Below are 81,997 nucleotides of genomic sequence, written 5' to 3' on the forward strand. Positions count from 1 at the left end.
CGCTTGCAGAAGTACGCTGCAACCGGGTCGCAGCCCGGCCCCAGGACCTGCACGGATCATACTACCCTGACTTTTCGCTGAATGTGCGCGCGCGCATAGTTGGAAAGTGTGGGCTTTGGTAGCTTCAGGCATCCGCGGAAAAACGAACTGCTTTTTTTTGGCTGGAGTGCGAAAGCGAACCGCGGAGAAACGTGATGGACGATACCTTATCAAGCAGGGCCGACTCGGCACGCAACCGGCCCCAGGACATGCTCTGGTTACTGCCTTGATGAACCCACTTGTACGAGACAAAAGGAAACTATGATGAAAAAGATGAAGATTTCACACCTCGCATCCTTGTTTATGGCGGCGTTTCTGTTAACTGCGGCCAATATTATTATCGTGCCGGATGCGGCGTTTGCCGCGCCTCCCCCCTGCAAGGGCCTAAACAAAGATGATCCTGGTTGCGACGGCGGCGGCGGCGGCCCGACGTTTACCGTGGATATCTTAGGTGATGGGCTGGTTGGTGGAAGTAGTGGGGTCAACCCGTGGCTGCAAAGCTTTGGCGGGCAAAATTCAATTGGCCTCAACGATGCGTCGGGCTTAGACGTTGGCAGTTTGACGGGCCTGAGGAGCTTTACCGGGCAAGACGCAGACTGCTTCCCAGAGATTCTCGATGGCTCTCACGCAACAACTTTTCCGCTACACCAAGCAATCGTTAAGCAGGGAAAGAAAGGCAGCGCAGAAGCCAGCTTTTGGTTCCATGGCGCCACGGACGACGGTTCGGTGCCACTTGTTTATGTGCTCAAGTTGTTCGGCGATTTTGACGGCGAAAACGTGGAATTTCCCGGTACTGCGACCCTGTCGATGGTGGACGAATGGGAATTGAAGGTAGAGAACGAAGGAAAGAAAATCAAGGATTTGTCTTGTGAAAGCCAGGGGACGGGTAACGACGTCACCATTACGGTCACTGAACTACCCTAAAGGGTGTCGGGTGCGAATTACTAATGATGGGCGCGACGCGCCGCCATTTTGTAATTCGCGCCCGAGAACCTGTCCCTGGTGAATGGATATTCACCCAGCGGTTGGCGTAGCCAAAAGTCCGCGACCCCGTGTTTGCCATCGATCGTCAGCCACGCAGGCCTTCCCGTCGTTTCAAAACCAGTGCTATCCTCTCGGATTGCGTGGATGAACCATTCTTCTGCTTGCGAAAATACACTCCGCCGCCGGGGCCATGGCGTCACCCGGTTTTTTTGCAGGCGCTTTGATTTTGTTTGCTGTTAACATTTGACGCATAAAGTGACCCATGGGAAACCGGGGCGGCTACGAGCGGAACCGGATGTCGATGGACTTTGACGGATTCGTATGAGCCTGAAACCCTTTAAGACCGGAAACTATGAACGATAAGCCACGGTGTAGCGTACTTTTTGTCTGCATGGGCAATATCTGCCGCTCACCGACGGCGGAGGGGGTGTTTCGCCATCTGCTGGGTCGCGAGGCGCCGGAGCTGGACGTGGAGATAGACTCTGCCGGTACCCACGCCTACCACATCGGCGACCAGCCGGATCAGCGTGCCCAGGCCGCGGCGAACCGGCGCGGTATCGATCTGAGCACGATTCGGGCTCGCAAGGTCAGCGCGAACGATTTTTCCCGTTTCGACCTGATCCTGGCGATGGATGAGGACAACCTGGCGTTGTTGGTCGAATTCTGTCCACCGGATCAGCGCCACAAGCTGCGTTTGTTCCTGGAATACGCGGTCGAAGCGGGCGTGGAAAACGTCCCCGATCCGTATTACGGCGGCGCGAACGGTTTTGAGCAGGTCCTCGACCTGGTCGAAGTCGCTGCGCTGGGACTGATCAGCGAGCTGCGCGCAGGATAGGCTGCCTGATATCAGGGACAAAAAAAGGCCGGCATTATCGCCGGCCTGTTTTGCTGATATCGAACCACCGGGTTACCAATCGTCACGACGGCCCGGGCCGCTTCTCTCCCCCGTCGGACTGGAGGTGTATACGGTGCGCGTCTGTTTTTTCTCCGTTTCGACGGGTTTCGGGTCGACCGCCTGGCTTTCTTTTTGCGTGCCGGTGGCAGGCTGATCAGCCCTGGATGCAGTTTCCTTGTCTGCCTGGTTTTTCTCCGTTACCGGTTCCGGTTTGCGCTTTGCAACCGCTTCGGTTTTCGTTGGCTCGGCCTTTTTGTCCGCGGCCGCGTGACCGTCTGTCGTGGATTCTTTTTTGACCGCCGGCTGTTGCGCAGATGACTCTGCCGCTGCTTCCGTGCCGGTGGATTGTTTCCTGGCAGGTGGCTTGGGGTCGGCTTTGGGCGCGCCTGCCTGATCCGTGCCGGCCAGCGGCATCGGCTTCGGGCTCTCGTGCTTTGCCAACGGCTGGGTGCTCGTGAAATCGGTCGTCTGGCTGGCAGTCTGTGTGGCGTCAGGCGTGGCAGCGGCCGGGGAGGATTCCGGTTTTTCAGATTCGCGGCGTTCAGTCTGACTTCGGCTGCGGTCGCCGCGCGTGGTGCGTCCGGGCCCGCGCTGTGGCCTGCGTGAGCGGCTCTCGCTCCGTTCCTTGCCGTCCTGCTCACTGGGCGTCGATGGCTGCGTCTTGCTGGCTTGGCCCTGGCTGTCCTGCGCACTGCCCCCGCGGCCACGGCGGCCACGGCGGCGTGAGGCTTTTTTGGGCCGGCTTTTGTCGTCTGCTTTTTCTGCGGTGCTCGCCGTTCTTTGACGGTCGCTTTTTGCGGCTGTCCGGCCGCCGCCTGATTGCCGGTCGTCACGGCGCGCAGCGCCGGACTGACCCCGTCCGCGAGTACCGCCGGTGCGTCCGCCCGTCGGTTTCTTCCGGCTGCTGGATCGTCTGCCGCTGCCGGCGTGCCTGGGTTTGCTCTTTTCGCCCAGACCCAGCAGCCCGAGCAGACTGGCAAACAGCCCGGGTCCCTTCTTCCTGGCCCGTACGGATTTTTTGCGCGCCGCCGGAGCCGGGAGTTTGGTGTCCGGCACGATACTGGCAACCGCCGGCTGTGCGGCCAGTTCCTTTTCGCCGGTTATCAGGTCCAGCGCGGCGCTGTCATCCTTTGTCGTTGCCATCTCGTAGGATAGCCCGTTGTTTTCGGGTTGCCCGGATTCATCGTCGCGGACGCGGCGGATCTCGAAATCCGGTGTTTCCATATCCGCATTCGGGACGATGATGATCTTTATCCCGGCACGTTCTTCCAGCTTGGAAACCCACTCGCGTTTTTCGTTGAGCAGATAGGTGCCGATGCTGACCGGTACCTGGGCGATGACTTTGGCGGTGTGCTCCTTGCGGGTTTCTTCGCCAAGCAAGCGCAGGATCGCCAGCGACAAGGAGTCGACGTCGCGGATCGTGCCGGATCCGCTGCAGCGGGGGCAGACTATTTGAGTCGACTCGCCGAGAGAGGGCCGCAGTCTCTGGCGTGACATTTCCAGCAGGCCGAAGCGGGAAATCCGGCCGATCTGCACCCGTGCGCGGTCCTGTTTGACAGCTTCTCGCAGCCGCTGCTCGACCTCGCGCTGGTGGCGATTTTGCGTCATATCGATGAAATCGATCACGATCAGGCCGCCGATGTCCCTGAGCCTGAATTGCCTGGCGATCTCGTCGGCAGCTTCGAGGTTGGTGTTGAAGGCAGTGGCTTCGATGTCGCCGCCCTTGGTCGCCCGGGCCGAGTTGATATCGATGGAGATCAGTGCCTCGGTGTGGTCGATGACCACGCTGCCACCGGATGGCAGGATCACCTTGTGTGAGAAGGCGGACTGGATCTGGCTCTCGATCTGGAAGCGGGTAAACAGCGGCACGGCTTTGTCATCGTAGTGTTTGAGCTTGCCCAGATTGTTCGGCATGACCCGCTCGACGAATTCTCGCGCCTCGTTAAAGGTTTCTTCATCGTCGATGAGGATCTCGCCAATGTCGTCGGACAAATGGTCGCGCAGCGCACGGATCACCGCGTTGCTTTCCTGGTAGATCAGGAACGGCGACGGGCGCTCGACCGCGGCCCGCTTGATCGCCTCCCAGATCCGCATCAGGTAATCGAGATCCCATCCCAGTTCTTCGTCGCCGCGGCCGACGCCGGCGGTGCGGACGATAACGCCCATTCCCGGGTCGACGTTCAGCTCCCGCAGGGAATCGCGAACCAGGTCGCGGTCTTCGCCGGTAATTCGGCGGGACACGCCACCGGCGCGCGGGTTATTGGGCATCAGGACGATAAAGCGACCGGCCAGGCTGATAAAGGAGGTCAACGCCGCGCCCTTGGTGCCGCGTTCGATTTTCTCGATCTGGACGACGATCTCCTGGCCTTCGCGGAGCACATCCTTGATATTGATGCGCGACCCAGGCTCGGGGTCTTGCACGAAGTATTCGCGCGAAATCTCCTTGAGCGGGAGGAAGCCATGGCGCTGGGCCCCGTATTCTACAAATGCCGCTTCGAGACTGGGCTCGATGCGGGTTATTTTTCCTTTGTAGATATTGGCTTTTTTCTGTTCCCGACTGGGGACCTCTATATCAAGATCGTATAATTTCTGGCCATCTACCATGGCCATCCGCAACTCTTCCTGCTGAGTCGCATTGATTAGCATTCTTTTCATGTACGCTTGCTCGCATAGTATTTATTGCCATGCGCCGGCACACCTCGTGTTCGGGAATCCGCTCAACTTTCTGTTGGCTTGCCTGCATAATGTTCAATTCCGCCGATCCTGAGGGATCGGTGCCAATTCATGCTGATTCGAGCCTGGTTTTTTATCGGGACTTCGTCGCCAGATTTGTCTGACCAGGGAGTCCAGGGGACCAGGGAGGGTGTTCAGCGACGGCTATCGTAATCCGGAAAACCGGTTGTTGTGACGTCCGGCACGGAATAATCCACGCCATCATTAAAACCATTGTCACGGCGTCTGCAGAGTTTATCCGCCAGCCCGCCATGGCTACGGTACTATAGCAACCTGGCTAGGGTTCAGCAATCCATTTTGTTTCAAATGCGCCGGGTTCCCCATTGAAAAATAAGCAATTTTCCACACATGGCGTACGTTACGTCGAAGTTGACCGGGAAAGTGACGGTCAGCGCATCGACAACTTCCTGCTGCGCGAGCTCAAGGGCGTACCGAGGACCCGCATCTATCGCCTGCTGCGCAAAGGAGAAGTCAGGATCAATGGCGGCCGTGCCAAGCCCAGTCAGCGGATCGCTGTTGGCGACAAAGTCAGGATTCCGCCGGTCCGCATCGAGGACCGGCCGGGCGTTGGCGCCGCTCCCGGGCTTCTGGAGCAGCTTCGTCAGCAAGTTATTTTCGAAAATGGCGATTTCCTGGTTATCGACAAACCATCCGGAATGGCGGTACACGGCGGTAGCGGTATCAGCCTCGGGGTAATCGAGATTTTGCGGCAGGATCCAAAATGGGCTGGTCTTGAACTGGCGCATCGCCTCGACCGGTCGACCAGCGGGTGCCTGGTCCTGGCAAAAAAGAAGAGCAGCCTGCGCTGGATACATCAGTTGCTGCGGGAAGGTCGGGTTGAAAAGCATTACCTCGCACTGGTTCGCGGCCAGTGGCAACTCGGCAGCAAATGGATCGATGCGCCGCTGAAAACAAATACCCGGCGATCGGGCGAAAGACACGTCACCGTCGATGCCGCGGGCAAGAAGGCGCGCACCTATTTCGTTCCACAGACTTTTTACCGGGAAGCGACGTTGATGTCGGTAGTGCTGGCGACCGGGCGCACCCACCAGATCCGCGTGCATGCGGCCCATGCCGGCCATCCGGTGGCCGGAGATGCGCGCTATGGCGATAGCGAATTCAACCGGCGATTGGAGCGGAAAAGGATGAAGCGCTTGTTCCTGCATGCGCAGGCACTGAATTTTACGACGCCGAGCGGGGACGAATTGCTGCTCAGTGCGCCGTTGCCTGCCGATCTGACCCGGGTCCTGGATCGTATGAAACCCAAAGCGCGCTAAGCGCTCAGCACCTTCAGGGAATTGCGAAGCCCAGCGAGCGTAAGGCCTCTGCCAGCCAGATCAGCGGCAGGCCGACCAGGGCCGTCGGGTCCCGGGTCTTGATTTGTTCGACCAGCGCAATGCCGAGGCCTTCGGACTTGAAGCTGCCGGCACAATCCAGGGCTGGCTCACGGTCGAGATAATCCTCGATCATGGCATCGTCCAGGCGGCGGAAAAATACCTCGGTGGTATCGAGATGCGCCAGGCAGTTACGGCCAGGCTGGGGGATGATATACACAGCGGTATGGAAATCCATGGCTTGCCCGGATGCCGAGCGCAGCTGAGAGCTGGCCGCCGGCCGGTCGAGCGGCTTGCCGACGATCCGGCCGTCGACGGTGGCGACCTGGTCTGAGCCGATAATAATGGCATCCGGGTGGCGTTCGGCCACGGCTTCGGCTTTCAATTGCGCAAGCCTTACGGCCATTTGCGCAGGGGATTCGCCGGGCCGATGGTTTTCAGCGATATCGGCGGCGACGCAGCGAAACTCGAGCGCCAGCCTTGCCAGCAATTGCCGGCGATAGCGCGAGCCGGAGGCCAGTATCAGGTCAGTTGAGGTGGTTTCGCTTTGCATGTAGAAATCTTTGCTGTGCATCCAGGCTATCGGGAAACATATCAGATGTGGCGGAATCAGTTTTGACTCTTATTTTCTCGCATTTTATACTTGATCGGATATGCCGACCGTATTGCCAGATATGTTGAACGCTGCGCTCGCGGCCGATAAGAAACAGACCGTGAGCCGGTTGTATGCGTTAGCTAGTTTTACCCGGCTCGGGGGGTTGGTGCAATCCACCGATGGTGAATTGGCGTTAAATCTGCGTTTCCGGCGAGACAGAAATAACCGGATTTTACTCAGTGGCAATATTTCCGGCCAAATTACGGCGCAGTGCCAGCGTTGTCTTGAACCGGTTTCATTGCAGCTAGAACTGCCGCTGGAACTGGTTCTGGCCAGGCAAAACGGCAGCGTGGGTGAGACGGCCGCGGGCAGGGAAACTTATAGGTGCGACCCGACGAACCTGGAATTGGACTCCCTGGTCGAAGAAGAGATTTTGCTGAGCATGCCCTTGGTGACGATGCACGAGGACGGCGATGCGGATTGCAGAAAGATAGGTGAACAACCGGTGGCTGGCGATGTCCAGCGGCCGTTTGCAGATTTAAGAAACCTGGGCAGTCGCGGCTGACGCCGCGATCCGGGTGGGATCAGAAACGACAAGATCAGGAGATATCCATGGCTGTACAAAAAAGCCGCAGAACACCGTCTACACGTGGCATGCGTCGTGGGCACGACAAGCTGAAAAAGCCGACGCTTGCCATCGACAAGACCACTGGCGAGACTCATCGTCGGCACCACATCAGCGCTGACGGATTTTACCGTGGGGAGCGTGTGGTTGAAATGAAAGTCGAAGCGGAAGAGCAGGAATAGCTTTTCCACCTGGCGGTTCTGCGAGCGGCCAATCGTGATTTCAGATTTCCCCTGCCCCGGCGTACGCGGCGCATGACGCGTTCAATCTGCATTGCTATCGACGCAATGAGCGGCGATCAGGGCGCGCAGGTTTGTGTGCCCGCAGCGCTCGATCAACTGCAGTACAACCCGGAACTCAAACTGATTCTGGTTGGGCAGGAAAACGTACTCCGACCCTACCTGGAAAATATCCCGGCGGCACTTGCAGGCCGCGTCAGCTTCCAGGGAGCGAGCCAGCTGGTCACCATGGACGAAGATCCAAGGATCGCACTGCGCAAAAAGAAAGACTCGTCGATGCGGGTGGCGATTAACCTGGTCCGTGACGGGCTTGCCGATGCCTGTGTCAGCGCTGGCAATACGGGTGCATTGGTGGCGACGGCGAGGTTTGTTTTGCGCACTCTGCCAGGTATCGATCGGCCGGCTATCATAGCGACGATGCCGGCGATCGGCGGTAACACCCATATGCTCGATCTGGGGGCCAACTCGCATTGTACCGCCACGCAACTGTTTCAATTCGGTGTCATGGGCTCAGTCGTCTCCGCGGATTTCCACGAACTGGAGGCGCCCCGGGTCGGCCTGTTGAATATCGGCGTCGAGGCGATCAAGGGTACCCAGATCGTCCGCGAAGCCGGACGAATGCTGAGCAGCAGCAATCTCAATTATGTCGGTTTTGTCGAGGCAAACGATATTTTCACCGGCCAGGTGGATGTCGTGGTCAGTGATGGATTTGCCGGCAATGTTGCGCTGAAAACGCTGGAAGGCGCTGCGCGAATGATTTCCTCGTACATGCGGGCAGAATTTACCCGATCCATATTCAGTCGTATCCAGGGACTGGTGGCATTGCCGGTGTTGCGAGCTTTTCGCAAAAAAATGGACCCGCGCCGTTATAATGGCGCCAGCCTGGTTGGTCTGAACGGAATTGTCGTCAAGAGTCACGGCAGTGCCGACAGAATAGCTTTTGGCACCGCGATCCAGACCGCCCTGGTGGAGTGCCAGCAGGGCGTACCGACGCAAATCAGCAATCTTTTGGAGCAGCAGGCAATCTGAATGTACTCAACAATTACAGGTACCGGCCGTTATCTGCCGGAAAAAATTCTTACAAATTTTGATCTGGAGAAAATGGTCGATACCACCGATGAGTGGATCAGGACACGCAGCGGTATTGAGCGCAGGCACCTGTCTGCAGAGGGCCAGACGACATCGGACCTTTGTGTAGAGGCGGCGAAAAACGCCATGGACGCAGCGGGCGTGGGTCCCGACGACATCGATTTTATTGCTATCGGGACAACTACGCCGGACAGGGTCTTTCCGAACACCGGTGTGCTGGTGCAGGAAAAGCTCGGCATCCGGGGTTGTGCGGCCTTCAGCGTCGAAGCCGCCTGCACCGGGTTCATCTATGCCCTGAGCATCACCGACAAATATGTTCGTGCCGGTGACGCCAAGTGTGCACTGGTCATCGGCGCCGAACGCCTTAGCGGTATGGTCGACTGGACCGACCGGGATACCTGCGTTTTGTTCGGCGATGGCGCTGGCGCAGTTATCCTCAAACCATCCGAAGAACCGGGAATCGTATCGACCCATCTGCATGCCGATGGCAAGTACAAAGACCTGCTGTACTTTCCATCCGGGATATCCGACAAGTTCGAACAGTTGAAAAAAGGCAATGATTTCATTCGCATGAAAGGCAACGAGGTTTTCAAAGTCGCGGTCAGAACCCTGGGAAGAATCGTCGAGGAAACGCTGGAAAAGAATCAGCTGGAAAAGTCGGATATCGACTGGCTGATCCCACATCAGGCGAATATGAGAATAATCCAGGCTACCGCCAGGAAGCTCGGAATGCCGATGGAGCGGGTGATTCAGACGATCAAGGATCACGGCAATACGTCGGCTGCATCGGTTCCCATGGCCCTGGATGTTGCAGTCCGGGATGGCCGTATCCAGCGTGGCGATACTTTGCTCCTGGAAGCGTTTGGCGGGGGGTTTACCTGGGGTTCGGCGCTGATTAAATACTAAACTCACGCAACGTCAGCTTCCGCGCCACCGGAAGTATTCCAGCGCAGACGCTGGTTAACAGCCCTGTCTTACTCGTTCGCGCCAGACCTCGTACGGGTCCCAGCCCGGGTTAGAAGCCCGCTCTTCCTTGACCGGCAGACCGCCGTGACGTACCTGTTGTTGCCAGAGTGTGTAAGTGTCCCAATGAAACTGTCCTGTTACCGAGACAGGGTCTTGCTGCTTTATGGTTTTCGTCTGCATTTATTGAAAGTCCTCAGGGACTCTTTGTTTTTGTGACGGGGTTCACAGTATCCGCTTCAGAGCTTTTTGAGTGTGAACTGGTTCACACTTTTGATGGTTGCTGTAGCCGTGTACAAATGCGGCTATCCAAAGAATAGCACCGAAAACCACTAAACGGCCGTATTTGACAATATTCTTGCATACGACGCGGTTGCAACGACGGCGGATTAAACATAATCCGGCCGGCGACTACCAAAGGGGAACGTGTTGATCCTTGGCTGGCGCCGAATCATGGTCTCGTTGCTTTCGCCTGAGCATGCGCGCGTGCAGGCTGTCGCGTTTCTTTTCCAGACGCCGCGATCTCGCCGCAGCATCCTGGTAAGAAAACCGCTGTGAGAAAGACTCCCGGAAAGTGCAGAAGTCACTATAGGCCTCGATATCGTGTTTGAGTTCGCGAAAGACGAGTTCAACCATAATCGCATCATCGAGGAATCCCAGGCCCGGAATATGATCGGGAATCAAATCGTCCGGATCGCCGAAATAGGCGAGGGCCGAGAGAACTTTGGCGCACTCTTTTCGCGGTAAGGCCCACTCCTGGTCACTGATCATATCGACCATGGCCGCCAGTTTTTCCACCCGTTCCTTTACGAAATGGGGCACGTCGATACGGGCGATTTCATTCATGGTCGCTTGCGCACCGGCGATGATGTCCTCATCGTCGCCAATGCGAACCGCATTATGCGCACGCTTCATTTCCTTGCGAAAATGCTTGAGGTCTTGCTCGCTGATTTCAAAAGTGACTTTCAATGGCATCCACACACGCGACCCGGTCCATGTAGCGGACTACAGACTACGCAGCGCACCGCGGTGGGTCAATGGCGCCACGACGAGCCGATGGGTATAGTCAGTCTGGCCGAGACGCGAGACACGAGGTCTTTGCTATCAGGAGCTGATCCGCCGACCATTTAACGCGGGCCGCGCAACAAGGACTATTGGCGCCATGCGGTTTATAATTGTCCATTGAGAAAATCGAGGGATTCGGGTTATCCATGGCCAAATGCGATAAAGCACGGGTTGTAGCTGTCGTTTGTATCTGCCTGCTGGCGCCCGCGGCGGGGGCGGATTCCTTTGTCTTGCCACCGGACGACGTAGACCTGATCGGGACCACCAGCACAATACGCAGTGTTTACGAGGACACGCTGGTACAGATCGCCAGAGACCATGGCCTCGGCTATGCGGAGATTCTTCGTGCCAATCCCGGCGTTGATCCCTGGTTGCCTGGTGAAGGAACCGAAATCCTGTTGCCAACACGGTTTATCCTGCCGCCGGTCGAGCGCCGCGGGATCATCATCAACTTGCCGGAGATGCGGATTTATTACTATCCAAAGCCAGTGGCCGGTGAAACGCCGATGGTAATCACCCACCCGATCAGTATCGGTCGCATGGACTGGACGACGCCGCTTGGGAAATCGCGCGTGATCAGCAAGATAAAAAACCCAAGCTGGTATCCACCGGAATCGGTCCGTAAGGAACACGCGGCAGATGGCGATCCGTTGCCAAGAATAGTGCCTCCTGGACCCGACAACCCGCTTGGGGCGTTCGCAATGCGGTTGTCGATTCCCGGATATCTGATTCATGGCACGAATAAACCATCGGGTGTCGGTATGCGTGTCACTCACGGCTGTATCCGGATGTTGCCCGAGGATATTGAAACTTTTTTTGCGCGCGTGCCGGTCAATACGCCGGTCCGCATCGTCAACATGCCGAGCAAGGTTGGCTGGTCGATGGATACGCTGTACCTGGAGGTCCACCCGGTTCTGGATGACGACACCGAAAACCTGGAAAAGAACATGACCACCGTGACCGAAATGCTGGTCGCTGCAACCCGTGAAAAGCAGATAACGGTGGATTGGGCCGCGGCCCGGGATATTTATGAAAACGCAGTTGGCGTTCCCCTGCAGATGTCGGTACCCGGCAAGAACACGCTGCCCGGGTTCGATCCGGGGGCGCCCTGATATGGCCCGTTTTTGGACCTAAAAAAAACGCCGCGATAAAAGCGGCGTTTCTTTTTCCAGCCTTCAGCGCTTACTTTCTGCTGGCTTTCTCGAACATACGGCTGATTCTTTCGCCGTTCGCGTCACAGCATGCCTGCGCGCCGCTTGCAGCCTGCATGGCCTGGTTCGCGGTGTTCTGCGCGCCCTGTGCCGCCGATGAAGCATCACTGGCGGCAGAAGCAGCAGCGTTGGCCGCCGACTGGGCAGCGGATACCGCACGTTCCAGCGCGGCGACTCGGTCCTCAAGACCGTCCGTCGTTGCACATCCGGCCAGTCCGATGCTCATTACCAAAGCCGCCAGCATGGCTCCCTTCTTCATTGCTTTACTCATTCCGGGTTCCCCTAAGTTTATTGATCAATAATGGTCTAAAATGCCGGCGCAATCAGCAATTCCGTTGTCGATTCGCGCACGGTGTATGACCGTACTCTAAAGCCCTGCCGGGAATCAAGCATCCGCAGGTGCTGATTCGCCAGGTTGGCGATAAAAAACACCGGGGCAAGATGTCGGCAAGTCGCGACATCAGTTTCTTTTCCAGGGCCTGAACTTGCGGTCTCGCAGAATCTCGCGGGCGGCATTGTGCCCCGGGACACCACTGACACCGCCGCCAGGATGCGCCCCGGCGCCGCATAAATACAAACCCTTGAGGGGAGTCCGGTAATCCGCATAACCGACCATCGGCCTGGCGCTGAATATCTGGTCCAGCCCCAGCGCTCCGTGAAATATGTCTCCCCCGGGCAATGCAAAACGTTGTTCCAGCGTCAGCGGTGACAAAGCCTCGTAAGCGATCACGCTGTTCTTGAAATTGGGCGCGTAAGAATCGACAAAGTCGATGATATGGCGGGCAAAGACATCCTCTTCATCGGCCCATGAACGCCCGTCGGGCAACTCCGGATTGGCATGCTGACAGAACAAACTGGCGACATGCGCCCCTGGCGGGGCCAGCGTATCGTCGACGGTGCTCGGAATCAGCATTTCCACGATCGGTTGGCGTGAAAAGCCGAGTTCCATTGCATCGGCATAGGCCTTGTCCATATAGGGCAGGCTCGGCGCCATGATGATGCCCGCCTGATGATGAAGCGCGGGCTTGGTCCCTGGCAGACAGCTGAAATCAGGCAACGCCGACAGCGCGACGTTCATCCGGAACGATCCGGAGGCACACCGATATCGTTTCATGCGCCGGCTGAACTCGATCGGCACGGCGTCGGCAGCCACCAGTTTTTCGTATAGCAGTTTGGGGTTCAGGTTGGCGGCGACGATAGCGGCGAAATGTTGCTCGCCGGATTCGAGTTCCACGCCGATGGCGCGTCCATTGTCGGTCAGCACACTGCGCACCGGTGCATCGGTCCGGATGTCCACGCCACGCGATTCCGCTTCCCGCGCCATCGCCTGGGTAATCGTGCCCATGCCGCCGATGGCGTGTCCCCAGGTGCCTTTCTTGCCGTTGACCTCGCCGATCACATGATGCAACAGGACATAACCGGATCCCGGGGAGTAGGGGCTGCCAAAATTGCCGACCACGGCGTCAAAACCCAGCACGGCCTTGATCGGGTCTGACTCAAACCAGCCATCGAGCATGTAACCGGCGCTGCGGGTCATCAGTTCGTGGAAGTCTCTTTGTTGTTCCCGGCTGAGTTTGCGCCAGCGGTTCCCCATCCTGATGACGCTCATCAGGCTGTCGATACCGCCACCCTGGTTTGGCGGAGTTTCCAGCAGCGAGTCTCGAACCAGGCCGGCGACGGCTTCGAGCATGCGGTAAAACGCAGGCAGGGTTTTTGCATCCCGTTTGCTGAATTTTGCCACCTCGGCAGCCGTACCTCCGGGGCCGCCCACGCTCAGGCTGTTGCCATCGGGCAAGGGCAGGAAATTGTCCATTGGGCGGCTGACGATTTGCAAACCGTTTTCGTGCAGGCGCAGATCGCGGATGATCACCGGGTGCAGCAGGCTGACCGTGTAGGCGGCGGTCGAATTCCTGAATCCTGGAGCAAACTCCTCGGTAACCGCTGCGCCGCCGACGATAGGCCGGCGTTCGAAAATTCTGACCTTGAGTCCGCCGGCGGCCAGATAGCTCGCGCAGACCAGGCCGTTGTGGCCACCGCCGATAATCAAAGCATCGAACTTCCGGTCAGGCATGGGTCTTCCCTGGTCTGTGGAGTGGTGGGCGGGTCGGCGCATTGTGAGCAAAGGGGCCGGCCGGGGCAAGGCGGCCGCCTCGCCGGCAAAGGGCTTGCGTAATGACCCTGTCTGTATATAATCACAGTAACTGTTTATTTGCACAGGTGCGCCATGAAAGAACTGACCCCAAGACAGCAACAGGTTCTCGAATTGTTAAGAAGCTTTATCGAAGAACGCGGCATGCCGCCGACCCGCGCGGAAATCGCCAAGGCACTGGGCTTTCGCTCGGCCAATGCGGCGGAAGACCATTTGCGGGCTCTGGAGCGCAAAGGGGTGATCGATCTTTGCCGGGGTACTTCGCGGGGCATCCGCCTGCGCGATTCCCTGCGTGTACAGATGGGTATACCCCTGGTTGGCCGGGTGGCGGCGGGCAGGCCCATCCTGGCTGAGGAGCATATCGAGACCCGCTACCAGATCGATCCCGCTTTATTCAGTCCGCGGCCACACTATCTGCTGCAGGTCAAAGGCATGAGTATGAAAGACGCCGGCATCCTGGATGGCGACCTGGTCGCGGTACATCGCACACCGGATATTCGCAATCGGCAGATCGTCGTGGTGAGGCTGGATGATGAAGTCACGGTGAAACGTTACCGCCAGGTGGGCAAACAGGTCTGGTTGTTGCCGGAGAATGAAGACTTTGAACCCATTGAAATCGACCTGAGCGAACAAGCCATGGTGATTGAAGGTGTTGTGGTCGGCGTGCTGCGCCGGGATGTGAACGGGAAACTGCACGGATGAGCATGGGTCTGGAGGCATTGGCGGCTCTGCCGGGGGTCTGGCGCGGGGCTGAAGCCAAAACCGCGCTTGCCGTGCTCGCTACCGGTTTTACCGAGCTGGATGATTGTTTATTGGGCAGGGGTGGGGGCGGGGGCTGGCCGGTCGGCGCACTGACCGAGATCTGCACGCAGGTGCCAGGTAGCGGCGAGGTCAGCCTGGTTATCCCGGCACTGGCCGCCCTGAGCGATGGCAGCATTGACGACATGGGCTGGATCGCCTGGATTTCGCCGCCCCATTCGCTGTATCCGCCTGCCCTGGCTGCCGGTGGCGTACGTCTGTCTCGCCTGTTGATGGCGCAGGCCGCCGATCCCACCGATGTACTGTGGGGGATGGAGCAGGCGCTGCGTTCCGGCAGTTGCCAGGCGGTGCTGGGCTGGGTGGATAAAACCAACGAGCGGAGTCTCAGGCGCTTGCAGCTGGCCGCTGAATCTACCCGTGCCTGGGCAGTGTTGTACCGGCCGGCTCATTGCCTGGAACAGGCATCGCCGGCTGCGCTGAGACTGCGGCTGACGGCGGTTGCCGAAGGTCTGGAGATTGAGATGCTCAAAAACCGGGGTGGCCGGCCGGGTCGCTGCCGTATTCCTTGGGCGGCGCTGAGACCGGGCACAAGCGGCCACGGTGGACATTGCCAGACCGCTTTATAAAAATAAATATAAATAAAACAAATAGTTATATATTAAAGTTAATAAATAATTTAAATAAACTCCATGGCCGTTCGCCAGCAATCGCTAATCCTGCCGGAGCGGGAGCTTTACCAGCCCCCGGATGCCACCGTGCTGCTGTCACAGCATGCGCGACGCCCCCGGTTGTGGCTGGCTCTGCGGCTGCCGCAACTGCCCGTTGAGGTATTTTCAGCCACCGCTGGCCAGGCGCTGGCGGTGGTGGCAAGCAGTGCCGGCGGCCGGTGCGTGCAGTTTTGCAATCCCGCTGCCAGGCGACTGGGTCTGCGTCCGGGCCTGACCCCCGGCGCTGCCTTCGTGCTGGCGCCGGATCTGCATTTGCCGGAGCGCAGTCCATGGCGGGAGCAACAGCTTTTGCAGCGTCTGGCAGACTGGGCCGGCCAGTACACCTCGCTGGTCAGCCTGGAACCGCCGGATGGGCTGTTGCTTGAGATTCATGGCAGTTTGCGGCTGTTTGGCGGCTTGGGCAGGCTCTGGCAATTGCTGGAACAAGGCCTGGCCAGTCGTGGCCATCGGGTTGAAATGGCGGTTGCGCCGACGGCGCAGGCTGCCTTGTGGCTGGCCAGGGGTGCGCCGGGGAGCCAGGTTGAAAAGACCCATATGCTGACCGGTGTATTGAGTCGTTTGTCATTGCAGCGACTGAACTGGCCGCAGCGGGTGGTAAAGGCCCTGGATGAAATGGGGCTGCGCCAGCTCGGTGACTGTTTGCGCCTGCCGCGTGAAGGTTTTGCACGGCGCCTGGGCGCTGAACGCCTGGCTGAACTGGACCGGGCAGTGGGCCGGATACCGGAAGCCCGTACCGCGTGGGTATCGGCAAGCCGCTTCAGCTTGTCCGTCGATCTGCATACGGAGTGCCTGGACCGCGAGCGGTTGATGCGTGCCATACGGCCGCTGTTTGAGCAATTGCAGCGGTACCTGGTCGTCCGCCAGTCCGGTGTGCAACTGGTGGAGCTCAAACTTTGTCACCTGCGGGCGCGGGCAAGCCCGATCGTCCTGCGCCTGCTATCGCCCGCTTGCCAGGCGGCGCATTTTCAGGCTTTGCTCGGCGGCCATCTGGAGCGTATCGAATTGCCCGAACCGGTCGTGGCCCTGACTCTGCGGGCGGGTCGGTTGCAGCCGCTGGCGGCTGTCAGCGGCGATTTACTGGCCAGCCGCCAGCGCATGGGCGGCAACGGGCTGTCGGCAGGACGCCTGGTGGAATGTCTGCGGGCACGGCTGGGCCGGCGCGCCGTTTACGGGGTTGGCCTGCAAGCAGACTACCGCCCCGACCGGGCCTGGCGGCGGGTGGAACCGGTCACCAGCCACGTGAGCGGCCACCCTGTGCAACTCAGCCGGCCACTGTGGTTGCTGGAATCGCCGACACCCCTTCGCCAGCAACAAGGATGGCCGTGGCAGGAGGGCCGGTTGCGCATCGAGGCCGGGCCGGAGCGCATCGAAAGCGGCTGGTGGGATGGCGCCGATATCAGCCGCGATTATTACCTGGCGCGTAATGCGTATCAGCAATGGTTGTGGATATACCGTGAGCGCCGGGGCGCCCGCCGCTGGTATCTGCATGGCTTGTTTGCATGAAACTCCCGGACTATGCGGAATTACACTGCCTGAGTAATTACACTTTTCTGCGCGGAGCATCCCATCCCGGGGAACTGGTCCGGCGGGCAAAAGAGCTGGGTTACAGCGCGCTGGCGATCACTGACGAATGCTCGGTGGCCGGCGTCGTCCGCGCCCATGCGGCAGCCAGGGAGCATCGGCTGAAGCTGATCATCGGCAGTGAATTTCACCTCGACGACGGATTGCACCTGGTCGTCCTGGCCTGCACCCGCACCGGCTATGGCAGTTTGTGCCGGCTGATCAGCCAGGGTCGCCGGGCGGCGAAAAAAGGCAGCTATGAGCTGCAACGGCCAGCGCTGACCGGATTGCGCGATTGCCTGTTGATCTGGTTTCCCAAAACCCGGTCCGCTGAGAACCATGGCGCCTGGCTGTCGCGCCGGTTCCCCGGGAGGGTCTGGCTGGGGGTCGAATTGCTGGCGCATGGCCGGGACCGCCGGCAACTGGCCGCAGCGAGCGCACTTGGCGAAAAACTCGGGCTGCCGCTGGTGGCCTGTGGCGATGTGCACATGCACCGGCGCGGCAGACGCGCGCTGCAGGACACACTGACGGCAATCCGGCTGGGGACCACGGTTGCCGCGGCCGGGGATGCGTTGTACAGCAATGGCGAACGTCATCTGCGCTCCCGGGAAAGCCTGCTGCGTCTCTATCCGCGAGACCTGCTGGAGCAAAGCCGGCTGATCGCCGGGCTTTGTCATTTTTCGCTGGATGAGTTGCGCTACGAGTACCCGCGGGAACTGGTGCCGGTGGGTGAAACACCCGCCAGCTATCTGCGCCAGCTGACCGAAGCCGGGATGGCCTGGCGCTGGCCTGACGGTGTGCCGAAAGCGGTCGGGGAGCAGGTCGAGTGCGAGTTGAAATTGATCAGCGAGCTGGCCTACGAACCGTATTTTCTGACCGTTCACGACATCGTCAGTTTTGCCCGGCGCCGCGGCATTCTCTGCCAGGGACGAGGTTCGGCCGCCAATTCCGCCGTGTGTTTTTGCCTGGGCATCACCGAAGTCGATCCGGCGCGCATGTCGATGCTGTTCGAGCGTTTTATTTCGCGCGAGCGCGACGAACCACCGGATATTGATGTGGATTTTGAGCACCAGCGGCGCGAGGAAGTCATCCAGTACATTTACCGGCAATACACCCGCGAGCGGGCGGCGCTGACGGCCACCGTCATCAGTTACCGGCCACGCAGCGCAATGCGCGATGTCGGCAAGGCCCTGGGACTGAATCAGTTGCAGGTTGACCGTCTGGCACGGACCATGCAGTGGCGGGATCGCCGGGAGGTCCAGGATGAACGGGTCGTGGAGGCCGGGTTCGACCCGGCTAACCCTGCCGTGCATCGTTTGCTGACGCTGGTGCGCGAGTTGATTGGTTTTCCACGGCACCTTTCGCAGCATGTGGGTGGTTTCGTGATCTCGCAGGGTCCGCTGGCGGAACTGGTGCCGGTCGAAAATGCAGCCATGCCCGAGCGCACGGTGATCCAGTGGGACAAGGATGATCTCGATGAGCTGGGACTGCTCAAGGTGGATGTACTCGGCCTGGGCATGCTTTCCGCCATCAGGCGCTGTTTTGACCTGATCGAGAAATTTGGCGGTCGCCGCCTGATGCTGGCGACGGTACCGGCCGAAGACCCGCGGGTTTACGACATGATTTGCCGTGCCGATACCGTCGGTGTGTTTCAGATCGAATCGCGGGCGCAAATGGCAATGCTGCCGCGCCTCAAGCCAAGGAATTATTACGACCTGGTGATCGAGATTGCGCTGATTCGCCCCGGGCCGATACAAGGCGGCATGGTGCATCCCTATCTGCGCCGGCGGCGGGGCGAAGAAGCGGTGAATTATCCCAGCCCGGCGGTTCGCAAGGTGCTGGAGCGCACGCTGGGCGTACCCATTTTCCAGGAGCAGGTCATGCAACTGGCGGTTGTCGCGGCCGGCTTTACCCCGGGCGAGGCCGATCGTCTGCGCCGCGCCATGGCGGCCTGGAAGCGCAAGGGCGGTCTGGGGCCATTCGAGGAGCGCCTGGTCCGGGGGATGCAGGACCGGGGCTATACCACTGAATTCGCCCGGCAGATTTTTCAGCAGATACTGGGGTTTGGCGAATACGGGTTCCCCGAATCGCATGCCGCCAGTTTTGCGCTGTTGGTCTATGTCTCCGCCTGGCTGAAATACCATGAGCCTGCCGCGTTTACCTGCGCGCTGCTCAACAGTCAGCCGATGGGTTTTTATGCACCGGCACAACTGGTGCAGATGGCGCGCCGGCATGGTGTCGAAGTGAGGGCGGTCGATATTCGTTCCAGCGATTGGGATTGCGTACTGGAGCGCGGCCGGGGCGGTAGGCCCGCCCTGCGCCTGGGTCTGCGCCTGGTCAGGGGATTGTCAGCCGACGCGGGTGAACGCTTGATGGCGGAACGGCGGGAGCGGGCTTTTGTCTGTGTGCAGGACCTGGCGGAACGTAGCCAGCTGAGCCGGCGCGACCTGGCGGCGCTGGCTGCGGCCGATGCCCTGTATTCTGTCAGCGGCCACCGCCATCGCGCTCGCTGGGATGTGGCGGGCCTGGAGCCGCCTTCTCCATTGTTTCCCAAACCGCGTATTGCGGAAGGTTTGCCATTGCTGCCATCGCCGACGGCCGAGGAGGCGGTGGTTGCCGATTATCGTACCCTGGGCCTGAGTCTCAGGGCGCACCCGATCGCCTTGCTGCGACGCCAATTGCAGGAAGCCGGGTGGTTAAGCTGTGCCGAATTTAAAAAACTGCCCGATGGCGCACCGGCCGCGGTCGCCGGCCTGGTGATCACCCGCCAGCGACCGGGCAGCGCCAGCGGTGTTGTGTTCGTGACGCTGGAGGACGAAAGCGATTGCAGCAATGTCATCATCTGGCCGAAGCTGGTCGAGCGGCAACGCCGGGAAGTGCTGGAGGCGCGGTTGCTGGGTGTGCGGGGCAGGGTGCAGCGTGAGGGCGAGGTCTTGCACCTGATCGCCACCCGCCTGGAGGATCACAGTGAACTGCTGGGCAGTCTGCTCACCCGTTCACGCGATTTTCACTGAATAATCTGTTGCAGTTCGAAAATCGGTAACAGGATGGCGATCACAATGATAAAAACGAATATGGCCATCACGATAATCAGCGCAGGCTCCAGGATGCTCAGCATCGCCCCGATCAATGCGTCGAGTTCCCGCTCCTGGTTTTCGGCCGCGCGTTCGAGCATTTCGTCCAGTTTCCCGCTGGCTTCGCCGCTGGCGATCAGGTGTACGGTCATCGGCGGGAACAACCCGCGTGCCGCCAGCGATTGACTGATACTCGCGCCTTCGCGAACCCTCATCGTTGCTTCCTCGACCGCTTCCCACATCGGTAAATTGGCGATCACTGAGCCGGCGATGCGCATCGATTCCAATACCGGTACGCCGCTGCCCGAGAGGATACTCAGCGTGCGCGTAAAGCGCGCGTTATTGAAACCGCGAACCAATCGCGCCACCAGCGGCAGGCGCAACAGAAAACCATGGACCCGGCGCCGGGCGCTTTTCTGGCGTAGCCAGCGTTTGAACGCGAACACGCCGCCGGCGATAGCGGCCAGGCCCAGCAGCCCGTAGTCCCGAATCAGGTGACTGACAGTGATCAGGGCGGTCGTCAGGAATGGCAGTTTCTGGTTGCTGTCTTCGAAAATACCGACGATTTTCGGCACCACGAAAACCAGCATGCCGGTCACGATCATAATCGCCATGACCGATAGCACGATTGGATAAATCGCTGCAGAACTCAATTTCTGACGGAGTATCTGCCGGCTTTCGGTATAATCCGCCAGCCTTTCCAGCACCATATCCAGATGTCCGGACTGTTCACCGGCAGCGACCGTCGCCCGGTACATCTCGGGAAACGCCTGTGGGAAATCAGCCATGCCAACCGCCAGCGGGTGTCCTTCCATCAAGCGTGAGCGCACGCCCATCAGGATGCTGCTGACCCTGGATTTTTCGGTCTGCTGAGAGACGGCGCGCAGGGCTTCTTCCAGTGGCAGTCCCGCCCGCACCAGGGTCGCCAGTTGCCGGGTAAACAGGGCGAGGTCGCCGGCGCTGATGCCCTTGCGAAAACTCAGTTTGCGGCGCTTCTTTTCCTTCTCGACAACCTCGGTAACTTCCAGCGGGAGCAAGTGTCTTTCGCGCAACAGTTGCCGGACCTGCCGCGCATTGTCCCCTTCCAGCACTCCTTGCGCCTGCTTGCCGGTGGCATCGACCGCTTTGTAGTCAAAGGCGCCCATCGCGTATCAGGAATTCCTAGTCTTCACGGGTAACGCGCAACACTTCTTCGAGTGTGGTAATACCGGCGAGGACTTTGCTGCGCCCGTCGGCGCGGATACTGGCACTTTGCGATCTGGCGTGTTCTTCCAGCAGGTGTTCGCTGGCCCTTTCATGAATCATCGATTTCATCGTGTCGTCGATAACCACCAGCTCATAGATGCCGGTGCGGCCGCTGTAACCGGTCTGGTTGCATTGCGCGCAGGCGGCAGCCCGGTAGAGGGTCAGTTTTTCCCGCGGGGGAGCCTGGAGCAGCTTTTTTTCACTGGCATCGGCTGCATAGGGCTCGCGGCACGCGGTGCAGAGCAGGCGTACCAGGCGCTGGGCGACTGCGCCGATCAGGCTCGAGGCGAGCAGGAACGGCTCGATGCCCATGTCCCGCAAACGGGTAACGGCGCCGACTGCGGTATTGGTATGCAATGTCGACAAGACGAGATGACCGGTCAGGCTGGCTTGTACCGCTATCTCGGCGGTTTCCAGATCGCGTATCTCGCCGACCATGACCACATCCGGATCCTGGCGTAAAATCGCGCGCAAACCCCTGGCAAAGGTCATTTTTACTTTGTTGTTGACCTGGCTTTGACCGATGCCATCGATGTAATACTCGATCGGATCCTCAATCGTCATAATGTTCCGCGTGTTGTCGTTGATGCGCGCCAACGCGGCGTACAAGGTCGTGGTCTTGCCCGAGCCGGTGGGTCCGGTGACCAGCAAAATACCGTGTGGCCGATGAATGAGCTGGTCCACGGTTTTCCGGGTTGCGCTGTCCATGCCCAGGCTGCCGAGATCGAGTCGTCCCGCCTGCTTGTCCAGCAAGCGCAGCACCACCCGTTCGCCGTGCCCCGATGGCATGGTCGAGACCCGAACGTCAACGGCGCGGCCGGCAATACGCAGCGAGATGCGGCCGTCTTGTGGCAAACGCTTTTCAGCGATATCCAGTCGCGACATCACCTTGATCCGGGAAACCACCAACGGTGCGACCGCGCGGCGCGATCGCAGGACTTCGCGCAATACCCCGTCGACGCGCAAGCGAACCACCAGCCGGTTTTCATAGGGCTCAATGTGTATGTCAGAGGCATTGGCCTTGATCGCTTCGGTCAGCAGGGCGTTGATCAGCCGGATGATCGGCGCGTCGTCCTCGCTCTCCAGCAGATCGGACGGCTCAGGCAGCTGCTCCGCAACCGTGCTCAGATCCATGTCTTCATCGAACTCGCCAACCATTTGCATGGCCGAGTTACTCCCCGCTTCGTAAGTCTGTTGCAGCAGGCTATCGAAATTATCGCTGTCGACGCGCGTCAGATTCAGGGGAACCTGGAAATGCCTGCCCAGTTCAGCCAGCGTCAGCGGCGTTACATCCTGCCGGCAGACGGTGTCCAGCCGGCCGTCCTGGATTCCCCGAATCAGCACGCCATGGCGTTTGGCGAACGAAAAAGACAGCCTGGGTTGGCCGCTGTCGGCGATTGGGTTTTCTACCGGCCTGCTCTCAGGATCCGCCATCGCCTTCCTCATCTGCGGCGGCCGGCCGGGGGGCGTCACTGGCCGTTCCGCCAATGATGCGGCCGCTGCCGTCGATCGCGGGCAGGGTAGGTCTTTGCTCGCCAGGCATCATTTGTACCTGGCCCTGACGGAGCCCGCTGTCGAGCTGCAAATCGCGAATATAGTTGTACCTGGCGTTGGACTGCAGAACCGCCTGGGTGCCATCGCGCAGGATTGTCGGCCGGATGAAAACCATCAGATTGGTTTTTACCAGCTCGGTTTTCCTCGACCGGAACAAGGCGCCCAGTATTGGAATTCTACCGAGTATGGGAACGCGTTGTTCGGTTTCGATCAATAATTCTTCGATCAGGCCGCCAAGCACGATTATTCCGCCGTCTTCGACAATGACATTGGTACTGATGGTGCGTTTATTGGTCACCAGGTCAACGGCGCCTTCGGCCCCGCTAGAAATACTGGATTGTTCCTGCTCGACTTTCAGCAGTATTGCGCTGCCCTCGTTTATCTGTGGTGTGATGCGCAGTATGATGCCGACTTCCTGGCGCTGGATTGTCTGGAAGGGGTTGACGGAACCCGCGGCTGCACCGGTACCGACGAACTGGCCCGTGATAAAAGGCACTTCCTGGGCAACCTTGATCTCGGCCTCCATGTTGTCCACCGTCGTGATCGTCGGTTGCGACAATATGTTGGTCGATGCATCACCGGCGAGCGCTGTTAGCACGGCGGCCCAACTGGTCTTGTTCTCTCTGAATCGTCCGACTATGCCGGTTAGTCCATCGCCGACGAAATCACCAACGGTACCTTCACCACCATCCAGCGCGTCGACCGCGCCCGAGAGATTAAAACTATCGGAAAACTTTGACAACGCCGCTAAGTCACCGGTGTCACCAGGCGAGACTAGCCAGGACACCCCTAATTCATTGACCTTGCTCATTGACACTTCAACGATGATCGCATCGATCCGGACCTGCGCCCTGCGGATGTCCAGTTTATCGATGATCGCCATCAGGTTGCGCATTTCCTTTGCCGGCGCGGTAATGACCAGCGCGTTGGTCATCAGGTCTGCCCAGATGATTACCGGGGTGTTGCCGGAACCGCTCTGCGGCGCACCAGCTGCACCTTGCGCCTGGGTCGCCTGGATCTGCGCCTGCAATTTTCCCGCGAGTTCCTCGGCATCGGCGTTGAACAGGTAACGAACCCGCGTGTTGCCGCCTTCCGCCAGCGGCGTATCCAGGGAGACAATCAGGGTGCGCATCTTCAGCCGGTTCTTGCTGTCGCCGCCGATCAGCACGCTGTTGGTACGCTGGTCGGCGGCAATATTCGACCGCGCCCGGCCGGCATCGCGCCCTGCCGGCTGGCGGATGGAATTGATGATGGTCACGATCTCGATTGCCGATGCATGTTGCAGGGGAATAATCTCGATTTCGTCCTGGCCTTCCTGGTCGATGCGGGCGATGATCCGGGCAATACGCCGGACATTCGCAGCGCGGTCGGAAATGATCAGCATATTGGATTGCGGATAGGCCGCGAGGTGGCCGTACTGCGGAATCAGGGGCCGTAAAATCGGCACCAGTTGAGCCGCAACGACATTCTCAATCCGGATAACCCGGGTCACGATTTCATCGGGCCCATCGGTGCCCGAGGGTGCGCCGGGAACCTGTCGCGCATTGGCATCGGGCAGGATCTTGATGAAATTGCCGGATTGCACCGCAATGTATCCGTAAACCTGCAGCAATGACTGGAACGCATTGTAAAAGGCGTCCGAACTCATCGGGGTCTGCGAAATCATGGTGACGTTTTGCTGGTTGACGCGCGGATCGACAATGAAATTCTTGCCGGTGACCTCGGCGACTGCCTCGATGATCTGGCGGATATCGACGTCCCGGAAATTGGGTGTTATCGATGCTTGCTGCCCGATCGCTAATGGGCTGGCAAGCAGGCCGAGCACCAATGTAGTCAATACCTGTCTGCGCAGGTTACCGGCTTTGGTACAGTTTTTTTTCATCACTATTATCCATTTTTATCCGCCCGCAGCTCATCGACGCTGCGAGCCAGGCGGTAATTTTCTTATGGCAGAGCTTATCTGGTCGAGATCGATCGTAATGACTTCGGGGATGCCGTTGCGCTCAACCGTTACTGTCACCTGGCTGCCCTGGTCTATTCCGGCCAGCAGATTCGTACTTTGATCCGGGTCCGTCAACGGTACGCCGTTGATACTGGTGGCCAGATCCCCCGGGCGGAAACCCAGTTCCGCAAAGGCGCGTCGCTGCCTGCCCGGGTAAATTCGATATCCTTTGAGCCGGCCATCGGCGAAGTGCGGTTGCGGGCGGATTATCTCGCTCAGGGCGCCGCTATCGACGGCGCTTCGGAGCACCGTATTTCTACTCATATTTCTCAGGTTGCGCCGGCTGGTCGGCCGGTTGCGGGATCGTTCGTTCGCCGATATCTGGCTCGGTTCGGATAGCCTGAGCTCCTCCAGGCGGCCGCCGGTGCGTTGTAAAATGACCCGATGAGGCTCGACCAGGTAAAGCGTAGTGCCTGCGACGACCGGGTCGCCGATCGAATATACCTTTTCTTCGTTTCGGTACTCGATGATTGCCACGGCACGGTCGCGATCGCTGTCCCAAATTGTTCCTTTGAGAGTCAGGTCGAGCGTGGTCTCAGGAACATCGGAAACCAGGCCTGGGTCAGGGGTTTCAGGTACGTCATCCGTCACTGTGCCCTGAAAAGTACCAAACAGGCCCGCGTCCGTGATTATGGAAATATCTGTTTCGTGGGCAGCCTCGGCGGTGCCGGCCTCAGGTGAGGCAATCGGTTGCAACGGTTGCGAGGGATCGGTGATCAGCTGCAGTACCAAGATGGCGAGTTGCCAGGCCACCACGATAACCAACAAAAAAGAAGTCCATTGCGGCAGTTTGCCGCTAAGCCGGGATAGTACGCGGGCGGCTTCACTGCTGCCCATTACACCGGTTTTGCTTGCCAGTTGATTCATATAATTCGCAAGTCTAATTATTGGTATCGTGACCCAGGCCACAGAGTAACCGCGCCATAAGCGTTCATCATAAGTATGGGCTGTTCTATTGGAAAGTCCAAAAAGGCCTGTTTTGCAAGAATCGTGGTCATGCGGCTGCATGTCCACAAGCAGGATAATTATGCTATCTCGAGAGAAATGACGCGACCGGGGACTGATGTATAAACGGCTGCTAATACGCGTTTTGATCAGCTCAATGCTGTTTCTCCCCTTTTTGCTCCACAACCGGGGCGATATCCACATGGGATGGCTGGAGCGCCTGGAGCAACTGACTTACGACGCCAGGCTGGTTTTTACCGTGCCAAACACCATCGATGACCGAATCGTCATTGTGGATCTGGATGAAAAAAGCCTCCTGGAAGAAGGGCAATGGCCGTGGCCGAGAGACCGGGTTGCCCGGTTGGTGAACCGGTTGTTCGACGACTATCAGATCAATGTTCTTGGTTTCGATATTGTATTCGCCGAGCCAGACAATCGTAGCGGCCTACCGGTATTGGAACGATTGGCACAGAACGAACTGCGAAATGTCCCCCAGTTTCGCCAGGCGCTTGATAATTTGCGGCCGGTACTGGATACGGATAGCCTTTTTGCCAAAGCGCTTGCCAATCGGGCGACGGTACTGGGTTACGTATTTCGCCACCCAGGTGACGCGGGCGCAGGTGTTTCCTCGGGCATGTTGCCGCAGCCGTTGATACCGTCGGATCAGAACGACACCAATATCCCCTTCGCCGAGGCGATCGCATATACCGGCAATCTCGCGCTGCTGCAAACCAGCGCGGCCGGTGGGTTTTTCGAAAACGCGCTGGTTGACAAAGATGGGAAATATCGACGGGTTCCCCTGCTGCAAAAATACAATGGCAATCTCTATCCATCCCTTGCTTTCGCAGTGGCTCACCAGGCACTGGGCCGGCCAAAACTGGGTTTTGTATTTCAGCATGGCGCGGACGGGCCACGCGACGGCCTGGACCTCGAATGGCTGACGCTCGGCGACAAGAAAATCCCGGTTGGCGGAGACGTATCGGTTCTGGTTCCGTACCGGGGGCAGTTGGGCAGCTTCCCCTATGTCTCCGCGGCAGACGTATTGCATGGCCGGGCAGCGAAATATCCGTTGAAAGGGGCGATAGTCCTCGTGGGGACGAGCGCTGCCGGTCTCCATGACTTGCGAAATACGCCGCTGGGCAATCGATTTACCGGTGTCGAAATTCACGCCAACATTGTTTCCGGAATCCTGGACGAGACGATCAAGCATCATCCGCGCTACGTCCAGGGCATCGAGATTACGATTCTGTTTTTGCTCGCTATTCTGATGACCGCCGTGTTGCCCAGGGTCCCCGTCACGACAGCGACGCTGATGACGATATTGATAATGCTGCTGATTACCGTATTGAACCTGGTGGTCTGGGGCAAGGGCAATTTCGTGCTGCCGCTGGCATCCTTGCTGAGTTTCACGTTCCTGTTGTACTTCCTGCACATGATTTACGGCTATTTCGTGGAGGCAAGGGGCAGGCGAGAACTGTCGGGTTTGTTCGGCCAATATGTGCCGCCGGAGCTGGTTGCCGAAATGGGTAACAACCCTGGTGATTTTTCAATGGCAAGCGAGAGCAGGGAGATGACCGTGATGTTCGCCGATATCCGGAATTTTACCGGGATCGCCGAACAGCTTAGCCCGCCGGAAGTCAGCGAGCTTCTTAACGCTTTTCTGACACCGATGACGCGGGTGATCCAACGACATCGTGGCACGATCGACAAGTACATGGGTGACGCGATCATGGCCTTCTGGGGGGCTCCGGTCCGGGACCGGCAACATGCAAGAAACGCTTTGTTATCAGCGATCGAAATGCAAGGAGCGCTCAGCCAGCTGCAAATGGGGTTTGACCGCAGAGGCTGGCCGGAAATCAAGGTTGGTATCGGTCTGAATACCGGCGAAATGCGGGTCGGCAACATGGGTTCAAGTTTCCGGATGGCATACACCGTGATGGGTGATTCCGTGAACCTCGGCGCAAGGCTGGAAAACCTGACCAAGACCTATGGGGTAACCATCGCGGTGGGCGAGGCCACCTGCAAGGCGGTGCCGGATTTCGCCTTTCTCGAGCTGGACAGGGTTCAGGTCAAGGGCAGGGGCAATGCTCTCGCGATCTTCAGTCCGGTCGGGCCACGCAACGAAATGGGGCAGGAAATCAGGCAAATGCTGAAAAAGCATGCCATGGCCCTGCAGTATTACCGCGAGCGTGATTGGGATTCCGCCGAAAAGGAATTTTTCGGCCTGGCCCAGTCATTTCCCGAACGCAAGCTTTTTAGCCTTTATCTTGACCGGGTAACCTACTTCAGGGGCCATCCGCCCGCAGACGACTGGGACGGTATTTCGGTTATTCTGCACAAATAACGGCTCTGCGAGGCGGTGCCGGCGGGAGTCAAAAATTGTTGTCCAAAAGCGGACGCGGAAGAGGTAAAATCGAGAGATTCGGAGCGCAAAACGACAACATGACTGATTTTGAGGAAAACCACGAGCAAGGCCTGGCGGTCAAAGAAGCGCGACCAAAACTCAAGCGGCCGCCGATGTACAGGGTATTGTTGCTCAATGACGACTACACGCCGATGGATTTTGTCGTCGGCGTGCTGGAACGGTTTTTCTCGATGGACCGGGTCAAGGCCACGCGCGTCATGCTTGAAGTCCATACCGACGGGCAGGGCGCCTGTGGAGCTTTTACCTTTGAAATCGCGGAAACCAAGGTTGCCCAGGTCAATGCCTATTCGAGACAACAGCAGCATCCTTTGTTGTGCACCATGGAAGAAAGCTGACCATGCTTAGCAGGGAACTCGAACTTTGTCTGAACGACGCGTTTCGCGGCGCGCGCAACATGCGTCACGAATTCATGACCGTTGAGCATCTGCTGCTGGTCTTGCTAGATGAGTTAAGGGTCCGGGAGCTGCTGATATCCTGTGGCGCCGATATCAGCGGGCTGAAGAAAGACTTGCAATCCTTCGTCGGTGAGACGACGCCGTTGATCGAGGACGGCTCAGAAAGGGAAGTGCAACCGACCCTGGGTTTCCAGAGGGTGTTGCAAAGAGCGCTGTTCCACGTGCAGTCCTCCGGCAAGAAAGAAGTCACCACGCAAAACGTCCTGGTTGCGATTTTCTCCGAAAAGCAATCGCAAGCGCTTTATCTGCTCAATCAGCAGAGTATCGAACGCCTGGATGTCGTTAATTACCTGTCTCACGGCCTGGCGCCGATTGGAGATGACTCAACCGACAGTGTTGGCAGCGGCCAGGAAGATGCCGATATGGCTGCCAGTCCGCTTGGATTGTATGCCAGCAACCTGAACGAGATGGCAGAGGCCGGTCGCATCGATCCATTGATCGGACGCACGGATGAAATTCAGCGCACGATACAAATTCTTTGCCGTCGGCGGAAAAACAATCCGCTGTTTGTAGGCGATGCCGGTGTGGGCAAAACGGCGATGGCCGAAGGTCTGGCGAAACTCATCGTCGAGAAAAAGGTTCCCGATCTGCTGAGAAACACGACCATATATTCGCTGGACATGGGCGCCTTGGTGGCGGGCACCAAATACCGCGGAGATTTTGAGAAACGGCTCAAGGGCGTGTTTGCCGATCTGGAAAAGGATCCTTCGTCGGTGCTTTTTATTGATGAGATTCACACGATAATCGGCGCCGGCTCGACATCGGGAAGCGTCATGGATGCGTCGAATCTGATCAAACCGGTGCTGGCCAACGGTCGTCTGCGGTGTATCGGTTCGACAACCTATGAAGAGTTTCGGGGAATTTTTGAAAAGGACCATGCATTGGCAAGGCGCTTTCAAAAAGTCGACATTCCTGAACCTTCAGTGGCTGAAACAGTTGCGATCCTGAAAGGACTCAAGTCGCGGTTTGAGGAACATCATGGCGTAAAATACCCGGATTCAGCCTTGCAAGCGGCCGCCGAGCTATCGGCACGCCATATCAACGATCGCCGCCTGCCCGACAAGGCAATCGATGTCATCGATGAAGCGGGCGCCAATATTCGGTTACTCGAAGAAGAGCAAAGGCCGGATAAGGTTTCTGTCGAATTGATCGAGGATATTGTCGCGCGCATGGCGCGGATACCGCCGCGCAGCGTATCCGCTTCGGATCGTAACTTGCTCAAAAACCTGGAAAGGGATATGAAGCTGGTGATTTTCGGGCAGGATGCGGCGATCGGTTTGCTGGCCTCCGCGATAAAGATGGCCAGATCAGGCCTCGCTGATGAAACCCGGCCGGTAGGCAGTTTTCTTTTTTCAGGTCCCACAGGCGTTGGCAAAACGGAGGTTTCGCGGCAGCTGGCCCTGGCGCTCGGGATCGAATTGCTGCGTTTCGATATGTCTGAGTACATGGAACGACACACGGTTTCCCGCCTCATTGGCGCGCCGCCGGGGTACGTTGGCTACGACGAGGGCGGCCTGCTGACCGAGCAAGTAACCAAAACCCCGCATTGTGTTTTGCTGCTCGATGAAATTGAAAAGGCACACCCTGATGTGTTCAATATTTTGTTGCAGGTGATGGATCATGGCACGCTGACCGACAATAACGGCAGGCGCACGGATTTCAAGAATGCGATCCTGATCATGACAACGAACGCCGGCAGCGGAGAAATGAGCCGTGCCTCCATAGGTTTTACCGAACAGGATCATTCCAGCGATGGCATGAAGGCTATCCAGAAAATCTTTTCGCCCGAGTTCCGCAACCGGCTGGACGGCATTATCCAGTTCAAGGCACTGGATTCGGCAACCATCCAACTGGTGGCGGACAAACTGCTGCTCGAGCTGGAAGCACAACTTGAGCAGAAAAACGTCAGCCTGGATGTCGATCCGGGAGCCAGGGCCTGGGTTGCCCGGCATGGTTATGACGAAAAAATGGGCGCGCGACCCATGGCGCGCCTGATCCAGGAGAAAATAAAGCGCCCACTCGCCGAAGAACTGTTGTTTGGTGATTTGTCTGCCGGTGGCCATGTACAGGTAACCACCGATGCGAATGACCAGCTGGCCCTCAAGATCACGAAGGTCCTGGAACTCGACAAGGTTGAATAAGCGGGACGGGTCTCGATGTTAACCGACCCGGGTGTCATCGGGGCTAGCGGCTGCGGTAGATTATTCTTCCCTTGGAAAGATCGTAAGGCGTTAGTTCCACGGTAACGTTATCACCGGTCAGGATGCGAATATAATGCTTGCGCATTTTCCCGCTGATATGGGCTGTAACTACGTGGCCATTTTCCAGTTCGACCCGGAACATGGTGTTGGGTAAGGTCTCGGTGACCTTGCCTTCCATTTGTATGGCTTCTTCTTTTGGCATGTAGGTTCAATGTTTAGTTCAGGCCCGCGCATTTTGCGGAAACTACCAGTGCATTGCAAACAGAATCCTGTCAAACAGACGAATTATCCGGTCTCCGCCATTCATCGAATTGTGCACTGCTGCGGGCAATCGCAGGCCACGGTGGATGGGTCGGCGACTTCCCGGACCAGTTCCTGAGTTTTTCGAGGTACTGGCGCCGCGACATCGTCTGTGCGCCAAGACTTGCCAGGTGCGGCGTGTACATCTGGCAATCCATCAGTTCAAAGCCGGTTTCGCAAAGCAATCGGTCCAGGCAGGCCATCGCGACCTTCGATGCATTGTTGCGCCGGCTGAACATGGATTCTCCGCAAAACACGCGGCCCACTGCGACGCCGTATAGCCCCCCGATCAGGGTATGGTCTTCCCAGACTTCGATCGAATGGACATGGCCCAGGTTGTGGAGATCGAGATAGGCCAGGCACATGTCCAGGGTAATCCAGGTCTCGGCCCGGTCGTTGCGTGGCCCCATGCATCCATTGATTACCCCGGCACAATCCTGGTCCAGACTAAGCTGATAACGGCCGCTGCGAAGCAGGTGGCGAAGGCCGCGGCTGATGTGCATCCGGCCGACGGGTATTACTGCCCGCGGATCAGGCGACCACCAAAGTATCGGCTGGCCGTCCTGGTACCACGGGAAGATACCCTGCCGGTACGCGGCGAGCACGCGGTCAGGGGAGAGGTCACCGCCGGCGGCGAGCAGGCCGTTTGGTTCCGGTAGCGCTTGCTCCGGATCCGGGAACAGATCAACCGGATCATCAGAATCCAGCCAGACCAGCCCCTGTGCAACTCTTCCGGTCATCGTCGGCAACCATGAATCCGCAAGTTCGGCACAGGCATCAGGATTCCAGCGATTCCAGGTATTTTTCCGCGTCCAGCGCAGCCATGCAACCGAACCCGGACGATGTAACCGCCTGGCGATATACCTGATCGGCAACATCGCCAGCGGCAAAGACGCCCGCAATGCTGGCGGCGGTGGCATCCCCTTTCAAGCCTGAGCGAATCTGGATATAACCGTTTTCCATCTCGAGCTGGCCGGCAAAAAGACCGGTGTTCGGGTCGTAGCCAATGGCGATGAAAACACCATGCACCGGCAACTCCCGGGTATCTGAAGTATTTGCGGTGTTGCGCAGACGAACGCCGGTTACGCCCTTGTCATCGCCAAGTACCTCGTCAAGCGTTTGGTCCCAGGCAATGCTGACATTTCCATTTTCTCCGCATTTGGCAAACAGTTTGTCCTGCAACATTTTCTCTGCACGCAGTTTATCCCTGCGATGTACCAGGGTGACTTTCGACGCGATGTTGGACAGGTATATTGCTTCCTCAACTGCCGTGTTGCCGCCACCGATTACCACCACTTCCTGGCCGCGATAAAAGAACCCGTCACAAGTCGCACAGGCGGATACGCCACGACCTTTATATTTTTCCTCGGACTCCAGTCCCAGGTAGCGGGCACTGGCGCCGGTCGCAATGATCAGCGCATCGCAGCTATACAGCCCGCTGTCGCCGGTCAGCAGGAATGGCCGCCCGCCCAGCTCGGCCTTGTTGATATGATCGTTGATAATTTCGGTATCGAACCTTTGCGCGTGCCGAGCCATGCGGTCCATCAACTCGGGGCCTTGCAGCCCTTCGACGTCGCCTGGCCAGTTGTCTACATCGGTCGTCGTCATCAATTGGCCGCCTTGCTCCATGCCGGCAATCAGGACCGGGGCCAAATTAGCCCGCGCTGCGTAGACCGCGGCTGCATATCCAGCGGGGCCTGAACCCAGAATCAACAGACGGCTATGTCTGGTGTCGCTCATGTATAATTTCCTTTTATTCAAGTCATGCGGCACACGAGTCATCGGGCTTGAAGCCTGATAACATCCGGTTCCCGTCAGCAAAAGTCTGTGCTTGTCGCCGCCTGCGGGCGGTGACATCTGACCAGATCAAACGGGCGAGGGGACAATGGTAATTAACTGTGCGCTCGACAGCAAAAAGAAGGAGAAATCATGCGAATTGGTGTGCCCCGTGAATTGAAGCCGCTTGAAGGCCGGGTGGGCCTGATACCCGCGGCTTGCGCGGAACTCGTCCGGGCTGGCCACGAAGTGTATGTCGAGAAGAATGGCGGCATCAAAAGCGGTTACAGCGATGACCAGTTTAAGGCGGTTGGCGTCAAGATTATGGACACGGCTGAAGAGGTTTACGGAACCGCCGAGATAGTGGTCAAGGTCAAGGAACCCATCGCCGAAGACCTGAAGCACCTGCGGAAAGACCATTTGCTGTTTTGTTATCTGCACCTGGCCGCGCTCCCCGAGCTGACCCAGTCGTTGTGCGATATTGGCCTGACGGCAGTCGCGTTCGAGACCGTGGAGAATCAGCAGGGCGGGTTACCGCTGCTGGCGCCGATGAGCGATATCGCCGGCCGCTTGTCTATCCAGGTTGCAACCCATCTGTTGCACCAGCCGCAAGGCGGCAAGGGTATATTGCTCGGTGGCGTGCCGGCGGCCAAGCGAGGCAAGGTTGTGATCCTCGGTGGCGGAGTCGCTGGCGGCAATGCGGCCATCGTGGCGGCCGGTCTGGGCGCCGAGGTCGTGGTATTCGACATGGATCGGGACAAGCTGGTAAAGGCCCGCGCCATCGGGGCCAACGTGACCGGCCTTTATCCACATACTGAGGATGTTGCAAAGGCCGTAAAAAGCGCGGACATTGTTATCGGCGCCGTGCTGGTAACCGGTGCACGCGCGCCGCACGTCGTCAGCTCGGAGATGGTCAAATCCATGCAGCCGGGCAGTGTAGTCGTCGATATTTCGGTTGACCAGGGAGGCTGTATTGAAACAACCCGGCCGAGGACCTATGACGATCCGACGTACGTCTGGGAAGGCGTAACCCACTTTGCGGTGACCAATATGCCGGGCGCGGTGCCCAGGACTTCGTCGCAGGCACTGTCGGCGGCGATTGCGCCGTATGCCATGCGCCTGACATCGAGCGACTGGCGGCAGTCGGCAGATCTGCTGAAGGGCATCAATGTAGAGGACGGCAAAATCGTCCACCCGGCGCTGTTTAAGTAGATTAATAGCTATTATAATCATATACTTATTATGTTTTATTAACAAATAGGTTTAATCTTGATCGTAGGCAAGGGAAGCAAGCAGGATTCGCTCTTGAACAATTCGGTCCGCCGGGCGCTCAGGGAGGGCGCACTGTGGGTTTTCGGAATGCTGGCGATTATTTTCCTGGTTTCGTTGATCAGTTACAGCACGGCGGATCCGGGTTTTCGGGCGGCAAGCGGCGAATCGGTCGATAATGCGATAGGACCGGCCGGCGCCTGGCTGGCCGATTTTTTTCTGCTGTTGTTTGGCCGGCCCGCCTTCTTGTTTCCGGTCATGCTCGCCTACGCAGGTTTTCTGTTGTACCAGGCCCGAGACGACGCCGCCTTGCTCGACCAGTCCACATTGTGGTTCCGCGGACTGGGGTTTCTGGTCACGCTGGCGACCTCTTGCGGGCTCGCTTCCCTGCATTTCAGCAGCGCCGGCTTGCCGCATACCGGTGGCGGGATTCTTGGCGATGCGATTGGGCAAAGCCTGTCCGGTTTGCTGAGTTTCCTGGGTGCGACCTTGCTGTTATTGGCGGTATGGCTGGCCGGCGTGTCCCTTTTCCTTGGTATTTCATGGATTGCGGTCATGGACAGGGTGGGCCGTTTGACGCTGTGGGGTATCGAGTGGCTGTCCTTGAGATTGAAATTGCTTGGCGAGTACATTGCCGGCATGCGCGCGAAACAAAGCCGCAAAGAGCATGTCCGGGAGCAACAGCGAAAAGCCAAGAACAAAACGCCTCCCAGGATTGAACCGTTGTCTGCCAGGCCGGTGATCAGCGAAAGGGTTTATAGAGAGCGTCAGGTCCCGCTGTTCGATCCACCACCCACCACGGATCTGCCGCCGCTCGCATTGCTGGAAGATCCGCCGGAACACACCGGGAGCTATTCCAATGAAGCGCTGGAGGCAATGTCGCGCCTGGTCGAACTGAAACTCAAGGATTTTGGCGTTGAAGTCGATGTGGTGTCGGTACACCCGGGCCCGGTGGTTACCTTGTTCGAACTCAAGCCGGCCGTCGGCGTCAAGGTCAGTCAAATCAGCAGTCTCGCAAAAGACATTGCCAGGTCTCTGTCGGCGATCGCCGTGCGGGTGGTCGAAGTGATTCCGGGCAAGTCGGTAATCGGTTTGGAAATCCCCAATGAAACCAGGGAGTTGGTAACGCTGGGTGAGATTCTCAAGTCCGAGGCCTATGACCAGATGAAGTCGCCGGTTACCCTCGCGCTGGGCAAGGATATCGCCGGCAATCCGGTGGTTGCCGATCTCGCTCGCATGCCGCACCTGCTGATTGCGGGTACCACGGGTTCGGGAAAATCGGTTGCCATTAATGCCATGGTGCTGAGCATTCTTTACAAATCGAAGGCCGAACATGTGCGTCTGATCATGATCGATCCCAAGATGCTGGAGTTGTCGGTGTACGAGGGTATTCCACATTTGCTGTCACCGGTCGTTACCGATATGAATGAGGCGGCGAATGCGCTGCGCTGGTGTGTTGCCGAGATGGAAAGACGTTATCGTCTGATGGCGGCGGTGGGGGTGAGGAATCTCGGCGGTTTTAATCGCAAGGTTATCGATGCGATCAAAAAGAGAAACCCCATTCCCGACCCGCTGTTCGAGGCCGATCCGTTCTCGGAAGAGGAGCAGACGCCGCCAGTTCTCGAACCGTTGCCCTATATCGTGGTCGTGATCGATGAACTGGCCGACCTGATGATGGTTGTCGGCAAGAAAGTGGAAGAATTGATCGCCCGGCTGGCGCAAAAAGCGCGAGCTTCAGGCATCCACATGATCGTCGCCACGCAAAGGCCATCGGTCGATGTCATTACCGGCCTGATCAAGGCAAATATCCCGGCCCGGATCGCATTCCAGGTTTCGGCCAAGGTTGATTCCAGGACGATACTCGATCAGGGGGGCGCCGAAGCACTGCTTGGCCATGGCGATATGCTGTTCCTGCCGCCAGGGACATCAATCCCGACGCGGGTTCATGGCGCTTTTGTTGCCGACCAGGAAGTGCACCGGGTGGTAAAACACATGCGCAGCAGCGAGAAGCCGAATTATATTGATGAGATTCTTGTGGGTCCGAAGGGTCAAATACCGGGACTGAAGCTGGCCAATATCGGCGTCGATAGCGATGCGGAAATGGATCCGTTGTACGACGAGGCCGTGCGCATCGTAAGCGAAACCCGGAAAGCTTCGATTTCGGGTATCCAACGACGACTGAAGATCGGCTATAACCGTGCCGCGCGCATGGTCGAGGCGATGGAAGAGGCGGGCCTGGTGGGTGCGCTGCAATCGAACGGCATGCGCGAAGTACTGGTGCCGGAACCGCCAAAGGACTGAGCAATCAAGTGACATTAAAAACCCTTAGCGCGTTTTTCGCCATTGTGGTTATTGCCTGGATGGGCCCCGTCCAGACCCATGCACTCGAACCTGTCACCGAGGACACTGTCGAAAATTCCGAGCAGGCATGGCGTTTGCTCGATGCTTATCTGACCGGGGTTACGACGATGCGCGCCCAGTTTCGGCAGATTCTTCTCGATGAAAACCAGCAGATAGTGCAAAACGCCAGCGGAACACTGGTATTAAAAAGACCCGGGCAGTTTCGCTGGGATTACCAGGACCCGTATGAGCAACTGATTTTGTCGGATGGCACGCACCTGTGGCTGTATGACGCGGATCTGGAACAGGTCACCGTGAAAAGTCTCGATGTTTCACTGGCAAGCACGCCGGCAATGTTGCTGAGCGGTGATGCCAGTATGACCGATGGATTCAAACTGACGGAAGCCGGCCAATATGGCGAGGTGTTCTGGATGACGCTGGTGCCGCGCAATCAGGAGACAGATTTCCGGAATATTTCACTGGGGTTTGTCGATGGACAGTTGCAGTTAATGGAGCTTGAAGACTCTCTTGATCAGGTGACCCGCATCATCTTGCGGGAGGTGGAGAGAAACCCGGTATTGGCCGATGACACCTTTAGCTTCGTGCCGCCTGCAGGCTCAGATATTATTGGCGAAATGCCGGTCGCCGCTGAGAATGATCAGTGACCTCGGCGGGCGCGCAGCAACTCAAGTACATGCGATTTTGGCTGGGCGGCGGCTGGCTCCTGGTTTTTGTGGCGATGGTCATGAGCGTGCTGCCAGGGTTGCCGACATTTACCGTGCTATACAGCGACAAGATTTTTCACGCAAGCACCTACTTTATACTCATGATCTGGTTTTCAGGAATATACCTGCCGTCTCGATTCTGGTTGATCGCGCTCGCGCTCGCGCTGCTCGGGGTGGTGCTGGAATTCTTGCAAACCCTGTTTCCCTATCGCTTTTTTGACTCGTGGGATATTGCTGCCAATATGTCTGGCGTGGCGATTGCCTGGCTGGTCGCAGTGAATGGCATGGCTAACTGGTGTCAGCTGATAGAACGGCGAATTGACGGGTCCGGGAACAACACCGGCTCCTGATGCAGGTACAGGCTGAAAAGCGTATTCCATTCCGGCCATTGGCCGATCGCATGCGGCCGCGCTCGATCGATGAGTTCCATGGTCAGCTTCACTTGCTCGGCGACAACAAGCCGTTAGCCAGCCTGTTCGCAGGAAAATCACTCCACAGCATGATTTTGTGGGGACCGCCGGGAACCGGGAAAACCACGCTTGCACGCATGCTGGCCGAGCAATGTGATGTCAATTTTGTTGCCCTGTCCGCGGTCATGGCTGGCGTCAAGGACATACGCCAGGCGGTCGAGCAGGCACGATTCCAGCGGGACCATGCGAACCGGGACACGCTTCTTTTCCTTGACGAAGTCCATCGCTTTAACAAATCTCAGCAGGACGCATTCTTGCCGTTCGTCGAGGACGGCACTTTGATCTTTATCGGTGCAACCACAGAGAACCCGTCCTTTGAGCTCAATAACGCGTTGCTGTCGCGCGCGCGTACCTATGTTTTGAAACCACTCGACGTTGAAGCCTTGCTGGCGATTGCCCGTGACGCACTGCAAGATTCAGAGCGAGGACTGGGTAAGCAGAAGCTTTCACTCAGCGAGGAAATAGCCGGCTTGTTGGTGCGAGCGGCAGATGGCGACGCGAGGCGATTACTGACGATGCTTGAGATTGCCGCTGACCTGGTGGGCCGCAACGGCGTGATCTCGGAGGAAATTATTCGGGAGCTGGCGACCGACAGCATACGGCGCTTCGACAAACGCGGTGATGAATTCTACGACCAGATTTCAGCGTTGCACAAATCGGTACGCGGAAGCGATCCTGATGCGGCGCTGTACTGGCTGGTGAGGATGCTGGATGGCGGCTGCGATCCTTTGTATGTCGCACGGCGCGTTTTACGCATGGCCAGCGAAGACATAGGAAACGCAGATCCCAGGGCGCTGACGCTGGCGTTGCAGGCCTGGGATGTCTATCAGAGGTTGGGCAGCCCGGAGGGGGAACTGGCCATTGCCCAGGCAGTGGTCTACATGGCATGCGCGGCCAAAAGCAACGCCGTCTACCGGGCCTTCAAGAGCGCGCAAAAAGAAATTGCCAGGGGGGGTAGTCTGCCGGTGCCGATGCATTTGCGTAATTCGCCAACCCGGCTAATGAAAGAACTGGGGCACGGTGAAGGGTACCGATATTCCCACGACGAGGCAGATGCATTTGCCGCAGGCGAGAATTATTTTCCGGAGGAAATGCAGCCACAAAGGTATTATCATCCCGTGCCGCGCGGGCTGGAAATTCGTATTGGGGAAAAACTTGCGGATCTTAGACGAAAAAATCGCGACAAAAAGGATCGCTGAGTTCGCAAATATTTCCTGCGGGGAGCGTGGATTCGCTCGATGATGAATATGGTGCTCAGCCTGGTTCTTTATGTCGGTGCCGCGGGACTGGGTGTGTGGCTGGGTCGATCCGCGGCCTGACGCCGGGGCAGGGGAGTCTTCGATGCTGGATGCAAAACTGTTACGACGCGATCCGAAACTGGTGGCGGACAATTTGGCGCGACGTGGCTATAACCTGGATACCGCGGCACTGGAAGCGCTGGAAAGTCGAAGGAAATCCGCACAGCAACAGGTGGAGGAATTGCGCAACAAGCGTAACACGGCATCGAAAGCTATCGGTCAGGCGAAAGCGAAAGGCGAGAATGCGGATGCATTGCTCGCCGGCGTAAAAAGCCTTGGCGATGAACTCGACCAGGCGGAAGCCCAAATGAAGGCCGTCAAATACGACCTGGACGAACTGATGCTGGGGATGCCGAACCTGCTTGACGAAAGCGTTCCCGATGGCGATAACGAATCGGCAAACGATGAAATTCGTCGCTGGGGCGAGCCCGCTAAATTTTCTTTTGGGGTCAAGGATCATGTCGATCTTGGCGCCGGACTGGGCATGCTCGATTTCGAAAAAGCGGCGAAAATTTCCGGGTCGCGTTTCACGGTTATCAGCGGGATGCTGGCGCGCATGCACCGGGCGCTGATTCAGTTCATGATGGATCTGCATACCACCGAGAACGGCTACTGCGAATACTATGTCCCTTACCTGGTCAACCGTGAGTCGCTGACCGGGACCTCCCAGTTGCCAAAATTTGCCGATGACCTGTTTGCTGCCGGCGACAGCGGGCTGTACATGATACCGACAGCGGAAGTGCCGCTGGTCAACCTGGTCAGTAACGAGATCACCGACGGTGATGCTCTGCCGCTGAAGTTTGTGGCGCACACTCCGTGTTTTCGTTCGGAGGCGGGTTCTTATGGCAAGGATACCCGCGGCATGATCCGGCAACACCAGTTCGAGAAAGTCGAAATGGTCCAAATCGTGTCAGCCAGCAAATCATATGCGGCGCTGGAAGAATTGACCGGGCACGCCGAGCTCGTTTTGCAAAAATTAAAACTACCCTATCGGGTGGTCAGCCTGTGCTCCGGTGATATCGGTTTTGCTGCCGCCAAGACCTACGATATCGAGGTCTGGCTGCCGGGACAGGACCGGTACCGGGAAATTTCATCGTGCAGCAATTGCCTGGATTTCCAGGCCAGGCGAATGGGTGCGCGCTGGCGCAATCCGGGAACCGGCAAACCGGAGTTAGTTCACACACTGAATGCTTCTGGCGTTGCAGTGGGCCGGGCGCTGGTTGCCGTCATGGAAAATTATCAAAGAGAAGACGGTGGGATCATTGTGCCCGATGTATTGCAATCATACATGGGTGGATTGGAGCGCATCGAGCCACCGGCCTAAGCGAACAAATTGTCAATCGTTCTTCGGCCAGTTCGGGGGCAAGGTCTTGATATGCAGATCGCGTTGCGGGAACGGAATTGTAATGGCATGTTCCCTGAAAGCCTGGTCGATCGCAAAATTGATATCGCTGGTCACATCGTAGCGTCGTTCGATGCGTTTTATTCTGACTCTCAGTTCAAAGTTTAGCGAGCTATCGCCAAACTCCATAAACAGCGCTTTCGGTGGCGTCGCCCGGGTCGGGTCGGTGATTACTTCCGGGTGATCCCTGCCCGCGGTTTCCAGGATTTCCTTTACCAGTTTGGTGTCTGAGCCATAGGCGACACCCACCTTGATCCGCAGCCGGCCGTGCGGGTCGTGCAGCACCCAGTTGGTGACCTGACCAGAAACCAGTTCCGAATTGGGTACGAAGATATTCTGGTTATCCAGCGTTTCGATTTCCGTGGAGCGAATGCTTATGCGTTTGACGAAACCTTCGACTGTGCCCACGGTGACAAAATCGCCAACTTTCACAGGTCTTTCAAACAACAAAATCATGCCCGAAATAAAATTGTTGACTATGGACTGAAGGCCAAAACCGATACCGACCGACAACGCGGCGGCCATCCAGGCCAGGCCGGCGAGACTGACGCCGATCATTGCAAGACCGGTAATGCTCGCAATGGCGAATCCCGCATACCCGGCCAGGGTTACCATCGAATCCCGGGCGCCGCGATCCATCGTCATATGACGCACCCAGCGTCTTTGTATCAGGCCCTTGATCCAGCTGGTTACCAGTAGCAGTCCGGTAAATACAATAACGCCGGACAGGATATTGAGCGGCATTATACTGATTGCGCCAATCGTAAATCCCTGGGTAATGTAGGCGCCGGCTTTCGGCAAGATCGTACCCGAGTTGTCCCATATCCAGATGAGCAGTGCGGCAAAACCGAGCCAGACCGTAATATCTATCAGCAATTGATATGGGCCGAGGCGACTGGGTTTCTCAGCGGAACTGATCCCCAGGTAGGATCGCGTCCTGAAGGCAAGCGGACTGCTGCCGGTGGTAATTGCGTTTCTGGTCTGCTCGATCAGCCACAACAGCATCCAGATCGCGAAACCAGACATGGCGGTGAGAACGATTCCACGGGTCAGATAACCGGAAAAATTATGGTAGCCGAGAATTTCGACAAGAATAGCTACCAGGATAATCAGTAGAATGAGAAAACGCGTGAATCTGAATCGATTCATCAATCCCGGTATTTTTCTGGCGATCCACAATATCGCCAGCAGCGAAAACGCGAGCAACAAGGTGATCAAGGATCGTGACAGTGCGTCCTGGTCTTCCGGCAGGTCGACCAGCCAGCCTTGCCCCAATATCACAAAACTGATGACCAGCGCCAAAAGAAACCGGTGCAGGCGCCTGCGCACAGACTTGACCATGCCGGGGATAAGCCCTTCGACTTCCGCCGCCGGCGACAAAGGTCCGGTGCTCCATTCGATTATGACCCGGCCAAATCCGTAGGCAAGCACACCAATTGCCAGCCGGAAAGAAACGAGGTTCCACACCGGTTCGACTGCATCGATATTGATGACAATGGCGGCAATCAAGCCTGCCAATAGAATCGGCGCGTATTCAGCGAGCGGTCCGGGAACCAGGAATTTGAATTCCGGTGCGCGCTCATCGGCCCGGCCATTCTTGTACCAACGCCTGAATTTGAACCGCAGAGCGAGGCCAATTCCGCTGGCCAGACCGGCCAAAGCAATCAATATCCAGGTCGCAGCAAAGCTGCCATCAACGGATGCGGCTGGCTTTAGTGCCTTAATTATCTTCGCCGGCCACAGTTTGACCGTTTCAAGTTTTCCTTGGCCGTTATGCCACAGCGCGTCGCCCCGGCTCGTCACGCGTCGCCGCGACAAGCGTAAACGCTTTTGCTCGGCTATTGCGGTCAGGCCGTCAGATCGCGAAATAACCAGTTCGCAGTTCGATAATCGGGCCTCCACCAGGCTTTTTTCCGCCTGCAGCGCATTGCGTCTTTCCCAGATTTCAATATTCTCGTTTTCATTGAATACCGGGAGTATCCCCAGCTCGCTGTCCAGTCTGTCCACTTCCGGCCGAGTGTCGGCAACGCAGCGCTCGGCGCCTGCTCTTATGTGACTGACCAGTTCGAGAGCATTGCTAACGGTCAGTTCATCTGCATCGGGAGCATTGAACTGGAGCTGCATCGCCTCGATGTCTTCGATGGCGGCGCCGGGATTAAAGGCTTCTTCGTCCGTGGCCTGCTGGGCGAGCAGGGTGGTGCTGCCAAACAGCGCCAGCCAGGCGGTGGCGGTTAGCAGAGCACGATGGTGAATCCCTTTAGACATTGTCGCTTATTATAACCACAGCTTGGTCTGTAGCCTAAGGACGTGGTTCTCGAATTATTGTCTTGAATATTGAAGCGCAAAAAGGCGAGAATTCGCATCGGTATGTGCAGCAGTGAATCTCATCCCTCCCTCTCCGCATCGGATGGTGTGGCGGTTGAAGGGGAAACAGTTTGGAGAGGTGGCAGAGTGGTTGAATGCGGTGGTCTTGAAAACCATTAACGGTTTGTAGCCGTTCGGGGGTTCGCAGCCAAGCCTTGCGCAGCAAGGCGAGACGACGCCGGCTTCGCCGGCGCCCGCAGGGTGAACTCGCGCAGCGAGTGAATCTCATCCCTCCCTCTCCGCATCGGATGGTGCGGCGGTTGAGGGGAAACAGTTTGGAGAGGTGGCAGAGTGGTTGAATGCGGTGGTCTTGAAAACCATTAACGGTTTGTAGCCGTTCGGGGGTTCGAATCCCTCCCTCTCCGCCAATCTGCCTTTAATCCTTCCATTTACCCGCAATCACCAGGCAACGCTGCCAACAATCGTTTCAATCCGTCGTCGTTTTCCGCACAAACGGTAATGTGTCCCAGCTTGCGTCCAGGCTGCGGCTGCTTGCTGTAAAGATGCAAATGGGCGCCTGGAATGGCCAGCACGGCAGCGATGTCCGGCAACTCCCCAATCAGATTTACCAACGCCGAGCGTGCCGTTGGTGCGGTGCTGCCCAGGGGCAGATCAAGAATCGCCCGCAGATGATTCTCGAATTGGCTGGTCACGGTTCCTTCGATCGTCCAGTGGCCCGAGTTGTGGACGCGCGGCGCCATCTCGTTGACCAGGAGCCGCCCGTCGAGCTCAAAAAACTCGATTGCCAGGACACCTACATAGTCCAGGTGTTCGAGCAGGCGTGTTGCGTAATCTTCGGCCAACTCTTGCATGGGGTCGTCTTGCAGGCTGGTGGAAAGCCGCAAAATACCGGCCTCGTGTCGATTCTCCGTCAGTGGATAGAAGGCCATTTCTCCCGACACGCTCCTGACCGCAATAATGGAGATTTCCCGGGAAAAGAGGACGAATTCTTCCAGGATGGCCGCTACGCCGTTGAGGCCTTCCCAGACAGCGCGCAGTTCAGCAGGATCGCGCAACAGCTGCTGACCCTTGCCATCATAACCGAGTGTCCGGGTCTTGAGGATTGCGGGCAGGCCCGTTTTCGCCACGGCCTGTTGCAGATCATCCAGGCTATCCACGGGAATGAAGATCGCTGTATCGATACCCAACTCGTTGAACAGGGTTTTCTCATTCAGACGATCTCTGGCGGTAGCCAGCGCCAGTGGCGGAGGATAGACAGGCAATTTCCCGTTCAGATATTCCACGCTGCCGGCAGGCACGTTTTCAAACTCGTAGGTGATCGTGTCTGCCTTTTCGGCCAGGCGTTTCAATGCGGCTTTATCGTCGAAGGCGGCACACAAATGTTCGCCCATTGGCGTCGCGCAGGCATCAGCCGAGGGGCAAAGAAAAACAAACTCCAGCCCCAGCGGGTAACCCGCCAGCGCCAGCATGCGGGCAAGCTGCCCGCCGCCAAGTATTCCGATCTTCATTCACTGTCCCGCGGGTCAGGATGGTTCAGAACCCGTTCCGTCTGGCGCGCGCGATACGCTTTCAAAGCTGTGCGGATCTCTGCATGTTTGTTCCCCAGGATTGCCGCTGCCAGGAGCGCCGCATTGATAGCACCGGCGCGGCCTATGGATAAAGCGCCCACGGGTACACCGGCGGGCATCTGGGCGATAGACAGCAACGAGTCCATCCCGTTGAGAGCCTTTGACCGCACCGGCACGCCGAGCACCGGCAAAACGGTCTTCGCAGCGGTCATGCCCGGCAGGTGAGCCGCGCCACCGGCGCCGGCGATAATAATTTCGATGCCGCGTTCCTCTGCCGTTTCGGCATAGCGGAACAGTTTGTCGGGAGTGCGGTGGGCTGAAACCACCTCGGTCTCGAAGGGCACCATCAGCTCTTCCAGCGTTTCCGTGGTGTGGCGCATCGTCTCCCAGTCGGAAGCAGAACCCATGATGATGCCGACCAGTGGTTGCATTGGCATGTTGATTTCTCCCATCGTTGTCAGAATTTTTCCGGACGCACAACCGACACGTCGTTCAGAAACAAAATCATGGCGTAGTCGCTGTAAAAGTTTTCTCCAAGGCGTAGCCATGGGCGCCCATGCGGGCGAAATCTTCGACCAGGTTATGCTCCGTCGCGGTTTCCGTGCTGATCGTGTGCAGTTTACGGGTGTCAGTATGCATAATGTCGTCCCCCGAGGCGATGGATCAGGTTGGCAAGAAAGACGCCGCCACATGCTCCATCTCTATACAACGGCAGCCTCGCTCCCGGCCGGGGTGGAGGGCGGATTCTCCACCAGAACATACTGGCAGCGCAAGGCGTCCTGAACTTAAATCGACTATATTTATCTCACCTAGCAAGCAACCTTTCCGATCATTTTACCCGGTGAATTCCAATGGCCGCTAAATTTTCAAAACCGCTACTCCTGGGCGCACTCCTTGCGTTTACTCTTGCCGCCAATGCCCAGGACCTGGCCGACCTGGCCAATCAAAGCTATCAGGCCAAGGAGTGGCAGGCAGCGGTCGATGCCTATGAGACTTTAATCCTGGACGCCCAATCCAATGGCCAATATCTGTACAGGCTGGGAGTTTCGCGCAGACACCTCGGGCAGTTTCAAGCCGCGGTGAATGCCTTGGAAAAAGCGAGACAGGCGGGTATTCCCGGTAGGTTTGTGGACCTCGAAATGGCCAGGTTGTTTACCGAGCGGAAGGATCTGGTAATGGCGGTGGAGAAACTGCAGCTGGCCGGCGAACAGGGCTTTGGCAATGTTCTGCAGATCGAGCAGGACCCGGAGTTGGCAGCGCTGGTTGGCAGTGACGGTTTCGATGAGGCCATGCAGGTGATCAAGAAAAATTCCGCGCCCTGCGAGTACGTGGCAAGGGCCAGGGATTTCGATTTCTGGATTGGCGAGTGGGAAGTCTATGACCGGGACCGAACCGTCAAGTACGGCGAAAACACGATCACCCGCAAGGACCGCGGTTGTTACTTGTATGAGCAATGGGTTAGCGCGGCAGGCAACCCGGGCAGCAGCATGAATTACTATGACCCGGGACAGCAGCGCTGGCGGCAACACTGGGTAGGCGCAGGCGGCAGTATCATCGATATTTATGGCGGCCTGGTGGATGGCAGCATGGTACTGAAGGGGCGTATTTACAGCGTCAACCCACCATCGGATTCAGCTTTCAGGGGAACCTGGACGCCACTGGCGGATGGCCGGGTCCGCCAGTTCCTCGAACAATCCAAAGACAACGGCAAAACCTGGGTTCCATGGTTCGATGGCTATTACCAGCGCAAGCCCGAAAGCCGGTGACATCGGTGCTGTGAGGCTGCCATAATCGATATGGACTCCACTTAGGGATGTAAACGCAGACCATGACCCCCCGGTACAGAATCTCATATCGCAAACCCGGCCCGGTTGCCCAGCTCGTCAGTTTTATCACCGGTATTTTGGCGCTGGGTCTTGCGGCTTTTCTGGGGATTTTCATCTTGGTGGTGCTGGTCGGTCTGATCGTTATCGGATCGGCGGTATTTGCCATGCGCCTGTGGTGGATCAAGCGGAAAATAGAACAGGCGGTGAGGGACGGACGATCGCCTGGCGATGTCGTGCATGCCGAGTATATGGTGATCGAGGAACGGAAAACCGATTGGCCGGAGGTGTGAATTCGGCAGACGGCCAGGCCCACAGAGGGAAAAAGATTGAAAAAAATACACAGGACATTGCGCCGCCGGCCGTTGTTTACGCCACTGATCATGCCGGTTATGGGATTCGTCCTGATGGCGCTGGCGATCGCCTGGTTTTTCGATTCGCGGGCGACGACGGCCGTATTCATAGTGCGCCACGCCGAAAAAGCATCGATGCCCGTCGATGACCCTGGGCTGAGTGATCTCGGCAGGGAGAGGGCGGAGGAGCTGGCCCGTGTCATGGCAATGTCGAACGTCAACAACGGCCCGGATCATATCTTCGTTTCCCAGTTTCGGCGCTCGTTGGGAACCGTTGAACCGCTGATTCGAGATACCGGTCTGCCGGTCAGCGAATACCGGGCGGAAGACTCGGCCGCGCTGGTCGATGAACTGCTGGACAATTACCGCGGCCAGACGGTTCTCATCGTCGCGCACAGCAATACCGTGGCCGAGATCATCGAGCTTTTGGGTGGCAAGGTGCCGGCGCAGGAAATGACCGAGCAAGACTATGATGATTTGTACGTGGTTGGTATTCCGCGTTTTGGGCGGCGGCAAACCCTGCGCTTCAAATACGGTCCAGTAAATAACTCGAATAACCCGATAGAACAATAGCTTACATAACTATATTAAAGTTAAGTATTAACTAAAGGGATTTTCCAGCAGCTGTCCATCGGCGGACAACGCCGGATACATCAGCTTCTTTTCCCGGCAGCGGCGCGCGATATCCGGATAGGCCCATTCAAAAAGAGTTTGCTGCCAGGTTTTTGGATCGAGGCGGCTGTTGTCATACATGCCGGCAGCTTTGCGCTGCTTCATGGCCTCGTACAAGATCAATGCGGTGGCCACCGAAACGTTCAACGACTTTGTATGTCCTTGCATCGGAATCTTCAGGTGGGCATCGGCGAGGCGAGCGGCTTCGGCACTGACGCCAATCAGCTCCGAGCCTAACAACAGAGCGGTTGGCACAGTGTAGTCGATTTCCCGAAAGTCCCTGGCCTGAGCGGACAGGTGCGCCGCGAGCACCTGGAAACCGTCATTTTTCAGGCAGCCGATGGCGCTGCCTATATCGGGATGCATCACGATCGATACCCATTTGCGTGATCCTGCGGAAGTCAGGTGATGCCGAGGCAAATTGGGTGAATTTGACACGACATGGGCCTGGAAAACGCCTACCGCATCGCAACTGCGAATAATTGCCGCCAGGTTATGCGACTTGTGCACGTTCTCCGACAATATCGTCAGATCCGGTTGCCGGCGCGCCAGCACACTTTTTAGCGTTTGGAATCGATCAGGAGTCATGCTTCAAGAAGGCGGCTGCCCACTCATCATGCCTGCAAAGCGATGGCCTGCCGTATGAAATCTTCGTGTTGCCCGATGCGCAGGTCTGCCAGAACCGCATCGCGAATAATGCCGTCCTGGTCTATCAAGAAAGTGGCGCGGCGAACGCCGAAACCCAGCGGGCCGTTGACGCCATAATCCACAATCACTTCCTTTTCAACATCGGACAACAGCAGGAATGGCAGGTGATACTTATCGGCGAAGCGTTGGTGACTTTCCTTTCCCTGAGGGCTGATGCCCGCAACCTGAAGCCCTGCGGCAACAAGTTCGTCATGCAGATCGCGAATGGTGCATGCCTCCTTGGTGCAACCAGGCGTAAAATCCGCTGGATAGAAATACAGAACCACCGGGCCGTTTTCCAGCAACCCCTGTAAGGACACGGGCTTGCCAGTCTGGTCGGGAAGCGTGAATGGTGGCGCTCGTTCGCTAATTTCCAGCATATTGCCTATTCTAGTCCGCTCGTACCGACATGCAATACTTGGCCTTTCCGGCCATCACCGCCGGTGATAGAATGCGCCGCCTGATGGGGCCGTAGCTCAGCTGGGAGAGCGCTGCGTTCGCAATGCAGAGGTCGGCGGTTCGATCCCGCTCGGCTCCACCAGTTTTGATAAAATCCGGGATAGCCCGGATTTTTTTTGCTTGCATGCAGCCTGCATTGGATATGATTGGCAGACGAGGGGAGCGTCCACAGCGCGCAGCGCTGCTGCCGCAGAACCTGATAAAATTTACCGGAAGCAAGACTGTTCGCCCCGGTAGCTCAGTTGGATAGAGCGTCCGCCTCCTAAGCGGAAGGTCCCAGGTTCGAATCCTGGTCGGGGCACCATAACCGTCTGTTTTTATTTTATTTTTTGCTCAGCATTCAGCCGCGTCACCGGCGGAACAATATCAGTTCCCGAATCGAAGCCGGATGCTCAGCTGAAACTGCTTTTCGGTCCGTGTTGTATCGAGGCCATAGTATTGCCAGCTGAAACGGTCTGTTTTGATGCTCAATGACTCGGCGCCAATGGACACCTTATCGGAGTATTCGTAGAAATAAGCTAGCGTCCAGGCATCGCCGTCCTCGGAATTATCGTCCTGCAGCGTCTGATCGTTGTCCGTGACTGCAAACTTGTCGTACCGTAATGAAAATCGATGGCGATTATAGGCCCGGGTTAACATCAGGTACATACTGTCGAAATCAGCGTCGAGATCGCCGATACCATTCTCAACGGAACCCATTACTGTTGAGCCCGTCATCCACTGAAACAACAATTCCCAGTCACCCGGCAAAACAGCATGGGCAGCAATATGTTGAAACTTCGTCGCCCATGCGTACTGTCCACCTTCATCCGCCGTCGGATCGGCACGATTGTCATAATGCATTGCGCGAATCAGTAATTGCTGATTGAAACTCCATTCAACGTTGACGTAATAGCCGGCTCGGTTGTCGATTTCGAGGAACGGCGCTACGTAAGGGTCCTGGTCGTCAAATAAGCTGTCGGGCTGAATCACTGGCAATGGCGGCAACGGCAGCTTATCGCCAAAACGGCTTTGGCGATCATGCACCGACCAGCCTTTCCAGGCCAGCAACGAGCCCGTCGGATCGTTACCGTAAAAAATCGCTCCTTGCAGCCTGATGGTGTGGGCGCCGCCAAACATCGCGGGCCTACGAGATACGGACAATTCTGCACCGACCGTGCGAAGTTCCTCTGCAACCCAGGTGTTAATTGCCGAATAACTCATCGAATATGGGCTGGTCCATCCGGCCGTTATATTCTCGAGCGATATGCGAGGGTAAAACAAACCGAGTTTCAAGCGATAACGGTTTTCGGACTGAGGTACCGGTCGCCACTCGACATAGGCCTCGGTAAAATCGACTGTTGACCCTATATCATCATCATAGCCTTCGAGTACGGTGTGTGCCTTGAACGTATCCGCGAGCTGAATTTCGAAGTCCGCAAACGCCCGGCTAATCATCAGACCATCATTACTATCGTCGTAGCGCAACTTGCCGACGAATCCCTCCGTCCAGGAGGTATAACCGGATGAATTGATAAAACTGATGTCAATGCCCGCACGCAATTTGTACGGGTCCGGCGCCTCCGCCGCGTTGATCGCTTGCACGGCGAAAACCAAAAAGATCGCCGCAATCAGTATCAGTACTCTGACCATGGCGTGCTTCTCGATTGTCTGTCATGCGGCGGATTGAGTTTCTTCACCAAGTGAAATGTGACTTCGGGTTCCGGGCTACCTGGCGTGACCACTGTTTTGGACAGGGCCTCATCTCTATCGCGAATGCGGGGGCTCCAGATATTGATTTCGTAATCTTGCGGGTTGTCCAACGACAAAGATGCCTTGCCGTTCTCGTCTGTCTTGGCTACCGCTACGCTATCAACGACCAATATGTACCCGAGCATATGGTCGTGAATATTGCATCCGAGCGTAACTATTCCGCTGTGTTCGAACGTGACCGGGGGGTGTTGCTCGCCGTGGTACATCGGTAACAAGAATTTGTTGGGGTGTGAAAAAGAATAGACGTGATGAGCGACCGTGTCGCTGTTCGGGAATTCTACGGCTGTCCCTGTTTGTACAACAAGCACGTGCGGCACGAACTGCTTGTCTATCTGGTCCATGACGGTGTTGGCGGTGGGGGCTGGCAAATCGTTTTGTCCGTCCAGCCTCATCGCATACACCGCAACATCAGCGACAGGCCGCCCCTCCCTGTCAATAACGAAAATGTTGACGTCGCTACCGAATGAAGAGGTTGCGATAAACATCAAAACGAATAACCCGATCATTCGAACTGGATTTCGTCTGATCTGATCGTCTGACCGAAGTTCTGTAAGTCGCGAAAACGCCATGTCCGTTCCAAGCGATTCCTACCCATCGCCGAGTATACGGTCGAACCGGGCAAGCTAACCGTGACCCACCGCACATTCTATTTAACAAAATCCACTTAATATCTCTAAGCGGTTGATATTTGACGACTATGCACGGTAATGGGACCGCGCAGAGGGCTCGTCACGACGGTGCTGGCGATGGATGCTCTTGCACTCGTCTGAGAAAACGGAATACGCGCCGAATGAAGATTCGTACCAGCTTCCGCGGAAAATTATTGCTGCTGACAATCCTGCCGTTGGCGGTTGCGCAGATCGTGACCCTTTTCAACGTAATACAGGTCGTGGAAGAGGACGTCGAGCGCCGCGCCCGTGAGTCGCTCATCATTGGTGGTGCGGTTGTTAATGAATTCCTGAGAGGCCGGGGCGAGCAGATAGAGGCGAGTGTCAAGGTCTTGGCCGCTGACTTCGGTCTCAAAGAAGCTGCCGCGACCGGGCACGCGGCAACTATTCAATCGGCCCTTAGCAATCATAGTCGGCGTATCGGGGCGGACATCGCCTTGTTGCTGGATCTCGATGGTACCAGTATCGCGAGCTCCAGTGGCATGACGCATGTTACTCGGAGTGACTTGTTGCGCCTCATTGAAAACGCACGCGAAAAATCCTCCGCGCAATCAACCGCAATATTCGATGGCGATACCTACCACACGTTCACAATGCCGGTCCGGGCACCTGTTGCTATGGCCTGGGTGGTGTTAGGTTTTCGAATCGACACGCAACTCACGCAACGCATACGAGCATTGACCGGCCTTGAGGTCTCAATCGTATCAACGTCGAGTGGCGACGCCCGTACAATTGCGACGACCAGACACGCAGGCAGCACCACAAAATCCGAACCGGACTTTGTTGATCAGGGCACACCGCTGGACTCTATTTATATGGTCGACGAAGCGGGCCATGCCCGGTTGACGCTCAGTACGGCATTCGTCCGGACCAACAATGATGTGATCGTCGTACTCCAGCGCTCGCTGCAGGAGGCGATGACGCCGTACATCGAGGCCCGCAGCGGCCTGTTGGTTTTTGCCTTCGTCCTGTTGTTTGTCGTCTCAGTCGCGGTCGGCTGGGTTTCCGGAACTATTGCAAGACCGTTGCGGGCACTCACCGACGCAGCGCAGAAAATAATCTCGGGTGATTACGACATAAAACTCAATGTTTACACGGATGATGAGTTCGGCGAACTGGCAACGAGCTTTAACGAAATGCGGACGGCAATCGCGGAGCGTGAAAAACGCATATCCCACCAGGCGCTCCATGACCCGTTGACTGGTCTGCCCAACCGGACAAAGGTGCTGCAAAGCCTGACCGGGGCAATCGAGCAAGCACGAAGCGCCAACACCAATATCACAGTGCTTGCGATCAGGCTGTCACGCATGAATGAAATCTCATCGACCCTGGGCCACCGCGCGAGCGACGAGATTATTGCACTCGCCGCAAAACACCTGCACGTAAACCTTGACCCTGGAGACACCCTCGGTCACGTGGGAACCAACGAGTTCATTCTGATCCTGCCTGATAACGGTATAGACGATGCAATGATTTACGCGGACCGGATCGAAAACATTCTTGGCGCCGGCGTTAAGCTTGGTCGCTTAAATATTGCGCTGCAGACAGAGATCGGCATCTCCGGATTCCCGGATCACGGCAACAGCGCTGCAAACCTTCTACGTTATGCCTCGATAGCGAGAAACGAGGCCCAGCTTGGCCACGAGCGTGTGATGATTTATAAGGCGGGCCGCGAGGACCATTTCGTACGACAACTTCGAATCGTCAACGACCTTCGCGCCGCCCTGGAACACGATGAAATTCGCGTTCATTTCCAGCCGAAGATTTCGCTCCCGGATGGCGCAGTTTGCGGCGCGGAGGCGCTCGTGCGCTGGGAACATGCAGAACTCGGCTCGCTGAGCCCGGACGATTTCATCCCTGCGGCAGAGGAATCCGGCACTATTGTGCATCTCACGAGGTTCGTTCTGGCCACCGCAGTCAAACGGTGTCGTGAATGGCAGAATGCGGGACATTCGCTTCAGGTTTCGGTAAACATATCCTCCCGGGACCTCCGGGACGAGTACCTGCCTTACTACATCCTGCAATTGCTAAAAGAACAAGACATTGCGGCGAACCGATTGACGCTCGAGATCACAGAGAACAGTATTATGCAGAACCTTTCTCATGCAATTTCGGTTCTCGAGTGTCTTCGCGACGTCGGTGTCCGGATTTCAATGGATGATTTCGGCACAGGTTATTCATCGCTCGCACAAATCAAAAATATGCCGCTGCATGAGCTGAAGATCGACAAATCATTCGTTATGACTTTGATGAGCGATGAACAAAGCAGGGCAATCGTTCGAACGACGATCGAGCTTGCACACAACATGAACCTCAAAGTTGTCGCAGAGGGCGTCGAAGACGAACAGACGCTGCGACAAATAAGCGACATGGGTTGCGAGGAGGCACAGGGTTATTTTGTGAGTAAGCCCGTGTCAGCCGATGGATTGCTGGACTGGCTGAAAAACCGGAAAGAAATATCCTACGGCACGCGCCGCAGGGCAAAGCGGGCGTTTGCGAAAAAAGCTTAAGTATCCAAGCCTGTCACGAGTCGGATTTGCAGGCTTCTGTCATTATGTCGCTGCGGAAGAAGCACACTACTCCGTCGGGGTCTCAAGGTACCCTTTGTCAACTCTTGACCCGCCGGACAAACCAGCTTACCAGTAAGATAAAACCGATCAAGCCACCGATCTGGACCATCCAGTCGGGACCCAGCCAGCCGGTGCCGAAGCCATCGGGTTTTTTGCTTTGTACGAACGCTACACCGGCAATCGCGACGCCGAGCAGTCCTTCGCCACCGACAAAACCCGAACCCAGCAATACGCCACGGTCGCGGCGTTCGATTTCCTGTTCCTTGTTCTTCGCGCGACGGGCGAAAAACCAGCGGATGGCGCCGCCGAGAAACACCGGTGTCATCGTCGCAACCGGCAAATAAACGCCGACGGCAAACGGTAAGGAGGGGATTTTGAAAAGTTCGCAGCTAATGGCGATCAGACCACCGATCGCGACCAGACCCCACGGCAGCGATTGATCGAGAACGCCGTCGATGACCAGTTTCATCAGGGTCGCCTGTGGCGCCGGCAGCTCCTGGCCGCCAAAACCAAAGGTCTCGGCCAGCAGCAACACGGAAAGGCACACGAAGGTAGCGGAGGTTAGAACGCCGACCAGTTCGCCGATCTGCTGGCGCCTTGGCGTCGCTCCCAGCAAAAAACCGGTCTTCAGATCCTGGGAGGTGTCGCCGGCAATAGACGCCGCAATCGCAACCACGCAACCGACCGTCAATGCGGCGGCCTTGCCGGTCATATCGGTCCAGCCCATGACCAGGAATACGCCCGCCGTCCCCAGCAAAGAGGCGATCGTCATCCCGCTGGTCGGGTTTGAGGTCACGCCGACCAGGCCGACGATGCGCGAGGCGACGGTGACGAAAAAGAACGAGAAAATGACCACCAGGATTGCGGCCATAACCCGTTGCAGCGTGCTTTCCAGGGCGCCAAACGGTGCCGGTACCAGCGCGAGGACCGTGACGACCAGCAATATGCCGATACCCACAACTTTTAGCGGCAGGTCATGCGAGGTTCTTGGCGTAGTTGCCTGCATGGAAGAGCCGGGGACCGCGCGCTCGGATAGTTGGCTGGCGGCGATGCGGAAGCTTTGCAGCATGACCGGCACACTCCTTGCCAGCGTGATAATGCCCGCGGTGGCAACCGCACCCGCGCCTATGTAGCGGACATAGCGCGTCCAGATCAGGGACGGAGACATGTCGCGAATCAGCAACTCGGTCTCGGGGAAAAATGGAATCGTCCGTGCATCTCCCCAGATCGCAATCGCCGGGATAATGAGCAGTGCTGACAACAGCCCGCCACCGACCATGATGGTTGCGATGCGTGGGCCAAGAATATAGCCGACCCCAAACAGGGCGGCTGACAGATCCATACCGATGGCGCCTTTTTTCAGAAAGGGGATATTGGTGTGGAACTCTGCCGGCAGAACCTTGGCCCATGAGGTCAACGCCTTGAAAGCGGCGCCAATACCCAGGCCCCAGAAAACCTGGCGCGCATGGCTGCCGCCGACTTCGCTGGCGACCAGGACATGGGCGCAGGCGGTGCCTTCGGGGTAGGGCAGGTGACCGTGCTCGCGTTCGATCAGGAAACGCCTGAGCGGAATCATGAACAGAACGCCGATCAGGCCACCCGCCATCGCCAGCAAAGTCATCTGCAACAGGCCTGGCGCGACGTCCCAGAGGAACAGCGCTGGCAAGGTAAAAATGACGCCGCTGGCCACCGAACTCGAAGCCGAGCCGATGGTTTGCGACATATTGGCTTCCAGGATATGAGACTGAACACCAAAACCTTTGAGTGCCTGGAACGCGGCGACCGTCATCACGGCAACCGGTATCGATGTGGAAATGGTCAGACCGGCACGCAGGCCGAGGTAGGCGTTGGCGGCGCCAAAAATCACCCCAAACAGAATACCGAACAGCACCGCTTTCGTCGTGAATTCCGCCGGCGATTCCGCGGCTGAAACATAGGGTTGATAGATTTCACCGTCTTGCAACGGTCGGTGTGCTGCGTCCGGCAAACCTGGATGCTTGCTCAATCGCGTCTCCGGGGTACGGGAAGAAGCGCCGAGACTAACCTAATTGGCTGCGGACTCCCAGACCAGATAGCGCCTCTTTGCTGATAGGTATAAAAAAAGCCCCTCGCCAGAGGGGCTTTACTGTTTTGCTTTTTTTCGGCAGTGGAATTACTCCACATAAAACCTGCCGCCAATCCCGAACGTCGTAACGTCATTGCTGAAACTGATACCACCGGTAACCGCAAAGCTGTCGTTGAAGGAATACACGCCGCCGACATTAAAAGCGGTATCGTCAGCACCCCCGCCCAGATCGACATAAGTAATCCCACCATTGAGCTCGAACTCGTTGCTCACCATGCTGCGCAATGAGACATCCAGGGCATAACCGTCTTCACGATTACTGCCAAAAAACCCCAAGTCTATTTCCGCACTGACATATGCGATACTCACATTGACATCGGTGGTGTCTGAAATGGCGCTCTTATAGCCGATACCGACGTCGAAACTGTTGAGGTCCACGCCAGCATCGCCGATGCTTGAATAACCGGCAAACATGAAAATATTTTCGCCAACTTCGGCCGAACCGCTAATACCAAAGCCATCAGCATCTCCGCCACCATCAAAGTCTGCATTGATATAGCCTCCTTCGATATAGGTGTAATCTGGCGAATCCGCCAAAACCGCGGTCGGAGCTAGCGCCAGCACCACGATCGCGCCATATCCAATCATTGCCTTGATAATTTTCATAACTCGTCATCCTTTTCGCTTTTTGCGAATGTAATAATCGTCCTTGTGAAACCTGAGCCCAAATATATGTTACAATTACCAAATAGGTATATTCTATATCAAAGTCTCTGGTTCGCGATACTTTCGATTCCGGAGCTTGTCTAAAGTTCGGAAACCGGCGCAGCCTAATTGGCTGCGCCTGAACCTAAGCTGAATCGATTTTGTGAGATATCCCGTCGACCAGATTTACACATTGGTCCAGCGCATGTGTGACGAACGGACCTAAATGCTTGATATTGCTCGCTCACACCAATTGCGGCGCGGATTTTGCATTAAACACAATGAGTGGCACAAGAGAATAACGAAAGTAGAAATTATGTCTAATTCACCTGGCAATCCGGATACTCGCGCGGCGGTTCTTGATTCGGGCGACCGCCCACCGGCCTGTGCGGCAAGCGACCGTCGTTTTATGCAGGATCGCCGGAAAAAAACCTGGTGGTCATTGTGTTATGGCGGCGTCCGCCCAAGGCGGAGATTTCATCGGCGCGATGCAGACAGTTTCAGTGGTCAAACGGACTGGCTGGACTCCGAATTGCTCTACCTGACCCTGGGAATACTGGCGCTGTGCACGGCCGATGCAATCATGACCTTGAATCTCCTGAGGATTGGGGCTCACGAAGCCAATATTTTTATGGCGCACCTGATCGAAAAAGACGTGTTTCTTTTTGGAGCAACCAAAATGGCGCTGACGGGTCTGGGTCTCATCCTGATGGTTATGCATGCCTCATTCCGGCTTTTTCGCGTGATCAGCGTGCAAAATATCCTGCGCATTTTCTTCTTTGCGTATTTGGCCCTGATCGGCTACCAGGTCGTTCTCTACAGGTTCATTTGATCGCTCGCTGACGCAGTCTTTGCCGAGAGTTTCCGGGCTGGCATTCGTTTCTTATTTTTCACGCTTGCGATAGAATGCGCGGCTCGCTCAAGCGAGCCCGTTTACCCGTACAAGCAACGACTTAGACGAAGAAAAATGACCAGCGAGCTGGAAAAAAAATACCAGACTACGCCCCTGTCCGGGGGTAATGCGCCACTGGTCGAAGGCCTGTTCGAGCAGTTCCTCGCGGATCGTTCCTCGGTGCCCGGCCATTGGGCCGAATGGTTCGATCAGTTTGACGAAAACGGGCAGATACCGCGGCGGCCGATCGAAAAAGAACTGGCACGACAGGCATCCGCAACGCGGATATCCCAACTCACCCAGCCGCTTGCCATGTCGGAGACACGTCAGGGCCTGGTATCCCGGCTAATTCAGGTTTACGCAGCCCGCGGGCACCTGGTCGCCGATCTCGATCCGCTGGGTTTGCTGCAGCGGCCGACCCCAAAGGTTCTCAAGCTCGAATATTTTGGCCTTGGAGAAGTCGATCTGGACCGGGTTTTCCAGCCCGAAGGCCTGGCCTCGGTTTCCGGCCCAATGGCGTTGAGAGACATTATCGATCTGTTGCAGAAAGTCTATTGCGGCAAGATAGGCGTCGAGTTTGCCCATGTGTCGCGGTCGGCTGAACGGCTCTGGCTGCAGAAGGAATACGAATTGGCGGTGGTTGGCCAAGAACTGAGCCGCGATGAAAAACGTGACGCCTTGTATCAGCTGACTGCGGCCGAAGGCATGGAGCGCTACCTGCATACACGGTTCGTCGGCCAGAAGCGGTTTTCGCTGGAAGGCGGTGAAAGCATGATCTTGCTGCTCGAGGACTTGATACAGCAAGGCGGTACGACCGGCGTCAAGGAGTTTGTCATCGGCATGGCCCACCGCGGCCGGATCAACGTACTGGTCAACATCCTCGGCAAGGCGCCGGCCGAACTGTTTTCGGAATTCGCAGGCGAGTATGACCTGGTGCAGCTAAAAGGCTCCGGCGACGTTAAATATCACAAGGGATTCTCAGCCGATATGCACACGCCGGGCGGCGATGTACATATCGCGCTGGCATTCAACCCCTCGCACCTGGAGATCGTTAACCCGGTCGTCGTCGGCTCGGTCAGAGCCAGACAGCAACGTCGTGGGGATGGAGACCATCAACGAGTCGTACCGGTACTGATACATGGTGATGCGGCCTTCGCCGGCCAGGGCGTCGTGATGGAGACCTTGCAAATGTCCCAGGCGCGGGGATTCGCGGTGGGTGGAACCGTGCATATCGTGTGCAACAACCAGATTGGTTTCACGATCAGCAATCCGGCGGACGCCCGCTCGACGCTTTATTGCAGCGATGTCGCGAAAATGATCGAGGCGCCGGTTTTCCACGTCAACGCCGACGACCCCGAAGCGGTGATTCTGGTGACCCGGCTGGCGCTGTGTTACCGGCAGGAATTCGGCAAGGACGTCGTTATCGACCTGGTCTGCTATCGCCGCCTGGGGCATAACGAAGCGGATGAGCCGGCCGCAACCCAGCCGCAAATGTATGCGGCGATCAGAAAACACCGGACCACAAGAGAATTGTACGCGGACCGCCTGGTTCGCGAGTCGGTGCTGACCAAAGCTGAAGCCGATCGAATGATCGAGCGGTACCGGCAAGACCTCGAAGAAGGCCACCCGCTGCCGCGAAGACTGTTGGCCCTGGTTGACAACGAGTTCATCGTTGACTGGAGCCGGTATCGAAATGGCGCCACCTCGCCAACAGCAAAAACGGCTGTCAGCAAACGGCGGTTGCAAAAATATTCGGCCCGGCTACTCGATCTTCCCGCGCATTTTACCGTCCACCCCAGGGTACAGCGGATCCTGGACAGCCGCGGGAAAATGGCGGCCGGCGAACTGCCGATCGACTGGGGCTTCGCGGAAACCATTGCTTATGCGAGCCTGCTCGATGAAGGCTATGAAGTCAGGCTGACTGGCCAGGACAGCGCGCGCGGGACTTTCTTCCACCGCCACGCGGTGCTGCACAATCAAACGGACCAGGAAAGCTTTGTGCCGCTGGAAAACCTGTCGGCCAGGCAGGGCAGGTTCACGATCACCGATTCCTTGCTGTCGGAAGAAGCGGTCATGGGCTTCGAGTATGGCTTTGCGACGACCGAGCCCAATGCGCTGGTCATCTGGGAAGGGCAGTTTGGTGACTTTGCCAATGGCGCACAGGTGGTTATCGATCAGTTCATCTGCTCCGGCGAGGCGAAATGGGGCCGCCTGTGCGGGCTGACTCTGTTCCTTCCACATGGTTATGAAGGCCAGGGACCGGAGCATTCATCCGCGCGGCTCGAGCGGTTCCTGCAACTTTGTGCGGAGCGCAATATGCAGGTGTGCGTGCCATCCAATCCGGCACAAATGTTTCATATGCTGAGAAGGCAAATGATCAATCCGCAGCGCGTTCCGCTGATCGTCATGACTCCGAAAAGCCTGTTGCGGCACAAGTTGTCGGTTTCGACGATCGAAGATTTGTCCAGCGGAAGTTTTCAGACGGTAATCGATGATGCATATTCGCTCAGGCCAGATGCGGTCGAGCGGGTCGTTTTCTGCAGCGGCAAGGTTTATTACGATCTCATCGATGCGCGCAACGACCGGCACGTGGAAAACGTGGCAATCGTACGCATCGAGCAGCTTTATCCGTTCCCGGTGGCACAGTACGCGGCGGCTATCGCTGCCTGGCCGAAGGCCAGGGACATAGTCTGGTGCCAGGAAGAGCCAAAAAACCAGGGCGCCTGGTATCAAATCAGGCATCGTATGCTCGAACCACTCGATGGCGGCACACAAGTACTGTCGTATGCCGGGCCAAACGCGTCGGCGGCCCCGGCATCGGGTATATTTGCCCTGCACGTAAAACAGCAGCGGGCGCTGATTGCCGACGCCCTGATGCTGGTTGACAATCATGCCACCGCCAAATCAGCAAAACGAACCCGTAAAAAACCGAGGACGGCCAGAAAAAAACATGATTAAAGAAGTCAAAGTTCCCCAGCTACCCGAATCGATCGCCGATGCGACCCTGGTGAACTGGCACAAGAAACCAGGCGATGCGGTGCAGCGTGACGAAAACCTGGTCGATCTGGAAACTGACAAAGTGGTTCTCGAGGTGCCCGCGCCAGTCGCGGGTGTATTGAAAGAGATCTTCAAAGAAGACGGCGCGACGGTTAACAGCGGTGAGTTGCTTGCGATCATCGAAGAGGGTGCGGTTGCCGGTGAAAAAGTGGCGTCCGAGATCGAAAGCCCCGCCCCTGAAAAAGCCAGCGGACCGGTCAAGTCAGAACAACAACAAAAATCAGCGCACAAACTCAGTCCATCCGTCAGGCGCCTGCTCGAAGAGTACGGAATAGATCCGGGTGATATTGCGGGTAGCGGTCGCGGCGGGCGGATCAGCAAGTCCGATGTGATGAAATTTGCTGATAGCAGACCCGTGCCTGCGGATAAACAGCCCGCCGCCACGGCCGCAACGGCTGGACTAACGAGACCCCGACAGGATCGTCGCGTGCCGATGACACGGCTGCGCTCGCGTATCGCCGACCGAATGGTCGAGGCGCAAAATACGGCTGCGATGCTGACTTCGTTCAACGAAGTCGATCTGAGCGCCGTGATCGAGTTGCGAAAAAAATACCAGGGTAAATTTGAGAAAAAATATGGCGTGCGACTGGGGTTCATGTCTTTTTTCGCCAAAGCGTCTGTCGAAGCGTTGCAGAAGTTTCCGTCTGTCAATGCCTCGGTTGAAGGCAGCGACATCATTTACCACGACTACTATGACATCGGCGTTGCGGTCTCGACCGATCGTGGCTTGATGGTGCCGATCCTGCGCGATGTGGACTCGCTCAGTTACGCGGGCATCGAAAAGGCGATAGCGGGTTTTGCCGATCGCGCGAAAGGTGGCAGCATAACTCTCGAGGAGCTGACCGGCGGCACGTTTACGATCACCAATGGCGGTGTGTTTGGTTCGCTGATGTCGACGCCGATTCTCAATATGCCGCAAAGCGCCATTCTTGGCATGCATGCGATCGAGGAGCGGCCGGTCGTGGTTGACGGTGAAATCGTCGTGCGAGCGATGATGTATATAGCCCTGACCTATGACCACCGGATTATTGATGGCCGGGAAGCGGTCCAATTTTTGGTCAGCATCAAGGAAACGCTGGAAGACCCGGCCAGATTAATGCTGCAGATTTAGGGAAGACTCATGAGTAAACAGTTTGATGTCGTCGTTATAGGCGCCGGTCCGGCCGGCTATGTAGCTGCCATACGCGCAGCTCAGCTTGGCATGTCCGTTGCCTGTATAGACGACTGGAAGAACCACGATGGCAGCTTGTCCTATGGCGGCACCTGCCTGAACGCCGGCTGCATCCCGTCCAAGGCCTTGCTGGAGTCATCCGAGTTGGTGCACCGGGCAAAACATGAGTTTGCGGCGCACGGCATCGATACCGGTCCGGTCACGGTTGATTTGGCAAAGATGCAGAAGCGCAAGGCCGGTATCGTAAAACAACTGACCGGCGGCATCGCCGCGTTATTCGAGGCGAACAAGGTCACGGCATTGCAAGGTCGTGGACGCTTGCTCAAGGATCGCAAAGTAGAGTTCACGCCGCATACTGATAAGGCGGAAATCCTGCGCGGCAAAAACGTGATTCTGGCCTCGGGCTCGCTGCCGATGGAACTCGAGCAAGTGCCTTTCGATGGTAAGACCACCGTCGATTCCTGGGGCGCGCTCGAGTTTGACGCGGTGCCAAAACGGCTGGCAGTCATCGGCGGAGGCGTGATCGGGCTGGAACTTGGCAGCGTCTGGCAACGCCTGGGAGCGAAGGTCGTCGTCCTGGAGGCGATGGACGATTTCCTGTTTATGATAGACCGGCAGATCGCCAGGGACACGCAGCGCCAGTTCAAACGTCAGGGGCTGGATATTCGCCTGGGAGCAAAGGTCAGCGGCGCCACCAGGAGCAAGTCGGGAATCAAGCTCAAGTATGCCGATAGCAAGGGCGAACAAGGCGTCGAAGTGGACAAGGTAATCGTTTGCGTCGGTCGTCGGCCCAACAGCGGGGACTTGTTTGAGAAAGATTGTGGCGTAACAACCGACTCACGCGGCTTCGTCGAAGTCGATGAGGAATGTCGCACGGGGGTTGCCAATGTCTGGGCGATCGGCGACCTGGTTCGTGGCCCGATGCTCGCCCACAAAGGGTCGGAAGAGGGCATCATGGTCGTCGACCTGATCGCCGGCGAAATCAGCGTAGTCAATTACAATACGATCCCGTCGATCATATATACCGCACCGGAAATCGCCTGGGTTGGCCAGAATGAGGAAGAAATCAAGAAAAGCGGGCGAGCCTACAAGGTGGGTGTTTTTTCATTCGCTGCCAACGGCCGGGCAAAAGCGATGGAGATGGCCGCCGGTTTGGTGAAAATTATTGCCGCCGAGGATGACGACGAAATACTCGGTGTTCATATCGCCGGGCCGATGGCCGGGGAGCTGATCGCAGAGGCAGTGCTGGCGATGGAATTTTCAGCCAGCGCCGAAGATCTGCAACGGACCATCCATGCTCATCCGACCCTGTCCGAGGCGCTGCACGAAGCGGCCCTGGCAGTGGACAATCGGGCGATCCATGCAATCAACAATTAAGGCGCGTCTCTTTTTGCACTAAGGACGTTGGCCAGGGATGTCAGGCGATGTAAAACACGGCTGAGTTTATCCAGGCCGCTGACTTCTATTCCCAATCGAATCTCGGCGGTGTTGTGTATGGCATCGGTCGAAGTGTCCAGCCTGAAAATGCGGATTTTTTCGTCGGCCAGCAAGGTTGTCACATCCTTGACCAGTCCCGACCGGTCATAAGCTTTAACGCTGATGCTGGCCGGATATAGATCTTCCTGGGTGCTGGCCCAGGAAACGTCGAGGACTCGCTCGGGCCGCCTCGCCATTAACCGCAGGAGATTGCCGCAGTTGTCCCGATGCACGGTGACGCCTCGTCCCTGGGTCAGGTAGCCACGAATTTGCTCCGGGGGTACCGGCTGACAACAGCGGGCGAATCCTGTCATCAGGTCGCCAACTCCCTCAACGCGCACTTTTCCTTTGCCCAAACGAGAGCCAGGCTGGGCTTTGCGCGCTTGCAGCGCGAATTTTTGTGCCGGTTTCTCGGATCTCTGGATCGCACTGGCAACGGCCATAACGGTTATTTCACCGTTGCCCAGTGCAATGTACATCTCGTCCGGCGTGCCAAAATGCAACAACCGGGCCAGTTTTTCATGCTCGAATTTCTTGTAGCCCAACCTCGAGAGTTCCCGCTCCAGCATGACACGGCCCTGTCGCTGGTTCTGTTCCTGGTCCTGTCGCCTGAACCAGCTGCGAACCTTGATCCGGGCGCGCGACGAAGCCAGAAACCCGAGTTGGGGAATCAGCCAGTCCCGGCTGGGCCTGGGTTCCTTGCCGGTCAATATCTCGACCTGTTGGCCATTGGCCAGTTTGTAGGTTAACGGAACCATCCGCCCGTTGACCTTCGCGCCCCGGCAGCAGTGTCCGATATCGGTGTGTATGTGGTAGGCGAAATCCAGCGGCGTACCGCCCATGGGCAGATCGACGACATCGCCGCGTGGACTGATGGCGTAGATTCGGTCTTCGAATATTTCGCTCTGGACACGGCTCAGAAAATCCTCGTCGCTGACGTCGTTTTCAACCGGCTCCAGCAAACGGCGCAGCCAGACGACTTTCTGAGCGAAAGCGCTGTCGCGTTTGCCACGTTCCTTGTATTGCCAATGCGCCGCCACCCCGAGTTCGGCATGCTGATGCATTTCCGCGGTTCGAATCTGGATTTCCAGCGCTTTGCCGTGTGGACCGATGACCGCTGTATGCAGTGACCGATACAGGTTTTCTTTTGGCGTTGCGATGTAATCGTCAAATTCGCCCTGAATATACGGCCAGGTGCCGTGCACGACGCCCAATGCGGCGTAACAGTCGGCAACGCTGCCAACCATGATGCGGATGGCCCGGATATCCAGCACCTGCTCGAAGGCAAGGTTGTTGCGCTGCATTTTCCGCCAGATGCTGTAGATGTGCTTTGGCCGGCCACTGATTTTTGCGCTGACTCCTGCTTTTGCCAGTTCTTTGTGCAGCGAAGTCTGTACACGTCCGATATAAGTCTCGCGGTCTTCGCGCTTTTCCCTAAGGTCACGAGCGATCCGGCGATAGTGCTCGGGTTCCAGGTAGCGAAACGCCAGATCCTCAAGTTCCCACTTCAGCTGCCAGATACCCAGCCGGTTGGCCAAAGGGGCGAAAACGATCCGCGTTTCGGTTGCCGCACGGCGTTGCTCGGCGACCGGCGATGTCTTCAGGGAGCGCATGCGATAGAGCTGGTCTGCCAGGCGAACCAGCACCAGCCGGACGTCGCTAACGACGGTCAGTAACATTTTTCTGAGCGCCTCGGCCTGGTCGCCGCCCAGCCCGCCATGTTCCGGGATATCGCCCGGGATACGGGTGCGATCCAGTTTAACGAGCTGGTCTGTCAGTCTGGCAACGGATAAGCCAAATTGCGCTTCAACCTGGTCATGCGACAGGCAGCCGGACGTTAGGGCCGGGAAAAGGGCGGCGGCGCTGATTATCGCCTGGTCGGCGCCGAGCTTTGTCACGGTATCCGCAACCGCGGCAGCCCGGACCAGGCAGCATCGGCCTGTCTCGCCTTTGGCGGCCAGTTTGCCGGTCAGCCAGACCATCGTGCCGGCAAAAGATTCCGGGTTTTTTTCGGGCATTTTTCGAGTCGTTCCAGCGCGTACTTTTTTGGTGTTCGACCAGGGGAATACCGGTATCATATGCGACTTCATCATAGCTTACCGTCAGGGGGTTCTGCATGCGGGTTTTTCTGTTGTTTATGGGTTTATTGCTGCTGCCTTTGGTCAGTCATCCAGAGAGCCTCGAAATCAGTGCGAATGACGACGCCGCCAAATTCGGGTTTGGCTGGTACCTGGGTCAGCAACGCCTGGCGATGGATGTTTCCTGGCTGCATCACCAGGACCAGGGGGATGTGATCAGCCTGGGGGTGAACGTGACGGGATTTGCCAGCAGTGGTCAGAGCCCGGTCGAAGCAGGTCTGGGCGGAAAACTTGTGTATACCGATTCAGACAATCTTAATCTCGACGGCGGCGCATTGGCGCCGGGAGGTTTCATTTCCTATACCTTGCCAAACTCGAACCGGTTCACCTTATACGGGCATTTGTATTTCGCACCCGATATCCTGACTTTCGGGGACAACGAGACCTACCGGGAAATAGAGTTCCGCCTGTACTACTCGGTGATCGATGATGCCGAGCTTTTCCTGGGTATTCGAAATGTCCATGTCGGCTATGATTTGGGCCCGAGCGTGAATTTCGATACCGGCCTCAATCTTGGCCTGAAGATGAGGTTCTAGGCCCGCCATGGCAGGTCACAGCAAGTGGGCAAATATTCAGCATCGCAAGGGCGCCCAGGACAAAAAACGCGGCAAGCTGTTTACCAAGCTGATCCGTGAAATCACCATAGCGGCACGGATGGGCGGGCCTGACCCGGATGCCAATCCCAGGCTGCGCACGGCGATTGACAAAGCCAGGGGCCAAAGCATGCCAAAAGACAATATCGAAAGGGCGGTCAAGAGAGGGTCGGGTGACACAGAGGGCGTCGATTACGAGGAAATTCGTTATGAAGGGTATGGCCCGGGCGGGGTCGCGGTGATGGTGGATTGCCTGACCGACAATCGAAACCGAACGGTAGCCGAGGTTCGGCATGCCTTTGCCAAGTACGGAGGCAACCTCGGAGCGGATGGATCGGTCGCCTACCTGTTTAATCATGTGGGCCAGATCAGCCTGGCCGGAGGCGCGGATGAAGATCGTGTCATGGAAGTCGCGCTCGAGGCGGGCGCCGAGGATGTCATCGGCAATGATGATTCTTCGTTCGATGTGATCACCGACCCGCAGGAATTCGAGGCGATCAGGAACGCATTGGCGGCGGCCGGTCTTGAAGCGGAATCGTCCGAAATTACGCACTGGGCCAGCACCTCCGCCGAACTGGGCGAAAAAGATGCCGCGCAGATGATCAAGTTGCTGGAAGCGCTCGAGGACCTGGACGACGTCCAGAACGTTTACTCCAACGCAGACATTTCGGAAGAAATCCTGGCGAGCTTATGACCATGGAATTGCAACGGTCGAAATATTCGCAATGAGCGGCGGTGTTCGCATACTGGGCATTGACCCCGGTTCACGGGTGACCGGGTTTGGCCTGATCGTTGCCGATGGCCCCCGGTACAGCTACGTTGCATCCGGGTGCATCCGGACGCCGTCCGGCGATTTTGCCGGTCGCCTGCGGGAAATCTATCAGCAGGTTGGCGAGGTCAGCCGGGAACATCAACCGGATGAGGTGGCAATCGAAAGCGTTTTCCTCAGCAAGAATGCAGCCACGGCGTTAAAACTGGGGCAGGCGAGAGCAGCGGCAATGTGCGCGACATTTGCGCTTGACCTGCCGATTTTCGAATATGCGCCCAGGCAGATCAAGCGATCGGTCGTCGGCACAGGCAAGGCGGAAAAGGTCCAGGTCGAGCACATGGTCAAGGTGTTGTTAAAACTCAAGGGCCCGATCCAGAGCGATGCCGCCGATGCACTGGCCGTGGCGCTTTGCCACGCCAACGTCAGGGACAGCGCGATTCACCGCGCTGCGGCGCAGGTGCAGGCATGATCGGGTTTATTCGTGGCCGCCTGGTCGAGAAAAAACCGCCGCTGCTGTTGGTGGATGTCGCCGGTATCGGCTACGAAATAGAGGTGCCGTTGTCGACTTTGTACGAATTACCCGAAGTCGGTTTGGAAGTCGCCTTGAAAACGCATCTCCTGGTGCGGGAAGATGCTCATGTTCTGTTCGGTTTTGCCAGCGATGCCGAACGCAGCCTGTTTCGGAGCTTACTGAAGATCTCCGGCGTTGGGGCGCGACTGGCTTTGGCGATACTGTCGGGTAGCAGCGTCGATGGCTTCGTCCGTTGTGTCGAGGAACAGGACATAACCTCGCTGGTCAAGATTCCGGGGGTCGGCAAAAAGACCGCGGAACGACTGGTGATGGAAATGCGCGACCGCTTGCGTGATCTTGGCCATATTCCCGGTGCGGGCAAATCCGGCTCGGGAACTACGGAACCTGCCGACGAGGCATTTGGTGCGCTGGTCGCGCTGGGATACAAACCCGCCGAGGTCACTCGTATGATAGCCAGTGTCGATGCTGCGGACATGAATACCGAGGAACTGATTCGGCAGGTTCTGAAACAGGCTGCGCGATAAACTTATGCTGGAACAAGACAGACTCATCAGTACCGGTGGCAATCCCGAAGACGAGGCTTTTGACCGAGCCATTCGTCCCCGCCTGCTCAAAGACTTCGTCGGTCAGGCTATCGTCAAAAAGCAGATGGATATATTTATCCGGGCTGCCCGCAATCGCGAGCAAGCCATGGATCACGTACTGATATTCGGCCCCCCTGGCCTGGGCAAGACAACCTTGGCGCATGTCATCGCCAATGAACTCAACGTCAATCTACGCCATACCTCGGGCCCGGTTCTGGAGCGCCCTGGAGATCTGGCCGCTTTGCTCACCAATCTGGAGCCCCATGACGTTTTGTTCATCGACGAGATTCACCGGCTGAGCCCGATCGTCGAGGAGATACTGTACCCGGCTTTGGAGGATTTCCAGCTCGATATCATGATCGGCGAAGGCCCGTCGGCCCGTTCGATCAAGCTCGATCTGCCGCCATTCACACTGGTCGGTGCGACGACCAGGGCGGGGCTGCTGACCTCGCCGTTAAGGGATCGATTCGGCATCGTCCAGCGGCTGGAATTTTACAGCACCGATGAATTGGCTTTTATCGTGCGCCGCTCAGCTGGCATTTTGAATCTGAAAATCGAGGAACGGGGTGCAATGCAGATTGCATCGCGGTCCCGGGGTACGCCCAGAATCGCCAATCGCCTGCTGCGACGGGTTCGGGACTATGCCGAGGTCGAAGCCGATGGCGTGGTCACGGCGGATGTTTCAATTGCGGCGATGGATTTACTGGCGGTGGATCAGGAAGGATTCGATCTGCAGGACCGCAAGCTGCTGCTGACGATTATCGAAAAATTTGATGGCGGCCCGGTAGGAATTGACAGCCTGTCGGCTGCCCTGAGCGAGGAAAGGGGTACCATTGAGGAGGTACTTGAGCCTTTTCTTATTCAGCAAGGCTTCCTGATCCGTACATCGCGCGGGCGAATGGCGAGCGCTAATGCCTACCGCCATTTCGGTCTGGAGCCACCGGCCAAAGAGCGCACGGATCGGCTGCCCTTGTTCGACGACAAATAAAGGAACCCGGAATGAAGGCGGACTCTGCTGAGCAATCAGAAACGGCAAGACCTTTCTCCATTCGAGTTCGCGTTTATTACGAAGATACAGACGCCGCGGGGGTTGTTTATTACGCGAATTACCTGAAATTCATGGAGCGTGCGAGGACCGACCATTTGCGTGCCATGGGTATACGCCACGGCGACCAGAAGTCCGGGGAGAATCTTGCGTTCGTCGTGGTCAATGCAGACATCAGCTATCACCAACCGGCGCGACTGGATGACGAGTTATGGGTCAGTTCAGCGCTGCCCGAACTTGGCCGCAGCACCCTGGTTTTCGAGCAACAGGTCCGCCGGAACGGTGCAGACGGCGAATTGTTATGCAGCGGCCGTATTCGGGCGGCCTGCGTTTATGCGGATAGTTTCAAGCCACGATCGCTACCGGCCATCATGCGGGTCAGCAAGGAGAGCAACTGAATGAGCGGCGATTTATCATTTCTGGTTTTGATACTCGAGGCCAGCGTTATCGTACAGCTGGTACTGCTGTTGCTGGTGCTCGCGTCGGTGGCGTCATGGGCGATCATCCTGAAAAAACGCCGGGTGCTCAACCAGGCGATCAGCGGGGCCGATGCCTTTGAGCAACAATTCTGGTCCGGCGGCGATCTGACCGCCATGTATCAGGAGATCAACAAGAGGACCCAGGCGGCGACGGGCATGGAAAGCATTTTCGAGGGCGGTTTCCGCGAATTTGTTCGCCTGCGCTCTGAACCGGGAATCGACCAGGCCAAGATGATGGATGGCAGCCAAAGGGCGATGCGGGTCTCGCAGATGCGCGAGGTCGACCGCCTCGAACGCAATCTGGCCACGCTTGCCACGATCGGCTCGACAAGCCCGTATGTCGGCTTGTTCGGAACCGTGTGGGGGATCATGAACACATTCACCCAACTGGGTAAAGTGCAGCATGCGACGCTGGCCATGGTTGCACCCGGCATTGCGGAGGCACTGGTTGCGACGGCCATGGGTCTGTTTGCCGCGATCCCCGCGGTGATTGCCTATAACCGGTATGCAGACCAGGTAACGCGTCTCGAAAACCGCTACGACACTTTTGCCGAGGAGTTCGTATCGATCCTGCAACGCCATGCGCCGCGCAGCAAACCCGGGAGCTGATCATGGCAAGGAACAAGCAATTAAAATTGATGGGCGAGATAAATGTGGTCCCCTATATCGATGTCATGCTGGTGTTGCTGATCATATTCATGGTGACTGCGCCATTGCTGACGCAGGGAATAGAAGTGGAATTGCCCGATGCCGCGGCCGAGCCGCTGGACGACGACCTGTTGCGCGATCATCAACCATTGATTCTGAGCATCAATGCCGGTGGCGATCTCTTTTTGAATATAGGCAAGAACGAAGAACAGGCCATTGACGAGGTGACGGTGGTCGCACGAACGCTGGCAGTTCTGCGCCGTGAGCCGGAAACGCCTGTTCTGGTACGTGCCGATGAGACGGTGGCTTTTGGGCGGGTGGTGACCGCCATGGTGCTGTTGCAGCAGGCCGGCGCGAAAAAAGTCGGCTTTGTCACCGATCCACTGGAACAGCTCCCGGTCAGGAGAGAGTGACCGGCTATGTTCGGATTTTATCGCGAATACCGGGGTGCCTTGATCAAGTCCGTCGTCTTGCACCTGGTGATGTTCGGCTTGCTTGGCGTCAGCCTTGCGCGCAGCGCTGCATTTACCCCGCCGCCGCCACAGATCACGATCAAGGCGACCGTGGTAGACGAGCGACGAATACAGCAGGAAATAGCCGCCCTGGAGGAAGCTGAACAGGAGGTGCAACGGGCGGCGGATGCGAAACTCGCGGAAGCGCGCAGGCAAAGACAGCAAGAAGAGCGCCGGGCGAAGGCAGCTGTAGATAAGCGCCGCCAGGACCGGCTAAACGAGCAAAAACGCGCGGCGGCTGACCAGCGGCGGCGTGATGAGACGGAAGCCAGGGCGGCGCGCGAGTTGAAGGCTCTGCAAGAGCAGCGGAGCGTCGAACAAATCCGGCTGGCGCGACTGCGCCAGGAGCAGGAGCAGGCCGAGGAAGCGCGCCGCAGGGCGCAGGCCGACACAGAGGCCAGGTTGCAGGCGCAAATCGAGGCGGACCTCAAGGCAGAGCTGGCGCTGGAGCAGTCCAGACTGAATGCTGAAGAGGCGGGCCTGCTGGACCTGTACAAGGCGATGATTGAACAAAAGGTCAGGCGTAACTGGATTCGGCCGCCGAGCGCCCGCGCCGGGGTCGAGTGCACGGTGAATATCAGCCAGATTCCAGGTGGCGAAGTCATCAGCGTTCGCATCGCGGAGTGCAATGCCGATGAGGCGACCCGTCGTTCGATCGAGGCAGCCGTTTTCAAGGCGTCGCCATTGCCGGAGCCGCCCGATCCGAATTTGTTCGAACGAAATATCATTTTTATTTTCAAGCCTGAGAACTGACGGAGTCGTGCCTTGAAGAGACTTTTTGCCAATCTGCTGGGTGCGAGTTTGCTTGCCGGTTTTGCCGCCTCGGCCCAAGCCCAGTTAACCATCGAAATTACCGCAGGAGTCGACCAGGCGATGCCGATCGCGGTCGTGCCATTCGAGTGGCGGGGCGGGCTGGCCAGGCCACCGCTGGATGTGTCGGCCGTTATCGCTGCGGACCTGGCCAACAGCGGGCGTTTCGACACAATGGCTCCGCGCGACATGCTGGAAAAACCGGTCGACGAGCAGGGTATCGATTTCGAGGACTGGCGTTTGCTGGGTCTTGAGATCATCGTGGTTGGCCGGTTGTTGCCGCAAAGCGACGGCAACTATGTGATCCAGTTCGAAATGTTCGATCTGTTCAAACAAAAACGGCTGCTCGGATTCCGCCTGCCAAGTACCCGCACCGGGTTGCGCGCGGCGGCGCACCGAATCAGCGACCTGATCTATGAAAGGTTGACCGGGATCAAGGGAGCGTTCGCTACCCGGATCGCCTTTATCACGGTCCAGGGGCAGGGACCGGCGAAGCGCTATCGGCTGGTTGTTGCCGACGCCGACGGTTCGAACCACACCATCATCGTGGAATCGCCCGAGCCGCTGATGTCGCCGGCCTGGGCGCCCGATGGCGATCGAATTGCATACGTTTCCTTCGAGAGCGGCAAATCCGCGATCTATATCCAGGAACTCAGCACCGGCGAGCGTATCCGGGCATCGGGACGCGAGGGTGTCAACGGTGCACCGGCCTTTTCACCGGATGGGCGCAAGTTGGCGTTGACTTTGTCCCGCGATACCGGAAACCTGGATATCTATGTGCTCAACCTGGCGAACCAGGTCTTGACCCGAATTACGCGCAACCCGGCTATCGATACCGAGGCGACCTGGAACGCCGACGGATCAACAATATTTTTCACCTCCGATCGCAGCGGTGGCCCCCAGATCTACAAGGTCGAAATTGATGGCGGCGCCAAACGCCGCGTTACCTACGAAGGCAACTATAACGGGCGTTCGCGGCTGGCCCCGGATGACAAGGAAATGGCTGTCGTTCACAATGACCAGGGCGCGTTTCGTATTGCGCGGGTCAACCCCGACAACGGCAACCTCCTGGTGCTGACTGACGGTCAGCTCGATGAATCGCCGAGTTTTGCCCCCAACGGGGAAACCATTATTTATGCGACCCGGGTCGACGGGCGTGGTGTTTTAGCAACTGTTTCCATCGATGGCCGCATACACCGCAGAATTGCGGCCCAAGAGGGCGATGTTCGCGAACCCGCCTGGTCGCCGTATCCCGATTTTTAAATAGGCTAAACTATGCCGTGCGTGGGAACGCCCCGGACATGGTTTTGTCTGAATTACAGGAATTCATCAACAGGAAGGGTAAACATGCAGGCATTCAAAACGATCAGAATCAGTATTCTTTTGTCCCTGGGCATGCTCCTGGCGGCCTGTGGTGGCCAGTCAGCGACCCGGCCGGGCGATTTACCGGACATCGGCGCTCAGGACGCGCCCGGCAGCAGCCAGTCCGGAATGGCAGATCAGGCTAGCGGGGAGTTCGGTGAATTTGGCAGCGTTGGCGGTAAACCCAAAGAGCTCATCATTTATTTTGAGTACGATAAATCCGAGATCCTTGGCCAGTACGACAATGTACTGACTCGACACGCCTTATACCTTGCGGACAATTCACAGACCCGGGTCAGGCTGGAAGGACATGCCGATGAACGGGGGACGCGCGAGTACAACATTGGCCTGGGCGAACGGCGTGCGCAGGCGATCCGGCAGATCCTAATGATCCAGGGAGTGGCCACGGGTAAGATTACAACCGTCAGTTTTGGCGAGGAACGGCCTGCGCGGGAAGGCAGCAATGAAACCGCATATGCCGAGAACAGAAGGGTGGAGATCGTTTACTGATGGACAAGCGAATTCGCGGCTATGGCCCGGTCCTGGTGGCGCTGATGATCGGGGGATGTGCGACCACGCCCGGCGCGGACGACCCGGTGATGATCAAGCTGGGCCAGCTGGAAGCACGTCTCAACCGAATCGAGCAGGCCGTTCAGAACCAGGCAAGAATGGTTACTCAGGTTCAGGGTCTCGAGGGTGACATGAGAGAGCTGCGCGGTTCGGTGGAAAAAGTCCAGCATGATCTCGACGGCACCAGCCAGCGCCAGCGCAATCTTTATCTTGATGTCGATGGGCGGTTGCAAAAACTGGAAAGTTCCGCAAGCGCAACAGATGGCCGAAGCCGACGACCGGTTTTATCGTCGACAGCAAAGGTTACCACGCCACCCGTGATGAGCAGTCCAGGTCCGGATGATCAGGAAATCAGCGATCGTGACGCCTACCAGGCTGCTATAGCGTTACTTCGTGAAGGCCACTATCAAAAGGCGGCGGAAAAGTTCGAACAGTTTCTTGGCCAGTATCCGGATAGCCAGTTTTCCGACAATGCTCAATATTGGTATGCCGAGAGTTTCTACGTTACCCGAAAATTCTCCGAAGCGCTGGCGGCTTTCCAGAAAGTCATTGCGCAATACCCGGGATCGCAGAAGGTCCCGGACGCCCTGCTCAAGATCGGCTATTGCGATTACGAGCTCGGCTACTGGGATGCGGCCAGAGCGGCGTTGACCCGGGTAACCAGCGAATACGCGGATACCACCGCTGCACATCTGGCTCAACGGCGCCTGGAGCAAATGACCAGCGAAGGCAATTGACTCGAAAAACAAAGCAACATGCACGCCGATCTGTGATGGCTAGCCCAACAAGGGATGACCTGGCGCCGGATGCGCGCCTCCGGATAACGGAAATATTTTACTCACTGCAAGGCGAGGCGGACACGACCGGTGTGCCAACCGTGTTTATTCGCCTGACCGGTTGTCCGCTGCGTTGTCAATATTGTGACACTGCTTACGCATTTCACGGTGGCCGCTGGCTGGCCTTTGCTGTCATCCTGAAGAAAGTCAGGGAGTACGGTTGTCGATATGTCTGCGTCACTGGTGGGGAACCGCTGGCGCAAAAAAATTGCGCCGGTCTGTTGCGCGATTTGTGCGATAACAATTACCGGGTTTCGCTAGAAACCAGTGGAGCGGCGGACCTGTCAGTGGTCGACCCACGGGTGATCAAGGTGATGGATCTGAAAACGCCCGGTTCCGGCGAAGTGGATCGTAATCTTTGGAAAAATCTGGACTTGTTGTCGAAAGACGATCAAATCAAATTTGTGATCTGCAGCCGGAAGGATTTTGAGTGGGCCGGACTACAGGTCCGGCAACGGCATCTTGATAGTATTTGTACGGTCTGGTTTTCGCCCAGCTATGAGCAGATCAAGCCAGTGGATATCGCTGACTGGATTTTGCAGGAAAGATTGCCGGTACGTTTGCAATTGCAGTTGCACAAATATCTTTGGGGAACGGACCCGGGGCATTGAACAGCCAGGAAACAAGAAAAGCCGTTGTGCTGGTCTCCGGCGGGCTGGATTCTGCAACTACGCTCGCGATCGCGAAAGATCAGGGCTTTGACTGCTTTGCGCTGAGTTTCGACTACCGGCAGCGCCATCGCAGCGAACTGACTGCCGCTGCGAATATAGCGGAGTTTTTCGCAGTATCGGAACACCGGCTCATGGAGATCGACAGCGGCGGCCCCAGCGGTTCAGCGCTGACCGAAAAGGATATTCCAGTGCCTGAAACACCTCAGCAGGGCATACCGGTCACCTATGTTCCGGCGCGCAATACAGTTTTCCTGGCGCTGGCCTTGGGTTATGCCGAAGTGATCGGCTCCAGCGATATTTTTATCGGCGTCAATGCGGTGGATTATTCCGGGTATCCCGATTGCCGGCCCGAATTTATCGATGCGTTCGAAGTACTGTCCAATGTTGCGACCAAAGCGGCGGTACAAGGTCGGCGCATGCGGATACACACGCCGCTGATGGCGATGGATAAGTCCCGGATCATCAGGAAGGGGATCGAGCTGGGCATCGATTATTCGATGACCGTATCGTGTTACCAGGCGGACAGCCAGGGTCGGGCGTGCGGCGTTTGCGATTCCTGCCGCTTCCGCAGCGCGGGTTTTGCGGCGGCGGGAATTGCCGATCCGACAGTGTATGTCTGAAGGTTTCCCGGTCGCCGGAGACGCCTGGGTGAGCTTGCGATTTAGCGGCAAATCGGTATCATGCCGCCTCCTCGCAGCTTCTTTGCGCTGGGGCGTTAGCTCAGTTGGTAGAGCATCGGGCTTTTAACCCGCTGGTCATAGGTTCGAATCCTATACGCCCCACCATTTTCTTTAGGGCTTTGCATCAACTCAGCGGCGCCTGTACCCGACTCGGGTGTTTGCATAAACTGCAGCCAGCGAGCTTTGCTATATGAAAATTCATTGCCTGCAACATGTGGAGTATGAAGGGCCGGCCTGCATCCCCGACTGGGCCGCAGCACGCGGGTATCGCTGTTCGACGACCCGGCTGGACCTGCGGGAAGATCTTCCGGTGCTGGACGATTTCGATCTGCTGGTCGTCCTGGGCGGTCCGATGAGCGTTTATCGTGCAGACCGCTGGCCATGGATGGGTCAGGAAAGACGCCTGATTCGACTAGCGATTGATGGCGGCAAAGTCGTGCTGGGTATTTGCCTTGGCGCTCAGCTGATTGCCGCCGAACTGGGTGGCTTTGTCGAGGCCGGTGGAGAAAAAGAGATCGGCTGGTTCGATATCGAACTAACCAGCGAAGCAGGGCAGAGCCTGCTCGGCGGATTGCTGCCGGGCAGGCTGACCGCCTTTCACTGGCATGGTGACCGTTACCAGCGACCCCCGGGTGCGGTCAGGCTGGCTTACAGCGAGGCGTGTAATGAGCAGGCTTTCCAATACGGCGACCGCGTTCTGGGTTTACAATTTCACCTCGAGGCTACACCCGCCTGGGTGGACACGCTCGCCCGGCGTGACCAGGACCAGCTGGTAGCTGCAACCTACATCCAGACCAGGCAGCAAATGCTGTCGCCGGTCGAAAATTTTGCCCGCGCCAATGAGTTCATGAACCAAATCCTGGATCGGCTGGTCGATGTTGCGATCGGCACGACCCACGATCGAAGGGAGGAATACCAGTCGTGGTTTTGAAACGCAGCGTAGCCGTTGCCTACGCTCCAGCAGCGGTTGGCAATGTTGCGGTGGGCTTCGATTTACTGGGCCACGCGATCGAGGCGCCGGGTGACATTGTATCGGTTCGGCATGCGGATCACGACCGTGTTGTGATCGATGAGATCACCGGCGTTGCTGGCGAGTTGCCACTGCTGGCAGAGGAAAATTCAGCGGGCGCAGCACTGATTGCGATGCGGGAACGAATCGGTCTGGTCAGGGGTTTCTCGGTGAGAATCAAAAAAGGCATACCGTTGGGGTCCGGCATGGGGGGCTCGGGCGCGTCCGCCGTAGCCGCCGTTTTTGCTGCCAATGCCCTGCTTGATGAACCGCTGCCGACCGAGGATCTATTGCCATTTGCCCTGGCGGGGGAGGCTGCCGCCACGGGTGCGGCACCGATCGATAATGTCGCGCCACAGTTGCTGGGTGGCTTGCGTCTCGCGCACCCGGATGGTGGAACGCCGATCGCATTACCCGTTCCGCAGGATCTTCGATGTATTCTGGTTCATCCGGATTACAGCATCGAGACCCGCCAATCCAGGGCCAAATTGCGTGAAAATATTCCGCTGAGCCTGGTTACCCAACAAGCGGGTTTGCTGGCGGCGTTCGTTTCTGCGTGTCACCTGGGCGATATCGACTTGTTGTCGCGGTGTTTGCGTGATGTACTCATCGAACCACAGCGCTCACTGTGCATCCCCGGTTTTGCCGATGCACAGGAGGCGGCGATGAAAAATTCGGCGTTGGGGTGTTCGTTGTCGGGGAGCGGGCCGTCCATTTTTGCCTGGTGCAGGCACTCCGATGCGAAGACCATAACGGCGGCGATACGCTCGGCGTTTGAACGATCCGGGCTGGCATCGAGCGCTTACATATCGGCTATCGATGCCCCGGGCGTCAGGCTATTGGAAAACGATAATTATCTTTAGTATCAATAAGTAAAAGAATAATATTAATGGAATTAATAATACCTGGCTATAGTCTGGCGGGGGCATTGGCCGCCATTGCCATACTCGCAATAATCGGCATTGCCTTGCGGAAACGGCGCAAAGACCCCTGGTATCGATTCGACAGGATTCTGCGACGCATCGCCAGGGAAGTGGATCGCAACCTGATGATTCCGGATGGCATGGGCGGTCAGATTCAGCTCGATTACCTGTTGTTGACCAGCAAGGGAATCCTGGTGCTGGATATGCGAAATGCGCCGGGTATCGTGTTCGGTGGCGATCGCATGGATGAGTGGGCGGTGCTGGGACCGGCTGGGCGTTATGGCATGAAAAACCCGCAAGAAGCTCTTTTCGACCGGTTGGCGGCCGTGCGCGCGCTCGCCGAAGGCGTGCCAATTTCGGGTTTTGTCGTGTTCGCCGACAGCAGCGAATTTATCAAGGGAACCCCCAGCAATGTGTTGACGGTCAGCCAGCTGGAAGAAAAATTTGCACTGTGTTCAACAAATGCGGATGACAAGTTGCACGATGCGTTCCTGCCCTATTGGCGAAAGATTCATTCGGCCCTGCGAGCAGCCAAGTCCCCGCCGGCTGCCTAATCGCCCGACCCGTGCCGGTATTGATCGGCCAGGATCATGCTGACACAGGAAGTGAGGCGCTTGCCGGTCTCGATGTGCAGAAATTCGTTGGGTCCGTGCGCGTTTGAATGCGGCCCCAGCAGGCCGGTAACCAGAAACTGAACGCCACTGAATTCCTTTCCGAGCATGCTCATGAACGGAATGGTTCCGCCGGTACCCATGTACATTGAGTCGGCATTGAAAAATTCTTTCGATGCCGTTTGCATCGAATTTTCCAGCCATTTGGCAACTTCCGGCGCGTTCCAGCCGCTTTCCGCCGAGTCGATCGAGAAACTGACCGCTGCACCGTAGGGTGGATCGGTTTCGAGAATTCGGGTCAGCGCATCGCCCGCGACTTTCGCATCCACCGTCGGCGGCAAACGAAACGAAACCTTGATGGTGGTTCCCTGGCGCAGGACGTTGCCGGCATCCGCAACCGAGGGGATGCGATCCATGCCGGTCACGCTGAGCGTTGGCCGCCAGGTGTTATTGAGCATCAGCTCCACGAGGTCCTTGGCAATCGGCCGCGTGTTGCCGAAAAAAGGAAGTTTCCGGTGAACCATATCTCCGAGTACGCCGGTTGCCTGTTTGGCCTGGCTGATTCGTTGTTCCGGGATATCGGCATGCAATTCATCGACCAGGATCTGGCCGGTTTTGCTGTCTTCGACCCGGTCAAGCAAGCTGCGAAGCACCCGGAAACTCGATGCGCAAATTCCGCTCGAGGCGCCTGAGTGGACGCTTTCGGTCAGTACGTCGACCGTCAGCGTGGCAATCAGGTTGCCGCGCAACGAAGTCGTACACCATAGCTGATCGTAATTGCCACACTCTGCATCAAGGCAGACAACCAGGCTGGGGCGACCCAGTTTGGGCCGCAACACATCGATATAATAGGGTAGATCGAAACTTCCGCTCTCTTCGCAGCCTTCGATGATGACCTTGCATTGGGCGTGTGGAATTCCCTGTTCCTGCAGGGCGCGAATCGCGGTTAGCGATCCAAACACGGCGTAGCCATCGTCAGCTCCGCCGCGGCCGTACAACTTGCCATCCCGGATTACCGGTTTCCACGGCCCCAGGCCGTCTTTCCAGCCGGTCGTCTCCGGCTGCTTGTCGAGGTGGCCGTATAACAGGACCACGTCATCGGAATCTCCCGGAATATCGCAAAAAATCAGCGGGGTACGGCCTGGCAGCCTGAGCACTTCAACTTCCATCCCCTTGATCGGCTGCGCGCGCACCCATTTTTCCATTAGCGCTACGGCATCTTCCATGTAGCCATGTTTCTCCCAGTCGGCATCGAACGCTGGCGACTTGTTGGGGATTTTTATGTATTCGCAAAGTTCGGGGATGATGGAGTCGTCCCACATGGCGTTGACAAACTGGCTGATTTTTTTTGTATCCATGGAATATTTGTCCTTAGTCAGTAATGGCGATACTTTAACCCAGCGAGGCCGCAATGCGTACCCAATCGGTGTTCAGGGCAGTGCGAAAAACCCCTTGCTGGTCCGGGCCGTTGCTGCAGCCAGTTCCGGCGCCTCAATCTCGCGCGCCTTGGCGATACTTTGCACGATGTGCGGCAGATGCATGGGCTCGTTTCTGCGGTTGCCTGGTTTGGGGTCGAGGTCCCTGGGCAGAAGATAGGGCGAGTCGGTTTCCACCATCAACCGGTTCAGCGGGATATTGGCGACCAGGTCCTTCAGGTGACCCCCGCGTCGCTCGTCGCAGATCCAGCCGGTGATGCCGATATACAAGTCCAGCTCCAGGCAGGCACCGAGCTCATCGCCGTTGCCGGTAAAACAGTGCGCCACCGCCCTGGGAATGCGGGGCAGGAATTCCTGCAGAATTGCAACAAAATCGTCGTGCGCATCGCGCTGGTGCAAAAAGACCGGCATCCGGTTCTCGGCCGCCAACTCCAGTTGCATGGCGAAGACCCGGCGCTGATCCTCCTTTGGCGAGAAGTTACGATAATAATCGAGGCCGCATTCACCGGCCGCGACCACGTTTTTCTTCCGCAACAAACCGGCCAGCGCTTCACGATCACTGGCTTGCGTTTCAGCGGCGTGATGAGGATGAATGCCGGCGGTTGAGAACAGGACACCAGGATAACCCGCCGCCAATTCCTCGGCCTGACGGCTGCAGGCCACCGAGCTTCCGGTTACGATCATCCGGCCCACGCCGGCCTCGCGAGCCCTGCCGATGACCTGGTCGCGATCCGGGTCAAAACTCTTGTGAGTTAAATTGGCGCCAATGTCTATTAGTTGCATACGCGTGGGCAAAAGTCTTGTACCATTTGTCTCAGGGACGGGCATTGTATCCCAGCGAAGCCATGGGAACCGACCCGCAACAGAAAATCCGAGGGCAGGACTATGAGCGATCACGAAAAGAGCGAACTGGAACAGCATCTCACAGCGCGCAATACCTGGGTGCGGCTGGTTTACATGTTGTTGTTTGGCTTTATCTTCTGGCTTGGCAGCATCGTCCTGACGGTGGTCGTCGTCTTGCAATTCCTGCACATGCTGATTGCCGGCAAAGCTAACGATAATCTGCTGCAGTTCGGCCGGCAACTGGGTATTTATTATCGGCAGGTAATCGATTTCCTGTGCTATGCCGACGAATACCAACCGTTTCCGTTTGGCGCCTGGCCCGCGGCTGAAAGCGGTCGTAACAAAGCCACTGTGAAACCGTCCGCGAAGAAAAAAACGGCAAAGAAAAAAGCTGGGAAGTAACCCCGCCAACGGACCAGGAGCCGCCTGCCAGTCCTCTTGCCGGTGTCTGATCGCTTTTCAATGCAGGCAGCGCTACTTTTGACTTGAATTTCTTTGAATAATTTCGGCGCGGTCGTCGAATGCTATTTCTCCTTTCTCTCTGGCCATATCATGGCCTCTGAGATCGGAGCATTCCACTTATAGCCTTGTCTCAACAACCGGGACCACTTCTGCCTTCACCGGACGCGCTAGCTTGTATTTAGACATTGCCTTTTGATCAATTGCTCACGAAAGACGTGCGCGCATATCAGGATACTTATTGGAACTGTGATGATGAGTCCCAGACCCAATAGTGCTGCGCCGAGCATGTTGAAAAGCAGCAGGGAGAGGCACATGAGCATCAGATGCCCGCGCCTCCCTTGAGTCACTTGATTACTGAGTCCCAACGCTGCCTTGGGTCCGGACTGTCCTTGGGTGACGAAGAATAATGCTGGACCGAGGCGAGCCATACAGTAAAGCCCAGGAGCCACCAGGAGCGCCGTGCCAATCAATATTGCCGGGAGCAGTAACATCTTGACGGCTAAGAACCTTAGTGCCACGCGGTGATCGAGTAATTTGCTGCGCCAAGATTGAGGTGCTGTCTCGAAAGTGTCGAATGCACTTCGAAGGATTGCCACCTCCCAGTAAGCTGTTCCCCAAAAGTAACCCAGATGGAGCACTAGCCAGATCGGACGACCGGGTGCACTGCCGCTGCTCACGACCAAGAATTCAACGATCAACCAAACGCTCGCCCATCCTAGCAAGAGCGCCAGAATCTGCGGAGCCTGAGACTTATAGCGGGAGACCGCCCAATGGAAGGCGGCCGCAAGGCTTAACTCCGCCGGTTCCTTGCCGAAAGCAGACATAGCCCAAGTATAGGTCAAGAAAAAGCCCCGCAAGAAAACGGGGCTGGAAGGTTATGTGGTGAAGGCCGTCCCTGGCCCTGAGAGTCCGTTTATTTACTTGCTACGGCAGCATCCCGCTTTTCGGTGCAAATTCCAGTTGCAGCTTCCATTGGTTGGCCTAACAGCCTGACGAGATTTTCACCGATGCAATTAATTATCCCGGATAAATCTACTTCTTCAGCTCCCTCGAGTCTGCTCAGAATCACGCCCACTGCGTGGGCTTCATAGATACAATGCAGCATTTCCTCTGCATCTTCATGGGAAACGGGAGTCGATACCATTTTGTAAGTCATGATGCACCTCCATTCAATTGGGCGCTGTCCGGTTTCGCTTGCTGCCTTCTACGGGCTTCTAGGGCTCCCAGGCGATCCGCAAGCAAACTCCTTGCTTCTTCGGCTTCCCCAACCCAGAGCAAAATGGTGTCTCCAGCGATCCAGACTGTTTCCTCGTCGGGGGGTGATTCCGCGGTGTTTGTAATATCCAGTAAATCGCCGAGCATGTGGAGTCGCATCAAAATTTTGCGTAGGTTATCTGAGGCGTCATCCGCATCGGCTCTTTTCCAGTACTCGCCGCTGATTATTTCTTTGAGCGCGTGCCGTTTTTCTTCGCCGCTTGTTGCACGGTAAAGAGCGCATTCGGCCGCGATCGGTTCAATCTTATGCGCTTTCTTGAATAACCTTGCGACCTCCTGACTGATTCCCTCTGTATGGTTATTGTCAGTCATGATGCACCCCCATCTTTGTCCAGGTCGTTAAGAAGTTCTGCTGCGTCGAGTAAGTTGTCTCTGATCAACTGCGATTTGTACATCAATACATCGATGGTTTCGACAGCGGTTGGATCTTTGGTCGACAGGCACCCAATCTCGTCGAAAATATCTTGTGCCAATATCGCAGACGATGCGACATGAGGAAGCACATAGCACATGATAG

The 81,997-nt window shown here is 57.2% G+C and carries 75 protein-coding genes, 4 tRNA genes and 1 pseudogene; 51 read left to right on the forward strand and 29 right to left on the reverse strand.

The genetic code is table 11. From position 1 onward, the window contains the following. The first annotated feature begins 303 nt into the window (after positions 1-303). Together IIA05_05230 and IIA05_05235 are read left to right on the forward strand one after the other, a co-directional pair. Positions 304-963, forward strand: a complete 660-nt coding sequence (locus IIA05_05230; protein ID MCH9026506.1) for a hypothetical protein — start codon at positions 304-306, stop codon at positions 961-963. Positions 964-1,375: 412 nt separating this feature from the next. Further along, a complete protein-coding gene (locus IIA05_05235) occupies positions 1,376-1,858 on the forward strand; it encodes a low molecular weight phosphotyrosine protein phosphatase (GenBank protein MCH9026507.1) in 483 nt (160 codons plus the stop codon). A 72-nt stretch (positions 1,859-1,930) separates the two neighbouring features. Here IIA05_05235 and IIA05_05240 read toward each other — a convergent pair whose 3' ends face one another. Continuing rightward, positions 1,931-4,573, reverse strand: a complete 2,643-nt coding sequence (locus IIA05_05240; protein ID MCH9026508.1) for an Rne/Rng family ribonuclease — start codon at positions 4,571-4,573, stop codon at positions 1,931-1,933. 401 nt (positions 4,574-4,974) lie between these two features. Between IIA05_05240 and IIA05_05245 the strand changes: the two genes are divergently transcribed. Continuing rightward, positions 4,975-5,928 carry an RluA family pseudouridine synthase gene (locus tag IIA05_05245; protein ID MCH9026509.1) on the forward strand — a complete coding sequence of 318 codons (954 nt, stop codon included), beginning with the start codon at positions 4,975-4,977 and terminating at the stop codon, positions 5,926-5,928. A gap of 13 nt (positions 5,929-5,941) precedes the next feature. On the opposite strand, the gene maf is transcribed toward IIA05_05245, so the two are convergent. After that, positions 5,942-6,538 carry a septum formation protein Maf gene (gene maf, locus IIA05_05250; protein MCH9026510.1) on the reverse strand — a complete coding sequence of 199 codons (597 nt, stop codon included), beginning with the start codon at positions 6,536-6,538 and terminating at the stop codon, positions 5,942-5,944. Between the two features lie 121 nt (positions 6,539-6,659). On the opposite strand from maf, the gene IIA05_05255 reads away from it, so the two are divergent. From IIA05_05255 to IIA05_05270, 4 genes are all read left to right on the forward strand, one after another. After that, positions 6,660-7,145, forward strand: coding sequence for a DUF177 domain-containing protein (locus IIA05_05255; protein ID MCH9026511.1), 486 nt, complete (start codon positions 6,660-6,662; stop codon positions 7,143-7,145). A gap of 47 nt (positions 7,146-7,192) precedes the next feature. Continuing rightward, positions 7,193-7,387: a 50S ribosomal protein L32 gene (gene rpmF / locus IIA05_05260; GenBank protein MCH9026512.1), complete on the forward strand. Its 195-nt coding sequence runs from the start codon at positions 7,193-7,195 to the stop codon at positions 7,385-7,387. A gap of 72 nt (positions 7,388-7,459) precedes the next feature. Further along, positions 7,460-8,473 carry a phosphate acyltransferase PlsX gene (plsX, locus tag IIA05_05265; GenBank protein ID MCH9026513.1) on the forward strand — a complete coding sequence of 338 codons (1,014 nt, stop codon included), beginning with the start codon at positions 7,460-7,462 and terminating at the stop codon, positions 8,471-8,473. Next, on the forward strand, positions 8,474-9,439 hold the full coding sequence (locus IIA05_05270) for a ketoacyl-ACP synthase III (GenBank protein ID MCH9026514.1): 966 nt from the start codon (positions 8,474-8,476) through the stop codon (positions 9,437-9,439). A 54-nt stretch (positions 9,440-9,493) separates the two neighbouring features. Here the strand turns inward: IIA05_05270 and IIA05_05275 are convergent, their stop codons facing one another. Both IIA05_05275 and IIA05_05280 read right to left on the reverse strand, forming a co-directional pair. After that, a complete protein-coding gene (locus IIA05_05275) occupies positions 9,494-9,679 on the reverse strand; it encodes a hypothetical protein (protein MCH9026515.1) in 186 nt (61 codons plus the stop codon). A 228-nt stretch (positions 9,680-9,907) separates the two neighbouring features. Continuing rightward, entirely contained in the window at positions 9,908-10,471 is a 564-nt protein-coding gene (locus tag IIA05_05280) for a DUF1232 domain-containing protein (GenBank protein MCH9026516.1), read from the reverse strand. Between the two features lie 236 nt (positions 10,472-10,707). On the opposite strand from IIA05_05280, the gene IIA05_05285 reads away from it, so the two are divergent. Next, on the forward strand, positions 10,708-11,673 hold the full coding sequence (locus IIA05_05285; protein ID MCH9026517.1) for a L,D-transpeptidase family protein: 966 nt from the start codon (positions 10,708-10,710) through the stop codon (positions 11,671-11,673). A 70-nt stretch (positions 11,674-11,743) separates the two neighbouring features. On the opposite strand, the gene IIA05_05290 is transcribed toward IIA05_05285, so the two are convergent. Then, positions 11,744-12,043 carry a hypothetical protein gene (locus IIA05_05290; protein ID MCH9026518.1) on the reverse strand — a complete coding sequence of 100 codons (300 nt, stop codon included), beginning with the start codon at positions 12,041-12,043 and terminating at the stop codon, positions 11,744-11,746. Between the two features lie 189 nt (positions 12,044-12,232). Further along, positions 12,233-13,843, reverse strand: coding sequence for an NAD(P)/FAD-dependent oxidoreductase (locus tag IIA05_05295; protein ID MCH9026519.1), 1,611 nt, complete (start codon positions 13,841-13,843; stop codon positions 12,233-12,235). Between the two features lie 153 nt (positions 13,844-13,996). On the opposite strand from IIA05_05295, the gene lexA reads away from it, so the two are divergent. From lexA to IIA05_05315, 4 genes are all read left to right on the forward strand, one after another. Beyond that, positions 13,997-14,623 carry a repressor LexA gene (gene lexA, locus IIA05_05300; GenBank protein MCH9026520.1) on the forward strand — a complete coding sequence of 209 codons (627 nt, stop codon included), beginning with the start codon at positions 13,997-13,999 and terminating at the stop codon, positions 14,621-14,623. Then, the gene (imuA, locus tag IIA05_05305; GenBank protein MCH9026521.1) at positions 14,620-15,306 is read left to right on the forward strand and encodes a translesion DNA synthesis-associated protein ImuA; all 687 of its coding nucleotides are present in this window, start codon (positions 14,620-14,622) and stop codon (positions 15,304-15,306) included. The genes lexA and imuA overlap by 4 nt, the downstream gene beginning before the upstream one ends. A gap of 63 nt (positions 15,307-15,369) precedes the next feature. Then, positions 15,370-16,911 (forward strand): DNA polymerase Y family protein, encoded by a 1,542-nt coding sequence (locus IIA05_05310; protein MCH9026522.1) that lies wholly within the window; start codon positions 15,370-15,372, stop codon positions 16,909-16,911. Continuing rightward, positions 16,908-19,982, forward strand: coding sequence for an error-prone DNA polymerase (locus IIA05_05315; protein MCH9026523.1), 3,075 nt, complete (start codon positions 16,908-16,910; stop codon positions 19,980-19,982). Before IIA05_05310 ends, IIA05_05315 begins: the two co-directional genes overlap by 4 nt. Here the strand turns inward: IIA05_05315 and gspF are convergent. From gspF to gspC, 4 genes are read right to left on the reverse strand one after another with little or no spacing between them, the layout of a single operon-like run. Then, the gene (gspF, locus tag IIA05_05320) at positions 19,976-21,187 is read right to left on the reverse strand and encodes a type II secretion system inner membrane protein GspF (GenBank protein ID MCH9026524.1); all 1,212 of its coding nucleotides are present in this window, start codon (positions 21,185-21,187) and stop codon (positions 19,976-19,978) included. The two genes, IIA05_05315 and gspF, sit on opposite strands and share 7 nt — an antisense overlap. Positions 21,188-21,203: 16 nt before the next feature. Next, positions 21,204-22,721, reverse strand: a complete 1,518-nt coding sequence (gene gspE / locus IIA05_05325) for a type II secretion system ATPase GspE (protein MCH9026525.1) — start codon at positions 22,719-22,721, stop codon at positions 21,204-21,206. After that, positions 22,708-24,723 carry a type II secretion system secretin GspD gene (gspD, locus tag IIA05_05330; protein MCH9026526.1) on the reverse strand — a complete coding sequence of 672 codons (2,016 nt, stop codon included), beginning with the start codon at positions 24,721-24,723 and terminating at the stop codon, positions 22,708-22,710. Before gspD ends, gspE begins: the two co-directional genes overlap by 14 nt. Before the next feature lie 30 nt (positions 24,724-24,753). Then, positions 24,754-25,710, reverse strand: a complete 957-nt coding sequence (gene gspC / locus IIA05_05335) for a type II secretion system protein GspC (GenBank protein ID MCH9026527.1) — start codon at positions 25,708-25,710, stop codon at positions 24,754-24,756. Between the two features lie 196 nt (positions 25,711-25,906). Here gspC and IIA05_05340 point away from each other — a divergent pair, with 196 nt between their 5' ends. The 3 genes from IIA05_05340 to clpA all read left to right on the forward strand — a co-directional run bounded on the left by IIA05_05340 (position 25,907) and on the right by clpA (position 30,809). After that, entirely contained in the window at positions 25,907-28,132 is a 2,226-nt protein-coding gene (locus IIA05_05340; protein ID MCH9026528.1) for an adenylate/guanylate cyclase domain-containing protein, read from the forward strand. 98 nt (positions 28,133-28,230) lie between these two features. Next, entirely contained in the window at positions 28,231-28,548 is a 318-nt protein-coding gene (gene clpS / locus IIA05_05345; GenBank protein MCH9026529.1) for an ATP-dependent Clp protease adapter ClpS, read from the forward strand. Positions 28,549-28,550: 2 nt separating this feature from the next. Beyond that, entirely contained in the window at positions 28,551-30,809 is a 2,259-nt protein-coding gene (gene clpA, locus IIA05_05350; GenBank protein ID MCH9026530.1) for an ATP-dependent Clp protease ATP-binding subunit ClpA, read from the forward strand. 43 nt (positions 30,810-30,852) lie between these two features. On the opposite strand, the gene infA is transcribed toward clpA, so the two are convergent. From infA to trxB, 3 genes are all read right to left on the reverse strand, one after another. Then, positions 30,853-31,071, reverse strand: coding sequence for a translation initiation factor IF-1 (gene infA / locus IIA05_05355; GenBank protein MCH9026531.1), 219 nt, complete (start codon positions 31,069-31,071; stop codon positions 30,853-30,855). Positions 31,072-31,141: 70 nt separating this feature from the next. Then, entirely contained in the window at positions 31,142-31,909 is a 768-nt protein-coding gene (locus IIA05_05360) for a leucyl/phenylalanyl-tRNA--protein transferase (GenBank protein ID MCH9026532.1), read from the reverse strand. A 37-nt stretch (positions 31,910-31,946) separates the two neighbouring features. After that, entirely contained in the window at positions 31,947-32,909 is a 963-nt protein-coding gene (gene trxB, locus IIA05_05365) for a thioredoxin-disulfide reductase (protein ID MCH9026533.1), read from the reverse strand. A 189-nt stretch (positions 32,910-33,098) separates the two neighbouring features. Here trxB and ald point away from each other — a divergent pair, with 189 nt between their 5' ends. From ald to serS, 6 genes are all read left to right on the forward strand, one after another. Further along, positions 33,099-34,157 carry an alanine dehydrogenase gene (gene ald / locus IIA05_05370; GenBank protein MCH9026534.1) on the forward strand — a complete coding sequence of 353 codons (1,059 nt, stop codon included), beginning with the start codon at positions 33,099-33,101 and terminating at the stop codon, positions 34,155-34,157. A gap of 147 nt (positions 34,158-34,304) precedes the next feature. Beyond that, positions 34,305-36,515: a DNA translocase FtsK 4TM domain-containing protein gene (locus IIA05_05375; GenBank protein ID MCH9026535.1), complete on the forward strand. Its 2,211-nt coding sequence runs from the start codon at positions 34,305-34,307 to the stop codon at positions 36,513-36,515. Between the two features lie 8 nt (positions 36,516-36,523). Then, positions 36,524-37,219, forward strand: coding sequence for an outer membrane lipoprotein chaperone LolA (lolA, locus tag IIA05_05380; GenBank protein MCH9026536.1), 696 nt, complete (start codon positions 36,524-36,526; stop codon positions 37,217-37,219). Positions 37,220-37,248: 29 nt separating this feature from the next. Further along, entirely contained in the window at positions 37,249-37,629 is a 381-nt protein-coding gene (vanZ, locus tag IIA05_05385) for a VanZ family protein (GenBank protein ID MCH9026537.1), read from the forward strand. Further along, complete coding sequence (locus tag IIA05_05390; protein MCH9026538.1) at positions 37,629-38,948, forward strand: replication-associated recombination protein A; 1,320 nt, start codon at positions 37,629-37,631, stop codon at positions 38,946-38,948. Before vanZ ends, IIA05_05390 begins: the two co-directional genes overlap by 1 nt. A 142-nt stretch (positions 38,949-39,090) precedes the next feature. After that, complete coding sequence (gene serS / locus IIA05_05395; GenBank protein MCH9026539.1) at positions 39,091-40,371, forward strand: serine--tRNA ligase; 1,281 nt, start codon at positions 39,091-39,093, stop codon at positions 40,369-40,371. A gap of 12 nt (positions 40,372-40,383) precedes the next feature. Here serS and IIA05_05400 read toward each other — a convergent pair whose 3' ends face one another. Further along, positions 40,384-42,714: a mechanosensitive ion channel family protein gene (locus IIA05_05400; GenBank protein ID MCH9026540.1), complete on the reverse strand. Its 2,331-nt coding sequence runs from the start codon at positions 42,712-42,714 to the stop codon at positions 40,384-40,386. A 376-nt stretch (positions 42,715-43,090) separates the two neighbouring features. On the opposite strand from IIA05_05400, the gene IIA05_05405 reads away from it, so the two are divergent. Further along, a tRNA-Ser gene (locus tag IIA05_05405) sits at positions 43,091-43,181 on the forward strand. Between the two features lie 21 nt (positions 43,182-43,202). Here the strand turns inward: IIA05_05405 and IIA05_05410 are convergent. The 3 genes and pseudogenes from IIA05_05410 to IIA05_05420 form a co-directional block, all read right to left on the reverse strand. After that, positions 43,203-44,282 (reverse strand): 5-(carboxyamino)imidazole ribonucleotide synthase, encoded by a 1,080-nt coding sequence (locus IIA05_05410; protein ID MCH9026541.1) that lies wholly within the window; start codon positions 44,280-44,282, stop codon positions 43,203-43,205. Continuing rightward, positions 44,279-44,773, reverse strand: a complete 495-nt coding sequence (gene purE, locus IIA05_05415; protein ID MCH9026542.1) for a 5-(carboxyamino)imidazole ribonucleotide mutase — start codon at positions 44,771-44,773, stop codon at positions 44,279-44,281. The genes IIA05_05410 and purE overlap by 4 nt, the downstream gene beginning before the upstream one ends. Before the next feature lie 26 nt (positions 44,774-44,799). Then, positions 44,800-44,981, reverse strand: a pseudogene (locus tag IIA05_05420) (hypothetical protein). Positions 44,982-45,193: 212 nt separating this feature from the next. On the opposite strand from IIA05_05420, the gene IIA05_05425 reads away from it, so the two are divergent. From IIA05_05425 to IIA05_05435, 3 genes are all read left to right on the forward strand, one after another. Beyond that, entirely contained in the window at positions 45,194-46,108 is a 915-nt protein-coding gene (locus IIA05_05425) for a hypothetical protein (GenBank protein ID MCH9026543.1), read from the forward strand. 62 nt (positions 46,109-46,170) lie between these two features. Beyond that, positions 46,171-46,458 carry a hypothetical protein gene (locus IIA05_05430; GenBank protein ID MCH9026544.1) on the forward strand — a complete coding sequence of 96 codons (288 nt, stop codon included), beginning with the start codon at positions 46,171-46,173 and terminating at the stop codon, positions 46,456-46,458. A 36-nt stretch (positions 46,459-46,494) separates the two neighbouring features. Next, positions 46,495-47,091, forward strand: coding sequence for a histidine phosphatase family protein (locus IIA05_05435; protein MCH9026545.1), 597 nt, complete (start codon positions 46,495-46,497; stop codon positions 47,089-47,091). A gap of 27 nt (positions 47,092-47,118) precedes the next feature. Here the strand turns inward: IIA05_05435 and trmH are convergent, their stop codons facing one another. Both trmH and IIA05_05445 read right to left on the reverse strand, forming a co-directional pair. Then, complete coding sequence (gene trmH, locus IIA05_05440) at positions 47,119-47,778, reverse strand: tRNA (guanosine(18)-2'-O)-methyltransferase TrmH (protein MCH9026546.1); 660 nt, start codon at positions 47,776-47,778, stop codon at positions 47,119-47,121. Positions 47,779-47,804: 26 nt separating this feature from the next. Continuing rightward, positions 47,805-48,257 (reverse strand): peroxiredoxin, encoded by a 453-nt coding sequence (locus IIA05_05445; GenBank protein MCH9026547.1) that lies wholly within the window; start codon positions 48,255-48,257, stop codon positions 47,805-47,807. 85 nt (positions 48,258-48,342) lie between these two features. On the opposite strand from IIA05_05445, the gene IIA05_05450 reads away from it, so the two are divergent. Beyond that, a tRNA-Ala gene (locus IIA05_05450) sits at positions 48,343-48,418 on the forward strand. 145 nt (positions 48,419-48,563) lie between these two features. After that, a tRNA-Arg gene (locus IIA05_05455) sits at positions 48,564-48,640 on the forward strand. Between the two features lie 62 nt (positions 48,641-48,702). Here IIA05_05455 and IIA05_05460 read toward each other — a convergent pair. Both IIA05_05460 and IIA05_05465 read right to left on the reverse strand, forming a co-directional pair. Further along, positions 48,703-49,968: a hypothetical protein gene (locus IIA05_05460; GenBank protein MCH9026548.1), complete on the reverse strand. Its 1,266-nt coding sequence runs from the start codon at positions 49,966-49,968 to the stop codon at positions 48,703-48,705. Beyond that, entirely contained in the window at positions 49,953-50,594 is a 642-nt protein-coding gene (locus IIA05_05465) for a methylamine utilization protein (protein ID MCH9026549.1), read from the reverse strand. The genes IIA05_05460 and IIA05_05465 overlap by 16 nt, the downstream gene beginning before the upstream one ends. Before the next feature lie 284 nt (positions 50,595-50,878). Between IIA05_05465 and IIA05_05470 the strand changes: the two genes are divergently transcribed. After that, the gene (locus IIA05_05470) at positions 50,879-53,266 is read left to right on the forward strand and encodes an EAL domain-containing protein (protein MCH9026550.1); all 2,388 of its coding nucleotides are present in this window, start codon (positions 50,879-50,881) and stop codon (positions 53,264-53,266) included. A 97-nt stretch (positions 53,267-53,363) separates the two neighbouring features. Here the strand turns inward: IIA05_05470 and IIA05_05475 are convergent, their stop codons facing one another. Both IIA05_05475 and IIA05_05480 read right to left on the reverse strand, forming a co-directional pair. Continuing rightward, the gene (locus IIA05_05475) at positions 53,364-55,331 is read right to left on the reverse strand and encodes an oligopeptide transporter, OPT family (protein ID MCH9026551.1); all 1,968 of its coding nucleotides are present in this window, start codon (positions 55,329-55,331) and stop codon (positions 53,364-53,366) included. A 147-nt stretch (positions 55,332-55,478) separates the two neighbouring features. Continuing rightward, a complete protein-coding gene (locus IIA05_05480; protein ID MCH9026552.1) occupies positions 55,479-56,057 on the reverse strand; it encodes an outer membrane beta-barrel protein in 579 nt (192 codons plus the stop codon). A gap of 355 nt (positions 56,058-56,412) precedes the next feature. Between IIA05_05480 and IIA05_05485 the strand changes: the two genes are divergently transcribed. From IIA05_05485 to lpdA, 4 genes are all read left to right on the forward strand, one after another. After that, positions 56,413-56,928 (forward strand): hypothetical protein, encoded by a 516-nt coding sequence (locus tag IIA05_05485; GenBank protein ID MCH9026553.1) that lies wholly within the window; start codon positions 56,413-56,415, stop codon positions 56,926-56,928. A gap of 135 nt (positions 56,929-57,063) precedes the next feature. Then, positions 57,064-59,946: a 2-oxoglutarate dehydrogenase E1 component gene (locus tag IIA05_05490; GenBank protein MCH9026554.1), complete on the forward strand. Its 2,883-nt coding sequence runs from the start codon at positions 57,064-57,066 to the stop codon at positions 59,944-59,946. Further along, positions 59,939-61,156 carry a 2-oxoglutarate dehydrogenase complex dihydrolipoyllysine-residue succinyltransferase gene (odhB, locus tag IIA05_05495; GenBank protein MCH9026555.1) on the forward strand — a complete coding sequence of 406 codons (1,218 nt, stop codon included), beginning with the start codon at positions 59,939-59,941 and terminating at the stop codon, positions 61,154-61,156. Before IIA05_05490 ends, odhB begins: the two co-directional genes overlap by 8 nt. Before the next feature lie 9 nt (positions 61,157-61,165). Then, complete coding sequence (lpdA, locus tag IIA05_05500; protein ID MCH9026556.1) at positions 61,166-62,593, forward strand: dihydrolipoyl dehydrogenase; 1,428 nt, start codon at positions 61,166-61,168, stop codon at positions 62,591-62,593. On the opposite strand, the gene IIA05_05505 is transcribed toward lpdA, so the two are convergent. After that, positions 62,590-64,710, reverse strand: coding sequence for a bifunctional (p)ppGpp synthetase/guanosine-3',5'-bis(diphosphate) 3'-pyrophosphohydrolase (locus tag IIA05_05505; protein MCH9026557.1), 2,121 nt, complete (start codon positions 64,708-64,710; stop codon positions 62,590-62,592). The genes lpdA and IIA05_05505 overlap by 4 nt on opposite strands. A gap of 98 nt (positions 64,711-64,808) precedes the next feature. Here IIA05_05505 and IIA05_05510 point away from each other — a divergent pair, with 98 nt between their 5' ends. The 18 genes from IIA05_05510 (at position 64,809) to IIA05_05595 (ending at position 77,407) form a co-directional block, all read left to right on the forward strand. Beyond that, positions 64,809-65,366 (forward strand): hypothetical protein, encoded by a 558-nt coding sequence (locus tag IIA05_05510; GenBank protein ID MCH9026558.1) that lies wholly within the window; start codon positions 64,809-64,811, stop codon positions 65,364-65,366. A gap of 7 nt (positions 65,367-65,373) precedes the next feature. After that, positions 65,374-66,117 carry a YebC/PmpR family DNA-binding transcriptional regulator gene (locus tag IIA05_05515; protein MCH9026559.1) on the forward strand — a complete coding sequence of 248 codons (744 nt, stop codon included), beginning with the start codon at positions 65,374-65,376 and terminating at the stop codon, positions 66,115-66,117. A 31-nt stretch (positions 66,118-66,148) separates the two neighbouring features. Continuing rightward, complete coding sequence (gene ruvC / locus IIA05_05520) at positions 66,149-66,661, forward strand: crossover junction endodeoxyribonuclease RuvC (protein ID MCH9026560.1); 513 nt, start codon at positions 66,149-66,151, stop codon at positions 66,659-66,661. Beyond that, positions 66,658-67,248, forward strand: coding sequence for a Holliday junction branch migration protein RuvA (gene ruvA / locus IIA05_05525; GenBank protein MCH9026561.1), 591 nt, complete (start codon positions 66,658-66,660; stop codon positions 67,246-67,248). Before ruvC ends, ruvA begins: the two co-directional genes overlap by 4 nt. A 4-nt stretch (positions 67,249-67,252) precedes the next feature. Continuing rightward, positions 67,253-68,296: a Holliday junction branch migration DNA helicase RuvB gene (ruvB, locus tag IIA05_05530; protein ID MCH9026562.1), complete on the forward strand. Its 1,044-nt coding sequence runs from the start codon at positions 67,253-67,255 to the stop codon at positions 68,294-68,296. 59 nt (positions 68,297-68,355) lie between these two features. Then, the gene (ybgC, locus tag IIA05_05535) at positions 68,356-68,751 is read left to right on the forward strand and encodes a tol-pal system-associated acyl-CoA thioesterase (GenBank protein ID MCH9026563.1); all 396 of its coding nucleotides are present in this window, start codon (positions 68,356-68,358) and stop codon (positions 68,749-68,751) included. Beyond that, the gene (gene tolQ, locus IIA05_05540; protein ID MCH9026564.1) at positions 68,752-69,441 is read left to right on the forward strand and encodes a protein TolQ; all 690 of its coding nucleotides are present in this window, start codon (positions 68,752-68,754) and stop codon (positions 69,439-69,441) included. 2 nt (positions 69,442-69,443) lie between these two features. Beyond that, positions 69,444-69,893 carry a protein TolR gene (tolR, locus tag IIA05_05545; GenBank protein ID MCH9026565.1) on the forward strand — a complete coding sequence of 150 codons (450 nt, stop codon included), beginning with the start codon at positions 69,444-69,446 and terminating at the stop codon, positions 69,891-69,893. Between the two features lie 6 nt (positions 69,894-69,899). Next, positions 69,900-70,745: a cell envelope integrity protein TolA gene (locus IIA05_05550; protein ID MCH9026566.1), complete on the forward strand. Its 846-nt coding sequence runs from the start codon at positions 69,900-69,902 to the stop codon at positions 70,743-70,745. 33 nt (positions 70,746-70,778) lie between these two features. Then, positions 70,779-72,065 carry a Tol-Pal system beta propeller repeat protein TolB gene (gene tolB / locus IIA05_05555; GenBank protein ID MCH9026567.1) on the forward strand — a complete coding sequence of 429 codons (1,287 nt, stop codon included), beginning with the start codon at positions 70,779-70,781 and terminating at the stop codon, positions 72,063-72,065. An 84-nt stretch (positions 72,066-72,149) separates the two neighbouring features. After that, positions 72,150-72,674: a peptidoglycan-associated lipoprotein Pal gene (gene pal, locus IIA05_05560; GenBank protein MCH9026568.1), complete on the forward strand. Its 525-nt coding sequence runs from the start codon at positions 72,150-72,152 to the stop codon at positions 72,672-72,674. Continuing rightward, on the forward strand, positions 72,674-73,471 hold the full coding sequence (gene ybgF / locus IIA05_05565; GenBank protein MCH9026569.1) for a tol-pal system protein YbgF: 798 nt from the start codon (positions 72,674-72,676) through the stop codon (positions 73,469-73,471). Before pal ends, ybgF begins: the two co-directional genes overlap by 1 nt. A gap of 35 nt (positions 73,472-73,506) precedes the next feature. Next, entirely contained in the window at positions 73,507-74,181 is a 675-nt protein-coding gene (gene queE, locus IIA05_05570; GenBank protein MCH9026570.1) for a 7-carboxy-7-deazaguanine synthase QueE, read from the forward strand. Then, positions 74,178-74,861, forward strand: coding sequence for a 7-cyano-7-deazaguanine synthase QueC (queC, locus tag IIA05_05575; GenBank protein ID MCH9026571.1), 684 nt, complete (start codon positions 74,178-74,180; stop codon positions 74,859-74,861). Before queE ends, queC begins: the two co-directional genes overlap by 4 nt. Positions 74,862-74,950: 89 nt before the next feature. After that, positions 74,951-75,026 (forward strand) — tRNA-Lys (locus tag IIA05_05580). 85 nt (positions 75,027-75,111) lie between these two features. Then, on the forward strand, positions 75,112-75,852 hold the full coding sequence (locus tag IIA05_05585; protein MCH9026572.1) for a type 1 glutamine amidotransferase: 741 nt from the start codon (positions 75,112-75,114) through the stop codon (positions 75,850-75,852). Further along, positions 75,849-76,793 carry a homoserine kinase gene (locus IIA05_05590; GenBank protein ID MCH9026573.1) on the forward strand — a complete coding sequence of 315 codons (945 nt, stop codon included), beginning with the start codon at positions 75,849-75,851 and terminating at the stop codon, positions 76,791-76,793. The genes IIA05_05585 and IIA05_05590 overlap by 4 nt, the downstream gene beginning before the upstream one ends. Before the next feature lie 26 nt (positions 76,794-76,819). Beyond that, positions 76,820-77,407 carry an NERD domain-containing protein gene (locus tag IIA05_05595; protein MCH9026574.1) on the forward strand — a complete coding sequence of 196 codons (588 nt, stop codon included), beginning with the start codon at positions 76,820-76,822 and terminating at the stop codon, positions 77,405-77,407. Here IIA05_05595 and IIA05_05600 read toward each other — a convergent pair. Both IIA05_05600 and IIA05_05605 read right to left on the reverse strand, forming a co-directional pair. Further along, positions 77,404-78,822 (reverse strand): M20 family metallopeptidase, encoded by a 1,419-nt coding sequence (locus tag IIA05_05600; protein MCH9026575.1) that lies wholly within the window; start codon positions 78,820-78,822, stop codon positions 77,404-77,406. The genes IIA05_05595 and IIA05_05600 overlap by 4 nt on opposite strands. A gap of 72 nt (positions 78,823-78,894) precedes the next feature. Further along, complete coding sequence (locus IIA05_05605; protein MCH9026576.1) at positions 78,895-79,683, reverse strand: TatD family hydrolase; 789 nt, start codon at positions 79,681-79,683, stop codon at positions 78,895-78,897. A 102-nt stretch (positions 79,684-79,785) separates the two neighbouring features. Between IIA05_05605 and IIA05_05610 the strand changes: the two genes are divergently transcribed. Next, the gene (locus IIA05_05610) at positions 79,786-80,145 is read left to right on the forward strand and encodes a DUF4389 domain-containing protein (GenBank protein ID MCH9026577.1); all 360 of its coding nucleotides are present in this window, start codon (positions 79,786-79,788) and stop codon (positions 80,143-80,145) included. A gap of 227 nt (positions 80,146-80,372) precedes the next feature. On the opposite strand, the gene IIA05_05615 is transcribed toward IIA05_05610, so the two are convergent. From IIA05_05615 to IIA05_05625, 3 genes are all read right to left on the reverse strand, one after another. Further along, positions 80,373-81,029 (reverse strand): hypothetical protein, encoded by a 657-nt coding sequence (locus IIA05_05615; GenBank protein MCH9026578.1) that lies wholly within the window; start codon positions 81,027-81,029, stop codon positions 80,373-80,375. Positions 81,030-81,118: 89 nt separating this feature from the next. Further along, positions 81,119-81,361 (reverse strand): hypothetical protein, encoded by a 243-nt coding sequence (locus IIA05_05620; protein MCH9026579.1) that lies wholly within the window; start codon positions 81,359-81,361, stop codon positions 81,119-81,121. Next, the gene (locus tag IIA05_05625) at positions 81,358-81,792 is read right to left on the reverse strand and encodes a hypothetical protein (GenBank protein ID MCH9026580.1); all 435 of its coding nucleotides are present in this window, start codon (positions 81,790-81,792) and stop codon (positions 81,358-81,360) included. The genes IIA05_05620 and IIA05_05625 overlap by 4 nt, the downstream gene beginning before the upstream one ends. Positions 81,793-81,997 lie beyond the last annotated feature (205 nt).

It is taken from the genome of Pseudomonadota bacterium, assembly GCA_022572885.1.
Classification (GTDB): domain Bacteria; phylum Pseudomonadota; class Gammaproteobacteria; order Steroidobacterales; family MnTg04; genus MnTg04.

Bases quoted from the DNA above. Each gene is read 5' to 3' on its own strand.
- IIA05_05230 (MCH9026506.1), top strand. From the start codon at position 304: ATGAAAAAGATGAAGATTTCACACCTCGCATCCTTGTTTATGGCGGCG.
- IIA05_05235 (MCH9026507.1), top strand. From the start codon at position 1,376: ATGAACGATAAGCCACGGTGTAGCGTACTTTTTGTCTGCATGGGCAAT.
- IIA05_05240 (MCH9026508.1), bottom strand. From the start codon at position 4,573: ATGAAAAGAATGCTAATCAATGCGACTCAGCAGGAAGAGTTGCGGATG.
- maf (MCH9026510.1), bottom strand. From the start codon at position 6,538: ATGCAAAGCGAAACCACCTCAACTGACCTGATACTGGCCTCCGGCTCG.
- IIA05_05255 (MCH9026511.1), top strand. From the start codon at position 6,660: ATGTTGAACGCTGCGCTCGCGGCCGATAAGAAACAGACCGTGAGCCGG.
- rpmF (MCH9026512.1), top strand. From the start codon at position 7,193: ATGGCTGTACAAAAAAGCCGCAGAACACCGTCTACACGTGGCATGCGT.
- plsX (MCH9026513.1), top strand. From the start codon at position 7,460: ATGACGCGTTCAATCTGCATTGCTATCGACGCAATGAGCGGCGATCAG.
- IIA05_05270 (MCH9026514.1), top strand. From the start codon at position 8,474: ATGTACTCAACAATTACAGGTACCGGCCGTTATCTGCCGGAAAAAATT.
- IIA05_05275 (MCH9026515.1), bottom strand. From the start codon at position 9,679: ATGCAGACGAAAACCATAAAGCAGCAAGACCCTGTCTCGGTAACAGGA.
- IIA05_05280 (MCH9026516.1), bottom strand. From the start codon at position 10,471: ATGCCATTGAAAGTCACTTTTGAAATCAGCGAGCAAGACCTCAAGCAT.
- IIA05_05285 (MCH9026517.1), top strand. From the start codon at position 10,708: ATGGCCAAATGCGATAAAGCACGGGTTGTAGCTGTCGTTTGTATCTGC.
- IIA05_05290 (MCH9026518.1), bottom strand. From the start codon at position 12,043: ATGAGTAAAGCAATGAAGAAGGGAGCCATGCTGGCGGCTTTGGTAATG.
- IIA05_05295 (MCH9026519.1), bottom strand. From the start codon at position 13,843: ATGCCTGACCGGAAGTTCGATGCTTTGATTATCGGCGGTGGCCACAAC.
- lexA (MCH9026520.1), top strand. From the start codon at position 13,997: ATGAAAGAACTGACCCCAAGACAGCAACAGGTTCTCGAATTGTTAAGA.
- imuA (MCH9026521.1), top strand. From the start codon at position 14,620: ATGAGCATGGGTCTGGAGGCATTGGCGGCTCTGCCGGGGGTCTGGCGC.
- IIA05_05310 (MCH9026522.1), top strand. From the start codon at position 15,370: ATGGCCGTTCGCCAGCAATCGCTAATCCTGCCGGAGCGGGAGCTTTAC.
- IIA05_05315 (MCH9026523.1), top strand. From the start codon at position 16,908: ATGAAACTCCCGGACTATGCGGAATTACACTGCCTGAGTAATTACACT.
- gspF (MCH9026524.1), bottom strand. From the start codon at position 21,187: ATGGGCGCCTTTGACTACAAAGCGGTCGATGCCACCGGCAAGCAGGCG.
- gspE (MCH9026525.1), bottom strand. From the start codon at position 22,721: ATGGCGGATCCTGAGAGCAGGCCGGTAGAAAACCCAATCGCCGACAGC.
- gspD (MCH9026526.1), bottom strand. From the start codon at position 24,723: ATGAAAAAAAACTGTACCAAAGCCGGTAACCTGCGCAGACAGGTATTG.
- gspC (MCH9026527.1), bottom strand. From the start codon at position 25,710: ATGAATCAACTGGCAAGCAAAACCGGTGTAATGGGCAGCAGTGAAGCC.
- IIA05_05340 (MCH9026528.1), top strand. From the start codon at position 25,907: ATGTATAAACGGCTGCTAATACGCGTTTTGATCAGCTCAATGCTGTTT.
- clpS (MCH9026529.1), top strand. From the start codon at position 28,231: ATGACTGATTTTGAGGAAAACCACGAGCAAGGCCTGGCGGTCAAAGAA.
- clpA (MCH9026530.1), top strand. From the start codon at position 28,551: ATGCTTAGCAGGGAACTCGAACTTTGTCTGAACGACGCGTTTCGCGGC.
- infA (MCH9026531.1), bottom strand. From the start codon at position 31,071: ATGCCAAAAGAAGAAGCCATACAAATGGAAGGCAAGGTCACCGAGACC.
- IIA05_05360 (MCH9026532.1), bottom strand. From the start codon at position 31,909: ATGACCGGAAGAGTTGCACAGGGGCTGGTCTGGCTGGATTCTGATGAT.
- trxB (MCH9026533.1), bottom strand. From the start codon at position 32,909: ATGAGCGACACCAGACATAGCCGTCTGTTGATTCTGGGTTCAGGCCCC.
- ald (MCH9026534.1), top strand. From the start codon at position 33,099: ATGCGAATTGGTGTGCCCCGTGAATTGAAGCCGCTTGAAGGCCGGGTG.
- IIA05_05375 (MCH9026535.1), top strand. From the start codon at position 34,305: ATGCTGGCGATTATTTTCCTGGTTTCGTTGATCAGTTACAGCACGGCG.
- vanZ (MCH9026537.1), top strand. From the start codon at position 37,249: ATGCGATTTTGGCTGGGCGGCGGCTGGCTCCTGGTTTTTGTGGCGATG.
- IIA05_05390 (MCH9026538.1), top strand. From the start codon at position 37,629: ATGCAGGTACAGGCTGAAAAGCGTATTCCATTCCGGCCATTGGCCGAT.
- serS (MCH9026539.1), top strand. From the start codon at position 39,091: ATGCTGGATGCAAAACTGTTACGACGCGATCCGAAACTGGTGGCGGAC.
- IIA05_05400 (MCH9026540.1), bottom strand. From the start codon at position 42,714: ATGTCTAAAGGGATTCACCATCGTGCTCTGCTAACCGCCACCGCCTGG.
- IIA05_05410 (MCH9026541.1), bottom strand. From the start codon at position 44,282: ATGAAGATCGGAATACTTGGCGGCGGGCAGCTTGCCCGCATGCTGGCG.
- purE (MCH9026542.1), bottom strand. From the start codon at position 44,773: ATGCAACCACTGGTCGGCATCATCATGGGTTCTGCTTCCGACTGGGAG.
- IIA05_05425 (MCH9026543.1), top strand. From the start codon at position 45,194: ATGGCCGCTAAATTTTCAAAACCGCTACTCCTGGGCGCACTCCTTGCG.
- IIA05_05430 (MCH9026544.1), top strand. From the start codon at position 46,171: ATGACCCCCCGGTACAGAATCTCATATCGCAAACCCGGCCCGGTTGCC.
- trmH (MCH9026546.1), bottom strand. From the start codon at position 47,778: ATGACTCCTGATCGATTCCAAACGCTAAAAAGTGTGCTGGCGCGCCGG.
- IIA05_05445 (MCH9026547.1), bottom strand. From the start codon at position 48,257: ATGCTGGAAATTAGCGAACGAGCGCCACCATTCACGCTTCCCGACCAG.
- IIA05_05460 (MCH9026548.1), bottom strand. From the start codon at position 49,968: ATGGTCAGAGTACTGATACTGATTGCGGCGATCTTTTTGGTTTTCGCC.
- IIA05_05465 (MCH9026549.1), bottom strand. From the start codon at position 50,594: ATGATCGGGTTATTCGTTTTGATGTTTATCGCAACCTCTTCATTCGGT.
- IIA05_05470 (MCH9026550.1), top strand. From the start codon at position 50,879: ATGAAGATTCGTACCAGCTTCCGCGGAAAATTATTGCTGCTGACAATC.
- IIA05_05480 (MCH9026552.1), bottom strand. From the start codon at position 56,057: ATGAAAATTATCAAGGCAATGATTGGATATGGCGCGATCGTGGTGCTG.
- IIA05_05485 (MCH9026553.1), top strand. From the start codon at position 56,413: ATGTCTAATTCACCTGGCAATCCGGATACTCGCGCGGCGGTTCTTGAT.
- IIA05_05490 (MCH9026554.1), top strand. From the start codon at position 57,064: ATGACCAGCGAGCTGGAAAAAAAATACCAGACTACGCCCCTGTCCGGG.
- odhB (MCH9026555.1), top strand. From the start codon at position 59,939: ATGATTAAAGAAGTCAAAGTTCCCCAGCTACCCGAATCGATCGCCGAT.
- lpdA (MCH9026556.1), top strand. From the start codon at position 61,166: ATGAGTAAACAGTTTGATGTCGTCGTTATAGGCGCCGGTCCGGCCGGC.
- IIA05_05505 (MCH9026557.1), bottom strand. From the start codon at position 64,710: ATGCCCGAAAAAAACCCGGAATCTTTTGCCGGCACGATGGTCTGGCTG.
- IIA05_05510 (MCH9026558.1), top strand. From the start codon at position 64,809: ATGCGGGTTTTTCTGTTGTTTATGGGTTTATTGCTGCTGCCTTTGGTC.
- IIA05_05515 (MCH9026559.1), top strand. From the start codon at position 65,374: ATGGCAGGTCACAGCAAGTGGGCAAATATTCAGCATCGCAAGGGCGCC.
- ruvC (MCH9026560.1), top strand. From the start codon at position 66,149: ATGAGCGGCGGTGTTCGCATACTGGGCATTGACCCCGGTTCACGGGTG.
- ruvA (MCH9026561.1), top strand. From the start codon at position 66,658: ATGATCGGGTTTATTCGTGGCCGCCTGGTCGAGAAAAAACCGCCGCTG.
- ruvB (MCH9026562.1), top strand. From the start codon at position 67,253: ATGCTGGAACAAGACAGACTCATCAGTACCGGTGGCAATCCCGAAGAC.
- tolQ (MCH9026564.1), top strand. From the start codon at position 68,752: ATGAGCGGCGATTTATCATTTCTGGTTTTGATACTCGAGGCCAGCGTT.
- tolR (MCH9026565.1), top strand. From the start codon at position 69,444: ATGGCAAGGAACAAGCAATTAAAATTGATGGGCGAGATAAATGTGGTC.
- IIA05_05550 (MCH9026566.1), top strand. From the start codon at position 69,900: ATGTTCGGATTTTATCGCGAATACCGGGGTGCCTTGATCAAGTCCGTC.
- pal (MCH9026568.1), top strand. From the start codon at position 72,150: ATGCAGGCATTCAAAACGATCAGAATCAGTATTCTTTTGTCCCTGGGC.
- ybgF (MCH9026569.1), top strand. From the start codon at position 72,674: ATGGACAAGCGAATTCGCGGCTATGGCCCGGTCCTGGTGGCGCTGATG.
- queE (MCH9026570.1), top strand. From the start codon at position 73,507: ATGGCTAGCCCAACAAGGGATGACCTGGCGCCGGATGCGCGCCTCCGG.
- IIA05_05585 (MCH9026572.1), top strand. From the start codon at position 75,112: ATGAAAATTCATTGCCTGCAACATGTGGAGTATGAAGGGCCGGCCTGC.
- IIA05_05595 (MCH9026574.1), top strand. From the start codon at position 76,820: ATGGAATTAATAATACCTGGCTATAGTCTGGCGGGGGCATTGGCCGCC.
- IIA05_05600 (MCH9026575.1), bottom strand. From the start codon at position 78,822: ATGGATACAAAAAAAATCAGCCAGTTTGTCAACGCCATGTGGGACGAC.
- IIA05_05605 (MCH9026576.1), bottom strand. From the start codon at position 79,683: ATGCAACTAATAGACATTGGCGCCAATTTAACTCACAAGAGTTTTGAC.
- IIA05_05610 (MCH9026577.1), top strand. From the start codon at position 79,786: ATGAGCGATCACGAAAAGAGCGAACTGGAACAGCATCTCACAGCGCGC.
- IIA05_05615 (MCH9026578.1), bottom strand. From the start codon at position 81,029: ATGTCTGCTTTCGGCAAGGAACCGGCGGAGTTAAGCCTTGCGGCCGCC.
- IIA05_05620 (MCH9026579.1), bottom strand. From the start codon at position 81,361: ATGACTTACAAAATGGTATCGACTCCCGTTTCCCATGAAGATGCAGAG.
- IIA05_05625 (MCH9026580.1), bottom strand. From the start codon at position 81,792: ATGACTGACAATAACCATACAGAGGGAATCAGTCAGGAGGTCGCAAGG.